Genomic DNA, 115,343 nt, shown 5'->3' on the forward strand with positions numbered 1-115,343 from the left:
ATAATGCTAACCCATCAGCATGGGAAATCCCAATACTTTTAACATTTGTTTTTTGTTGCAATTCTTTTTTCAAACCGTCAAACCACTTGGTAAATGTTTTAGTGCCGCGCCCTTTAACCACAGGAATTAACTCTGAATGATCAAAGTCCATTACAACGCGCATATTTAATAAATTCGATAAAATGCCAGTAGCACGACTAATTCGGCCACCTTTCACCAAATTATCCAAAGTGGAAACACCAATATAAAGCTTCGTATTTTCCCGTACTTTTTCAACCGCTACCAAAACTTCTGCTAAAGAATTCCCAGCTCGTGCCATTTCAGCGGCTTTGATGACTTGGAAAGATAATCCTTGGTCAGTTGTATCACTGTCGATGACAGTCACATCACTTTTTGACAAGTTGCTGGCTTGTCGGGCAGCTTCAACAGTCCCACTTAAGCCTTTTGTCATATGAATTGATAAAATCTGACTACCATCTGCTCCCAGTTCATCAAAAAGTTCGACAAACTCCCCAATCGGCGGCTGACTCGTTTTAGGCAGTTCTTTGGCACTGGCCATCATACTCATGAACTTTTCCCCAGGTAACGTTTCATCATCTTTATATAAAACGCCATCAATCATAACCGACAAGGGAACGATTTGAATATCTAATTTTTCTTGTAACGCTTTTTCCATCGTACACGATGAATCGGTAACTATTTTAAGTTTTGCCATGGTTCCTTCACTCTTCCTTTAACATTGCTCATCTTCATGTTAAAATACAGCTAAACATGCTCTGTCACTAAGTATAACAGAGACATTTTGTTTTTTCATTAATTTTGGAACATTCCCTAAAAGGAGGCTGTAAATACGTGGACAAACCGCAATTTTCCCGTAAATATTTAATCGTCAACGAAATCTTAAACGCTGTGACCCACGGTATCGGTTTTGGTTTAGCAGTAGCTGGTTTAGTTATCTTATTAGTTAAAGGAGCCCGTTTAGACTCAGCTCTTCACGTCGTCTCGTATGCAATTTATGGTTCAATGATGATTTTATTATTTTTATCTTCCACCTTATTTCATAGTTTAATTTTCACCAAAGCAAAAAAAGTCTTCCAAGTTTTCGATCACGATTCAATTTTTCTTTTAATTGCCGGTAGTTATACACCGTTTTGCCTACTAAGTGTTAAAGGCTGGCTTGGTTGGACATTATTTGCGTTAATTTGGCTTTTAGCTATCAGCGGCATTGTCTATAAATCCTTGACGCTGCATAAAAAAGACACCGTCTCGAAAGTCTCAACTTTCATATATTTATTTATGGGATGGCTTTGCTTAATTGCAGCTAAAGATTTATGGCTTTCTTTAGGCAATGTCGGCACTGCCCTTTTAGTTTCAGGCGGTGTTGCGTATTCTGTTGGCGCGCTTTTTTACAGTCTTAAAAATATTCGCTTCATGCATGTTGTCTGGCATTTGTTTGTCATGTTAGGGGCTGGTCTCATGTACTTTTCCATCTTACTTTACACATAATAAATTATCTAAAAATTTATACTTTCCATATAGTTAAAAAGTGCAATCAAAAGTTAACTTTTGATTGCACTTTTTGTTTAGTCTAAATGGATGCGTTCATATTCTTCAAAAGAGTGGGGGAATTTATTTTTTTCATCAACTTTTCCCGCAACTTTTTTGACTAAGCGCCAGTTTTCCCACTTAACTTCAGGAAAATACGTATCCCCTTCAAAGGAATTTTCAATCACCGTTCGAAAAATATAGTCACAAGCCGGCAATAACGTCGCATAAATTGCCCCACCACCAGCGATAAAAACCGTGTGATCACTTGCTTTTGCATAGGCGATAACTTGCTTAATATCATTCATAACAAGTACGCCCACTGGTGCTTGGTAATTTTCATTACGGGTTAAAATGATTGTCCTTCGTCCAGGCAAAGGGCGCCCCCCCATACCTTCAAAAGTTTTTCTCCCCATGACGAGGGTTTTACCCAATGTCATCTCTTTAAAAAATTTTAGATCATCTGGTAAATACCAAGGTAGAACTTCATTTTTACCAATTAAACCATTTTGATCTTGTGCCCAAATTGCTGCTAGCATGGCTACCTCCTTTTAAAATTTTTGACTAAAACTTAAACCGCGATTGGCGCTTTAATTGTTGGATGAGGATTATAATTTTCTACTTTAATATCTTCCATCTCAAAATCAAAAACAGAGGCTTTTTCTTGGTTTAAAACTAATGTTGGTGCACTTCTCACCTCGCGCGATAGTTGTTCTTTCATTTGTTCAATATGATTTTGATACAAATGCGCATCCCCTAAAGTATGCACAAATTCTCCCACGCCAAGACCTGTTTCATGGGCAATTAAATGTGTTAATAATGCATAACTGGCGATATTAAAGGGAACACCTAAAAATACATCAGCACTTCTTTGATAGAGCTGGCAACTTAATTTGCCATCATAGACATAAAATTGAAACATTGTATGACATGGTGGTAAAGCCATTGAAGGTACATCTTCTGGATTCCAGGCAGTCACGATTAAGCGACGTGAATCGGGATTTTTTTTGATCATTTCAATGACATCTTTAATTTGATCGATAAACGTCCCATCTTGTTTTTCCCAATGACGCCATTGATATCCATAAATGTGACCTAAGTCTCCATGTTTTGCGGCAAATTTTTCATCGGCAACAATTTTTTCACAAAAATCTTTTAACTGTTTTTGATATTCTTCATTGAATTTTTCATCAACCAGTGAGCGCCGACCAAAATCAGTCATATCCGGCCCTTTATAATCTGTACTTTTAATGTAGCGTTCAAAAGCCCATTCATCCCAAATATGGTTATTGTGTTGCAATAAGTAACGGATATTGGTATCCCCTTTTAAAAACCACAATAGTTCGCTTTTGATTAAGCCAAATGGTACCCGCTTGGTCGTTAACAGTGGAAAGCCTTCATTTAAATCAAAACGCATCTGATAGCCAAATAAACTTTTAGTTCCGGTCCCTGTCCGGTCCCCTTTATCGTGGCCTTCTTCTAATAGTTTTTTCCCTAAATCTAAATATGCTTGTTCCATGAATATCCCCCTCAAATTTCACTGATAAATTCTTTAATCCACTACAAATTCGCTTAAATATTCCCAACGTTGCATTTTGTCTTCTAAGTTTTTTTCAGATGAACTAATTTGTTTTTGTAATTCTTGTAATTTTGTAAAGTCTGCTCCTTGATGATTCATTTCTTCAGTTAATGCTGCAATTTTTTCTTCCAAGGCAGTAATATCTTCTTCAATTGTTTCCCACTCTTTTTGTTCCATATAGGTTAGTTTTTTCTTAATCGCAGCTTCTTTTGTATGCGTAGTTTCCACACTTACCTTCTTTGTTGCATTTGGTAGCATATCTTCTTCTAAGCTGTTGGCTAAATAATCGGTGATACTGCCAAAATAAGAAGTGATATTTCCATTGCCATTAAAAATTAGTAATTTTTCTGCTACTTTGTCTAAGAAATATCGATCATGGGAAACTGTTAAAACAGCACCGGCAAATGTATCTAAATAATCTTCTAAAACCGTTAAAGTTGCAATATCCAAATCATTGGTTGGTTCATCTAACAACAAGACATTTGGTTGACTCATCAATAATTTCAATAAAAACAAGCGCCGTTTTTCACCCCCAGATAGTTTTCCAATGGGTGTCCCATGGGTATGACGCGGAAATAAAAAGCGCTCCAGCATTTCAGTTACACTAACTGTGGTACCATCATTTTTTTTGACCATTTCGGCTACTTCTTGTAAATAACTAATCATTCGCTGATTCGGGTCCACGGCATCGTTTTGTTGGGTGTAGTAGGCCATTCTTACGGTTTCACCAATTGCTAAAATTCCGCTTTGCAAAGGGATTTTACCCGCAATAATGTTTAGCAGCGTCGACTTACCTGCACCATTTTCACCTGTAATACCAATTCGTTCTCGCGCTTGAATTAATAAATCAAAATCTTTTACAATCACTTTATTTTCAAAAGCATAATTTGCTTTTTTTAATTCAACGACCTTTTTACCAAGACGCTTTGTCGCAATTTCAATACTTACTTGGTCATCACCTTTATTTTGCCCCATACTCTCTTTTAAATCTTCAAAACGATTTATACGAGCTTGCTGCTTAGTCGTTCTTGCCTTTGCACCAGCACGCATCCAAGCCAGTTCTTGTTTATAAAGCTGCTTTTTCTTTTGCTCTGCTTCAGCGTTTACCCGTTCTCCTTCCGCTTTTGCGGCTAAATAGTTTTCATAATTACCATTAAATTCTTGTAATGCACCGTCTGCTAGTTCAAAAATCCGGTTAGTCACACGGTCCAAGAAATACCTGTCGTGGGTGACCATTAAAAGCGATCCTTGGTAATTTTTCAAATAATTTTCCAGCCAAGTAATCGCGTCATAATCTAAGTGGTTTGTCGGTTCATCTAATAAAAGCAAATCAGGTTCATCAATTAAAACTTGTGCCAATCCGACCCGTTTTTGTTGGCCCCCAGATAAATTTTTAATCGGTTCATTTAGTTGTTGGATACCCAATTTTTGTAAAATAATTTTGGCATTGGTATCTGTTTGCCAGGCATCTTGCTCATTCATAGCCGCTTCGGCTTTTACAAAACGTTTTTGAGCTTGTTCATTCGTACCATCTTCTGTCAGTTGCTGCAAGGCCTGTTCGTATTCTTTAACGACTTGAACTTTTAAACTATCACTTTCAAAAACTGCTTGTAAAACCGTCTGATCACCCGCAAAATCACTTTCTTGGGCTAAATAGGCAATGCGATAATCTTTGGCATATTCTAGAGGATTCAAATCACCGTCGCCACTTTCAATGCCGGCAATAATTTTTAACAAACTACTTTTACCAGTTCCGTTAATTCCGATTAAACCAATTCGATCTTTTTCATGGATCATAAAGTTTAAATCACAAAACAAGGTCTTTTCGCCGTAAGTTTTATTTAAGCCTACTACTTTTAATTCTTTCATTTGTTCCCCTCCAATATCTCACACATTGTACCATTATTTGTAAAAAAAAGCAGGTAGGCAAAATACCTATCTGCTTAATTTAAATTCATCTAAAAAAAGGAATTTTGGGTAAATTCCCCGTCTGGCCCATCGCATAAGATTCTAATAAATTTACTTTACGTCGGTATTCATTTGCCGCAAAAGTGGTAATTGTACCGGCCGTTTCAAATGTATCAATTACTTTTCGCTCTAAATAATAGCCCCGTAGCATTTCTTTAATATAAGCTGGATCTTGGCGAATCATGACCGCAGCCATAAAATCATTTAATTCTAGCCGTCCCATCATATTTTGCCGTTGTTCCAAGAAATGAGCAATAATTTTTTCATCATAAACACCATCTAAACTGGTCAAGCTTTGCTTAATTAATTTAGTATTACGCAAATAAACTTTTTTTATCTGACTTAAGTCATTTGGCTGCATTTGTTTTGGTGTAGTTTGTCTTCGTTCAAAAAATAATTTTGGATGTAAAATTACGCGAATAATTCGGCGTACAACCAATAGCCAAAACGCTAGAAAAGATAAAATTTGTTGCCCTACAGAATGTTGGAAATTTGCAATAAACCGCGAATAAAAGCGATAGGTGTTCACGTCAATTTCATGGCGGCGAAAACTTTCATCTAATCCATCTCGCTCAATCCCAATAATCAAAGCTTGAATTTCTTGCACTTCTTGACGTTCACTTTCAGTCATTGCGGCAGTATACGTATCCCACATGCGATTTTCATAACTTTGGATAACCGCTTTTAAGGCAATTTGTTCACTTTCAGTTAAGGTTGTCTCTTTTTGGTCTATCCGTAATTCTTTTTTGACTTCAGCTAAAATAGCTAATCCTTTTTCATCCACGGGAACCTCCGCTTCACCATCAGCTAATTGCGGTAAAACAGCTAAACTAATGACGAGGCTTAATAAAATGACACCAGCTGTCAAAAATAGCAAAACACTACGTTCAGGAAAGATTTCACCATGAAGACTTGTGGGTAAAATAAAAATTGTAGCTAAACTGACGGTTCCTTTCACACCACCAAATGTTAAAAGTAAGATTTCCTGCCACGTTTTGGCTTTTCCTTTTTTGGTACTAAAAAGATTTAAAAGAAGTAAAAAAATGAAACGGATAAAAAACAAAATCGCCGTAACTGCCACAATAACTAAAAGGAGTACCCAGTTTGCATAGACGTCACTTTCCCAGATTGGTGAGAAAACTTGCGAAATCTCAATTCCTAAAAAGATAAAGACTAACCCATTTAAGGTAAATACGATGGTATTCCATGTTGCAGTAGAGACATTAGCAAGTTCTGCTTGAAACAATGTCACTTTTTGACGCCCAGTAGCTTGCATAACACCAGCGACAACTGCCGCAATAATTCCCGACACACCGATAATTTCAGAAAAAACATAGGCTACAAAAGGAAGCAATAGCTCAATGAGTAGATAAGCCGTAACATCTTGTGCGGATAGTTGTTCAATTAAGCGAATTAATTTTCTTTTTCCCCAGACTACTATCATCCCGACTAAAGCCCCACCGACACTGGCAAATAATAAACGCCAAGAACCTTGCCACAATGAAAAACTACCCGTAATAAGAGCAACTGTTGCAAATTGAAAAGCCGTAACGCCAGAAGCATCATTTAAAAGTCCTTCGCCTTCTAATATCCGCATAACGCGATCAGGAATTTTCAGCGATTTGGTAATCGAAGTGACTGCTACTGCATCTGTAGGTCCTAATGCAGCACCAAAAGCCATACAAGCAGCTAAAGGGATCGTCGGCATCAATGTATGCAATGTCAAACCTACTGCCACAAGAGTTACCAACACACCACCAAAAGCCAAAGACAAGATGGTACCAAAGTTTTTAAAAATTACCGGTAAATCTGCGTGCTCCCCTTCGCGAAATAGCAACGGAGCAATAATTAAAACCAGAAAGATTTCCGGCCTAAAATTTAACGTCCGACCGTAACTCGATAAACCAACGAGAATTCCAAAAAATATTTGAATGAAAAAAATAGGAATGGTGGGAATAATTTTGGCAAAAATATTTGAAAAAGTAATTGCAACAGCAATTAAAATAATTAATTCAACTAATTCCATGCCTTACTCCTTTTGTTTAAATTCACATAATAATTTTAAAAAGATTTCTTTGCGCGCCACAATTTTTTGTTCAAGCTCCGTTAACTCACCTGGTTCTTCTTCAAGCTCCAATTGTGCTCTTTTTGCTTCTAAGCGTAGGAGTTCGTGCTTTAAGCGTTCCAATTTTCGATAGCTGAAAAGATTTTTACGTCGCACTTTTTCCAAAATACGCCGTCTTTCTGCCATTGTTAAACTACCATATTTTGTCCGTAATAAATTCAGCTGTGTTTCAAAGTCTTTACTCATGATTTTTACTCCCTTTAAAAATGTCTCCCTAACAGTAGCGCAAACATCTGTACTTGACAAGTAACAACAAAAAATAAGGCAACAAAAAAATAAGAGGCCTGACAAAAATTGTCACACCCCTTACTTTTTAGTTGTTCATGTAAAGATCATAGTAAGCATCCATAATTTCTTTAGCGGTTGTTACATTGACATGGTCATCGTCATTTTTTAAATTTGGTAGCATGACACTGATTGCTACTTTTGCATCATCAGACGGACCATAGGCCACAATATTGCTATTAATGGTATCGGTAATTTTTTTGCCATCTTTATAAACAGCCGTTTCGGCAGTACCTGTTTTAGCAGAGGCCGTCATTTTTGCTCCAGCTAAGGCAGTAGCCGTAGTAAAAGGATCGTTGCCATGAACGGCATCGTAAAAACCACCTTGAATAATATCCATTTGGTTTTTGGAAAGATTAACTGTATTTAAAACTTTCGGTTGAATGGCTTTTTTCAAGTTACCTAGTCCACCATTTGTATCATTGCCATAAATACCACTCACGAGATGAGGTTGAATTCTTTTGCCGCCAGTTGCAACAGTTGCTGCATATTGGGCCAGTTGCATCGGCGTATACGTATCAAACTGTCCAAAAGACAAATCTAGCACACTACCACCATTGTTTTGTGAATCCAAATAACGAATTGGTGTAGAAATACCATCTTCTTCATTGGGAATATCAATTCCTGTTTTTACGCCCATCCCATATTCTGAGAATGCTTTGCGTAACGCATCATAAGCTTTCACCTGTTTATCAATTAAAGGCATTGAAACATTATACTGATAATTCATATTCAGTAATTTAAAGGTCACTTTCATCATATAAGCATTAGAGGAAATTTCCAATGCTTTACGGGCAGACAAATTACGACTGCCACTGCCGTCTTTATTGTAAATAGAAGCCTTTATTTCGGTACCGTTAACTTTGATCGGTTCATCATACAAAACTTCATTGCCCTCTAAGACACCATTTTGCCAACCTGCCGTTAGCGTTCCCGCTTTAACAACAGACCCTGGTACAAAAGCTGACTGCACAGTCCCTAGGGCATGTTCTTCTAAATCATCACTTTTTTCTTTGTGTAAGAAACCCGCCATCGCCAACACACCACCGGTATTGGGATCCATCGCCACAGCATAGGCTCCCGGTGAATAGTCAGCTTTTCCGGCATTGATTAATCCTTGGTAATTCTTTTTCAAAATATTCTCAACCCGTTTTTGAAATTCTGCATTTAGCGACAACACTAAGTTATCCCCTTTTGCTCCCGGCGAGACTTCTTTTTGACTGGAAATATTACCTTGTCGATCTAATATCACTTCATATTGAGATTTTGTTCCTTGCAAAACATCCTCGTATTGCTTTTCTAAAAAGCTTGTCCCAACCCGGTCATTTCTAGCATAGCCTTTTGCTAGATATTTCTCTAAATCTTCTGCTGGCAACCCCGTTGTCTCAGTTGATACATTGCCTAAAATACTACGCAGCGAGCCTTTTTGAGCATAGTCTCTGCTCCAATCCGTACCTGTAGAAACTCCAGATAACTCACTTGCCCGTTCTGCTACAATAGCAAGTTCTTCATCAGTAACATCGCGATTTTTAATATAAACAGTATTTAGTGCCGATGCACTGTTCATTTTTTTGAAAATCATCGCAGCTTTCTTTTGTTTTGTATCAAATTGAATTTCTTTATCCGAAACTTTATCAACTAACAAGGCGTAACGTTTACTTTGATCGGTGATCAACTTTTGACTTGCACTCAAACGACTATTGGCTTTTTTTAGATTTTCAGGATTCGCCAGCCAATAATCTTTTAAATCGCGCTCTTGCAATGTTTTTTCAATTGGAACGTCGATTAATTCATTTAAGCGATTGGCTATTTTTAGTAAATCTTCAGCTGACATAGTATTACCCCGGGTAAAGGTAATCGCAGGATTTGCTTCGTTTGATACCAATGCTTTTCCCGTTGCATCATAAATCATGCCCCGTGGTGTACTTCCTTTAATCTTAATTGTCGACGAGGCTTTTAGTTGCGTTGCAATATTATCGCCATTTACAATTTGCAAATAACCTAATTGCGCAATTAAAGCAATAAACAATGCGAAAATAATAAAGAAAAGGAAATTCAAGCGAAACGGAACATGAGAACGAGGCGCCGTTTTTGAAGGTGCTCGTCCATCTTTTAATTTTTTTTCAATATGGGCTCGTGTTAATTTATTTTTAAGATCTTTCATGTGTCAAATCCTTCCAAAACATCAGTACCGTCTTATTTTACCAAAAAAACATTGATAATACAGTTTTATTCACTAAATAAATAAAACCTTAAGCTTGTTTTCTAAGTATTTTTAAAATGTTCCACAAGAATAATTATATTTTTAATTTTATCTAAACAAAATGCATGAATTTCAGACTTTAGTATCAAATCATTTCTCATAAATCGTGAAACATTACTTTTAGTAAGCTTTTATTTCTACAAAACTGTGGGTAAGTAAAAATAATTATATTTTCAAAGCAGCCCTATCACTGCTGCTCCCCACTAATTGCTCTACACATAAAAAAGACAATCCTATTTCAAAGGATTGCCTTCACATTATCTTTAAGTTTAATTAATAGGCCGCTTGCTCATCGTAATTTTGATCATAACCAGTATTACTTCCATCTTGGCTACCATCACCATAATTTTCTGTTCCGGTCACATTTTGAACAGAACCATCAGCTTCTGCAGTTTGGTTTGTATCATCGTAAAATTGTCCTTGAGCATAGCCGCTTGTATATTCATCACCAGTTGGCAAAGTTTCACTTGTCGGTAAATTCAATTCCGTTTTTAATTTATTTTGCATTTCCAGGACTTGATTAAGACCCAGCATTTGATAATAAATGCCATTGATCATTTGTCCTTCACCTTCGAGTTGATCTTGTTTGATTGTTTTAAAGGCTGGAATATAGTTATTGGCGATATCTAACATATCTTCCCAAGAAAGATCTGTTTTTGTATTTTTTTCTACCGCTTTTAAAATCTTTTGATAGTTTGCGACACTATCAAGACTCATTACTTTATTGACAATTTTAGTAATAACTTCACGTTGTCGCTTTTGTCGTCCGATATCCCCTTGAGGATCTTGTTTCCGCATTCTGGCATAAGCTAAACCCGTTTTACCATTGAGTTTAATTTTCCCCTTGGGAACATGGACTCCTTCTAACGTAAAATCAATTTTATTATCAACTGTTATACCACCAACAGCATCAATTAAATCTCTTAACCCCTGCATGTTGATAGATACGTAATGATCTAATGGAACATCTAACAAATTCTCAACAGAATCCATTGCCATCTCTACACCACCAAAAGCATAGGCGTGATTCAATTTATCCATCGTACCATAGCCAACAATTTGCGTATAGATATCGCGGTCTAGACTAACAATCGTTGATTGTTTTTTTGCAGGATTCACCGTTACTACCATCATAGAATCAGAACGCCCTTGTTCTGTTCGTCCTAGAGCTCCCGTATCAATTCCCATTAATAAAATTGAAAACGGCTCCGTATTATCGATATTAGCTTTTGAAACGTGGCGACTATTTTTTCGATCAATTTTTTCAACAATCGCATTAAACGAACTATTCGCATCGTGATACATTTTAATGCCATAAGCAGTAGCGCCTAAAACTGCAACCGTAATTAGACCTACAATTCCCAAAATAATTTTTTGATATAAACGCATTGGACACCTCTTAGTTAACTTTTTCATTTGTTGAATATCGTATAAATTTTGCCACACTTCTTTTATTTCGGCAATCTAAGTTTACGTTTATTACTCAAACTTAATATTTTTGCAACACAAATGAAAAGAAGCGACCAAAAATGATCGCTCCTTGTACTAAATATAATCGACAAAACGTGCTCTGAATTTCATATGCAGATGACTGCCAAGGATTAATAAAATTAAAGTTATAAGCCAAAAAATTAAGCCATAAGTCGTTTTCTCCCAAAACCAAGATCTACTCAAGAAGGAATCCCGAAATCCTTCAATAATATAATAAAAAGGATTAAGTTTTAAAAGTTTGACTAATGGTATAGGCAAATTTTTATTATTTATATCCCAAATTGGACCAGACACGTAAAAGAGTAAACGTAACACAGATTGAAGAAAAATATGATAATCCCTTATCAAAACTGTTATCGTTGCATTTAACAAGCCAAAAGCAAACAAAAAGATAATCATACAAATAAAATAATAAAAATATTGCAACCAATATATTGTCACCGGAACTTTAAAAATAAACATTGTTCCAACTACAATCGCTAGCATTGGGAAATAAGAAGATAGATTACTAACAATATTAACCGTTGGTAAAATACTTACAGGAAACTTCATTTTGGCGACCATACCCACTTGTCGATGGATAGAGTTTGACGCTCCTAAAACACCCGAATTCATGTAAAACCATGCTGTGATACCTATTAACATCCAACCAAAAAAAGGAACACCATCGATTTTCCGATTGGCGCTAATCCCAACACCAAAAATTAAATAATAGATTGCCACCTGAATAGCAGGATTTAAGATTTGCCACGCAAGTCCCAGATAATGACTTTGATATGTAGCTTTATCTTCATAACGTGACATTCTAATAATCATGCCTAAATGGCGAAATTGCTCTTTTATTACTTCAAATATCTCTTTCACTTGAATCTTCCTTTACCAGTCACTTATTTTAAAAAATGGAAATAGCGCGCTAAAATTTCTAATGGGTGCCGCACTGCCCACGTGACAGAATGTCCGCTAAATGACACCAAAGATAAAAACATAAGCAAAATAAAACTACTAATCAAAATCATTTTGGTTGGGATAGTCATCCGATCTCCTAAAGGAATTCTTTTCAGATTTTTTTCCAACTGATTTTTATCTAGATGCTGCTTGTTCAATTCTGTATCTTTTGGTAGCAATTTATTTAACTTTTCAAGACTAAAGCTTTTTTGATCTTCTTTACATTTATCTTGATAACTTTTTTGATCTTCTTTCGGTTGTTTCTTAAACCAATCAATAAATGCTTGGTATTCTTTCATGACTTTTTCAGTAGTATCAAACATTCTTAAAGTTCCATAATGCATCCAAATTGTCTTATCACAAAGTTTTTCCACTTGAGAAAGTGAGTGACTAACAAAGAAGATAGTCTTCCCTTGTTCTTTAAATTCCATAATTTTATCGACACATTTTTGATAAAAAGTTTCATCCCCCACGGATAGAGCCTCATCAATAATAAGAATATCAGGATCATTATGAACGGCAATTGCAAAACCTAACCGGGATTTCATCCCGCTAGAATAACTTTTTACCGGTTGATTTACAAAATCACCTAAGTCGGCAAAAGTAACAATTTTCTCCATCTTTGCATCGATTTCTTTATTAGTCATTCCGGTCATTAATGCTTTTAATCGAATATTTTCAATACCAGTTAATTGTGGCTTTAAACCGGCACCAATAGCTATAATAGAAGTATCACCATTTACCTCCATCGTGCCTGATGTTGGTGGAATAATTCCACTAATGATATTGGATAAAGTTGACTTACCTGAACCATTTATCCCGATTATCCCTACTGATTCGCCGGCTTTCACTTCAAAACTGACGCCTTTTAGTGCCCAAAAGCGTGGGACATTTCGGTGATAAAATTTGAACAACGCTTTTACTTTATCGGATTTCTTTTTGTACAAATCGTACTCTTTGGTGACAAGAGTGCTTCTTACTTTAATATTATTTTCCAAAATCTTCATCCTTTACCAGATATTGACTTGAAATAGTTCACGCTACATCATACCATATTTTAGTTGTTGGGCAAAACTGCCTCTAATAAAATAGAACAAAAATATGAAAAAGTCGAGAAAAATCTCGACTTTTTTGTTTATTTTAGTTTTAAATCATTTTTTATCTGTGTCGTAGAAACTTCTGGCGTACGTGGTAAGTAAATAACTTCTGCATCTGTTTCTTCTTGTAGAAAATCAAATTTACCAGCCCAATCGTCTCCCATAACAAATTTATCAATGTGATACAATTTGATATCACTTGATTTTTGATTCCAACCTTCTTCTGGGATAACCAAGTCCACATAACGAATTGCTTCTAGTAATTGTTTGCGTTTTTCATAACTGAAATAACATTTTTTTTGCTTTTCATCCCAGTTAAATTCGTCTGTTGACAAAGCAACTACTAAATAGTCCCCTTGCTCTTTCGCACGGCGCAATAAATTAATATGCCCATAATGTAATAAGTCAAAAGTTCCATAAGTAATAACACGTTTCATGTCTTTCCCTCGTTTCTTTTTCTTATAACGAAGATAGCAAAAAAGCTTTAAAAAGGCAACCAAATAAAAAACCGGATCAAAATCCGGTTAAAAACTAAATTATAATTTAGTTACTTCCGCAGCTTGTGGGCCACGAGCGCCTTCAACGATGGTAAATTCAACATCTTGGCCTTCTTCTAATGCTTTAAAGCCATCCCCTTGAATTGCTGAAAAGTGTACGAATACATCATCGCCACCTTCAGTTGTAATAAAGCCAAACCCTTTTTCGTTGTTAAACCATTTCACTTTTCCTTGTTCCATGTTTCGTGTAGCCTCCAAAAATTATAATTAACGGATATTCCGTCACTTAATTATAACGAAATTTGAAAGCGGTAGCAAACTTTATTTTATTGTAAATGTTAGATAAATTGATATAATTAATAAAAAAAGGAGATGACTTTGTGGAAAATATTAATCTTTCCTATGAAACATATTCATATGGTGATACTGATATTGATTTTACTATTGATAAAATTATCATTCGAATGCCTAATGACAAAAATATTATCCAGTTTTCAAGAATCGACTCATCTGCCCACGCATTTTATCGCAAATTGATGGAAAATGACTACATGTTCTATTATTATGCAAATAAACAATCATTCTTTATAAAACGAAAGCTTATTCAAACTATCTGGAAACGGACCGATTTGATAAAATACGGAGAGTTATTTTATACAATTCAGAAAGTACCTGACAACAAAGTTAATACTTTGGCACCATTACACTTATTAGTAATGTTTTCATCTATGCCAGACGGAAATAATTATATGTCTCCTAACATAGCCAATAGATGCTTCACACAAAACTATCCGTCCATTCAAAAGCATATCATAAAAAACACTCTTATTATGCGAATTATGGATGTGAATATGAATACCGGTAGTATGTATCTTAACACACCAAATTATCCAGAATTTGAAGAAGATGTACAAGGGGCAATTAATTTTATAATGGGACAATATGAAATTGACAAAAAGAATGTAGTTTTTTACGGAGGCTCTAAAGGTGGTACTGGTGCAACCTATCATAGCTTTTTAGGTAACTATAAAGCGTGCATTGTAGATCCGATTATTACATTGGAAGAACATAATAATAAAAATGATTTAATGTACTTAAAAGATGTGCGGCCTTTATCGATAGAAAAGGATATTAACACTTTAAATATCAACCAAGAGCCAAAATATATCATAGGTTCGGCCCAAGTTCCCTTTACATTTAAACAATTTCAAAGTTTTAAAAAAGATCGTATCACAATACTGGACATTAGAGACAACCATATACACACTCATCCTGATATTTCAGCAAACTCAACAGTTGAACAGATTTATTATATTAACAAGCTTTTTATGGAAGAATAGTATTTACTTTCTAAGCTTTGATTATTAGAGAATAAATACATTTTTCAGTACCTATACAACACAATTATTTTTATACCAGGAGATGTTGTTAAGTTCTTTCAACATTTTTTATATAAAAATAATTTGGGAATTAACTTAACAAATTAGGAAAAAATGTTTTAGCCTATAAAATGGAAAATATCCACAAAACAAATTAAATATAAAAAGAACCCCTTTGAATTCTGTAAAATGAAATCAAAGGAGTTTTTCTTTTGTGTCCTATTAGTATTGTAGAAAATCAAAACTGATAAATATGATTGAAAGTCTATTCAAACAATATACTTGAATATTTTTTATGTGCAACTAAACAAGTCAGTCTAATATTTTAAAAATAATCTCTACAAAATACAATGCTTTCAAAAAAATATTAGTAAATAACTGTTTATTACACAATAATCAAATTTTTATACTGATTCTTGATAAGAAAAAATCTCAGTTTAATAACTGATATAGCTGATTTTTTTCAAAAAAATGACAATTTTTTTATTTTCACTTATGTTATACTTGTAACACTTTATTATTCAGATAAATAACTATCATAGTAATTAAATATAGTAAAAAATTTTCATTATTAAACTCTATATACTATATAGTTTCTTCTATAATGAATCTTGGACGCCGTTTCACTTCAAAATATATTTTGCCAATATACTCTCCCACAATTGACATACCAATTAACTGTAATCCACCCAATAGCCAAATACTAATAATAATCGATGACCACCCAGAGACAACATCTCCAATAAGATGTTGTATGAAAATATACAACATATAAATAATTCCTACAAAGAAAACTCCAATCCCCAAATTACGTAAAAACCGTATAGGAACAATTGAAAATGACGTAATTCCTTCTAAAGCAAAGTTAACCATTTTTTTCAGTGGATACTTAGATTCTCCTGCAGCTCGCTCTTTACGAGAATAATATACTTTTGTACTGCTAAACCCAACAAGAGGTACCATTCCTCTCAAAAATAGATTTTCTTCTTTAAATTCTAGTAAGACCTTTGTAGCACGTTTACTCATTAATCTGAAATCAGCATGGTTTGGTATCGTATTTACACCTAACTTATTCATTAAAGAATAGAATAAGTTTGCTGTCTTTCTTTTAAAAGGAGTATCGCTATCTCTATTATTACGAACACCATAAACAACATCGTATCCAGATAAAAAAGCTGATACCATTTCTCGAATTGCATTAACATCATCTTGTAAATCAGCATCAATCGTTACAATTGCATCAGATTTCTCATTCATAACCGTCATTCCAGCTAAAAGTGCATTTTGATGACCAAAATTACGGCTAAATTTGATTCCTTTAAAATGTGGATTACTTTCTGATAATTTATTGATAATAGCCCATGTTTTATCTTTGCTTCCATCATCTACGAAAGTAATATTACTTTCATCACTAATTAACCCTTCCTCAACCATATCTTCTAGTAAGGTCAACAATGCTTTACTAGAAATAGGTAGAACTTCTTCTTCGTTATAACAAGGTACAACAATTGAAATTTTCTGCTTCATTAATAATTTCCCTCTTTTTTATCAGTATCTATTCTAAGATATACCGAGAATGGAAGATACACAAGTTTTTTTCGATTTTTGAAACTTTACTAGCCAGTATTTTTTATCATAATACATAATTATACTAAAAAATAGAAAGATCATAAAGAAAATATCTATCAATAAAATAGAAAAGATACTGACAGATATTTCCCAAATGTATAAAAATATCTAGGTTAGAGTGATCTCATTTATTAATCAATAATATTAGACTCCATACTATCAGGAGTAGTTTTTGTAGAATTTGGTATTTCTTCATTTTTTTTGCTCACTATATCTACAAAAGCATTTTCGTCCATCCAGTAGTTGTTTTCTCCATATTTAAATTGTAGATAGACAGCTTTTGTTGTTATCACTTTTTTTAGCACAAGAACTTCTTGATTAACAAACTGTTCTCCAGTACCAATTTTTCTTATCCCAGAATGAATATTATAAGGTGCTGACCACACATCTGTTTTTATTGCAGTACTATTAATTACAAACTTTTTCTGATAATTTTCCTCTTTTAAGACCAATTCATAAAATGCTTTCGAATCTAACCAACCAATATTTTTACCAGCCTGACTAAATTGATAATAAACTGTTCCCGTTGATAACTTTACTCGCTTTGTTATCTGAACTGTTTTACCTGCGTACCCACTTGCATTTCCATAATATTGATTTGTTATTTGTGTATTCCACGGTGCCTGCCATATTCCTTGAGATTTCGCTACAGTATCTGTTTTTATCGTCCCAGTTACTTGCATATTCTCATTTTCGATAATTGGATACAATTGCTCGTTAAATCCAGCTTTATCCATCCACATTGTCTTACCATTTAAAGTAAATTGTAAATAAGTTGAGCGTGGGGTTTTCGCTACTTTTGTAATACTTACTGTTTGCCCAACGTATTGTCCGCCATTACCATAGTACTTAATATTATTTTCAGTATTATATGGTGCACCCCAAACCCCTTGTTTGTTTGCATCATTTCGAATCTCAGCCCGATAGCTTGTACTATCATTCGCTATAATTGGCTCATAGAATGCTTTCGAATCTAACCAACCAATATTTTTACCAGCCTGACTAAATTGATAATAAACTGTTCCCGTTGATAACTTTACTCGCTTTGTTATCTGAACTGTTTTACCTGCGTACCCACTTGCATTTCCATAATATTGATTTGTTATTTGTGTATTCCACGGTGCCTGCCATATTCCTTGAGATTTCGCTACAGTATCTATTTTTATCGTCCCAGTTACTTGCATATTCTCATTTTCGATAATTGGATACAATTGCTCGTTAAATCCAGCTTTATCCATCCACATTGTCTTACCATTTAAAGTAAATTGTAAATAAGTTGAGCGTGGGGTTTTCGCTACTTTTGTAATACTTACTGTTTGCCCAACGTATTGTCCGCCATTACCATAGTACTTAATATTATTTTCAGTATTATATGGTGCACTCCAAACCCCTTGTTTGTTTGCATCATTTCGAATCTCAGCCCGATAGCTTGTACTATCATTCGCTATAATTGGCTCATAGAATGCTTTCGAATCTAACCAACCAATATTTTTACCAGCCTGACTAAATTGATAATAAACTGTTCCCGTTGATAACTTTACTCGCTTTGTTATCTGAACTGTTTTACCTGCGTACCCACTTGCATTTCCATAATATTGATTTGTTATTTGTGTATTCCACGGTGCCTGCCATATTCCTTGAGATTTCGCTACAGTATCTGTTTTTATCGTCCCAGTTACTTGCATATTCTCATTTTCGATAATTGGATACAATTGCTCGTTAAATCCAGCTTTATCCATCCACATTGTCTTACCATTTAAAGTAAATTGTAAATAAGTTGAGCGTGGGGTTTTCGCTACTTTTGTAATACTTACTGTTTGCCCAACGTATTGTCCGCCATTACCATAGTACTTAATATTATTTTCAGTATTATATGGTGCACTCCAAACCCCTTGTTTGTTTGCATCATTTCGAATCTCAGCCCGATAGCTTGTACTATCATTCGCTATAATTGGCTCATAGAATGCTTTCGAATCTAACCAGGCAACCTTATTACCATTTAAATGAATTTTATAAAAAGTTCCGCCACTATTAGTTTTAACCACATTGGTAGATCTAAATTTTATATTTTCGTAATTTCCAGCCTCACCCAAGTATTCACTCGAAGAAGAAGTTCGATATGGTTCAGACCAAAGAGTAAACTGATTCGATATAGACTTATCTTTAATACATAAGTGATAATCAATCTGGCTATTACTGACTACTCTATCAAGATTCAAAATAAATGCCTCTTTATCAATCCATACATCTTTCTGATTAAAATTTATTTTCCAGTATGTTGAACGATTGGTACTTGCTACTTCAGTTACAAACCCTATTTTGTCCGCATATTGTCCAGCATTGCCATAATTTATTATTCCTTCTCTGGTATTATAAACATCCGACCATACACCATGCTTGGAAGATAAATTTTTTCCCTTAACCTGAACAGGAAAATCAGTTGTATATGATTTATTAATAGAATCATATATTTTTCCAGTAAAGCGCCCTCTATAGTCAATATTTATATCAAAAGTTCCTATTCCTGTATTTATATTGGGATATTTTAAGGTAGAAGCCCATTGCCAAGCCGAATAAGCAGAATTTAACAAATTATTTTTATTAGGGTTTACTGGATATTGTGCAATCCATAAATTATTGTTACCAATTTTTTTAGGATCGAGTAGTGGAGATGCACCCCACACCCAACTTGCAGAAGTGTAATGAATGACGTTTTTGTATCCTCTTGAATTCAATTGCTTTGCAAAAGTTTGCGAATTATTAGTAATCGCTGTTCCTAAAACAGTATAATCTTCAATGTCATTGACCATGACAGTATTCTTTGAAAGCTCTAAAGAATCTGCAATATTTGCAAAAAAATTTGCTTCGGAAACAGCTTCCTTACTATTTTTAAACTTACTATAATGATAAACAGAAACAGTTAAACCTGCAGCCTTTGCATTGTTTATTTGTGAAAACATATAAGTTTTATTTTGATAATAAGTCCCTTCGCTTAATTTTACTACCACGCCACGTAAGCCATACCTTTTCATCTGTTGATACTGCGCTACTGAAATATATTCATTCCATGATGACACATCAATAAAATCTTTATTAGGTAAAGAATTGTCTGTTGCCCAATAGTATGTGGCTTGTGTATTAAGTAATTTCGGCAATGCTATTGATTGCTGGTTCATTTCCTTGTTTGATTTATCAAGCCGTTGTTGAATTGGATCACTTTCAATTCCCAATCCAAAATCCTCTGCATAGACATACTTACCCGTTACAAAAAAAATAAATACACTGCAAAAAAACAATAAACTAAAAAAATTTTTTTCATTTTTATTCTCCAAACTTCATAATTGATACTTCATTTTATCATGAGTAAGCCACAAAAAAATGATTTATTTTTCCAAAATATAATCATTCATAATAAATCCTTGACCAATTTCATCGTCTTTGGTGGCAACAATATTAAAGCCGCGATGCTTATAAATTGCCACAGACTGTGCATTATCCCGATTCACCCGCAATTGTTGTCTCAAGTTTAGTGCCTTACTTAGGCTATCATACCAATCAAAGATATGACGCATTAACCCTTGCCCGCGAAATTGCTTTTTGATGTAAAGTTTGCTGATATAAATAACTTCATTTTTTATTTCATAGGCAGTGTAGCCAATTATTTCATTTTCCTGTATTAATGCAAAGTAGTGCACACCGCTTTTAATTTCATCCGCAATATTTTTTTCTGACTGATAGTTATGCAACATAAAATCAACTTGTTTTGCGCCAATTATCGGCGTAAACCATTCTTGCCAAATTTCGACCACGACAGGATATAAAGCCTGGATATCATTTTGTGTTTCAACCTTTTTTTTCTCCACTTCAACGCCTCCAAAATAAAAAAATGTGATGAAAGTTTCCCTTCATCACATTTTAGACTACTTACTATGCTTTTTCAAAGTGTTCGTTTGCTTTGTCCCAGTTTACAACTTCCCAGAAAGCTGCAATGTAATCTGGCCGTACATTTTTATATTTTAAATAATAAGCATGTTCCCATACATCTAAACCGATAATTGGTGTCTTACCTTCCATTAAAGGAGAGTCTTGATTGGCTGTTGACATAATCGCCAATTTACCATTATCTACTACTAACCACGCCCAACCAGAACCAAAACGTCCTGTAGCGGCTGTTTTAAATTCATTTTTAAAATCTTCAAAAGAGCCAAAAGTTTCATCAATCGCATCCTTTAAAGAACCCGTTGGCGCCCCGCCAGCATTCGGTGCCATAATTTCCCAAAAGAAAGTATGATTGGCATGTCCACCGCCATTATTTTGAACTGCGGTACGAATATCAGCCGGAATTTCATCCATATAAGCAATCAATTCTTCCACACTTTTTTCTGCTAATTCTGGATATTTTTCTAAAGCCGCATTTAAATTTGTCACATAAGTATTATGATGTTTGTCATGATGCAAGTGCATTGTTTCCACGTCAATATAAGGTTCCAATGCGTCATATGCGTAAGGTAATTCTGGTAAAGTATAAGCCATTTTCGAAATCCTCCTAAATGTTATTTACAATGTAAACACTATCAGAGAAAAGTCAATTATTCAAAAAATATGCCTCAATTTAATTAATTTGAGCAACATTTAAACCACTTTATCTTTTGAATTAAAAATAAACAATTTACTAAAAAGATAGTTAGCAATGACAACTAAGACTTGAGTAAATAATTTTGCGAATAAATCACCAGTCTGTAACATATCAATGCAAATCATCATAGAAATCATATCTAGCCCGAAAGATAATAATCTATAAAATACAAATTTACTAAATTCTACAATTAATTCTTTAATGTTCTCAGTTCTCGAATGAAATACCCAAACTTTATTAGTTATAAACGCAAATAAAATTGCAATCATATTTGCAATTATATTTGCCATTATATAATTGGTCTTTATCCACTCTCTAAATATGAAATAAATAATTATGTTTACTAACGTTGTCAGTCCGCCAAAAAAAAGATAGATAAAAACTTCCCATAAATGCCTTTTTTCTAGTTCATGTTTAAATTTTAAATAGAAATTCACAAAATTACTCCTTTACTTTTCATTTCGTTTTCCATCATACACAAATGTAAGCTTTTCTTCTACTAATTTCAAAGATATTTAATCAATTCTCCTTGTAAAAGCCCCAGACCTTCGATAGAATGGATTGAATACTTATAAAAAGGAGTCCTGCTCTGAATGTTACACTTAATGAAAAGTTCTTTTTTCCAGTTTCGGGAGTTACTTGCAGCAAAAAAATTAGCCTTTGGTAAAGTGATTGGCTATATTTTTATCTTAGGCGCTATTCTTACATTACCTCTGGCCTATAAGGTTAGCAGTGTTTTTCACGATATTCAACATGATGGTCAAAAAATTGCCGCTAAGCTACCTGATTTTACAATTGAAAAGAACCAGTTACAACCAGCGGATGCAAAAGAAAAAGGATTTATCTACCAAACTGATTCGATTATTTTCACCTTTGATCCGCAAGGCAAACGAACTGCCAAAGATATTACAACAGATATGGTCGGAAACTTTCTTAGTATCGGTCTTTTAAAAGATGATTTAGTTGTAGCAATGCCAAGTACCGGCGCAAGTTCTGCACTACTTGGTGACAATCAAATAGTTATACCTTATTCTGAAGCATCCCTTGCTTCTTTATCTGGTAGTCATATCCGAGATTATTTACAAGACACTAAGATTCCTTGGTGGATGTATCTGATTGCTTTTTTAGTTTCACTTTACCCTAGCGTTGTGAATTTACTTGTCACCTTATTGTTTGCAACACTTGGTGCAACACTGCAAACAAAAATGCGACGGCTAAAACTAAGTAGCTTTGAGAATTTTAAAATTGTAGTTTTCGCTGCAACTTTACCTGTGATCTTAACTGCAATTATCCATTTTGTGACAATGAATTTCGATGCTACCATGTTCATTTTGATTGCAACTTTATTTATCTTTAATCAAGTCATTAAAAAAATCCCGCAAGAAGAACAAAAATCAAATTAAATAAAAGACGCCTTTCAATGTAGTGACTCTAAAAGTTAGCTTAAAAATCTAGCTTTTAGAGTCCTACAAAACTTGAAAAGCGTCTTTTTTAATTTCCTTTGCTACAATAAAAGTATGTACATAAAGGAGGAAGTTTTATGACGAAATATATCTTATCCAGTCGCCCTTTTAAACCAGAATTGATTAATGAAATAAAAAAAATTGCGCCAGAATATGATTTTATTACCGAAATCGCTACAACTGCAGCTTGGCAACAAGTGGAAATTACCATCGGTTGGCAAAAAAAATGGGATAAATTACTAGCACCTAATTCCAACTTAAAGTGGGTACAAAGTATTTCCGCTGGAGTTGATTATCTTCCACTTCAAGATTTTAAAAAGCAAAATATTTTGTTGACAAATGCAAAAGGTATTCACAAAGAAGCGATTAGTGAACACGTTTTAACGACAATTTTGATGCGCCTTAGAGGCTTTAATGAAGCAGCTGTTGGCCAACGTCATAAAAAATGGCAACAAACTATTTTTTATGGCAAATTAGAAGAACAAAAAATTTTGATTGTTGGTACTGGCCAAATTGGCCAAGAACTCGCTGGAACTTTGAATTTACTTGGTAATCATCCCACCGGAATTAATACTTCTGGCCACAGTGCCCAAAATTTCACGAATACACATGCAATTTCAGAACTAAAAACAATAGCTCAACAATTTGATTTCATTGTCAACATTCTTCCCCTCACCGCTGAAACGTATCATCTGTATGACACAGAATTTTTTAATCTACTCCGTCCAAGTGCTACTTTTATTAACGTCGGAAGAGGTGCCAGCGTGGATACACTTGCCCTAGTTAAAGCCCTACAAGAACAAACAATTGCCTATGCTGCATTAGATGTCTTTGAAGAAGAGCCACTTGCTTCTAATAGTCCCCTATGGGAGCTAGATAACATTTTGATTACTCCCCATATTGCTGGCATGGTACCACATTTCCAGCAAAAATTCATGAGGATCTTTTTGAAAAATCTTGACTCCTTTGTTAAAACGCAAGCTGTCAGCCAAAATCAAGTTGATCTTACAAAAGGTTACTAAAAATTTTTTATAGTTGTATTGTCTTCGTGCTCAATTAAAAAGCAAAAAACCTTGTTGAAAAGCTAACGAACTGTCAGTTTTTCAACAAGGTTTTACGGTCTATTTTTATCTGACTCCTTTATTAAGTAATGGGGTCGCTTTTTTGTTTCCAAAAATATTTTGCCAATATATTTCCCGATAATCCCTAAGCAAAGTAACTGTAAGCCCCCCACAAATAGAAAAATGGAAACCATAGAAGGCCAGCCACTGGTAGGGTCGCCAAACAATAAGGCCCGTACAACAATAAAAATCAAGGCAATACCAGAGCCAAAACACGACAAAGCACCTACAAAAGAAGCGATGTTTAGTGGTAAGTCAGAAAAATTCACGATCCCATCAATCGAGTATTTTAAAAGTTGCCAAAAAGACCAAGAAGTTTTACCCGCAACACGTGCGACATTTTCATAAGCAATGTACTCTGTTTTAAAACCAACCCAACTAAAAATTCCTTTAGAAAAACGGTTATATTCAGTTATTTGCAAAACAGCATCTACCATTTGCCTTGTCATAAGTCGGAAATCACGGACACCAGACACGAGTTCAGTCTCGCCAATTTTATTCATCAAATAATAAAATAAGCGCGCAAATAAACTCCTAAGCTTAGGTTCACCAGCGCGGTTTTTTCTTCTGGTAGCGACACTATCTAAATCATGGGCTACTAATAAATCATACATCTCCACTAATAATTGCGGTGGATCTTGCAAATCAGCATCCATTAATGTCACATAGTCTCCTTTGGCATTTTGTAACCCCGCATATATTGCAGCCTCCTTGCCAAAATTACGAGAAAATGAAAAATAATGAACCTTTCCACCACTCTTTACTGACAATTCTTTCATCAGCTTCAAAGTCTTATCAGTAGATCCGTCATCGATTAAAATGTATTCCACATCTAAAGGCAGCACTTTTTCAATTTTTGCCATTTCAGCAAAGAAGTAAGGCAAACTTTTTTCTTCATTAAAACACGGTACAATAACCGACAAAAGCATTTGCTTAAACTCCTATAATAGTTTAGTCTTCTGTAAATAAATACTTAGGTTCATTTAACTTTTCATCCAAGTCGACGGTTAAATCATAGCCTTTGAAAAACCATTCATCTGCTTCATCGGCATAAAATAAAATCCCATCAGCGGTTGCTTTTGCAATTGGGTTTTCTGGTGTATCAACAGACATCCCAACTGAAAAACCTTCGTGCACTTGCGTTTTACCGTAAACTTTACCGTAAAAACGAACTCCCATCCCCTCATCAACTGTTAATTCTGTTTTAAACCATTTTGCCGCTGCTGGTGTTATTGTTATTTTCATTAATATCCCTCACTAATCATTCATTTTTTCATCTAAAATATCCACGTCGTCTGTTTCACCAATCACCAAAAGATTATCATTTTTTAAAACGATTTCATCGGCTGTAGGAGAAACAACAACTTTGCCGTTAACCCGGCGAATACCGACTACCGTTAAACCAAAATTTTGGCGGAAATTCAAGTTTGCCAATGTCTTATCATAAAATTTGGGATTGGTCACACGTATTTCTGCCAATGAATAGTCATCTGATAATTCAACATAATCTAAAATATTTTTAGAAACGAGATTATGGGCTATTCTTACCCCCATATCCCTTTCAGGATGCACAACGCGATCGGCGCCGATTTTTTCTAATACCCGGGCGTGATATTCGTTTTGCGCTTTAGCCAAAACATTTGGGACGCCCATTTCTTTCACCATTAACGTAACTAAAATGCTTGCTTGAATATCTTCTCCAATTGCGACAATCACATGATCAAAATTACGAATGCCCAATGAGCGTAAAGTCATTTCGTCTTGCGCATTTCCCACGACAGCATGGGTTGCGATATTCATATATTCATTTACACGATCTTCACTACTATCAATCGCTAAAACCTCTTGACCAGATTCAATCAAAGTTCGACAAATACTGCCTCCAAAACGCCCTAAACCAATAATGGCATAATTTTGTTTCATTCTATTCTCCTTCATTAGTACACTTTATTTAAAACAGCTATCGTAACTTATGTAGCTAGTATAACAAAGACCCCTTCGTTGTGCTATCGAAGAGGTTTTGTTTTATTTGGCTAGTCCATGTTTAAAGGCATAAATAGCCGCTTGCGTTCGGTCTTCAACTTCCAATTTTGATAAAATATTCGAGACATGTGTTTTCACAGTCTTTAAGGTGATGAATAATTCGTCAGCGATCTCTTGATTACTTTTTCCTTGTGCAATTAATAATAAAATTTCTCTTTCCCGATTTGTTAAATCTTCGTGTAAAATTGGCGTTTTATTCGTTAAACGATTCATCATTTTGCTTGTAACTTCTGGCTCTAAAATTCGTTCGCCCCGGTAAGTCGCTCGAATTGCATCAGCTATTTCATGGGCCGTAGATGTTTTCAGTAAATAACCAGACGCACCTGCTTCAATAGCAGGATAAACTTTTTCATCGTCAATAAAACTGGTAACAATTAAGATTTTGGCTTCTGGCCATGTTTTTAAAATAGCTTTAGTTGACGCAATACCATCCATGACATCCATCACTAAATCCATCAAAATTACATCTGGTTTTAAAGATAACGCCTTTTCATAACCAATTTGGCCATTTTCAGCTTCACCTACAACTTCTATATCATCTTGAATGGATAAATAAGAAGATACACCTAAACGCACCATCTCGTGGTCATCCACAAGTAAAACTTTAATCACACCAACATCCTCCTTTAAAGAAACCCGTAACGATAAAAAATTAGACAATTGGAATTTTTATTTCCACACTGGTTCCCTGTCCTTTAAAACTGATAATTTTACATGTTCCACCAACACTGGCGACACGCTCATTAATATTCATTAAACCATAACTTCCAGCATTTTGCTCGCTTGTATCAAATCCCACACCATCATCAACTACCCGCAATAAAACATTTTGACCAACTTTGTGCAAATAAACTTCTAGCTCATCTGCTTTGGCATGACGTAATGTATTCGATAATAATTCTTGAACAATCCGAAAAAGCTGATCTTCAATAGTCGGCGCCAAAGTTATCTCTTCTGCCTCCCATTTTAGCTTAATTTTTATTTTAGATTGTAATTCTTTTAATAATTGTTCAATACCTTGTTTCAAACTTTTCCCTTCAAGATTAACCGGGCGCAAGTGTAGCAGTAAGGCCCGCATTTCCGACTGGGAAGCGTTGATAATATCAGATACCATTTGTAACTGCTTTTGTTGCGGCGTTGGTAGCTCCATTTTTTTTGCCTGCTCATTCAAAGCAGATAACATCATCATTGCTGCAAAAAGTTGCTGTGAAACAGAATCATGCAACTCCCGGGCTAAGCGGTGTCGTTCAATTTCCAAAATTTCTTCTTTTGTTTGGCCATCCATTAATTGTGGTCGACTATTTAGCACCTGTAATTCCGTTGAAAGCTCATTCATTTTTTTGCCAATTCGTGTAATATCTTGATCAATCGCTGTTAAATAATGATTTTCTTTAGAATGTGATAATGGTTCACCTAGCAAGTCAGAATCATAATTTCCGGCCACTAACAACCTTAATTTTTCTTCGATGCCGCCGTAAGAACTCTTGCGAAATAAAGAAATCAAAATGTAGGTGACAATCCCAAAACCAACTGAAATCGCTAAAATATAAAATATTAAAGGTAAAAAGAAAATACGTGTCTGTAAGGAAACCAACCACCAATTCTTTACATTATTAGCATGAAGATAAGAAAACAAAACTAAAATCAGCGTAATAAAAATTGCAATACCGGTATATAATGCAATCATCCCTTTGGAAATTTTTGCCATCATACCCGAATCACCTCAATATCCCCAATCAACGTACTGGATAAAATCTTAATTCGGCGCTCACTCGTATCATAATCTTCACTATATACCGTAATTCGCTCGCTGCGAAGCGGAGTTTGTTCTCCCACAAAAGTCACATTACCAATAAAGCCACCATGTTCTAACGCAATACCAATACCTAAAGGCACTAAAATTCGCGTTCTGCCAAAACCTTTTCGCAACATAATAATATTATCTCTTTTTGGTAAAATCGTATTTCCTAAATCGATGATAGTATCTCCAGAAATCATATTAATATTTATATCATCCCACTCGAAAACTTGATTACCAATTCTTTCATTCCCAAACAAATTTTGTCGTTGGCGCTTATCAGGATGTAACCCTGGAGCTTCTGTTTCCACCATTACCATCTGCTTTTTCTTCCAAAAAGCATTTTTAGTCGGATCTATTCCTGTTAACTCTACACCTTTTAAACCAATAAACAACACACCAAACACCAACATCAACCAGACTGCTGGATTATTTAACAAGCTAATAAAAACAGCTAAACAGCCCACAACCAAGCGAAAATTCGTTCTTCGACCTTGTTTTTTTCCGCGACTGGCAAAATACAAACAAAGGATACCAAAAAGTAGCAGCATAAAAAGTGGTGGACTATTGAAAACTTGCCAAAGAGCATAAAGAAGCAATAGTGCCTCTACTATAAGAAAAAAACGCCACGGATTTTTCAACTTCTCCACCTCCTATAAATCATTTTATTCATAAAGAAACTCACCTACAATTTTCATTAACTTTCATTACAACATTTCTATTTTATCATAACGAAAATCAGAATAAATAAAATCGGTCTAGAGAATGAAAAAAACTTCTGAAACAAAAAGTTTCAGAAGTTTTTTAATTAGTTTAATTAGGCCTGTGCAACTTTTGTAATTTTTACTAACATGTCGCCACCAGGAGTTTGAATTGTTACTTCATCACCAACTTTTTTGCCAATTAAAGCTTGTGCAATTGGTGAATCGTTAGAAATTTTGCCAGAAAACGGATCTGACTCAGCACTACCAACGATTGTATATTCTTCTTCGTCACCATCAGGTTGTTCTACAAACGTTACTTTTTTTCCAAGGGAGACCTCATCGTTATCGACCCCATCGTTGTCAATAATTTGGGCAAAACGAATCATATTTTCTAATGTGGTAATTCTACCTTCCACAAATGCTTGTTCATCTTTAGCAGACTCATATTCAGAGTTCTCTGATAAGTCACCGAATCCACGTGCGATTTTAATTCGCTCAATAATTTCGCCTCGTTTTACAGTCTTTAATTCTTCTAATTCTTGTTCTAATTTTTCTTTACCTTCAACTGTCATTGGATAAACTTTTTCTACCATGGTAATTTCTCCTTCATTTTCAACTCTAAAATCGCAAATAGTAACCTTTTCGCAATTAATATCGAAAAGGTTACCATGCTTTTTTAAAATGTAAACGTCATTTATTTAATTATTTACATATTTTTCAACTAAGGCCAAATGTTCTTCATATGTTTCAGCATAATAAACTTTACCAGTTTTAATATCTGCAACAAAGTAATAGTAATTATTTGGTGTTGGATCTAAGACTGCTTTAATTGATTGTTCGCTTGGACTATCAAACGGTCCTGGACCATAACCAGTATTAGTATATAAATTATAAGGTGAGTCTACTTGTAAATCTTTGTTGTAAACTTTTTCTTTATGCTCACCTAAAGCGTATAAAATGGAAATATCTGATTGTAGTGGCATCCCAGCGGCAATCCGGTTAAAGAATACTTGCGCAATCTTTTTACGGTCCGTTTCTGTTACCCCTTCTTTTTCAACTAAAGAAGCAAGGGTTAGAACCTCTTGTACATCCATATTTTTCTGCTTAATTGTATCGTAGTATGCTGACATTACAGTATTAGTTTTGTCAATCATTTGGGTTACGATATCTTCTAATGACGAAGTCTTATAATAATCATACGTCGCAGGGAATAAGTAGCCTTCTAGGCGATAACGAACTCCCTTAGCTTTCGCCGCACTCGCCAATAAATCAGGATACTTCGCTTGTGTTTTCTTAAAGAAATCTTCATTTTTCATCAAATCGATAAATTCGGATTTCTTAATTTTCGTATCTCTGGCAATAATATCACCAATCTTATCAATATCAACGCCTTCTGGAATAGTTAACTTCGCATCTGCACCTGCAGTTCCGGCGCCCCCACCTTGTAGATTTTTACTAATTTCTTCTAATGTCATAGACGGAGAAAAATGATAACTGCCCGCTTGAAACCCAGTCAAGTTATTAAATTTTGTATAGTAATTAAATACCATACCGCTTTTAATCACTTTGTCTTCTTGCAAAATCTCACCAATCTGTTTATTCGATGAACCACTTGGAATTTCCACTGCAATAGTTTTTTTACTATCAGTATCTAATGGTTGTAAGCTACTTGAAACATAACGATAAACAGAAAAGCCTAAAATACCACCAATAACTAATAAGGCAACCACAACAACCGTCACAATTTTACTAACAATGCGGTCTTCTTTTTGACGCATTTTTCTGCGCTGCATCTCATCTGAAGACGTGCTAAGTGGTACTTTTGTATTCGTGTCCACTTTTTCTTTTTTAAGCTTCTTTTTAGCAGGCACTTTTTTTACTTCTTTTGCATCCTTTTTTGATGGCGTATTTTTTTTAGTACTTGGTGAATTGCTTTTTGCTCCACCACTTCTTCTTGCGCCAACTGATTCTTTGGAAACATTCAAACGATCTCGTTGACCATTTGACGAACTATTTCTATTTTGTTGACCTTGACGAGTTGAACTTCTTTCATTCTTTGAAGTTTCCTCATCTGAGTTATTTAACGAATTTAAAATCTTGTCTTTAAAAGATTCTTCTTCCGGATGTTGTTTAGACAAAACAACTCCTCCTTACTTTCATGATACTAGCTTGTACCATTATACACGAAAGTAAGAAGGAGTGAAATGCTTTTTATTATTTTCTGGTAATGATTGACTTAATATTTCGTATACCTGTTATAACCATAACAACAATGATTGGTATAAAGCAATATACATAACGAGAATTACACTCCCAGATACTTAAAAATATAACAAACCCAAAAAAAGAATAATAACTAATATTCGCAACATCTGTTTTTTTATTAAAAAAAAGGGTTCCCACTGCAATCAAAACTAAAATGAAAAACCATGTGAACTGAAATAAAAACGAAATACTCCTATTTCTCAGCAAATGTTGAATTATTCCATCTCTTGCGGGATCCCACAATCCATAATCTTTTGTTGCAAAATCTCCGTCAGCCCATGTTCTTGTCCATTTTGAGAACAACACAAAATTTGAAGTTCCAATAACTCCCCTACTATCAATCCTCCTTTTAATAATACGTTGTGCCTCTTCATTTTTACTCTTATAACTCGGAAATGTTTTAATATTATTATAGTCCATCTGATTAAAACCACCGTTAGTTTTTTCGTTTAACCCCATTGCAATCCAATGTGTTAGCGGAAGCTCATTCTCGTTAGATAAAGACTCCGACACAGGGATAATTGAAGTTGTAGTCAGACCAATCAAAAATAGTGTGGCCAAAAAAGAGATAATTAAACAAATTATATTACTAATGCGACTTAACCATCTGTCCTTGCTATTAAAAAAAACATTTAGGATAAATGCTACTAAAAGAATTGCAACAAAGGCTTTTATCTTATACCCTACTGCAATCATTATACCAATTACTATTAGTAACATAATCTTCTTATTATGATCACATGAAAAACTATACCTTCCCATAAGCCATAAAACAAAAGCAACAAAGAAAAAACCAACGGTATCAGTATAAAATATATTTGCGTAAAACAATGTAGGAAGAGTAAAAATCATGGAAAATAATGCTATAAAAGAATAATTTTGAGAAAAATTTTCTCTTATTATCCTATATGAAAAAAATATACCTAACCAAATAATAAAAGCATTTATAAAGATCATATAAGTATACGATTCTTCAATCGAGGAAGTATTAAAAAAAAATATTATTACTTTATAACAAAAAACTAAAAATAACAGAATGACATTATTATTGGGATATCTTGCAAAGTAGTCAATAGATAAATACTTTCCTGTCTTTGCAATTGAAAACGCATTGATATGAACTGTACCAAAATCCCAATTTAACTTTACTCGCATCAGTTGTCCCATAACACCAATTAGAATTAAAATAGCCAACCAATAAAGTACTTTTATCACAGAATTTTTTTGATATACTTTTTCTAAATCTATTTCTTTAGTTGAAAATTTCAATTTTATAAAAAAGAAAGTTAAAAATGAAAGAATAGATACAACAGTAATCACGCTATTAAGCCAGTAAAAAGATGATTGATTGACATTCAAATTTAATATAAGAATCCAAATAAGTAATAAAAAAGTCAAAAAATAGAAGATTTTATTTAAACTTTTCATGAATATATTCAAGAGCAAGTCAACTCACTCTCTGAAAACTTCATATTTGAAAATAACCAGCGATTAATATAAAAACTAATTCCTATGCAGATATTACGATTGAGATTTTGATTTTCATCTTCATAATCATATGGTATCAATTTGGTCGACACATAGGAATATAAAATTTCTGTTTTTTAGGTTTTATACTTTTTGTATATAATACATACTTGTTTTCTTGCTTTTCAAAAACACCAAACTTCTTTTTAACATCAATTTTCGGCATATATGCAACTAACGTGTCTAATTCGCTATTTTCGGATAAAGTTTCAAACTTTGCTTGAGGATCACAAACTACACTTGCATAATTACCGAGATACGAATGATAAAGCGCAGCTAAAGCTCCTTTATGGCTCCCCGTCAAGATTACTTTATTTGATGCTATTCCATATTGTTCTTTAACTTCAGAAATTATATTTTGAACATTTATTTCTATTTCTTTATTAGTTTCCGTATCCATATACGCACTTCCGTATAGACCACTACTATCCATAATACGCAGTACAACTGAGTCTCCTATAATGTAATTATCTATATTAGAAAAAAAATCAGGAAATACTCTTCTTGTGATTTTCGAACTTAGAATATCGGCACGTCTACTAGGATACGAAGAAAAAATAACGATTAAATTATTATCTGCGGACTTACAAAAATGTTCTGGTTCGTTTATCGTAAAAAGAAAGTCACCAAGCTGTAATAAATCATTTCTTTGCCAAATAGTATTTACTTTATCTTTTTTTACAAAATAGCTTATTCTCTTTTTATACCAATACAAAACATAGCCATTGTCATTTAACTTTCGAAGTAAATCTGCAGACTCTTGATTTAACGTTGCACTTTTCAACAAATTATGGTATTCATCCAATTCAACTCCAATTTTATCGTGGGTTAAATCAATTTTATCATCTATCCTATATATCTTCGTACGCTTAAAAATTTTATTAAAAAGTTGATTACTCTGATTACTCTTAACAATCTCCATTTTTCGCCTCCATAAAAATATCTTCTGCTAAAATTTCTATCAACTCATTAGTAGAACTGTCTGTATCATTACTCATTAAAACATCACAAATAATTTCATTATAGAAATCCATTTCAGGTTCAATTATCTCTCTAACCAATTCTTCTTCCGAATAAGATTTACCGATTAAGCCGGTTAAGTCTTCTAAGTCAAAATACCAACCGACTTTCTGAACATATTGTTGTTTATCTTCTTGTAAAACAATAATTTTTTTCCTAGTATGAGCAAAATCAAACATAGCAGAAGAATAATCTGTAATTAGTGTTTCAGAAAGCAAATAAAGTTCTTGAATATCTGTAATGTCATTATAAAAGCAATGAATACGTGAATCAAGATTAGCATAATGTCGTCGTAAATAAGCTTCATTAGGATGAAGTTTAACAATTAAGTGATAGTTTATCGGTAATAGATTAATTATTTTTTTCAAATCAAGTGCAGATAGATCATCACGTTTTTCTTGACGCCAAGTCGGACAATATAAAACATACTTAAATCCTCTTGGTTCAGTACCAAAATATTTTAAATGTAAGCGTTCGATTTCATCAGAATTAATATTGTTTTCTATTAAATAAGTGTTCTTAGGAGCACCAACTTCTAAAATCTTTAAATTTGGATTTTTTTCCAATTGGAAAGCACTTGTAATATACCGCGTATTCCTTGAGGAACTACTTAATAAATAATCCCATTTCATCATGCGCGGTAGAAATGCTTTCAATTGTGTCTGCTTTTCTTTTTCGTTCTCCAAATCAGCGACCATTTTTTTCAGCGGGAATCCATGCCATGTTTGGAAGAAAATTTGCCCCTCACGCTTGCCTACCTTATCAAGAGTATTACCATTTACAATAATCAAACGAGATTGACGAAAAGTAGAGACATATTTGTTACTCCCTGTTCTAATTGGAGTAAAGTGATGTTGGTATATCTCCATATCTACCAACTGATTGATAGAGCTAACAAATATCTTAACATCTGGATAACGCTCCTTTATTGCGAGTGCTATATATTTGGGATCTCCCGAAAAATTTTTGCCATGAAAAGATTCAATAAAGATATAATTATCTTTTATAGTTTCCTCTATTATAGAATTTCCAGGATTAGTGGTTGATTTTTTAAAAAAATTAGTAATTTTCGAAGTATATTTTTGTATTTTCTTACTTTGTGAAATTCTCCTAAAATAGCGGTTTCGATTTCCTTTTTTAACAATCTTTCCCCATAAAGTTTGATTTCCTAAATGTGAGGAGTATATTTCATTTACAATTTCAGAAGCATTTACATCGCCGTTAAAATTAACACTATAATCATTTTTTATTACTTTATCAATATACTCATGTCCATACCCTTCTGTAATGCAATTTGTTTTAATATATTGTAAATCATACTGATACTCTTGGTTCAACCAAGGTTCTTCAATAAATCGAATTACAGTTTGAGCGTCTTCTTTAATATCTTTAGTCAACCATGCAACACTTTTAAGGTTACCATAAACCTCTTTTAAAACACCATCGTCACCAGGGTATAAAATTGCGGGCATCCCTTGACCTAGTGCTTCCATAATTGAATATCCAAAAGTTTCTGCTCTTGAAGTACTCAAATATATATAATTAGTTGGTGGTTCATAATTAATAAAGACATTATCATTGAGACCATAAGCATTAATAAGATTTTTATATAAAACTCTTGCTATTCCTTGCCCATTAATAAAAAGCTTGTAGTTAGTCATACGCTTTTCTTTTACCAAATACCTCATTAATGATATCGCGTAGGCGATATCTTTTGAGGTTTCATCAAACCGAGAAAAAATAAAAAAATTAGTCGGCTTACTTGGTTTATTTTTTATTTCATTTACAAAAAGCACATGACGAATACTAATTGAAAACGGAATAACATTATTTTTACCAATTTTTTGTTTTAATAATTTAGCTGTATTAATTGTTGAAACACGATAAATATCGATAGCATCTGCAGCAAAATCTGGCCCTATTTCAACATTATAGATTGGCGCATGAACTTCTCCAATAATCTTACTATTTGGATACGTCTTCTTTAGTGCTCTTGCTAATACAAACAATGATTCTCTGGTCAGTATATAACTATCTAATGCCTCCCCCATCAGAATGTCATTTAGTTTTCTAAATGATACATTTTTTCTAAGTGACTCTCTATCAACAAGTTCCTTTACGTCTTCTTCTGAAAAACTACTAGTATTAAAGAAAACAATATCACTCTCTTCCTGTTGTAGTTCCTGAATCAAATTGATATTACTACGACTAGTGCCACCCACACCAAAAATATTAAATCCAATTATTCCAATTTTCATACTCATATTGGCAAAAAATGCCACTCCCCCTATTTAATATCAAATATCAATTAAACTAACTTAACACTTAGACACAGTACTACCTTTATAATCAAAGAGTTCATCAAACAACTGATTGGTAGAACTACTTGTATCTTGATTAAGAAATGTTTCAATAATTTTTTTGTTATATAATTTCATATTATCCAACATTAAAATTTCTCTGGATAATGAGACTTCGTTGTATTCTTGAGGACGTATATCAGTTAGATTTTCTATATCAAAATACCATCCTACTTGTCTATTGTATTCATTCAAATCTTCTTGAAAAACAATTATTTTTTTATTCAAATGAGCATAATCAAACATCGCCGATGAATAATCTGTTATTAACACATCACTTAATAAAAATAATTCTTGGATATCAGATATTTCATTCGGAAAACAATGAATACGTTCATCTAAGTTTCTATATTGAGCAAATAACTTCGACTCAAGTGGATGTAGCTTAATTATTATTTCATAATTATCTGGTAATAGTGAGATCAGTTTTCTAAAATCCATTGTAGCCACTGTTTCTCTCTTTTCTTTACGCCATGTCGGACAATATAACACATATTTTTTTGATGGGTCATATGGACGAATAAAATACTTAGTAGTTAGACGTATGCGCTCAGTTTCATCATCTTTGTGCTGAATAAGATACGAATTTCTAGGAGCACCGTGCTCCATTATCTTTAAATTATGGTTTTCATTTAACATAAAAGCACTTTTTAATAACTCCGTATTTTTCTTTGATGATGAAAGTAGATAATCCCATTTTTTCATTCGAGGCAGAAAAGCTTGGCTTTCTACTTGGCGTTGAGTTAAGTCATTTAAATTCGCAACCATTTTTTTCAAAGGAAACCCATGCCACGTTTGAATAAATTTTTGTCCTTTGACTTTTCCAGATTTATCCAAAGAATTACCATTCATAAAAACGTACGCGGCCTTACGAAACTTATGGATATACTGTTCACTGCCCACACGTACTGGCTTAAATCCATAATCCATAATTTCCATATCCACCCACTCATCTGCCGAACTAACATAAATATATGCTTCAGGAAATTTTTTCCTTAATTCTAATGCAATATATTTTGGATCTCCTGCAAAGGATTTACCGTGGAAAGTCTCTATAAAGAAAAAATCTTCCATAAGCTCACCAGAAATATCATTTAAATCAGCGATTTTATTTGCGGGACGTAAATAATGCAAAACTTTTTTTGCAGAGTCTTTAACAATAGAATTTCCAACTATTTTCCCTAACAACGGGGCATTTTTTATTTTCACATAAACATTTGTTATAAAACTATTTTCTCTGAAACTACTTTGCTTTTTAACTTGCTCAAAAACTCTACTAAAATCAACGTTTTCTTGACTTTCTTTTTTAAAAAAAGAAACATTCATAATTTTAGCTATATAATCTGAAGCATAGTTTTTCGTATCAAGAATTTCTTTTGCCAAGGTCAGATCATGCAAAAAATTCTCTTCCACTTTTGAAATATCTTCACTATAAAATTGTAATAACGCATGTGAATCGTCTGCCAAATTTTTGTTTAACCAGCATACCGACTCAAAACCTTTATATATTTCCGCTAATGAACCGTCATCTCCGCGATATAAGGCTATTCGTTTTCCGGATGCGAATGCTTCCATAATTGAGTACCCTAATGTTTCAAATCGTGCAGTGGAAAGATAAATATAATCTTTCGGAAGTGTTTGATTAATAAAAATATGATCTTTTAGCTCATAGAAGGCAACTAAATTACGATAAAAGTTTTCACCCTTTCCAGTTCCATTTAAAAATAGTTTTATTTTATTATTTCCTAAACCATGAACCAGATAGTCGATTAACTTTATCGCATAGCTAATATCTTTTTGGCGTTCATCAAAGCGTGAATACACTACAAAATTAAGAGATTGCTTATCACTCTGAATTTTTTTTACAGAAAAATCAATATGTCTTCCGCTAATTGGAAAAGATATCACATTATCCTGCTTAATCCGCTTAATAAATCGCTTTTTAATTTTTTCTGTAGCGACCCGATAAACGTCAACCGCATCAACACCTAAGTCTAGTTCAGGCTCAATTAAATCTAGTGGCGCATGCACTTCTCCTACAACGACTGCTTCAGGCCACCTAAACTTGATATATCGAGCAAAACTGAATAAACTTTCACGAGTTAATATATAGCTGCTACACGCAGCAACATCGGGAAATTGCTGCAGTAAATAGAATGAAACATTTTTTGGTTTCTCCAATTCGCTTTGAATATTTTTAACCTGCTTTTTACCGAATGGAAGTAAGTTAAAAAATATAACCTCGTCACCATGCATAGAAAATTCATTGATCAAATTTAGATTACTACGTCGAGTTCCGCCGGTGCCAAAAATATCATAACCAATAATTCCAATTTTCATCGTATCTGACTATAACTAGTCTCTTCCCCCATTCCTCATCTTCCACCACAAACTTTTTACTACAAAAATCGGTAACTGTACAATTCGACCAATTCGCGTCGGATTGCTTAATGAGCGATATAGCCACTCTAAATGTGTTTTAATAAAAAAATCTGGTGCACGTTTAACATGTCCGCTTAAAACATCAAAACTTCCCCCGACATCTTGAAAAACGTGTGCGTTGACACTACCCATATTTTCTGCCAGCCAAAGTTCTTGGCGGGGAAAACCTAAAGCAACAAATATAAAATCTGGTTTTACTTTATTCATCGCCGCCACGATTTCACAATCATTCATTTTTGTATAACCATCAATGCTGCCTGAAACGATCAAATTAGGATAGTCTTTTTGAATATTTTTGATGGCATCTTGTAAAATTTCTGGTTTAGCGCCATAAAAAAAACACTTTTTTTGTGTCTTATTGGCATATTCCAAAAGTTTTACCATTAAGTCAAAGCCGGCTACGCGTTCTTTAATTTTACCACCGGTCATTTTTGAGACTAAAACAACGCCGATGCCATCAGGAATGCGATGTGTACTTTTGGCAAGTAAATCAATTACACTGGGATACTTGTTAGCTTCAAGCGCAATTTGCGGGTTGACACTAATGATGCTCATTTTCTGGTTACCTTCTAAAAATTTAGGGACATCTGTTAAAATGTCTTCATACGTAATTTGATCAACGGGCAGCCCTAAAATCATTTCCCTCATCTATTTTCAATCCATTCTATCAATTGTTTACAAGCATCCCCTTTATTGTAAGTATTCCAAAGTTTGTTGAAATTCTCTAAATTTTCATAAGGGTACGCTGAGATTAGCTGTATTAACCCTGCTTCATCTGTAGTTAAAACTTTTGGCAGCCACTCACTAAAATCTTTTTGCAGTCCTACTGTTTCATTATACTGATCAAAATCTGGACAATAATAAATAAGTTTTCCCTTAGGATTTGCCAATGCATACTCAAAAGGAACCGATGAGTAATCAGATATTAGACAATCAGCGTTTTGCAATAGTGCCTGCAGCGAAAGTGTCTCAAAATCTGTCACCACGTTTTTATACGTAGCAAGTTTTGCTCGTAAGACTTTATCATGTGGGTGCGGATGCGCAAGCAACTGCCATTGGTTCCCTAATTTTGCTGCTAATGTTTCAAAATCTAATAGTGGTGTTTCATAATTTTCACGATAAGTCGGAGCATACAGTAGCGTCTTTTTTGTGCCAAATTTTTCAATAAACTTCTTTTTATTTAATTGTTTACTGTTTTTATCAAAATAAATATCAGTTGGTAAATAACCAAAGGGTAAAAACTCAGCCGTAGTTGTTTGATAACTGTCTTTAAAAATAGTCATCATTTTTTTTGATCCCACCACGTAATGAGTAAAACGTTCATAAACAGCTTGATAACGTTTTTTATCCTCACTACTTGCAGCTAGTGCATATTTAGCCTCTAGTCCAAAAGATTTCACAGCGCCATCGGCATGCCATAGTTGTAAGACCGCTGTATTTTCAGAAAATTGAAGTCCTGCTAAAAAAGCAAAATAATTATCACATAACACGACATCTGCGTTTTTTGTTAAAGCAATAATTTTGCTAGCAAAAATTTTCTTTTTCGCTAGTGAATATATCTTACAGCCAAATTTTTGATACGTTTGTGCTAATGACGCACTATTATCCGTATAACCAATAACTAAATCGTCTTTGAAGTAAGGGGCAAGGCGCTCTAAAATAATACCGCTCGTTGTTGGAAAGCTAAGTAAAAAAACGATTTTCTTCTTTTCTACTTTTCTTTGGCTTAATACGTGAATTAATTTTAGATAACCATGTTTTACCGTTGCACTGATAGTTTTCATATTTGCTCCTTTTTTACACTATGGTCTATTGTACATGAAAAGCCAATGATTGAAAATAATTGTAAACAAACTGTCATATTAAGATTGCCCTTTTGGGGGAATATTAATTTTTTTATCCATCTAACTAGCAAATTCATTCCTGTATTTGATGAAAATGGAGATTAAACTTAAAACATGGGCAAAAAACTTAGCAGATGTGCAGCTGATAAAAAGCTTTTTTAATACCGGTAGGATTTTGATTAAATGATATTTTTGATTTTTCAAAAATTTAGTTCAACAACGAAATTGCTTGAAGTTAGGCTGTAATTTCTTTTGCCGGTCATCAACTTTTTTGCTACAAAAAAACCACAGTCTAAAAGACTGTGGTTTGAGCTCACAATAAAATTAGCTAAAGAAACAATTTTCACCAACAGCGCGTTTCACATCATAGCTAGTAGCTGTTACATAGGGATTGTCTTGTGATACTTGGTCGCGGTCACACAGCTCACAAAAATCGACTTTAAAAACAATGCCGTCTGTTGCTACTTTTGCTGCTGTTGCTAAAATTGCACGATGGAATCCTTTGGGCTGTACCATATATTGTTTACCTAACACGATTGATTTTTCTGCTATCACTTTCATAACCCCTCTTCTTTCCTTACGTTGCACCCATGATAACATACCTTTTGGATTAAAATCAAGATAAATCAGCTTTAAATCAACATTTTTAACTTGTATATACTTATATACCAATTTTTAATTCAAGTTTAAAATACTTAAATAAAATAATTGCATTTGAATAAATTTATGAATTCTAAAAAACACGATTTTTCAAACCGATAAAAAAAACCGCCGCTTTTAATTAGCGGCGGTTTCATTTTTATGGATAAATTCGATTTAACAAGCGTGGAAATGGAATTGCTTCACGGACATGTTCAATGCCGGCTAACCAAGTAACGGTTCTTTCTAAACCTAAACCAAAACCTGCGTGAGGCACAGATCCATATTTGCGCAAATCCAAATACCAAGAATATTCTTTTTCATCTAAACCATGAGCGCGAATTTGTTCAAGTAAATATTCATAATCTGTTGCCCGTTCAGAGCCACCGATAATTTCACCATAGCCTTCTGGCGCAATCATATCCGCACAAATTACCAAATCTTCTCTAGTTGGATGTGGTTTCATGTAAAATGGTTTAATTGCTTTTGGATAATTCAAAATGAAAACAGGTCGGTCAAAGGAGTTAGCGATAAAAGTTTCGTGAGGAGAACCAAAATCATCGCCCCATTCAATATCATCAAACCCATTTTCTTGTAATAGTTTGATTGCATCATCATAAGTGATACGTGGAAATGGTAATTGCGTATATTTTTCTAAAACCGCACGGTCGCGTTTTAACACATGTAATGCATAATCACAATTATCTAATACACTTTGTACCAAGTAAGCCACATATTGTTCTTGGACTTCTAGACTTTCTTCTTGATGCATAAAGGCCATTTCAGGTTCTAGCATCCAAAATTCAATCAAATGGCGACGTGTTTTAGATTTTTCTGCTCTAAAAGTCGGCCCAAATGAAAATACTTTCCCAAAAGCCATGGCAGCAGCTTCCATATAAAGTTGCCCAGATTGAGACAGGTAGGCTTTTTGATCAAAATAATTTGTTTCAAATAAATCGGTTGTTCCTTCTGGTGCTGAACCGGTTAAAATTGGCGGATCAATTTTAACAAAACCTTCTTTATTAAAGAATTCATAACTTGCCCGAATTAATTCGTTACGAATTTGCATGATAGCATGCTGACGAGATGAACGTAACCATAAATGGCGGTGATCCATCAAAAAGTCTGTACCATGTTCTTTTGGTGTAATCGGATAGTCATGACTTTCACCAATGATCTCCACATTTTGCACACCAATTTCATAGCCAAATTTTGAACGACTATCTTCTCTAATTTCGCCAGTTACTAAAATAGCAGTTTCTTGATTTAAATTTTTGGCCATTTGAAAAACTTCTTCAGGCACTTCACTTTTTACTACCACACCTTGAAAGTATGCTGTTCCATCTCGTAATTGTAAGAAAGCAATCTTACCACTAGAACGTTTGTTAGCAACCCAAGCACCAATGGTGACAATTTCACCAACGTGGTTTTTTGCGTCAATAATTTGAATTTGTTCCACTTGTGTCTCTCCTATTCTATTTACAATAATTACTAGTATAAGGATTTCCCCTTAGCATTCTAATCTTTATTGCGTTTGTTTTCAACAAATTTATGCATTCGTCTAACTGCTTCTTCTAAAATATCCCAACTAGCAGCGTAACTGATCCGGACATTTTCTGGAGCACCAAACCCGGCTCCTGTCACCAAGGCAACGTGTCCTTCCTCCAGCAAATCTTCGACAAAAACATTCACATCATCATAACCACACATTTTCATTGTCTTTTTAACATTTGGAAATAGATAAAAGGCTCCTTGGGGTTTTTTCAACTCAACACCAGGAATTGCCGCCACTAGCGGATATAATTTGTTCAAGCGCGCTTCAAAAGCAGCCCGCATATTTTCAACAGAAGTCTGATCACCGCTTAATGCTTCTAAAGCCGCATATTGGCTAGCAGCAGTCGGATTACTGGTTGATTGCGAGGCAATGTTCGTCATAGCTTTAATAATTTTTTCGTCCCCTACTGCAAAACCAATCCGCCAGCCGGTCATAGCATATGTCTTTGATACGCCATTAATTACTATCGTTTGTTTGGCAATCGCCTCAGATAGTGTCGCAATCGGTGTGAATTCATTTCCGTCATAAACTAAGCGGCCATAAATATCATCGGCAACAATTAAAATATCATTTTTAATCGCCCAATTGCCAATAGCCGTTAACTCTTCTTTTGTATAAATCATCCCAGTTGGATTTGATGGTGAGTTAAGAATTAATGCAACGGTATTTTTTGTTTTTGCCTTTTCTAATTGGGCAACAGTTACTTTAAAATCATTTTCAAACAAACCGTCGACATACACCGGAACACCTTCAGCCAATTTCACTTGTTCGCCATAACTAACCCAATATGGAACCGGAATGATGACCTCATCTCCTTTATCCAAAATTGCTTGAAACAAATTGTACAGCGCATATTTTGCTCCATCGGTCACGATTATTTCTTCAATTGCATACTTGCGGTCGTAATACTTTTCCATATAGTCTGCAATAGCCAGACGTAATTCTGGAATACCAGCAGATTGCGTGTAAAAGCTAGCTTGACCGGAATTAATCGCTGTGATTGCCGCATCTTTAATATTTTTTGGCGTAGTAAAATCCGGCTCACCTACTGTTAAACTTAAAACGTCGACTCCTTTTGCCTTTAGCGCTTTAGCTTTCGCTGCGGCTGCCAGCGTTACAGATGGTTCTAATTTTTGGGCCCGTTGCGATAATTTCATACTCATCATCTCCTCAATAAAATTAAAAAATTCGTGAAGCGGTTATTTAAACCGAAATCTTTTCGGAATAATAAACAATTTTAAAAACTTACACATCTTTAATAACTTTTACTTCTTCCCCTTTTTCAAAGGACAATAAATAATAAGTAATCTGGCCTTCTTTATCTGTTGCCATTACTTCCCAAACTGGTTTTTTATCATACATGCCTAATTCAGCCTTCTTCGCCGTCTGACTATGAAAGGTGTTATTGACCAAGGCTTTAGCCTTATCGGCTGTAATGCCCTCTTTTTGCGGCAATACGGTAATTTTATCGCCTGACTTTGGCACAATGACTGCAATTTCTTTTCCATCTTTATCACTGCCAATTAAACTAAAGTACGTTTGCTTGCGATTGTACCAGTAAAATTCGTCGACATTTACCAAATTGGTATGTTTTTTTGCTAGTGTCGTTGCTTCTTTTTTGGCTTGTTGCAGGGGGCTTTGCGCCTTCAAATAGCCTAATACACCCAAAGCAATAACAACCACTAAAACACCAGAAATAATAAATAAAATCAGTTCCTGGCGCTCTTCTTTTGCCAAGTTTTTTTTCACAGGTTGACGCTCCTTTTGTGATAATTGCTTTTAATTATAGCAGATTTCAAAGTAAAAAGTTTTTCATTATCAAAAATCCACTAATCTTTTAAAAATTCTGTAATCTCTGCAGCTATCTCTAAAATAGTTTTTTCACTGATTGTAACTTTTTTAGGAATTGCCTGTCGTAATTTTTTGCCATAAGTGGTGTTAACAAAACGCCGATCTAATACCACCATCACGCCCCGATCGGTAGATGAACGAATAAGCCGTCCATAAGCTTGTCGCAATTTCAACATCGCATTAGGTAATGACTCTTCATTAAAAGGATCTACGCCAATCGCATTTAAAAACTCATAGCGCGCGTGAATAAACGGGCGTTTGGGATTTTCAAAAGGCAAGCGCGTCACAATTACTAATTCTAATTGCTCTCCTGGTAAGTCAATTCCTTCCCAAAAGCTATCTGTCCCAAATAAAATCCCAGCATTACTTTGACTAAAGCGTTTTAACAACTTATCTCGACTGCCCCCTATACCTTGGGCAAGTATTTCTCGACCGTTTTCCAAAAATGTTAGATGCATTTTCTCATATACTTTTTGTAGCACATCATGAGAAGTAAACAATACCAAGGCTGGTCGTTTAAAATCTTTTAATAAAAGCGTTAAATTTTCGGCCAAAAAGTCACTGTATTCACTTGGTGAAAGCTTAGGTATATAGGCCGCTTTGGTAGGTACTAAAATTTCCGTTTGATTGGCGTAATCAAACGGAGCCGGGACAATCTTTAAACTTGCTGTTGGTATCCCTAAGCGTTTGGCAAATAGATTGCGATCTTTTGTAAGTTTTAACGCGCCACCAACGTAAACAATTTTTTCAAACCTTGGGTACCACTTTGTTTGAGGTAAAATTGCGGCGTTAAAATCGGTGACTTGAAAAGTTAAACCTGGGTGTTTTTCACTTCGTAAAATCCAATGGGTATAGCGCGGCGCAAAATCATGACAAAATCGTTGCATGATACGTTTTTGTTTTTCTAATTCGTCTAACAAATCTGCTAAAGTGGCAAAATCAATTTGTGCCGCTGTGCTCCAAGCAAATTCGCGTTTTTCAAGAAATTGTTGCCAGCTTGCTTTAATCTCGCTGCTTTCTTTTAAAAAGAGTTCAATCTTCTTAAAACATTTTAAAGTCTTTTTATCAAACTTTAAAAAATCTGCTGACGTTATAATTTCTTGTTCTGGAGCTAATTTGTGTAGTAATAAATCGCGCAGCACTTCATAACTAGCAACTAATTCTTTTAACTCTTCTTGCAGTAATGCAATGAAGTGTTTGGCCGCCATTTCTTCTGCTAGCCAGTCGTCTAGTTTGGCAAAAATCCCTTCTTCGCTAAGCGCTAATTGTACCTGCTTTTCAAAGGAGAAAGTGTTAAATGACTCTGCTGCAATTTTTTCACAAATTGTCGGCAAATGATGGGCTTCATCAATAATAAGATAGGGCGATTCAGGTAATAATGGTTCTTTTCGTAAACTTTCTTGTGCCAAAAAAGCATGATTTACAATTAAACAATTGCTTTCTTGCATTTGACTATTTAAAAACTTTAAAAAGTCATGCTGATAAAAAGGTGATTTTTTTGACAAGTAATTCACGCCGCGATGCGCCACATCTTGAAAGAAAAGATGATTTAAGTTAATTAAATTCAACTCGCCGAAATCTCCTGTTGTCGTTTTGGTTAACCAAACCAAGACCGCCATTTGATAAAGAGCGTATTGTTTTTGTGAAACTGGTTTACTTAGCGTTTGTTTAAATCGCGCTAAATCCAAATAATGTCGTTTACTTTTCACCACAACAGCTTGTAATTTTTGTTCTAAAAAGCGGTTTAACAAGGGAATATCTTTTTTCATGATTTGCTCTTGCAATAATAACGAGACTGTACTAACAACCACCGGTTTTTCTGGCGTGGCTAGAAAACTAGCAGGTAATAAATAACCAATCGTTTTTCCCATACCTGTAGCAGCTTCAATAAGCAAGTCTTTTGTTTCATCTTGAGTAAAGTGCTGATGAACTAAATTCATGAGCCGTGCTTGTTCTTTGCGAAACGATAGTTCATTTTGATAAAGCTTTTCTTTTTGTATTTTCTTTTGGGGATACTTTGTCTGATAATAAGTATCTTCATATAACGTTACTGCTTTTTTTCTTAGAGCAATTCCGTCAATTACTTCTAGGCCAGCAGCTAAAGGTGGATTTTCTTTTAATTGTTGTAAGTAGATATTAGCGATATATTCCCCTGTCTGCATCGCAGTAAGCGTTGCCCGCTCACTGATAGTCTTTAACGTTACTAAAGGTAACTGCCGCATCACGGCTTCAATATAAAGTAACAAGGCACCAGTAACTTCAGCATCACTGTCTGCTTGATGGGGATTGTCATGTTGTAGGCCAAAACTTTCAGCTAAATCACTTAATCGAAAGCTGCTTTCTTCTGGCAGAAAAATTTGAGCTAACTCAACCGTATCAATACCGGGTATTTTTAAAGGCGTCACACCACAACGTTTAAGTTCAGCATTTAAAAATTGGTAATCAAAAAAGATATTATGTGCCACAAAAACCGTATCCGCCAATAGATCAGCAATAATAAAAGCTACATCTTCAAAATAGGGTGCTTTTTGAACACGGCTGTTGGAAATATGCGTTAGGTTTTGAATTTGTTTGGGAATTTTTCTTCCTGGATTAATATCTGTCGCAAAACGATTGATTAGACGGCCATTTCTAATTAAAACACAGCCGATTTGGATAATGCGATCAACTTTGGGATCTGTGCCCGTTGTTTCGATATCCACTACGGCATACGTTGTATTTTGGTTCATCCTAAGCCATCTCCTAATAAATTTCGTAATGGGAACTAAGGCCCTTTTGAAATTATACTATTTTTTCAATAACCGCGAAATAAAAACATGCTTTTTAACAAGGCCGTTGCAAAATTTGCGGCCAGCATAAGTGAACAAAAGAAGAATAGGCAATTAAAATTTTTAGACAAAAAAAAGCCTGACGATAAACTCGTCAGGCTGATACGTTAGATTTAATTAAGCTTTAGTAACGTTTGTTGCTTGAGGGCCACGTTGACCTTCTTCAACGTCGAAAGTTACTGCTTGGCCTTCTTCTAAAGTTTTGAAGCCGTCGCCTTGGATAGCTGAGAAGTGAACGAATACATCGTTACCGTCTTCTGCTGTAATGAAACCAAAACCTTTGTCTGCGTTGAACCATTTAACTGTACCTGTTTGCATATTAAAAATCCTCCTTGTGTGAAACACACGTATTTGTGCAATTCCTTGTATCCGGTGAAAAAGTGGAAGATGTTTAAATATGAAACAAGCTTGCCATTAATTACCTTTACAATAACTACAAAAAGAATTGTACCACAAATAATTTATAAAAGCGAATTTATTTTTACTAATTGTTAAGACAATTTAAAAAGCTTTGCGCCAAAAGAATTCATTTCTTTGACACAAAGCTTTTTTTTACGAAATTAATCGCTAGAAAACGTAGCTGTTAAAGGGATTAGTAGCGTAAGATAGCCGTCAAACTCTTTTCATCTGGTGCATCTTTTTGCTCTAAAACAAAAACTTGGCCACTGTTTTTAACAACATCGGCAACTAAATTATTCAAAACTTGTCGTCGATCATATTCTGTATCTGGATCTTCACCAAAACCGTCCACTAAATTAGAAGTTGCAATAAATAAATCCGAAATGCGTCCTTCTTTAGCCGCTAATACAATATCTGGCAATTGATCAACAAATTTTTTGTCTAATAATTTTTGATAAGAAGCAATTTCAGCTTGAGACAACGTGTCTGCAATTTCACCTAAATCTTCTTTAATTTTCTTAATATCTAATTGAGCCGGTGAACCTGAAATAGCAGCATCAGCTTGGTAATACGGTGTTTTAGCGTATTTTTTGAACATAGTTTGATTTTCTGGCAAGGCGTATAAATACATTGGATAATTTGCTGGGTTGTCAAATTTATCTTTAAAGAAAGTATCGACTGCTTGATAATAATTTACCCAGTCTATTTCTACTTCTTCATCTTTGGCATTAACACCATGATACGCAACGCCTTCTTTTGAGCCTGTTTGACTACCTTGGGAGCTATAATTTAGACTCCCGCCAGTTAATTCATCTCCGAGAGCTGTTTTAACATCAATTGGCGCATCTTCTGGCAACATCACTTCGGTAATTTCTTTATTATCAACAAAATATAACTTCATTGAGTCGCGATTTAAAGCCAATAAATAATACGTATAGTTAAACTGACCATTCTTAATTAAAGCCAGTAAGTAAGGGAGGTCCCCTACATAATACTGATCATCAACAGCAATGTTTAAGCGATGAACAAGCGTTTCTTCTGGTGTCAAGAAAACGGCAACACTTTTTGTTCCGCTACGCCAGAAAGAAGCGTCAGCTAAAAGCGTATCAATTTTATCTTGAATTTTTTTCCATTCTTTTTCAGGATATTTCTTTTCAAAACGTTTTTTGGCTTCTTTGGCGAAGTTTTTAAATTTGATTTGATCTTTTTCTACATCTTGGTGGGCAACATGGGTATTTAGCATAATCGTGACAAAAGGCCCTTTTTCAAGATCAGCAGTTAATTGCCGCAAGACTTCATTTCCAACTTTGGTCATAAAACATTACCTCCTAAAAATAATGAATAACACTACATTAAAAGTGTAACACGCTTACATTTTTACATAAAGTAATAAGGTCTCTGTTCATTTCTAAGCCAAACCAGTTTTTACTTTCTGTTCGCTTTACAAAAACAAACGCATGTTCGTATAATAAAGATGAAAGAAGGTGATTCGATGGAAGCAAACTTCGATTATCGTAAAGAAATTGTTCAAGATATTTTATTTATTGATGTCAAATCCTTTTATGCGACCGTGGAATGCGTGATGCGCAACTTAGACCCCTTAACTACGCTTTTGGTCGTAATGAGTAGCGAAGATAATACCGGTAACGGTTTAATCCTCGCCTCTTCTCCGGCGGCAAAAAATAAATTAGGGATCACAAACGTGACCCGAGCTGACAATTTACCCGATCATCCCAACCTTTTAAAAGTGCCACCGCGCATGAGTTTGTACATTAAAGAAAATATACGTTTTAACGCTATTTTCAAGCAATACGTGGCTGATGAAGATTTATTGCCTTATTCCATTGATGAATCTATTTTAGATGTTAGCCATTCTTTAAATTTATTTTATCCCGATCCGACAGAATCACGGTATATGAAACGTATGCGTTTGGCTCACCACATTCAAAATGAGGTTAAAGAAAAGTTGGGGTTAATTTTGTCCATTGGCATTGGTGATAATCCACTTCTGGCAAAACTTGCACTAGATAATTTTTCCAAACACAGTCCTAATTTCATTGCTGAAATTCGTTACCAAGATGTTTTAACCAAAGTTTGGTCTATTCCTGAACTAACAGATTTTTGGGGCATCGGGCGCCGTATGAAAAAACGCCTTTACAATTTAGGAATTGATACGATTAGACAATTGGCCAATAGTGATCCCATCATCCTAAAAAGTCACTTTGGCATTTTAGGTTTGCAACTTTACTATCATGCAAACGGGATTGATCGCACGATTATTGCCGAAAAAGCACCTCCTACCAAAGAGAAATCTTATGGCAACAGTCAAGTTTTACCAAAAGATTATACAGATCAAAAGGAAATTGAAATTGTAATAAAAGAGATGGCTGAACAAGTTGCTGCCCGCATTCGCCGTCACCATTGTCTCAGCCAATGTGTATCTGTATATATTGGTACTAGTCGTGGTGGTGAAAAAGACAGCTTTTCTCATCAAATGAAAATTACAGCCACAGATAATACAAAAGAATTAATCCACTACTGTCTAACTATTTTTCGTAAGTATTATACGGGGCAAGTTGTCCGTCATATAGGAATTAGTTATGGAAAACTTATTTATACAAATGCGAAGCAGTTGAATTTATTTACTTCCCCAGAAGTTCAAATAAACGATGAACGTTTAGATAAAATTATCGATAAAATTCGAACAAAATATGGATTTGCTGCGATTATTCACGCGACAAGCAAATTAGATGGTGCCCGCAGTCTAGCCCGCAGTCATTTGGTCGGCGGACATAACGGCGGTGCCGGTGGTTTAGATGGTCTATAGACAAAAGTCACTATTTTGTAAGAAAACTTACAAAATAGTGGCTTTAAGTTTATTTATACTTTAGCGATTGATTGAACGAGACACACGATTAATGGTGTGGCGCATCCCTCGAATTGCAATAGACATTTCGAAAATATTTTCTGCGGGTGCCATGCCGCCATAGCCAGCATCGCCAATATGTTGCAAATCAACGCCACATATTTTATTAGTGATCGCCATTTGTCGTAGCGTTTCTGGACGTGCACTTTCTTGGCTAGTACCGATGGCAGTCATTGTTAGCAAATCATTTTCTTTTGCCAATTTTACCGCTTCAATTAAATCTTGCTCTAAAAAGCCTTGGATCGTTCCAACAGCTGGTAGTAATAAAATATCTGCTCCTGCCTTGGCATAAGCAGCTACAGCCTCTTTGGTCACAACCGGTTCACTTGAGCCTGCGCTGTGCATTTTTCCAGCAATCACTAGGCCTGAAAAATGTTCTTTGGCAATTTTGACAGCATCAGCAATTGCAGCGTTAGTTACACCGGTGCCGGGGTTTCCAGTAAAACAAATAAAATCAACACCTAATTTTTCTGCTTCTTGAATTGTTTCAATGGAGCTTGTTCGTCCCTTAGAGATGACAACTTGCTCACTCATCAAATCCAACTCGGCGGCAATAGGCTCTAAATTAATGCCAATTGGTCGTCCAGTTAATTTTTTTAAAGTTGGGATTGGATTTTCAATCACTGTTTTTTCATCAAAAATCATTTCTGGTGTTAAGCCCGGCATCCCAAAAACAACTGGTCGAAAACAATCAAAACCATTTAATAAAATTAAGTCAGCGCCAAATGATGCTGCTACCTCTGCATTGGTCACATCCATTGCTTGTGGAATTGTTTGCACAACCGTTTCTGTTACAATTACACGACCTTCACTTGCTTTAATCGATTGTTTCAATTCTTTGGCACTCATTTTTTTTACATCACTATAATCAGCACTAATTAATCGTTTTACCATTTGTATTCCTCTTTCTTTACGGACGACTTGCATCCTTTATCACTTCAGGCTAAAATATAACAGTATGTTCCCGTAGCTCAGTCGGATAGAGCGGTCGCCTCCTAAGCGACAGGCCGCTGGTTCAATTCCAGTCGGGAACGTTTTGAAGTCCGTTTAGGGCTTCTTTTTTATTTTAAAAATAGTCCGCTAGCAGCGGTTTTTCTGATGGTAGCAATTTTTCTAAGGCATAAGCCAGCTCTGGTGTTACATCAATTTTTTCTTCTGCCTGTAAAGATTTGATCTTCACACTACCTAAAAACAACTGTGTAAAGCTTTGTGGCGTGGCTTTAATCTTTGGCAGCAAACTTTCTTTAACCTTGGAAACATTCCCATCTGGATAAATCTCGTATATACCATTATTAGCTGGCAAATAATTATCCTGATAAATTTCAATAGCGAAATCTGACAGAATCTTTTCTTGCCAAGGAAATGATTTTAAAAAGGTCGCCACATTGACAACCCGCGCCATCATATAAGGTAAAATCTTCACTTCTACTTGTGGATCCAAAACTTGCAGTAATTTGGTTGTACCGCCAAACGGATGCGTCCAATGAATTGTTTTGACCGTGCCGCTATGTGCTGCAATAAAATCATGCAAACTTCTTTTTCCTTTTTCTGACAAGGCCACTAATTCTATGATTTCCAATTTATCGACGCTAATTTGATAAACAACGTAACCACACATTACCCCGTTTTCTTCATATAGTGCAAAGTTAAAATTTTTATGCAAAGAAAATTTGTAGGTAAACCACCACTCAGCCCGCAACATTCCCCCACGCATACTTTCAGTACTTTTTTGATAAATTTCTGCCATATTCTTTTGCGCTACTTCAAAAGAAACACGGCTGACTTTACCGTGACTTTGACCGCCAAAAGGCCATCTTTCTGCTGGAGCCTCATAACGAATTTGCAAAAATGCTGTCTCATAGCCATAGCGGCGATAAAAAGGATAGGAAAACGGTGCTAAATAAGCTAACTGTACGCCCTCATCATAACTGTCTTCTAGCACTTGTTTCATAAGCTTATCAATACGACCTTGTTTGCGAAATTCAGGATAACTGGAAACATAGCCAATTCCCCTCATTTCAAACGTCTGATTCCAAAAATTGACTAAAAAAGGCGTAGCCATAATTTGACTAACCAATTTCTTTTCAGCCAAAGAACCATAGTTTTTAGAATTTCGGGCCAGATATTCAAAACGTTCAACTTTTGTAGCGCTCTTCTCACGAGCAAAAGCATAAGCCGCCAAGTCAAACATCTGGTCATTAAAATCTGATTTCATCTTTACAATTGTCACCAGTTTTCCCTCCAAACGAAAAAAGGTGGCCATAGCCCCCTTTTTAATTGGCATTTGCCATATTTTCTAGCATCTTACCAAACTGGCGCTTGCGGAAAAATCCTAGCATAATGCCTAAAATCATATCATTCATTTGCTGCATAAAACCAAAAGATTGCATATTTTCGTTATAGCTGACTTTACAAGTCTTGTCGTTAATTGGTGTAATTTCATAGCGGACGACAAATTCGTTACGGCTTGTTGAGGTTTTAAATTGATATATTTGATTTTCAACCAATTCTTCAATTGTAATTTTGGCACTGCTATTTTTCGAAAATTGCTTCACGTAGGAAAGATTTTTTAATTGTTTGCGTGTAATATTTTTCCCCGTCGCTTTTCTGACATCGAAAATAACTGAGTCCATCATCTTATCAAAAAATTTTTCTGCTGAAATATTCAAATTTTTTTCTACTTTCATGCTTTATCGCCTCTTTCACGTTTTGGCGTTTTGCCTTTTAGAAATAATAGTCCACCAACCAAAATAAACGCTAACCCTACTATCAAACGTCCCACATTCATTTGTTGCGATGGTCCGCTAAAACTATAAATAGTGATTAAAAAGCCGATACTACATAAAAACAAGCCATTTTTTACCATATTTATCATCCTACTTCCTACTTTTACACCTGTTGTTAAATCCATTTTTTCTAAAACGCTGCTTTATGCTTTTATTTATGCTTCTACTGCAGCTTGGAAATATAAAACAGATCCCCAAGGCTGTGCTTTAATTAATTGTTTTGCAGTAGTTGCTGCTTGCTCCTGGTCACCAGTTACTTCAAAATATAATTTGATCCCTTTTTTTTCTTTGAAAGAATAGCTGATCCCAGCTTCATTATACTCAGCCAATAATTTTTTTATTTCTTCTTGTTGCATCGCACTTGCAATACTAATCATGAAAATTCCTCCTTAATAAATTTATTACTCCTAGATTGCACATTTAACTTTTTTACAGCAAAGCTTTCTATACTTAGTTAAACTGCCTTGACGGTTTTATTTTCCCATAAAATCCTTCATAAGAAAAGAACTGCTTCCACCTCTTTGGGAAGCGAAAACAGTTCTTCGACATTTTATAAATCAGTTGGTTGAATCTTATTTGCTGCAATAACAAATGGTGTGTAAATTACAAATGTTACAGCCATACAAATGATTGAAACAACTACTGCACGCCAGTCCATTGCTGTCGCTAACAATGCATTTAGAATTGGTGGTGTTACCCAAACAACTTGTTGTGATACTGGGTTTACCCAACCAGCTTGTGTTGCAAAGAAACCGATTGAAACAGATACTAGTGGCGCTAAGATATAAGGAATGAATAACAATGCGTTTAATACAATTGGCATCCCGAACATAACTGGTTCGTTAATATTGAAGATACCAGGGCCAACACCCAAAGTACCAACTGCACGGTAATCTGCGCGTTTTGAGAAGATTAAAATCGCAATCAAAAGCATCAAGGTACCACCGGCACCACCAAACCATGCATAAATATCAAATGAACCACGAACCCATTTGTAACCATCGTCGATAACGGCAGACATACCGCCTTCTTGGAACAAGTTAACGTTTTTAAGTTGTGCTACAGAGAATACACCTTCTAAAATTGGTGCTAATACGTTGGTACCATGAATCCCGAAGAACCAGAATAATTGTACGAATAAAGTCACAATTAATACGGCGCCGTAACCTTGAGAGAAACCAAGCAATGGTTTAGCAATCATTTCTTGAATCCAAGCCAATAATGTCATACCTGGAACTAATTTAGAGAAGATCCAGTAGAAAAGTGCTACTGCATATAAAGCAGCTGTCGCAGGAATAATTGCGGCAAAAGCTTTTGAAACTGCTGGTGGCACTTGTTCTGGCATTTTGATAGTAATATTAGCCAACATTAATTTACAGAAGATAATACTTGCTACAAAACCAACAATCATTGCGGTAAAGTAGAAGTTTGCATCCATGTTGTTTAATGGAATCCAGCCCCACGCATTTGCTGTAATGCCATCAGCAGTTGCAGACCAACCGCTTGTTGCAGAATTCGCATTGATTTGATCAACTAAGTCTGCTGGCATTTTTTGTGCTAATGTACCAGAGTAAGAATACGTTACACCAGAAATAGCGGCCGCAAGAGACACGATACCACCGGCTAAATCATTAACACCATAAGCACGAGCTAAGTTAAAGCCCCATGAAAAGGCGAAGATAATCCCGGCGATTGCTAATGTACCATTCCAAACGTAACCATTGATTGTAATGATCGTACTAATAAGAGCAAAGATACCTTTTCCTTCAGCAATGCTGGCACCCCAAGTTGAGATAAATTGCCCTGGTAAATCACGAATAATTGCGTTGATCATAACGGCTACTGAACCGGCCATAGTAGCAGGCATCGTGCCAATAAAGGCATCCCGTAAAGCAACCAAATGTTTTTGGGAACCAATTTTTGCTGCGATCGGAAGCACGTGCTTCTCTAACCACGCTGTTAATGCATCCATTTTATTTCCTCCTAAATAAAAAATTACAGGTATCATCCTTTTAACAAACAACCACGTATAAAAAAGATGTTTTAAACTGCTCACCTGCCTAGCAGTAAGCTAATTATTTAATAAACCTGTAGCAAGCCTATTTTTCGGCTTCCATTTTTGCCATTTTGCGATAAACATCAATAATTTCTTTTGCTAAATCAGTGACAGCAATGGCAGTCATTAAATGATCCTGACTGTGAACAGTCAAAAGTGTTACAGCAACATGTTTGCCTTGTGCTTCTTGGGTTAACATATTGGTTTGTGAATGATGTGCTTCAGTCAGAGAATTTTCCGCGTCTGCGATTTTTTTATCTGCTAATTCAAAATCACCTTTTTTAGCGGCTTGAATTGCTTCCATCGCATCACTTTTGGCATTCCCACCATACATGATCAAACCCATGATGGCTTCCAAGCTTTGTTGTTCTTCCACAAAATTCCCTCCTAACGATTATTCTTCATTCATCAATTTTTCAGCTTGCGCCAAAACTTTTTCACCATTCATCATGCCGTAATCCGCCATGTTGATAACATCTAATTTGATGCCTTTTGGTGCAACTTTTTGTTCGAATTGCGCTTTCATAAAGCGAACTTGTGGGCCAAGTAATAATACATCAACATTTTTTTCTTCCAAAATATTGTCTGCTTCAGATGCTGAAACTGCGAAGATGTCGGCATCAATACCTTTTTCTTCAGCTGCTTTTTCCATCTTGGTCACAAGTAAACTTGTACTCATCCCTGCTGAACAAACTAACATAATTGTTTCTTTTGCCATTTTATCTCACCTCTTTTTCATTTATCTTACACTTAACTATAATGCAAGAAGTGTGCCAAAATAAAACAACGGGTAAAACGCTGTTATTAAAGCGTTTTACTCGTTGTTTTTTTATACACAGAACACACACACAAATTACACACTAATTTTTCTGTGTAAGCGGATACGTACTGGTGATTTTATTTTGTTGGATCATTTGGACGATATAGGCAATCTCATCATCACTAAATTCGACCTGATAATTTTTGGCAATTGGCATTAGACTCGTTCTCAGTAAATCACACTCCAAGCGATATTTCTTTTGAAAACTAGTTAAATTATCAAATTGTCGTGAAGTTCCGCCATTTCGCAAATTATCAATTAAAAAGGCAAGATGGATCATAATGCCCGCATCCACACTTGGTTCTAAAACTGCATGCATTTGTCCTTCAACATGATGTAAAAGCTGTTGCAATTGCATCATCAACTGTTCGACCCCACTCACACTCGTTAAGGCTTCTTGGAGGGACTTCCCAATTTTTTCAAGGGGGATATCATCGTTTACGATTTGTTTTAATACACGCAATCGCTCGTTATCAAATATTTCATAAGCTGAAAAGAAAGGAATATTTTGATAATCAATTTCTACGGTTCCGGCAATTGCTTTAATATCATATTCCGCCATTAGTGCGTCAATGTGTTGTAAGAAAGCATTTTTTTCAATAAATTGCATTTGAATGACTTCTGTTTGCGATTTATCAACTACCGGTGTAATGCGCTCATATAATTTACTAGCAACACCTTCGCCGGTAAAACAGGTTACAACGACGGCTTTCTTTTGTTTTTTCTTATGAAGATTGAACTCATCTTTTACAATTGCTTTAAAAGACAACAATGTATTTTGATAAATATCTTCTAAAGTTCTTCCCATGTCCACCATCCGCAGTGCTTCTAAAACCACCATCGTACTAGTCATAGATACTGCTTTTGTTCGAATACCGGTCTCTTCATAAATTAGATCACCAAAAGAATTCAAAGAACCCATATCTGTCAGAAGTAAAATGCCGCCGGTCAGTTTTGCCTCATTTTGTTGCACATAGCTTAACAATTGATTGTAAATGGTTTGGACTTCCATATCCAAACTCATGTCAAAGGCGATACCTGTTGTAGTATCTAATAATTCTTGGGCTGTTTCTAACATTGAAGTTGCCGTTTGCTTACCGTGCATCAATACGATAACCTCAACGTTTTTTTCTGGTAATGCGGTATTTTGTCCCACTTGAATGGATAAAAACATACTAATAAAACCAATCTCATCAAAAGGAATCTCAATGTGACAGCGTTCTTCAATAATAGTAGACAAATCGAGTGCCACTTGAAATTCTTGTTTAAAGTTTTTTCGGATATTATTTAAATCCGGATGAATAATCGTATGCCCATCTTTTAAACGTTCGATCGTGCTTTGCAAATGGAGCGCAAAAGCAAAGCGGGCCTTTTCATTGTATTTTCGCTCCAAGCGCTCTTCAGCCACTTCATAAAGTTCACTGGTCAACTGCCAAATCCCTTTAGGTAGCAATTCTTTGTGCAATGTACTTTGCGTTAATTCCTCAACATATGTTTCAAAATAAGCATCCACATCTCCTAAAATCAATTGCTCTAAATCAACGTTGTTTAACTCTTGGTCAGATAATGTGGTGACTTTTTCTTCAATTGCATTGTAAACTTGCATATTCCGTTCTGGATCTTGACTCCATACTACTTCGGTTGCACCAGGCTCAAAGCTAAGTAAGTTTCCCTTGCCTTCCAAAAACTGTTTTAAATCTTCGCTGTAGTCTTTGCGCATTAACAGCCCTTTTTGGACCGGCAGAGATAAATCTTCTTTGCGGACCAACAGACTGTCTTGTTGTTTGGTTCGGTAATGTAAGAATGCTTTGGCACAGACTAATTTTAAATCTCGCTTTATTTGCCCAATATTACCTTCAGCTTGATATAACATAAATGCAATAATCGCATCTTGTTCTACTTCAATCTTTTGTTTTAAGCGGTTGGCTTCTTGTTTAATAAATAGCGTAATGATTTCATACCGTTCATCCAAAGAGCGGGCCTTGATACTTGGCAATGTAATCGACATTGGAATGCGGCGATTAAATGTTGTCAAAAAATTCTCTGAGGATTCTGTTGTCGCCCCAATAATTTGGACTGCAGCCTCATAGGTCTTATTACTTTCTCCGAGTGGACGGTAGACCCCTTTATCAATAAAGGTAAAGAGCATTTCTTGTCCTTCTGGAGGTAGGCGATGAATTTCATCTAAAAATAGTATGCCATTGTCAGCTTTAGCAATTAAACCTGGGCTATCTTCATTAGCTCCCGTATAAGCCCCTTTTTTAATCCCAAAAATGTGACCAAATAATAATTGCGGGTTTTGTGCGTAATCCGCACAATTAAAGGATACAAAAGGAGCATCTTTTTTTAAGGTTTGGGATTTTAACGCAAACTGGTACATACACTCGGCAAAAAGTGACTTCCCTGTTCCAGTATCACCAAAAATAATAGTATGTAGTCCCCGCGGTGGATATAAAATTGCGGCTTTGGCTTGTTGAATGGCTACTTTTAAAGAACCTGTCTCCCCCACTAACGCATCAAAGGTCACTGCAGAAGAATTATCAACATGTACTTGTTCTTCTGATAAGGGTTCATAGATTACTGGTCGACCAGGATTTTTTACAATCCGTTGCTCTTTTGCCAATTCATTTAAATAGCGGCTGGCATTGGTTCTATCAATATTTAATAACTCCGCAATCTGAACAGCCGTCATTCCTTGTTTGCGCATTTCTAATGTGTGTAAGATTTCTTCTTTCCGTGAATTCATGACAAGCTCCTTGCCTAATTTTTTTACACTCTAAGAATAGCACAAAAAAAGGCGCTAAACGCGCCTTTTTCCAATATTTTTTTGTTTCTTGTGACGTTTCTTATTTTTCTTTTTGACAATACTCTCTTTAGTGTGCAATTTAGGCTTTGGCTTTTCTTTTTCAATCGGCAGCTTCTGAGATTTTTTCTCATTTTCATTAATAACAGGACGCGTGTCAACAAGCTGACCGCCATAAAGAAAAACTTCCTTTAAAGGCAACGCCATTTTTTTCGTCATTTTTTTTAAGTAAGATAAATCATTTTCTGCCACTAGCGTAATAACGGTCCCTTTTTTACCCATTCGCCCCACACGACCAGCACGGTGGAGGTAACTAGCATCGTCCATAGGTACTTCTACATTGACAATCATCGGTAAATCAGCTAAATCAAGACCGCGAGCAGCAACATCGGTAGTCAATAATCCCTTAATTTTATCTGCTTTAAAAGCCTGTAACGCGGTTTTGCGTAACATTTTATTTTGATCAGAGGCCAGTGTTGCTACTGGTAGGTTGTGATATTGCAATTTTTCTGCTACTGCCCCAAGCTCTGCTACTTCATTAAAGAAGATCAAACTGCGAAAATCTGCCACATGTAATAATTTTTTTAACGTATCTGCTTTTTTACGCTTTGAAGTCATTAAATAAAGATGAGCAACTTCACCTTGACTATTATCTTCTTTGGTGACATCAATCAGTGTAAAATCATCTTTGGCAATCGTTTTAATTTCTGGCAAGACACTTAAAGCAGTTGCTGAAAAGAAATTCAACTGACAAGATCGATCTAGATGTTGCAATATTCCTTTGGCAATTTCTAAGGCCTGGCCAGCTAACAATTGGTCGGCTTCGTCAAAAATAACTGTTTGCAACTGATGACTTTTAATTTTTTTAGTTTTCATCAATTCCAACACACGGCCAGCAGTACCGATTAAAATTTCTGGTTTTTCTTTTAACTTTTCTAGTTGACGCTTTGTATTGGCACCACCAATTAAAGGTTGTACCTTCAATTGCGTTTTCTCTATCCAAAAACGAGCCGTCTCAAGCACTTGCATCGCTAATTCTTGGGAAGCAGTCAAAATCAGCAATTGATTACCACCACCTGGAGTTACTTGCATTAGACTTGGTAGTAAATAAGCAACTGTTTTGCCGGAACCAGTTGGTGCCACGCCTACAACGTTTTGTCGCGTTTTTAAAGGTTCAAAAACTTGTTTTTGAATTAGTGATGCATTTTCATAGCCGGCTTTTTGCCATTGCTCTAAAAGAGTTGCCGGTAAACTTTCTGGTATCATGAATTTTTTTCCTCATCTTTTTTATCAGCAGCAAAGCTAATCCCTGCTTGCTGCCGCAAATCGTAAATTAATTGGTTCACATTTCGGGCTAATTCAACCCATTCTTCATATAAAACACCTTGATTTTTATCGGTTGGATGATTCATTACATTGGCAAATGCCAGTGCTTCTTCCTCCATTGGATTTTCTTTTAAGGTAATTGGCAATAAAAGCCGTTTTTTAGCATTCCGATCATAAAACTCTGCTTTTTCAAAAGAATTGATGCCATTTAAAGTCAAAGTCCCATTGTCAAAATAAATTTCAGATGGTAAAAACGAATCGCCAATTTTTCCTTGTAAAATGGTGACGTCAAATAAATCATAGCGTAAAATAATCGTGCCAATGCCATCGACATCCGTTGCAATTTTGCGGGCAAAGTAATGGGCTTTTTGGGGCACACCAAACCAACCTAACGCCGCATATAGTGGATAAACACCTAAGTCCATGATGGCGCCACCTGAAAATTGCGGTGAAAAAATATTGGGTTCCTCGCCGTCTAAAACAGCATCATAACGAGAAGAATATTTCATAAAAGTAAAGTTGGCACCAATGATATGATCTTTCAAAGGTAAAAACTCACTAATTGTATCAAATGCTTTTTCATGAATATTGCGTGCTGCTTCAAAGAAAAAGACATTGTGGAGATTGGCTAATTCGATAATTTCGTCCATTTCTTGTGGGGTTGAAAAAGCTGGTTTTTCAACAATGACATTTTTCCCTGCAATAATTGCAGCCTTGGCTTGCTCAAAATGGAGCGCATTGGGAGAAGCAATGTAGATAGTGTGCAAATGGGCTAAATTGAAAAAAGTCTTCAAATCTGTTGCATACTCGACATCTTCATGGTAGCGACGACCAAATTCTTGAGCTTTTTCCAACGAACGGGAATAAACCGCGACTAAGTCATATTTTTTCGTCGCAAGGGCTGCCTCCACAAATTGATGGGTAATCCAGTTTGTACCAATAATACCTAAATTAATCATATTTCTCGCTCCTTTACTTTTTTAATCTTCTTAACCGTCGTTAACTTCATTGGGATCAATAAAAGGATAAGCCAAATCAAAGGGGACTTGCTTTTTAAGTATGACCTGATTTGGTTCTACTTTACAATTATACGCTAAAACTTCAACGCCGTCTGCCATTGCTAATGCGAAATTTTCAGCTAATTGTGGTTGCATCTCAGCATGAATCGTCGCTTTTGTAATTTTCTCAAATTGAACAATAAATAAAACGTAGGTAAAATAACCTGCATCGTGGGCCACTTGCAATTCTTTTATGTGTTTTAATCCCCGTAAAGTCGGAGCATCGGGAAAAGCGCCAATGCCTTTATTTTCCAATGTCATTCCTTTTACTTCTATAAAAGCTTTCGCCCCCGTATCGCTTTTAGCAAATAAATCAAACTTGGAATTACCATAAGTAACTTCTCTTTTTAAGCTAGCTAACTTTCCAGGAAAATGAGGTAAGTTGATTTTCCCTGTCAAAATACCTTCATAGGCTAAAGCATTTGGTAATTGGCTATCAATATTAATCCACATCGCATCTTTTTTGACCGCTACGAGATCATAATCTGTTTTTCGTTTCGGACTTGCTTGATAATTTAAGGCCACTAAAGCGCCTGCTAGTAAGACTTCCTTACCGCGACCAGTATTTTTAACGTGGACTACTACCACTTCATCGGTTTCAATTAACTTACAATGACAAATAAAACGGTTGTCTCTGACAATAAAATGCGCCATTCTAATATTTTCGTATTGCATCTTCTCACCTGCCGGCTAAATCTTATCATAAAAAAGAAAAATACTGCAATCTCCAACTTTAGACCGAGGGCTAGAAAAATTCCCTGTGCTATACTGCAATCACTGCTAGCTAAGGAGCTATACCTGATGAAAAAACATTTTCCGTTATTGCTTGGAATTTCTGTATTAACTGGATTGGTGGGTACTATTTTTTGGCATAAAAATAAACAACAACCTTCAGTTTTTATCGGCAGTTGGTTTTATCAGACGCCTTTGGAAAAAGTTCATTTTACAATTAATGACAACTGGCAGCTCACAAGAAATTTAAAACCAATTCAAACGACTCTGGTTGAATTGACCCCTGAGCACTTGATTCTTTTAGATGAACTAGGTTATAAGTTAACGTTTGTTTTAAAAGATGGACGCCTTCATTTTTATGATGAAACCGAAATTGACGGTAGTTGCCATATCTTATCGCCAACTTCCCCCAAAAAAGGAAATAAAGGCATTCCAGTAGCTTGATTTCATAATTATTGTTATACTAATTGTGAGGATTTGTAACCGTAGCCAAAGTAACTTATAGAAAGAGGGTTTTGAGTATGCTTGCAACGATGATTACATTATTTACAATGTTTAGTTTGGTCGTATTATTGGGCATTTCAGCCTATGCAGTTTTTCGTTATATCAATGACGAAAATCAAATGGAGAAAGTTCCTGTTCGCGTAAAAAATCACCACCGCAATTAAAGTTCATTATTTCTAGTAAATTAAGCCATCAAAATCAAGGTAGAATTGTTAATTTTCTCTCTTGATTTTGATGGCTTTTTTAATTGAACCCGCTTTTCACTTTTAAAATTTTCATCGTAGCCTTATCTGCTTATGCTATCTTATTTTCCTCCTTAGATTTTCTTTGATAATTTTTCTTGTATTTTTTACGAAACTTTATTGGGAACAATTGTTTTGTCTGCTAGTCTTTGATAGAATTACAACTTGTAATATCTAATTAAAGGAGCTTATCATGAAAAAAATACAGCAAATTCTGCTTACTCTTTTGCTTTTTTGTTTTACCTTTGGCTTTGCCACCAATGTCGTAGCCGCTGAGGAAACTAATAATAATTTTAAAATCAACGCCAAAGGAGCGATTGCCGTTGATTTTAAAACCGGCAAGATACTTTATAATCAGGCTGGCGACACGCCGATGGGAATTGCCTCCATCACTAAAATTATCAGTCTTTATTTAGTCGAAGAAGCTGTCAAAGAAAAGAAACTAAATTGGGAAGATACTGTTGCGATTTCTGATTATGCCGCTAATTTAAGCGTCACTCCAGATCTTTCTAATGTTCCTTTACACAAAGAAAATACTTATACCGTTAAAGAATTATTTGACTCTGCTATTATCCAATCGGCCAACGCTTCTATTGTTGCATTAGCAGAAAAAATTGCTGGATCTGAGGCCAAATTTGTCGACCAAATGCGCGTCCAATTAAAAGATTGGGGCATAGAAGATGCTAAAGTTTATAACGCTTCTGGTTTAAATAACCAGTATTTGGGTGACAATCGCTATCCCGGCTCTGCGGCGGATGCAGAAAATCTTTTATCCCCACGAGATGTCGCAATTGTTGCCAGCCACTTAATTAAAGACTATCCCGATGTTTTAAAAGTTTCTGCGACTACCACCCAAATGTTTGGCGCTAATACCCAATCGCCCGTAGAAATGGTCAATTGGAACTGGATGCTTCCAGGATTTATCAATGCCAAAGAAGGCGTAGACGGACTTAAAACAGGTACAACCGAGTTAGCTGGTGCTTGTTTTGTTGGCACGATTCAAAGAGATGGACAGCGAATTATAACCGTTGTTTTAAATGCGACCGATCACAAAAATAATCCCAGTGCCCGTTTTGTCGAAACAGGTAAATTAATGGACTATTGTTACGATCACTGGCAGCAAAAAGAAGTTTTAAAAGCTGGTAGTCAACTGCCTAAACAAAAAAATATTGCCATTACAGATGGCAAGCAATTAAAAACGACTATTTCATTAAAAGATTCCGTTACATTATGGGTCAGAGATGACTTAACAGAAGAATTAATCATTACACCAAAATTTGACACTAAAAAAGTCAGTGACGGTGCTGTCAAAGCCCCTGTTGAAAAGGGCGATGTAATTGGAAAAGCTACAGTCAGCTTAAAAGGAGATGATCTAGGCTACTTAGAAAAAGCGCCTAGCCATGAAGTCTCTATTGTAATTGACAAAGCTGTAGAAAAAGCCAATATCTTTGTCATCTTCGGCCGCAAAATTGAGAACTTTTTCCAATCAATTTTTTAAAATGAACATACAAATGGCTACAAAGCCGCCCTCTACTTTTGAAAAATACCCATGCAGTTTTCAGAAATTGCTTCAAATTTAAAAGTTTTTTGCTTATTTTTCCTAGAGGGATTTATTCAGCAGAAAGTTTTACACTTTCTGGTAGTTAAAAAGTAGTACGAGGAACACTTTTTAAAGTGTCACGCGTACTACTTTTTTTGTAACGGGTAGTTCCTTGTTTTTTGAAGTTGTAATTTTTATTACAGGCACACTTAAAAGTACGCCATAAAAATTTTATCATAGGATTTAAGATTATTACGATTATACTTAAATTGCTGAAACAACTGCTGAAATTGGAAAATACAGCTCAACTTCCCCTGGTGCAAAATCAGGTAAATAATGTTCTTGAATGGCTGCTGTTAACGTGACATTATTTTGAGGTAAAATTTCTACCAACATCTTTTCAGTCATGTCGGCTAAATTTGCCTCATTGGTTTTAATTACGAAATACTCTAGTGCTGGCATCTCCCACTTTTGCCATCCCAGTGGTACTTTTGTATCATTGGGTACAGCCATTCCCGCCAAATACCGTCCGATTTCACTCCAAGGATACAACCACTCACTTTGATCGCTCATAAGTCCCCACAAATGAATTTCCTCAGGTTTCACGAACACATTTGCTGCTATTTCTTCAAAATGTTCATTTACACCATCCCATAATAATGGTACCCAAGAAGAACCTTCTGCTGCTAATCCTTTGCCTTCTTTGCCGATCACAGTAAAAGCTGGCAGACTCACACGTCTTATTTCACCTAACTCCATTTCATCCCTTCTTTCCACGCATTTATGTTTATTGTACTAGAAAATAACTTTTTTAAAAAATCATAGCTTTTTGACATGCCAAAACAGTTACAATCCGCTATACTAAAAATGATTAAGGAGTTGAACATATGAATTTTTTACCAGAAATTTTATTAGCAATTTTTTTAGTTGGGGGAATATTGGCAACAATTTCATGGCGTAAAAAAAAGCCAGACCCTGATACGATCTTTTTTTGTCTCGTCTGGAGCTGTATTTGTCTAATTTTCTATTTTGCGGGCATTGAAATGTTGAACGGCGGGTACTTTTTTAGCTTGCCCCTTGCTTATTTAGCTGTTTTTTTATGGAGCTATTTTAAAAATAAAGCTCGCTTATTAAACGGGGTCTTGTTTAATATTTTGATTTTTGTCTTTGGCTTTTATTTAATCTATAACGTCAGCATTACCTCTAGCATAGTTGCTTTTGGACTTTTGGGTCTCGCCCTTGTCTTATTAGCGGCGGTTTTAATTTTCGGTTTTGTTTCTTTACTTATTTTTCTATACTGGAATGCACTGATTGTTTTACGCAAAGAATCCCACTCACTGGCCAATATGCTAACCTTGTTACTAGCTATCTTTTTAACGATTTTCTTAATTTACGATTTTTTCATCGCCCAACGCTTACCTGAATGGCTAACCATGATTTTAGCTGCACTACCACTTATGATGGGTTATTTTGCCTTAGTCTTTTTTAACTTTTTAAGTGTTTCTATTTTGTATCAATTTAATCATCCTAAACCAAATCAAGATTATATTATTGTCCTTGGAGCAGGACTTTTAAACGGCGATACCGTATCCCCACTTTTAGCCAAACGCATTGACGTGGCGATTAAATTTTATCAGCATCAAATAAAAGTAGCTGATAAACACGCAAAGATTTTAATGTCTGGTGGTCAAGGTTTAGATGAAAAACTACCAGAAGGTGTGGCAATGGCCAACTATGCGCAAGCAAAAGGTGTAGCTGCTGCTGATTTATTAATTGAAGATAAGTCCACTACCACCTTAGAAAACATGCAGTTTTCTAAAAAAATCATGGACCAACTTCAGCCATTGCCTTATAAAGTAATTTTCACATCCAACAATTACCATATTTTTCGTGCTGGAATTTATGCCCATCAAGCTGGTTTAAAAGCAGATGGAATTGGAGCTAAAACTGCCCTTTATTACTTGCCAAATGCCTTTTTGCGTGAATATATCGCAATTGTCGCATTGCACAAAAAACGGCATTTTATTATTTGCGGCTTAATTATGGCACTTTTTATTTTCTTATCTGTCATGTCATTTTTTATCGGTTAAGAGCTAAGTAAGATTAAATGTTGCATTAATTGAACTACAAAAAAGGCAGAACAAAAGTTAGTTAACTTTTGTTCTGCCTTTTTACTTTAAAATGAAGTTTTATGTCCAAACAACTGATTGAAACGGACTTTCATTGACTTGGTCATTGGTTCTGCTGCTTCTTTAATTGCACAATACTTATCGACCATCGTTACGATATAACTTTCTTTATATTTAGGTGGCGCAATTGTTGCCCCCCACATATGTTTCAAAATAATATCTTTTTCCAACGGGGATAATTCAGTGATTTTTTCCGCATTTTTAACGGCAATTCTAGGATGCATATAAGCATGAGAACCTTCGTCAAATTTCGTCGTGCGCCAATCATAGTAAAATAGATCATGTAAAAGGCCTGCTCTAGCTGTTGCTTTTGCATTACCGCCCCATTTTTTTGCTAATTTATAACTGTAATAAGAAACACTTAATGAATGTTCCAAACGTGTCGAATTTACGTGTTGTTTGTATTGGCTCAACTTTTGTACTTCAGGTGTTGCCAGCAAATCTGCTACATAAGACATATATTCAGAATCTTTGCGCCAGTTTTCAGTCATTTATTAAATAGCCACCTTTAGCTTATCTTTTTTCGTACAAGTGTAAGTATAGCACCTTTTTTAAACATTTAAAGAAAGCGGACTCAAGCTTAACAGTTCTTTAAAATATTTCAATTGCTACAATTTAAAGTAATATAATAAAATCCCCGCTGCAATTCCCACGTTTAGAGACTCCGCTTGTCCCATAATTGGAATATAAAGATTTTGGTCAGTTAACGCCAACAACTCTTGGGTGACACCTTGTCCTTCATTGCCAACCAAAATAGCCACATCACCTTTTGGTACTTCATTGAATTTTTTGGCATCTTTATTTAATTGCGTACCATAAACGGGTACCCCTAGTTGTTTTAACGCTTCAATTGCTGTAACAAGATTCATGGGAATAACCGGCAAGTGAAAATTACTTCCCTGCATACTCCGCAAAACTTTAGTACTGTAAATATCCGCACTGCCTTCTCCTAAAATTACCCCATCGTAACCAGCTGCATCAGCGGTTCGAATAATCGTTCCCACATTTCCTGGATCTTGCACCCGATCTAATAAAATCCAAGCGCCTTTTTTTAATTGCACTTGTGATTTCATTTTGGCTACCACTGCAATAATCCCTTGAGGCGTTGGTTGTTCTGAAAGTTCTTTTAAAATGGTTTCTGGTACCAAATAGCAAATTGCTTCATAATTTGCCAAAAAGTCGCCCCATTCTTTTTGACCACGTTCGTTGACTAAAATAGTCTGAATTTGGGCGCCGCTTTTATGGGCCTCTTCAACTAAGTGGAAACCTTCTAACAGATATTGGGCTTGTTGATCCCGGTATTTTTTTTGATGGAGCTTTTTTAACGTTTTAACTAACGGATTTTTATTTGATTGAATTTCTTTCATGGTTTCACCTCGCCTTATTATAGCATTTTCAGCAGAAAGCTTGTGGGATGTCAGTAAAAAAGCTATCATTAAATTAAGACAAAAATGAGGTGATTATCATGCGGAAAGTAAGAATGAATGTACAAGGCCGAGTGCAAGGAGTTGGCTTTCGTTATACAACTAAAATGTTAGCAGATCGATTAGGCATTCATGGTGCAGTTTGGAATGAAGCAGATGGCTCAGTGGGAATTGAAGCTTTTGGCCCACAAGAGGCAATGGAGAAATTTATTGCAGGCGTCAAAGCCTCTCCTTCTCCGGCCGGTCACGTAACTTATTTAGATATTACCGATGATCCAATGATTAAAGAGCGGGACACTTTTGAAGTGACCTTTGGCTATTAGCGGCTAAGCCGCTTTTTTTATGATAACGCTAACTTTTTTATGCGAATCATAGCCTTTATTCTTGAATATTTTGTGAAGCACGTTTACAGTTGCCCGTTTTTCTAGTATGATTACTTTTGTGTAAATTTACAAAGTAAAGGACGAAGCAAATGACAAAATTAAAAAACTGGCTATTGGCATCTGGTCTGATTGGAATTATGATTACCCTTTCTGGCTGTGTTTCCGTTGATAAGAATGGTAACCCAGATAAAGATGGCATGATTTACCGTATTTTAGTGGAACCACTAGGAGGATTTTTACAGTACCTGGCAAAAGACTTCAACTGGGGTTATGGTCTAGCCATTATTATGGTCACGATTATTGTTAGAATTATCTTATTGCCTTTGGGAATTCACCAGTCAAAACAAACGATGGTGCAATCTGAAAAAATGCAATTTTTGAAACCACAAATCGATCAAGCCCAAGCTAAGTTGAAGGCTGCAACATCTCCAGAAGAACAAATGAAAGCACAACAAGAAATGCAGGCTGTCTATAAAGAAAATAACGTCAGCATGTTTGGTGGAATGGGTTGTTTACCTTTATTAATTCAAATGCCGATTTTCTCCGCGTTGTATTATACTGCCCGCTTCACGCCTGGGATAAAAAGCGCTACTTTCATGGGCATTAACTTAGGTAATCCTAGTATTGCCCTCGTTGTTATCGCTGGTCTATTTTATTTGGTTCAAGGTTTTATCTCACAAATTGGCGTTCCAGAAGAACAAAAGAAAACGATGCGTTCTATGCTGATTGTTTCACCATTAATGATTGTTTTCATGTCCATGAGTGCACCAGCTGGGGTAACCTTGTACTGGGTAGTCGGTGGTCTAATCAGCTGTCTACAAACCTTCATTACTAACGTTATTATGAAGCCACGAATTAAAGCACAAGTACAAGCTGAAATGAAAAAAAATCCACCAAAAACAGTCGTAACACCACCAAGAAAAGATGTTACACCAAAAGAAGTGAAAGAAAACGTAGCCGATTATACAAAGAAAAATAAAAATCGTAACAGCGGCAAACAAGGTCGCAATGCCGGCAAGCAAAAACGTAAATAACAAAAAAGCTACAAAGTCTGCCTTTTAAGCAAACTTTGTAGCTTTTTTTTAATTTTTTGTAATCAATGCATCCAGACTGGCAACTGCCAATGCCATTTTAGCAATTTTATTTAATTGTGTTAACCGATTACGACGAACTTTATCGTCATCGACCATGACCATGGTTTGATCAAAATAATTTTCAATTAATGGTCGTAAAGCAGTTAAGTCCTCGTAGTTTTGGGCCATCGTTTGACGTACAAACCGATTTTCTAAGTCAGTTACAGCCTCAAATAATGCTTTTTCCGCCTCATTGTCAAAAAGTTCTGGTTTGACATTTAAGTCTTCTACTTCTGCTTTTTTCGCTAAGTTAATTACCCGGGTCAAAGCTTCCATTGATGGTTTAAAATCCGGGTCATTTAAATGTTGACGTAAAATTTTAGCCGAAGAAAATAGCGCAGTTAAATTGCTTTGTTCTGCATTAATCACGGCGTCAATCACATCGTGACGCAAGTTTTTCGTCAATAAAAATTGTTTCAAACGTGCTTTTACAAAGTTCACGACTTCAATTTGACTACTTGCTAATTTTATTCCATAACGTTTTTCATCTAAGCTAATCGCTGCGCTAATTTCCTCTTGCAATTCAACCAGTGGAAAAGCCCAGTGTTTATTTTCAATAATACGCACAATACCATAGGTTTGACGTCGCAATGCATAGGGGTCATTTGAACCACTTGGAATCATCCCTACTGCAAAGAAGGACAATAAACTATCTAATTTATCGGCAATCGCCAACACAGCTCCAATTTCAGAATCCGGAAGTTCTCCTTCGCTGGCAATTGGCAAGTAGTGTTCCCGAATAGCTTTTGCTACTGCTGGTTTTTCGCCTTGTAATAACGCATATTTTTCTCCCATTACACCTTGTAATTCAGGAAATTCTCCCACCATATTGGTCACAAGGTCAAATTTATAAATTTCAGCTGCACGAGCTAGATCTTCTAGCTGGTCTTGTGTTAAACCAACTGTTTTTCCAACAATTTTGGCAATTTCAGCTACTCGTTGCATTTTTTCATAAATGCTACCGATTTTTTCATGGAAGGTCACATTTTTTAATTTTTCCACACAGGCATCAATTGTTAATTTTTGGTCTTCTTTATAAAAGAATTCCGCATCTTCCAAACGCGCTGTCAATACTTTTTCATTGCCTTTAATCACGTTATCCAATTTTACAGCATTACCATTACGGGCGGAAATAAAATGTGGTAACAGTAAACCAGCTTGATTACGGACATCAAAATAGCGTTGATGTTCTTTCATTGAAGTTACTAAAACTTCTTCTGGTACTGATAAGAAACGATCTTCAAAATTACCAACAAAAGCAGTTGGGTATTCCACCAAGTTGTTTACTTCTTCCAGTAAATCTTCATCTAAGCCCACTTGCCAATCATTTTTTGTTGCAATTTCATTAATTTGTTCCACAATCAGTGCTTTTCGTTTTAAAGGATCTGCGATCACAAACTGTTCATTTAATTTTTCTTCGTATGAATTTGCCGTTTCAATCGTCACATCATCGCCTAAGAAACGATGCCCTCTGGTTGTATTGCCAGTTTCAACATCTAAAATTGAAAATGGAATTACTTCTTCGCCTAATAAGGCCACAATCCAGTGAATCGGACGAATATATTCAAAATCATATTTATTCCAATGCATCGTCACCGGAAAGCTTAGACTTGTAATTACCTCTTTTAAACCCGCCAATACTTCAATAGCCGGTTTACCTTTGGCATACTTTGTTACATAAACATATTCTACCCCTTTTAATTCTCTAAAAGTAATAGCCTCTGTTGTCAATCCTTGGCCTCTAACAAAACCTTCCGCCGCTTTTGACCAATTGCCTTCACCATCTAACGCGATTTTTTTAGCTGGCCCTTTCACTTCTTCTTCTGTGTCAGCTTGTTTTTCTGCCACTTCACTGATAAGAACAGCTAAACGCCGCGGCGTACTAAATGACTTGATGGAAGAAAAAGCTAATTTTTCATGAGCTAAAAATTCACTAACTTTTTTTTCTAATTGTTTCATACTCTGAGTTACTACATGAGCAGGCATTTCTTCTAAACCAATCTCCAATAATAAATCTTTTGCCATCTTAGTTTTCCTCCTTCAATAATTTTGCCGCTTCTTCAGGTGCTAATAACGGATAACCTAATTTCGCCCGCTCCGCTACAAAAATTTTAGCAACCGCTCTAGCCATATTACGAATACGCGCTAAGTAACCCGCACGCTCTGTTACAGAAACAGCTCCTCTTGCATCTAATAAGTTAAATGTGTGACTACATTTCAAAATATAGTCGTAGGCTGGATGAACCAAATCATGATCGATGCAACGTTTTGCCTCAGCTTCAAAGCGGTCAAAATTGCCCAATAACAACGCTTGGTCACTTACTTCAAAAGAATATTTTGAATGTTCATATTCTGGTTGGCGGAAAATCTCTCCGTACTTAACCCCGTCAGCCCATTCTAAGTCATACACACTTTCAACTTCTTGAATATAAGAAGCTAAACGTTCTAAACCGTAGGTGATTTCTGACGTAACTGGTTTACAAGGCAAGCCCCCCACTTGTTGGAAATACGTAAATTGGGTAATTTCCATTCCATCAAGCCAAACTTCCCAACCAAGACCAGCACAGCCCATTGAAGGGTTCTCCCAGTTGTCTTCTACAAAACGAATATCGTGTTCTAAAGGATCAATGCCTAATAATTTCAAGCTTTCTAAATAAAGCTCTTGAATATTTTCTGGAGATGGTTTCATGACAACTTGAAATTGATGGTGTTGGTATAAACGATTCGGATTTTCACCATAACGACCATCAGCAGGGCGGCGAGAAGGCTCTACATAAGCTGCATTCCAAGGTTCTGGTCCAATTGCGCGTAAAAATGTATAAGGACTCATAGTCCCGGCTCCTTTTTCGGTATCATAAGCTTGCATTAACATACAGCCATTACCAGACCAAAATTGTTGCAGTGTCAAAATAATATTTTGCACAGTCATTTTTTTACTCATTTTATTTCCTCCTACTATTTTCAATTTCCCTTAATTATTTAAAGAGCATTTACCACTGGATAAAATTCAACTGGATTGCCAGGAATTAAATGAACTTCCACTACCATTTTTTCCGTTAGAAAAGCTAAGTCATAAAGCATTTGACTTGGTTTGGTAATAAACTCTTCTAACAGTTGACCACTATCATCTCTAATCACAACTTTTAGCGGCACATTAGCTAAAACTTTTAATTTTTTTTCTTTAAATTCATTGGCATTAATTTCCATATCAAATTGCATTTGTTCACCCTCCTTAGACCAACTTTTAAGCTTACTAAATTTATAGTCGCAAGACACAGTTTCAAATTTTTCAAGTTTTCCCTAAGAAAAACAAAAAGCCCTGCATAGATTTTCATCTATGCAGGGACGAATTCTTCGCGGTTCCACCCTGCTTCTGATTGCTCAGCAGCTTTAAAATATTCAACTGGATACTCCCAAGTTGCCCCCAAATAAGTTCCTGCTTGCGGCTTCCACTTTCCCGCAATCGCTTGTTCATTTGCTTATTTTTCGTCTTGTTCACCGTATCAATCTTTGTTTATCATAGCGGTTTAACCTAAGTTTTGTCAATTAAAAAATTAAAACAAACCGGTAATATTACCAAATTCATCAACATCAATGTTTTCTGCCGCAGGTTTTTTCGGTAAACCTGGCATTGTCATGATATTTCCTGTTAATGCCACAATAAAACCTGCCCCAGCTGAAACCTTAACCGAGCGAATAGTAATCGTAAAATCCTTTGGTGCACCTAGTAGATTGGGATTGTCACTGAAAGAATATTGTGTTTTTGCCATACAAATTGGATAATCAGAAAACCCGAGTTCTGCTAGTTTAGCCAATTCTCGTTTGGCTTGTGGTGTAAATTCAACACCCTTTGCACCATAGATTTTTTTTGCTATCGTTTCAATTTTTTCAACTAAAGAAAGATTCGTCTCATAAGCGAATGTTATATCACTTTGTGTATCTGCTAATTCGACTACTTTTTGGGCTAATTCTACGCCACCAGCACCACCAGTACCCCAAACGTCTGAAAGAACTACTTCTACTCCACGCTCTTCGCACGCTTTTTTTACAGCTGCTAATTCAGCTGGCGTATCTTGTGGAAACTGGTTAATACAAACAACTACCGGCAAACCAAAATTATCTTTTAAATTGTGTAAATGGCGTTCTAAGTTTGGCAGACCCGCTACAACAGCAGCTACATTTTCACTCGTTAAATCATTTTTAGCGACACCACCATGCATTTTCAACGCCCGAATAGTTGCAACTAATACAGCCGCATCCGGTTTTAGTTTTGCTAGTCGGCATTTGATGTCCATAAATTTTTCAGCACCTAAATCTGCGCCAAATCCTGCTTCTGTTACCGCATAATCTGCATATTGTAAAGCCATTTTGGTCGCTTGTACACTGTTACAGCCATGGGCAATATTGGCAAAAGGTCCACCGTGAATAAACGCCGGGGTTTGTTCTAATGTTTGGACTAAGTTAGGTTTAATAGCATCTTTTAATAAAGCTGTCATTGCTCCAGCGGCTTTTAAATCACCACAAGTAACCGGATTGCCATCAAAACGATAGGCAACAACAATTTTTTCCAAGCGTTTTTTTAAATCTGCCAAATCAGCCGCTAAACATAAAATTGCCATGATCTCAGAAGCAACAGTGATTTCAAAACCGTCTTCTCTAGGCACACCATTCAAACGTCCTTGCAAACCGTCTACAATGTGGCGCAATTGGCGATCATTCATATCAACTGCGCGTTTCCAAGTAATTTGACGGCTATCAATTTCCAATGCATTGCCTTGATGAATATGGTTGTCTAGCATAGCCGCTAATAAATTATTCGCAGCTCCAATCGCATGAAAATCACCGGTAAAATGTAAATTAATATCTTCCATGGGCACTACTTGGGCATAGCCGCCACCAGCTGCGCCTCCTTTAATACCAAACACTGGTCCTAAAGATGGTTCTCGCAATGCAATTGCAGCCTTTTTACCAATATGGCCTAAAGCATCTGCTAAACCTACAGCCGTGGTGGTTTTTCCTTCACCGGCGGGCGTTGGACTAATAGCTGTTACCAAAATTAATTTTCCTTTTAGCGGTTTTTTAGCATTTGGTTTTATTTTGGCTTTATAATTTCCATACAATTCTAAATCTGTCGATGCAATCCCTAATGTTGCAGCAATTTCTGTAATATTTTTCATCTCTACTTGCTGTGCAATTTCAATATCTGATAACGTCAAATCTTTCTCCCCTTTATTCACCGGTTGTGTAAAAATCAATTTTGATATCTTCATTTTACTTGATTTCCTTTAAATTGTCTTTTTAATACGACTAATTATTTCAAATAAAGCTAAAATCGTTCGTGAAATAAACAGATACAAAAATATCCAAATACTATCGCAGTGATTTTCACACAAAAGAGCAATCACAATGCTCTATGTAAAAAACCACGATAATATTCGGATAAATTTACAGCTATACCGCGTAAGATTAAGACTCTGGTTTCATTAAGTCTTGCCAATTATGCATGTCGTCAATAAATTTTTTACTCTTCAAATGAATGCCAACATATTCATCATAAAGTTGGTCAATTACGCGACGAATCTCCTTTTTTACTGCTGGTTTCACGTTTATTGTCTTGACCTTACTTAAATCTATCTGATTAAACAAGCGGATAAAGTGCATGGCAGCAGGATCGGCATGATACCGATGTTCATCACTTGAAAAATGCGCTTCACACAAAACACCCCCGTATTTAGACGAATAGTCAAAACGACCGGTAGTTTTTCCGCAAATGACACAGTGATCAAAAATTGGTGCCACACCAAAACGCTGCAGTATTTGTACCTCAAAAATATTGGTGATAATTTCCGCATCATAACCTTCATTGATTAAATTTAAAGACAACGATAAAAACTGATAGAGATTAGGATCATATACCTTATCTTCAATCGCAGCATCGGCGAGATTCAACAAATAAGTGCTATAACCCGCCAAAAAAATATCTTGTTGAATTGTTGTCAGTGGCTTAACATCTTTAGCCCCATTCAAAAAAGAAAGCCCCTCTGCCTTTAAATTCATGATAAAAGTCGCCTCGGTAAAATTTTGCAATACAGAAGTTAACGGGTTATTTTTCTTATGCACACCTTTAACATAAAACATTTGCTTACCAGCTGATTCAGTAAAAATTTTTACCAATTTGTCTTTTTCCTTATAGTCCCGGGAAAACAAAATCAATCCGCGGCTTTCAGCTAATTGCATGGAAAAACTCCTTAGTAATCATCCGGACGGTAGCCATAATCTTGCAAATAGGTTTGTTTATCACGCCAATCCTTTTGAACTTTAACCCAAAGTTCCAAAAAGACTTTATCCCCTAATAACTGTTCAATATCACGGCGAGCTTTAGTGCCAATATCTTTTAGCATTTTGCCCCCTTTACCGATAATGATCCCTTTTTGACTATTACGTTCGACAATAATCGTGGCTTGAATATGCACTTTATCGTTTTCATTCCGTTTCATGCTGTCGACCACAACTGCAACGGAATGGGGAACTTCATCGCGGGTTAATAATAGAACTTTTTCTCGGACTAACTCAGATACAATAAAATATTCAGGGTGATCGGTGATTTGGTCATCAGGGAAATATTGTGGCCCTGCTGGCATTTGTTTAATCAACGTATTCATTAATGTTTCAAAATTATTGCCTTCTGTTGCAGAAATAGGAACTACTTCGGCAAAATCCATCTGGCTTGTATAATCTTCAATAATTCCCAATAAATCATCTGGATGTACTTTATCAATTTTATTGATAACTAAAAAAACAGGTGTGTCGTTTGTTTTCAAGCGTTCCATGATAAAGTCATCACCACGACCGCGTTTTTCATCCGCACTGATCATAAATAAAACAGCATCTACTTCTTTTAGCGCGCTATAGGCTGTTTCCACCATGAAATCACCTAAACGATGTTTAGGTTTATGGATACCAGGTGTATCAATAAAAATAATTTGAGCATCTGGGGTTGTATAAACACCTTGAATTTTATTCCGAGTCGTTTGGGCTTTATCACTCATAATGGCAATTTTTTGCCCGACAATTCGATTTAATAATGTTGATTTGCCGACATTGGGACGTCCTACAATTGCGACAAAACCTGATTTATGTTCTGACATAATATTCCTCATTTCTTTTAAAACAATAATTGCCAAATTTTTGGTAAAAATAGAATTGCTCCAATAATTACCGCAAAAAAGGATGTTAACAAAACAGCGCCAGCTGCCATATCTTTAATTTTTTTACCAATCGGATGAAAGTGAAAATCCGTAAACATATCCACGACATTCTCAAAAACCGTATTGATAATTTCCACAATCCAAACTAAAAAGACCGCGAGTAACAACCATAACCATTCAAAGCGACTTAACTGAAAAATCCCCCCCGCTATGATGGCTAAGATACCAAAAAAGACGTGCTTGCGCATATTCCGCTCTTCTTTAAAGACTGTTTGAATACCTGTGAAAGCAAATTCTACTGAAGTAATAAAATACTTATTTTTCTTTGTATTCTTATCTTTTAAGTCCATAAGCATCCAAAATTTCCTTTTGTAGTCCAAACATCACTTTTTCATCTTCTTTGGTCATATGATCGTAACCATTAATATGCAAAAAACCGTGCAGCGCCAAAAAACCTAACTCTCTTTCAAAACTATGACCATACTCTTGGGCCTGCTCTTTTGTTTTATCCAAAGAAATCATCAAATCGCCCAGCTCTCTTGGCAGTGGATTTTGCCCATCTGCAAAAACAACTGGAATCTCGCCTTCACCTTCTTCTTCTAATGCAAAACTAATAACATCAGTCGGGCGATCTTTACCACGATAATCGCGGTTAATAACTTGAATGGCATCATTGTCCATAAAAGTAACAGACATTTCTGTTTCTTGCGGTAATTTCAAATAATCTGCCGCAAATTGCAACAAATCGTCCACTTCTTGCATCTTTTCAGGTGTAAGGGAATTGGTTTCATCCATAAAAGTAATATCCATTATTTATCGCTTCTTTCTTGTTCTTCTTTCATTTTCTCTGCTTCTGATTTCATCTTCGGATATTTAATCCGGGAGTGAAAAGTACTGCACAAGCCATTGACTAAAGAATCTTCAATAATATGAATTTCCTTTAACGTCAAGCCACTATCATCTAATTGTCCGTCTAAGATACGGTCAACAATTAAATTATGAACAAATTGACGAATTTTTTCATTCGTAGGATGATCCATCGCCCGCACTGCCGCTTCGCAACTATCAGCAATATTCACAACGCCAGCTTCTTTTGTCTGGGGTTTTGGCCCTGGATAGCGGAATTCGGCTTCTGTCACTTCCGGATTACGTTCTTTTGCTTTAGCATAAAAATATTTCATTAAGGTTGTGCCGTGATGCTGGTAGCAAATATCAATTACCATTTTAGGCATCTTATATTCCTTCAACACCTTAGCACCATCGGTAACGTGACCAAAAATAATCTGCTTGCTATCTTCTGGCAATAAGAAATTATGCGGATTTTCAGCACCAGCAGGTAAATTCTCCACGAAAAAATTCGCGTGTTTCAATTTTCCGATATCGTGATAATAACAGGCAACCCGCGTTAAAAGCGAGTGACCACCAATCAGCGCTACCGCATTTGCTGATAAGTTTGCTACCATCATGCTGTGATGATACGTCCCCGGTGCTTCTTCCAACAATTTTTTCAAAAGTGGATGGTTGGGATTACTCAACTCATTTAAAACAATCACACTATTATCGGTCACCAAAAGTTCAATATACTGATGTAAGCCCATCGTTAGTAGAAAAGATAAAAGCGTTCCAGCCAAGCCGCAAATAATCGTCGTCCATGTTCTAGCATCTGTTAGGGTTAAACCTTGGAACACTACTAAAACAATATTTAATAAAAAAGGAAAGACGATTAACCACATGACAGCTGAAAAACCTTGTTTGGAGATTCTTTCTCGTCTAACAATCGCCCCCATCAAACCAGAAAATAAATAAGTCAATAAGACGATGGTCAACAGATTGGTCCCAAGTGCATCATAATAACAAAATACAGCTGCAATTACTTGAAACATGGCTGCAATAATTCCGGCGCGACGATTGACGAAAATATTCAAGACCAACGGCACAAATGCTGCTGGGAAAAATAATGGGATATAAGGTAGTAATTCCGTTTGGAAGAGTTGAAAAAATTTCATCATGGCAATGCTTGTAATCATCGCCAATGTATAAAAGGTTAAAAACTCTTGTCGTTTATTTTTGTCTGCATATTGCCGTGCAAAATAAAGTAAGACTAAAATTTGAACGATTATCCCGGCCACCATTGCGACAATTGGGAAAAAAGAAGTATTTTGACTCGTTAATCCCAAAAGTTGTAATTTTTGAATGGCACTTGCATCAATTTGAGAGCCTTCTCTGACGATGACTTCCCCTTGTATGATCATGACTGGTGCCACACTAGCCCGAGCTTGTTCTTTTAGTTCTTCGGTCTTTTTCTCATTAGGAAAATCGTTTACGACAATCGCGTTTTTTAACAGTTCTTTCATGGCATCTTTTGCCATACTGGATATTGCTAATGCATCGACTTCATTTTCAGCATTGTTTTTGAAATCCGCTAAATTAGATTCACGAACTTGATTTTTCATCTGTTCAGCTAAAATATTTAAACTATTATCTCTCACAGTGTTTAAGGCGGCACTGTTTAAAGTAAAAGCAATTTCATAAAATGAAGCTGGAATTGCTTGATAAAACTGAACATCTTCATCATTTACCTTTTCAAATGATTTTTTTAATGAGGCAATATAGTCATCGGTTGTAACCGCTGGAATTTCTTTATCTTTGGCTTGTTTTTGACGCTGCTCGTGCTCATCATCAACTGATTTTTTAACTTGCGCAATCAGGTTGAAAATGGTTTCAATGCGGCTGTGTTGTGTTTCTGAAATATCTTCTTGATACGTATACTCCGGTACAACAGCCTCGGCTGCAAGCTGACGTTTTTGATCTGTTGCCGCCTTATTTTCGACTGTCTTATTCGCCCGAATACTCTCACTGGCTACTTGACCTTCGTGATAATCGACACTTTTTTGTTTTACGCTCGTAAATAAAAGACCAAAACAGCTGATAAAAAACACGAGAAGTATCAGCGGAATATAAAAACGTCCCAGACGTTCACGGATTTTTCTTAACGGCTCAATAATCAAATTATTTCCCCCTATTTCTTACAGCACCACTAATCTTTTTTTAAACTAGCTTTGTCATATGCTTCAATAATTCTTGCGACCACAGGATGGCGCACGACATCACTGGCTTCAAAATTAACAAAAGCAATTTGTGAAATATTGCTTAGTGTTCGTTCAGCATGCACTAGACCACTGACTACGCCTTTAGGTAAGTCAATCTGACTCGTATCACCATTGACAATCATTTTTGAGTTATACCCTAGTCGTGTCAAAAACATTTTCATTTGCATAATCGTTGTATTTTGAGCTTCATCTAAAATGACAAAAGCATCTTCTAAGGTCCGACCACGCATATAAGCTAAGGGTGCAATTTCAATGATACCGCGATCCATCAAACGATTGGTATGTTCCACACCAAATATTTGATACAGTGCATCATAAACCGGACGCAAGTAAGGGTCAACCTTTTCTTTTAAATCCCCAGGTAAAAAGCCCAAATTTTCCCCAGCTTCGACAGCAGGACGCGTTAGAATGATTTTTTGCACCTGACCTTTTTTTAAAGCTGCAATGGCTAAAACGACCGCCAAAAATGTTTTCCCGGTTCCAGCCGGACCAATCCCAAAAACGACATCGTGTTTTTTCACGGCTTCTAAATATTGCTTTTGTCCGCGATTTTTCACCCGAATTGCCTTGCCATTACGATCTTTTACAATTTCTTCTTCGTATAATGCTAAAAAAGCATTAACACCTTGTAACGGAATCGCTTTTAGTGCTTGGGCAACATCAGGGGTGCTGATATGTACCCCGCGATTAATTAACTCTTGTAAGGCTGTAATTACTTGTTGGGCCACTGCTACAAAACTAGCTTCGCCTTCAATCATAATTGTTTCGCCGCGACTGTTAATGATAACGTGTGTATTTTCTTCAATCAACTTTAAGTGTTTATCATGGGCACCTAACAACATGCTGATATCATCTTTAGCACTGAGTTTTAATTCCAAGACTTTTTTATCTTCTGTCAAAAAGTTACATCTCCTTGTCATTTCCCTTTTTGCCCCGTTTTAAATGGGTAAGTTTTCTGTTTTATCATACCACATTCAAAACTTAAAAGAAAAAAAATCGCAGACAGAAGTCTGCGATTAAATAACTATTTATTCAATAATTCTTTGACGATAGCATTTACCTGATTACCATCAGCTTTCCCTTTGACTAAAGGCATTACAGCCCCCATCACTTTACCAAACTCACTTGGTGAAGTAGCGCCAGTTTTACTGATTGCATCTGTTACAATCTGATGAATTTCTTCTTCAGAAAGTTGTGCTGGTAAATACTTTTCAACGACTTTGATTTCCGCTTTTACTTGCGTTGCCAAATCGTCTCGTCCTGCTTTTTCAAATTCAGTTAAAGAATCACGACGTTGTTTCATTTCCCGTGATAAAACGGTCAATTCTTCATCGTCAGTTAATTCTGCACCTTTTTTGATTTGTTCGTTTTGCAACGATGCCTTCAACATGCGAATCACCTGCAAAGACTCTTTATCCTTAGCTTTCATCGCTGTCTTCATATCATCGTTCAAAGTACTTAGTAGTGACACACTACCAGCTCCAATCTTGTTGCAAACTAGAATTTTTTGCGTTTTCTAGCAGCTTCAGATTTTTTCTTACGTTTCACACTTGGTTTTTCATAAAATTCCCGTTTACGAGATTCTTGAAGAGTCCCAGCTTTTGAAACGGAACGTTTGAAGCGACGAAGAGCGTCGTCAAGAGATTCATTTTTACGAACCACTGTTTTTGACATGTAAATTCCCTCCCTCCGAGCCTAAAAAGTAACCGTTTTTGTTAATCGAAACATTTTCAAAAAACAACACTGTCCTTAAAAAATTATAGCTAAGTAATAAAATAGTGTCAAGAGTATGGTGCAAAGAAAAAAATCTTTTTCGCCTGAAAATTCGTGAAAAGGATGAAAAAATAACTATTGACAGTCAGCACAGCGTCCTAAAATCTCAAAACGATGGCCTTCGATGGTGCAACCGGGAAGTTGTCCTTTGAAAAAATCCATGGGGCAAAGATCTAATTCTTGGGTTTTACCACAAACCGTGCAGATAAAATGATGATGATGATGATTTTTATCCTGACAGCAGTGAAAGCGGAATTTCATCTCACCGTTTAAGTCTGTTTCTTCTAATAAACCAATTTCTGAAAAATCATGGAGATTGCGATAAATCGTATCAAAACTGATACTTCCAAATTCGCCTTCCATATATTCTTGGACTTCTTTAGCTGCCACATAACGATTTTTTTTGGCTAAAAAAGTTAACAACTTTTCCCGTTTATTAGTTTTTTTAAAGCCATGTTCTTTTAAAGTCACCATTGCCTGGTCAATTTTTGTCATTTCTCTTGTCACAAGAAAAACCTCCTAACACATCTACTTGGATAAAAACAGCAACTTTGTCTTTATCGTATCAGACAAATCATAATGATTACGAATTAGTTTTACTTGGATATGGTATAATAAACTACAACAAATTACAAGTGAGGGAAAAAGATGAGTAAAGCTGCTGAAGAAATCTTAACAATTTTTGTCATTTCCGATTCTGCCGGAGAAACGGCTACAAAATTGGCGCAAGCCACCATGGCCCAATACCCCACCGTAGAGTTTAATTTATTTCGCAAGACTTTTATGAGCGACAAAAAGACGCTATTAAAAGCCTTAAAAGAAGCAAAAAAACTCAACGCCTTGATTTTATACACGATGATTAATGAAGATTTAGTCCAATTAATTCGTGATTTTTGCCAAGAAAGTAATTTATTTGGCTTTGACGTTTTATCAGCCCCCGTTTTGGAAATTGAAAAACGAACCGGTGTAGCTCCAACACGTGAACCAGGTGCACTGCACCACTTAAATAAAAACTATTTCAAACGCATTGAAGCAATGGAATTTGCCGTTAAATACGATGATGGTAAAGATCCTCGTGGTTTTTTAGAGGCAGATGTGGTGCTGTTAGGCGTCTCGCGGACTTCAAAAACGCCTTTAAGCTTATTTTTAGCCAATAAAAACTTAAAAGTTGCCAACTTACCCCTTGTGCCCCAAGCTCATATTCCCAAACAGCTCTGGGAAGTGGATAAGAAAAAAATCGTTGGTCTCACGAATGATCCCAACGTTTTAAATGGGATTCGAAAAGAACGAATGATTGCTTATGGTTTGAATCCAGATACGGCCTACTCGGATATTGATAAAATTCGGGCTGAATTAGAATTTGCAAATGACTTATACGAAAAATTGGGTTGTGTCGTGATTAACGTGGCCTCCTTATCAATCGAAGAAACAGCTTCAATGATTATGAATGCCTTAGACTTAGAAGACCACAGTTATTATACAATGGAAGAAGAGTAAGAAAAATACCCAGAAAAAAGTAAGGATTACTGGCGGCAACAGCCTGCTGTACTCCTTGCTTTTTTCTTAGGTATCGCTTATTTTTTAGTATTTTTTTTACGCCGTTGATTTTCCTTTGGGATATCAGCTAAATTATAAGGGGTTATTTGATAAACATCATTTAACCAATTGTGACACAGCAGCTGACTATGCCCCCGCCAATTATTAACCGGTTTTTTAGTGTAATCATTAGCAGGATAGTAATTTTCAGGTACTTTGGGATTTAGCCCTCTTTTTTGATCCCGTAAAAACTCCTGATGCAATGTGTCTGTATCATATTCATAATGACCTAATAAAAAGATATCATGTTCATCATCACTCAACAAAATCGTTGGCCCAATTTCCTTACTTTTGGCAACTACTGCAACTGGTGCTTGTGTTAAATCTTCACAATTAATCCCTGTATAACGAGATTGCGGTCCCCAAAAATAATCGTCAAAACCACGAAAAAGCCGTCGATTTGCTATTGTGTACTGGCAAAAATTACCAAATAGTTTTTCTTGATACATCACTTTTTTCACCCCGTAATGGTAAAAAAGCCCCGCCTGTGCTCCCCAGCAAATATGAATGACCGACGTCACATTTTGCTTACTCCACTCCATTACAAAACATAATTCCTGCCAATAATCAACTTCTTCAAAATCAAGCTCTTCCACCGGCGCTCCGGTGATAATTAGGCCATCATAAAAGCGTTCTTTAATCTCATTAAAACTTAAATAAAATTGGTCTAAATGGCTTTTTGCGACATTTTTGTGGGCATGAGTATTCATTTGTAAAAACTCAACATTGATTTGCAAAGGACTTTGACTAATTAAACGCAACAATTGCGTTTCAGTAGTAATTTTATCCGGCATTAAATTAACGATTAAAATTTCCAGTGGTCTGATGTCTTGTGTCCTAGCTCTTTTGTCATCAATGGCAAAAATATCCCCTGCAGCCAAAATGGCTTTGGCAGGAAAACTATCTGGTAAGCGAATTGGCATGCTTATCCCTCCAGTTGTCTAAATGCTTGTTTTAAATCTTTAATGATATCCTCTGCATTTTCTAAGCCACAAGAAAGACGAATTAAACCCGGTGAAATGCCGGCTTGTTGCAACTCTTGACTTGTTAATTGGCGATGAGTAGCACTTGCAGGATGCAACGCACACGTACGAATATCGGCCACATGCACCTCCAAAGAAACCAATTTTAAAGCATCCAACCATTGAGCAGCTCTTTTGCGATCCTTCCCAATCTCAAAGGAAATCACACCACATAAACCATTAGGTAGATATTTTTGCATTAATTGATAATTAGTATCTGTCTTTAATCCTGGATAAGTAATCTGTGTAACGCTTTTTTCTGATGCTAAAAATTCGGCTACCTTCATCGCATTTTCAAAATGCCGATCCATCCGCACCGGTAATGTTTCAATGCCAAGATTTAATAAAAATGAGTTTTGAGGCGAAGGCGTCGCACCCAAATCCCGCATCAATTGCACACGGGCTTTGGTAATATAAGCAGCGACTCCAAAAGTTTCCGTATAGATAATACTATGGTATGTTTCATCTGGTGTAGCAAGTTGCGGAAACTTCCCGTTAGCCCAATTAAATTTCCCACTATCGACAATCACGCCACCGGTTTGTACAGCATGTCCATCGAGATATTTTGTGGTACTGTGAATTACAACGTCTGCGCCAAATTCAATTGGTCGACAAAAGTATGGTGTGGCAAAAGTATTATCAATTAAAAACGGCACTTCATTTTGATGAGCTAAAGTCGCAAATTTTTCAATATCCAATACTTTCATTGCTGGATTTGCAATTGTTTCAGCAAAAACTGCTTTGGTATTTGTTTTAATCGCTTTTTGTAATTCAGCTAGCGAAGCATTCTGATCAACAAAAGTAACTTCAATTCCCATTTTCTTTAACGTATGGGCAAACAAATTAAAGGTTCCACCATAAATAGCAGCAGCAGAAATAAAATGATCCCCTGCAGTAAGAATATTCAAAAGAGCCAAAAAGGTTGCTGCTTGTCCTGAAGACGTACACAAAGCCCCCACACCACCTTCAAGATTGGCAATTTTTACTTCTACTGCATTGGTGGTAGGATTAGCCAAACGTGTATAAAAGTATCCCGCTTCTTCCAAATCAAAAAGTTTGCCAATGCTTTCAGTTGAGTCATAAGTATACGTTGTACTTTGCACAATCGGCATGACCCGCGGCTCACCGTTTTGTGGCGTATAACCTGCATGTAAACATTTTGTTTCAAATTTCATTTTTTCTGCCTCCTTTTTTTGTCAAGTTGTGAATAATTGAACTAATCTGATTTACAAAAAACTCGCCAACTGAGGCGAGTCCTGGTTAATTTGATTAATGACTTTTAAAAGTCTTTTCCGTCTTTTAAAAAACTTGAACACCTTCACGATCAACTTGGAAAATTTCAATGGTCGCTTTTTTATCAAGCATTTTTAGTTGTGGTATTATTTGGGCTGTTTTATTTTTTGGTGCCAAAATAATAACAGTTGGACCAGCTCCACTTAAATAACAGCCAAAGCCACCTTGAGCATGACTAATTTCTCGAATTTTCGCTAAATGTGGCACGAAAAGACTACGATATTGTTCGTGAAATTGATCTTGTTCCATCATTTTTCCCGCCACTGCTAAATTTCCTGCCATTAAAGCTGCCACCATAACATTGGCAATGCTACTAGCAGTTACTGCTTGACTATAAGACAGTTGTGTAGGTAAAACATCACGACTTTCACTAGTTGCCAGTTCCGTGTTAGGTATAAAAGCAATTAAATCACAGTCAGGAAAATAATGTTTCAGATAGTACGTTTTGTCATCATGATAACTTGCAACAACTAAATCACCACAAATTGCTGGCGCAACATTATCTGGATGCCCTTCCATCTCAGTAGCTAATTTGATTTTATCACTTTCACTTAATTCCAAATTTCCTAAACGATTGGCCAATTCAATTCCGGCTACAATTGCAGAAGAACTACTTCCCAATCCTCGTGTCAACGGAATATCAGACGTCACTTTAATATGATGGGGTAAAAGATTTGGCGCTGTCTTTAAAGCTGTTTGAACAATTAAATTGCTCGCATCAGATGAAATGAAATCGCCATAGCTATGCTCTACTTGCCACGTTATAGCTGGCTTTACAACTTCCACAAACAAATAACAGCTCACCGCTACTCCACAAGAATCAAAACCGGGACCTAAGTTGGCACTAGTGGCCGGTACGCGGATTCTCATAGTTTTGCCACTCCTTGACGTAAGTGATTACGCATCTCTTCTAAATCACTCATTTTATGAATGTCCACTGTAGTTTCATTAATTGCCGTATCAGGATCTTTTAATCCGTTGCCGGTAAAGACGCAAACGACTGTTTCACCTGCTTTAATTTTGCCTGCTTTAACATGTTGAATTACCCCGGCTAAAGACGCTGCTGAACCAGGTTCCACAAAAACACCATCTTGGGCTGCAACTTTTTTATATGCATTCAAAATTTCTGCATCTGTTACAGAATCAATATAGCCTTTTGACTCGTCTCTGGCAGCTTCAGCTAACTTCCAGCTTGCAGGATTACCAATCCGAATTGCCGTTGCAATTGTTTCAGGTTGCGCAATCACTGCCCCTTTTACAATCGCTGCTGCACCTTCTGCTTCAAAACCGTGCATACGTGGCAAAGTTGTTCCTTTTACGTCATGCCATTCTTTAAAACCTTTCCAGTAAGCTGAAATATTTCCCGCGTTCCCAACCGGAATTGCTAAAACATCGGGAGCTTTTTCTAATTGTTGACACACTTCAAAGGCAGCTGTTTTTTGTCCTTCTAAACGATACGGATTCACAGAATTTACCAATGCTACCGCCTCTGTTTCCGCAATTTCACGGACTGCTTTTAAAGCTTCATCAAAATTACCTGGAATCGAAATAATATCAGCACCATAAATAATTGCCTGGGCTAGTTTTCCCATTGCAATTTTACCATCTGGGATAACCACGTAAGCTTTGATACCTGCTCTAGTTGCATACGCTGCCGCTGCCGCACTAGTATTACCTGTTGAGGCACAAATAATTGCTTTCGCCCCATCTTCAACAGCTTTGGCTACAGCCATTACCATTCCGCGGTCTTTAAATGAGCCAGTCGGATTCAAGCCTTCATATTTGCCATACAAGTTAATTTTCAACTCTTTTGACAAGCTATTTAAAGGAATAAGTGGTGTATTTCCCTCTGCTAGTGAAATCATTGGTGTTTTTTCTGTTACAGGTAAATACTCTTTAAAAGTTTTTAATAAGCCTTCGTACATCTTTATCCCTCCAATATTTCCATCATCTGCGTTACTTTTACATCAACGTCAGCTAGTGCTGTTACTACCTCATCACGTTTTTCTAACGATATATTTTGCGTTAAATAAACAACACGAAAATCATCGGTTTGCTTTTGTTCTACTAGTTCAACAGCCAAGTTTATTTCAGAAAAAATTGTCGCAATTTGAGTTTGCTGTTGCTTGGTATCCGCTTTTAAAGCTAAATAAAAACGACCCGTTACATCCGCTTTATTTTGCAAGTTTACCTGTGCTTTGTAATCTGTAAAAGGCGCTACCGGTAGTTTTTCTGCCGTGCGCTGGGCAATAACAGCCAAATCATTTACGACACTTGTTGCTGTTGGAATTGATCCGGCACCTGGACCGTAAAACATACTCTTTCCGATACCATAACTTTTAATAAAGACACCATTTAATTCGTTGTAAATACTTGCTAGAGGATGACGCTTTGGTACTAATTTGGGTGCGACATCAGCATAAACACCATTAGCAGAGTTTTTTGTTTGCGCGATTAATTTAACTTCATAGCCTAACTGTTGGGCCAATTTCAAATCTGCTAAATCCATTCCGCGAATCCCGGTAACAGCAAAATCCTTCATACCTAAATCCTGATGAAATGCAAATCTGGTTAAAATTACGGCTTTATAAGCAGCATCAATTCCGTCAACATCATTGGTTGGGTCTGATTCTGCAAAGCCAAGTTTTTGAGCTTGTTGTAAGGAAACTTCATAAGAAAGATTATTTTCTAGCATTTGCGTCAGCATATAGTTGGTTGTCCCATTTACAATACCAAAAACTTCAGTGATTTCATCTGCTAAAAAGCTATTTACGAGTGTTCGTAAAATTGGAATTCCCCCGGCAACACTCGCTTCATAATAGAAGTAACAGCCATTTTCTTGGGCTGTTGCAACTAATTCATTGCCATGTTGGGCAATCAAATCTTTATTTGCTGAAACAACATGCTTGCCGCTGTTAAGAGCTGCTAAAATAAAAGATTTCGCTGGCTCAATTTTTCCCATGACTTCTACTACAATATCAATTTCAGGATCATCGGTGATGTCTTTAATGTCATGGACTAAAGAAAAACCATGTTCAGCTGCAATAGTTTTTTTATCTTCTCCGATTCGTACCAAAGCTTTCGCAACTTCTAGTTTAATACCGGTAGCAGACAAGATTTTCGTACTATTTTGGGCTATCACTTTTGCTACTCCGGAGCCGACCACACCTAAACCTAATAGACCAATTTTCAATCGCTTTTCCATACTACCTCCTAAAAGTTGTCATTCAAATGAATTAGAATACATTCGTTGTTTTCAAAGAAATTTCTTTAAGCATACCAAAAATGATGCAAAAAAACTAGGACTTTCGTAAATGAAAGTCCTAGTTTTTTCAGTAAAGACAAGAAACATAATGAATTTTGTGCAAAAAGTCTTTCATTAATAATTAGCTATGATGAATATGTTCAAAGGTTTGTTCTAATATATCCAATACGTGATGATCATCTAAACTATATAAAACAGTTTTGCCTTCTCGGCGAGACTTTACTACACGATTATCTCGTAAAAGTTTTAACTGGTGGGAGACAGCTGACTGTTCCATTTCAACTACTTCACCGATAGTTGTCACATTCAATTCACCTTTTTTTAACGCTAGTAAAATTTTAAGTCGTGTTTTATCTGCTAAAACTTTAAAAAGACGACTAACTTGCAGAATTTCTGTTTCTTGCTCCATGTAGACACCTCTTTTATTTCTTAATCCCCAGTTATTTCGTTAATTGCTTTTTCAAGGATAGCAATTTTTTCGATCGCATCTTTTTGATTCTCACCTTTTACACCAATATAGAACTTGATTTTTGGTTCTGTACCAGACGGACGGACGGCAATCCAGCTTTCATCTTCTAAGACGTATTTCAACACATCAGAAGCAGGAGTTGTCATTTTTGCTTCATTGCCATCTAGACCCATAATTGTTCGCGCTTTGAAGTCTTCTGTCTGCACGACTTTTACGCCACCAATTTCACTTGGCGCTTGAGTGCGGAATTTACTCATAATCGCTTTAATTTTAGCTGGTCCTTCTAAACCACTTAAGGTTACAGAAATAGTTTTTTCAGCATAATAGCCATAGGTTTCAAAAATATCTTGTAAACCATCAAATAATGTCTTGTCTTGCTTTTTGTAGTAAGCTGCAACCTCAGCCAATAAAACTAAAGCTTGAATCGCGTCTTTATCTCTAACAAAAGGTTTAACTAAATAGCCGTAGCTTTCTTCAAACCCAAACATAAAAGTTTGGCTATGATCTGTTTCAAATTGTTTAATTTTTTCGGCAATAAACTTAAAGCCAGTTAAAACATTGAGCATGGCAACATCGTATTTAGCTGCAATAGCAGTTGGCAATTCGCTTGAAACGATTGATTTTAAGACAGCAGCATTGCTTGGGAGTGTCCCTGCTTGTTTATGAGCGGCTAAAATATATTCCGTAAAGAGTGCACCAATTTGATTACCTGTTAAGACTTGATATTCACCATTTGGTAAGCGTACTGCTGCTCCAAGGCGATCAGCATCCGGGTCTGTGGCAATCAAAAGATCGGCATCTTCTTTTTTACCTAAAGCAATTGCGTATTCAAAAGCAGAATGTTCTTCTGGATTTGGTGATTTTACGGTAGAAAAGTCAGGATCGGCGACCGCTTGTTCTGGCACTAAAGCAAATTTTTCAAAGCCAGCTTGTTTTAGAGCTTTTTCTCCCAACATTTTGCCAGTTCCGTGTAGTGGCGTATAGACTAATTTTAAGTCTTTGCCCATTTCATTAATTAAATCTTGATTAATAGTGACTGTTTTAATTTCTTTTAGATATGCGGTATCGATTTCTTCACCAATAATATTAATTAAGCCACTGTGCTCTACTTCTTCATCAGATAAAACTTGAATTTCTAATGGATTATCAATGGAGCGCACAAACGTAGTTAAAGCATCTGCATCAGCGGGTGGCATTTGACCACCGTCTTGTCCGTAGACTTTATAACCATTGTATGCAGCAGGATTATGAGAAGCTGTGATCATAATACCGGTAAAAGCTTTTAAGTAACGCACCGCAAAAGATAATTCTGGCGTTGGACGAAGACTTTCAAAAACGTAGGAAGGAATATCGTGTTTTGCTAATGTTTTGGCCGCTTCCATTGCAAATTCTGGCGACATATGGCGAGAATCATAGGCAATGGCTACACCGCGTCTTCTTGTGTTGTCATCTTGTTCATCCATAAAGCGAGCTAAACCTTCTGTGGCTTGTCGGATAGTATAGATATTCATACGATTAATACCCGGGCCTAAAATTCCTCGCATACCAGCAGTACCAAATTCCAGAGGTGCGTAAAACGCGTCTTCTAGTTTCTCAGGATCTTCTTTTAGATCAGCTAATTGTTGCTTTAAATTTTCTTCTAAATTTCCATCGTTTACCCATTGTTCATAGACTTGTTCCCAAGACATGAAATAACACCTCTTTCAATTTTTCTAATTACTTTTTAAGTATATCATTTCACCTTGATAACGCCAACAATCTTTCATAACAATGTTTTTAAAATATTGGCAATTCATCCAAACAAAACACGTACTGATAAAAAAGTGCTTTTGTTGATAAAAATTAGAAAAAGCTGAGTCAATAATGTAGCTGTCTTTTTTAAATAATTGTTTTTAAAGATCACAAAAAAATCCAGAGAAATGATTGCCTTATCGCTTGCATTCATCTCAGCTGGATTTTCAAATTATTTTAGCATCGACTTTAAAAATTTTTATTGACCAACACTTTGGCTATCCTTTAAGTTTTCTAAATATTGAAAGACCTGTTGTCCTGCAATACCACCTTCACCAACAGCGGTGGTAATTTGACGTAAATCTTTTGCCCGGCCATCGCCAATTGCAAAAATACCTGGAATAGCAGTCTTCATAAAGCTGTCTGTCAATAACCACCCAGCTTCATCCAAAATATCCAATTTAGTAAAAGGTGCTGATAGAGGTTCTAAACCAACATAGATAAAGACACCATCTGCTGTTGTTTCATAAACTTCATCTGTTTTAACATTGCGAATATTAACCCCGGTTACTACCATGTCGTTACCTGTTATCTCTTCTACTACCGAGTCCCAGATAAAACTAATTTTTTCATTTGCAAAAGCGCGATCTTGGATAATTTTTTGTGCCCGTAATTCATCCCGGCGATGAACAATGACAACTTCACTTGCAAATTGTGTCAGATAAATTGCTTCTTCTACAGCAGAATCGCCGCCGCCTACAACAATTAGTTTTTTATTCCGGAAAAAGGCTCCATCACAAACTGCACAATAAGAAACCCCACGACCAGCATACTCTTCTTCACCAGGGGCACCTAATTTACGGTGAACACAGCCAGTTGCAATAATGACACTTTTGCCTTTGTAACTATTTTCTTCTGTGATAACTTCTTTATAACTACCATGATCTACCACATCTTGTACAATGCCGTATTCATTTTTAGTTCCAAATTTCTCAACATTTTGATACATTTTCATAGAAAGTTCTGGTCCCATAATGGAATCAAAGCCTGGATAATTCTCAATTTCGGCAGTGTTATTCATTTGCCCCCCCGGAGCACCTCTTTCAATCATTAAAACGGATAAATTCGACCGAGACGCATATAAAGCCGCTGTCATACCGGCGGGGCCGGCGCCGATTACGATTACATCATACATTATTTTTTACCTCCACTTACTTTCTATTAGTAAGCTAACTCTAGTTGAAATAAACTTAGCTGTCTAATAATCTGCTTATAAGAAAAATCATATTACCTAAAACTATATTACTTTTTTCTTACAATTTAAATCCCTAGCTCGCAATTTTTTTCGCATTTGGCGACTTTTTTTAAACAAGCTTGTAGCACGCATTCCTCCCAATAAAAAATGTGATATAAAACACCTTTTATAATCTGATGATTACAAAAAAGTGCTTATATCACATGATTAATTAAGCTAGTTTTTCTCCATTTGAAGCAATTACTTCTTTATACCAATGGAAAGATTTTTTGCGAGAACGCGCCAGTGACCCTTTACCGTGATCATCTAAATCGACATAAATGAAGCCATAGCGTTTTTTCATCTCACCGGTTCCGGCTGAAACCAAATCAATACAGCCCCAAGGCGTGTACCCCATTAAATCAACACCGTCTAATTCCACAGCATCTTTCATAGCGGCAATATGTTTCTTGAAGTAGTCAATGCGGTAATCATCTTCAATACTACCATCTTCTTTTACAACATCTACTGCACCAAAACCATTTTCAACAATAAATAATGGTACTTGATAACGATCATACAAGTTACATAAAGAAATTCTAAGTCCTAATGGATCAACTGCCCAGCCCCATTCAGATTCAGCTAAATAAGGATTTTTCACTGCTGGCTGCTGGTTACCGCCAACATACTTCACATTTTCTGGATTAGCAGAAGAGGCCGTTGACATGTAGTAACTAAAGCCAATATAGTCCACGGTGCCTTCTTTAATCAGCTCATCATCACCAGCCTCTTTTTTGATGGTGATATTTTCCCGCTCAAACCATTTTAATTTGTGAGCAGGATAAGTCCCCTTCACTTGAACATCAATGAAAAATTCTTGACCACGATTAAATTCTAAAGCTGCCATCACATCTTCAGGATTACTTGTCATCGGATAGCTTGGAATATAAGCCACCATCATGCCGATTTTAAAAGCTGGATTAATTTTGTGACCCAATATTACTGCCTTAGCACTAGCTACAAACAAATGATGAATAGCTTGATAGCGATGCTGATTGTCATTTTGATGAATACCAATTTGGGTCCAGCTTCTCAAAAAGTTAATTTCATTAAAGGTCATCCAATATTTCACTTTATCTTTGTATCGTTTAAAGACTGTTTCACAAAAGAAGACAAAGTAATCAACTGTTTTACGATTATTCCAGCCATCCAATTTATCCGCTAAATACATTGGAATATCAAAATGATTAATGGTGACAACCGGTTCAATACCATATTTTAATAACTCATCAAAAACTGCATCATAAAAAGCTAAACCTTCTTCATTGATTTCATCAGTTCCTTTCGGACAAATACGCGCCCAAGACAATGATAGTCGGAAACACTTAAAACCCATTTCTGCAAATAAGGCAATATCTTCTTTATAATGATGATAAAAGTCAGTTGCAACGTGGCTAGGATAGTATTTATCTGGGTCAATATACCCTGTCGCGCCTTTTGGTAGACCTTCTTCTCTTGTTACCTCATGAATTTTTCCATCTTCTGTTTTAAAGGTAATCATACGGGGATTATCTTTACTGCCACCTGTGATAGCATCTAAAGTCGCCAGGCCCTTTCCACCAGATAAATAGCCGCCTTCATATTGATTGGCTGCCGTTGCGCCACCCCACAAAAAATCTTTACTAAATGCCATATATTTTCCTCCTGCAACTTTTTTAAAGCCAGCCCAAGTGAGCTGGCTTTTCATTTATTTTGTAAAAGTAGTAGCAAAATTTGCTTGTTTATTCTGCACTTAAATCTTCGCCATTTGTCGCAATCACTTGTTTATACCAGTCAAACGATTTTTTCTTAGTCCGAGCTAAAGTGCCATTGCCTTCATTATCCCGATCAACATAGATAAAGCCGTAACGTTTTTTCATTTCACCGGTTCCAGCAGAAACCAAATCGATACAACCCCAAGTGGTGTAACCTAACAAGTCAACACCGTCTAATTCCACAGCATCTTTCATAGCCGCGATATGAGCAGCTAAATACTCAATTCGGTAATCATCCACAACATAACCATCTGAATCTGGAGTATCCACTGCTCCTAAGCCATTTTCTACGATGAATAATGGTTTTTGATAGCGATCATAAATATCATTTAATGTGATCCGTAAACCTAGTGGATCAATTTGCCAACCCCATTCGCTAGCTTTCAAATATGGATTTTTAACTGAAGCAAAGATATTGCCAGCTGTTTGTTCCAATAATTCTGGGTCAGTTGTTGCAACGCGTGAGGAGTAGTAAGAAAATGAAATAAAGTCGACAGTATTTTCTTTTAATAGTTCCAAATCGCCATCTTCCATTTTCAGTTCAATACCTTTGCGTTCTAGATCTTTTAGCGCATACGCAGGATATTCACCGCGAGACTGAACATCAATAAAGAAGTAGTTTTCGCGATCGTCATTTCGAGATGCAAAAACATCTTCTGGTTTACATGAATAAGGGTAGTAGGCTCCAGCGGCTAACATACAGCCTACTTTATTTTCAGGGTCCACTTCATGGGCGATCTTGGTAGCAATAGCAGAAGCGATTAATTCGTGGTGCGCCGCTTGATACTTCACTTGTTCTTTGTTTTCTCCTGGTTCAAAGTAAAGACCCGCCCCCATAAACGGTGCATGTAAAATCATATTAATTTCATTAAAAGTCAACCAATATTTTACTAAGCCTTTATAGCGATTAAAAATCACGCGACATAAATTTTCGTAAAAATCAACGAGCTTGCGACTACGCCAAGCACCGTATTCTTTAATCAAATGCATGGGACAATCAAAATGAGTAATTGTAACTAAAGGCTCAATTCCATATTTTTTGCACTCTTTAAAAATATCTTCGTAAAATTTCAAACCTTCTTCATTAGGTTCTTTTTCATCGCCATTTGGAAAAATACGACTCCAGGCAATGGATAAGCGATATGTTTTAAAGCCCATTTCCGCAAATAACGCGATATCATCTTGCCAACGGTGATACATGTCAATTGCTTCTTTGGCCGGATAAAAATGCTCCTCATCAAAATCAAACATTTTCATTTCGCCGGTAATAACGGGAAAGCGATCTGGTCCAATTGGCACCACATCTACGTTGGCTAAACCACGCCCACCTTCGTTATAACCGCCTTCACATTGATTGGCTGCTGTTGCGCCGCCCCATAAAAAGTCTTTTCTAAATCCCATTGTAAAGCCTCCAATTTTTCTTAATTTCTCAAATTCAAGTCATTATTATGCCAAGTTCATTACACTATTTTCTTAGAAAATATCTATTTATCGCTTTATACGTTTACTAAATCTAACGATCGAACAACTTCATCTTGTACTTCAACGCCTTCTTTTTCCAAACGTTCAATTGTTTCTTTGAAATTTGGTAAATACTCTTTGTGGGCAATAAATAACTCATCCATCACGCGTTTCGCTGTTTTTCCTGAAGTCACTAATGGATTTAATGTGAAAGCTTGTAACGCTGTCCCGTAATCTCCTGTTACCGCAGCTTCAATAGTCAATAATTCCATTGCTTTCATTACTTGTAACCAGCCTTTTTCTGCAGTTGGCAATTCACCAAAGGCTACATTCCGAGCTCCTTGTGCCCCTACGTAAGCAGTTACTTCAACAACGCAATCTGCTGGTAAATCCGGTACAGCACCATTATTTTTAGTTGACACGACAATTTGTGTTTCTTTATTCGCATAAATCGAGGCAATTGTTTCACAAGCAGCATCAGAATAATAAGCACCACCACGTTGTTGCAATTGTTCTGGTTTATGATCTAAGTTTTCATCTTTGTAAAGTTCAAATAATTCATGTTCCGTGCGTTTCACCTGCTGTGCTCTCGTTCCGATTGTGCGATATTCCTCTAACGAATGTTCTAACATCTCTTCTTCTTGATAATAATAACGATGATACGCACAAGGAATCATTTTCATTTGCTCTAATAAATCCCGTTCAAAGGGAATGTCATAAATATTTTTTGGTAAACCATTATCTTCTTCATACATTTTATCAATCAGTTCCATCGTTACATCCTGACCATTATTAGCGGCAACTTTATGCCAGTGGAAGTGATTTAAACCGGCAAATTTGTAAATTAATTCATCCGTTTGTTTGCCAATCAAACCTGGTTCAAGCATGGTTGCCATTACGGGTACATTACAAAGACCAATTACTTTATCCCATTTGCCATAGCGCACGACTGCTTCAGTTACCATGCCACTTGGATTTGCAAAATTGACTAACCAAGCATTTGGACACAGGCGTTTCATGTCTTCAACGATATCTAAAATAACCGGAACTGTCCGAAAAGCTTTGAACATACCACCAGCGCCATTTGTTTCTTGCCCTAACATACCGTAATACGCTGGAATGCGCTCATCTTTAACACGAGCATCTAATAGACCGACACGAAATTGCGTTGTGACAAAGTCTGCATCTTTTAATGCCTCTTTGCGATCTAAGGTTAAATGGATTTTCACATCATATGGTGAAGCATCCCACATTCGTTGTGCCATCGCCCCTACAATTTCTAATTTTTCTTTTCCGGCTTCGATATCCACTAACCAAATTTCAGAAATTGGTAGTTCATCATACCGTTTAATAAAGCCTTCCATTAATTCTGGTGTATAACTACTTCCGCCACCAATTGTCGCAATTTTTACGCCTTTTTTCATACCGACAGCTCCTTTGTTTACTTGATAATTTAATTATTGATGAGTTTTAGTCTAAAAACAATAGAATAACAACGAGTTGCTAAAACGTTTACAAATTAAAGAAAATTCATTTTATTTTTTGTAAATAAAATTTACAAATACGATATAATAATTGTAAATAAAGTTAAAAGAGGTTATTTATGCTGATTCAAGAAAAAATTCGCCAAACAAGTTTTTCTGATGCCGAACAAAATGTTGTCGCCTTCATTTTAAAGCGGCCCCAAAGTTTGAACTTAACTATTAAAGAAGTGGCAGAAGCGACTTTTGTTCATCCTTCCACCTTAATTCGTATTGCCAAAAAACTGGATTTTAAGGGTTGGGTCGAATTTAAAAATGCGTTTTTAAAAGAGCAAGACTATTTAACCCATCACTTTCAAACAGTCGATGCTAATCTTCCTTTCACGCCAAATGACGGTTTATTGCGCATCGCCAGTAAATTGGCTCAATTAGAACAAACGACCATTAGCGATACATTATCTTTAATACAACACGACACCTTAAAAATGGCAAAAGATCTTTTACTAAAGGCGCGTATCACAAGAATTTTTGGTAACAACGCCAATACATTAATCGCGCAAGACTTTGCTGTGAAAATGAATCGCATTGGAAAAATCGTTACTACCAGTCAAATCCAAGGGGAAACGGCCTATGAAGCCTATAATTTAACAAAAAATGATACGGCAATCTTAATTTCTTATACTGGCGAAAATAGCACTATCTTACAGACTGCTAAAATTTTAGCTGCACAAGAAGTACCTTTTATTGCAATTACCAGCATTGGCGATAATTCTTTAATGGAAATAGCAACTTGCACCTTACAAATGACAACAAGAGAACGCCTCTATTCAAAGATTGGTAATTTCACAACCAATCTATCGATCACGTATTTACTCGATGTCTTATACAGTGTTGTTTTTGCTGAAAATTACCAGCAAGAATTAGAACATCTAATTAAAATCGGGCAACAAATTGATCATCGTAAGATTAGTTCCACCATTATGTCCGAAAAAAATCAAGTTCCGGTTCAAATCCACGATTCCTTTACCCCAAACTAATGACTCAAATAAGTTTCAGGTGAAAAAGGCGAGCTGACGAAATAGTCAGCTCGTCTTATTTTCTTATGCTAAAGCTGTGATTAATTCATCACTACCACTGGCAACATTTGGTTTATCACTTTCTAAAATATCCAAATAGTCTGCTGAATTGGTTACGATGACTGGTGTTTCAACACTGTAACCTGCAGCTTGGATTGCTTTAATATCAAAGCTCATTAATTTTTGACCGCGTTTTACTTTATCCCCTTGCTTAACATGGGGTGTGAAGAATTTACCGTCTAGTTGTACAGTGTCAATTCCAATGTGAATTAATAATTCTAAACCATTATCAGAAACCAAGCCAATTGCATGTTTTGTCGGAAACAGTGTCATTACTGTACCGTCAAATGGTGCGACAACTTCACCACTTTCTGGTTGGATCAATACACCTTTACCTAAAATACCTTGAGCAAATGCTTCATCTTTTGATGTGCTTAGTGGCATGATGGCACCGTTAATTGGCGCTGTAACAATTTCTTTTCTAACTTCCATTGCGGCTTGTCCTTCTTCAACTTCGACTGTCTCATCTTTCCAGAAGAAGAAAGTTAGTGAGAAGCTGACACCGCAGGCTACTAAGACTGCAATTACTGCTGGGATAACAGTAGACGCATTACCTTCTGGGGTAATGAAGTTAAAGAAACCAAAGATTCCTAAACCCCCCATTGTGTAAGAAGTGACATCATTTAACATTAAAATCAATCCGCCGATTGCCCCACCAATCATAGAGAAAATAAACGGCGTCTTTTTCGGTAATGTAATCCCGTAAATAGCTGGTTCTGTTACCCCAAAAATACCTGAGATGATTGCTGGTGGACATAGTGCTTTTAATTTTTTGTCGCGAAGTTTGAAGAACATTGCTAAGACAACTGCTGTTTGTGAGAAGCTAGCAGCAAATGAACCTGTTAACACTTGTGAGAAACCTTCTTGTGTTACTTGCATAATTGCCAATGGTACAACTGACCAGTGTAATCCAAAGATTACCAACACTTGCCAGAAGAAACCTAAAATTGCACCATATAAAGCTGGTGAGAATGTCATTAACGCTTGGAAACCAGCACTTAATAAATCAGTTAGCATGCTAATGATTGGGCCAATAACTAAAAAGCCAACTGGCAATGAAATTAATAGTACAAAAAATGGTACTAAGAATGTTTGAACAACAGAAGGAATGACACGTTTCATCAATTTTTGTACTTGTGCAGCAAAGGCGATGATGAAAATTACCGGTACAACACTACTTGTATAATTTGCCCCTACCCAAGGAATACCTAAGAAAGTAGTAAATGCTGGCAAACCAAAGATACTATAAGGAGCAGCAGCGCCTTCTTCGACCAAGGCTTGTAATGCAGATCCTTGAATCGTTGGATAAACTAACGCCGCACCAATTGTAATCCCGATCATTGGATTTAAATTGAATTTTTTTGAAGCTGTATAACCTAAGATAACTGGCATAAAGTAAAAAATCGAATCCCCAATTGCATTTAGCATCATATAAGTGCCAGATTGCGCCGTGTAGGTAAACCAACCTAACGTTCCTAAGAAAACTAGTAATGCATTTAGCCCTTTAATCATACCTGCTGCAGCTAATGCGCCTAAGAATGGTTGGAAACAACCACTTAAGATATCAATTAAGCGGTTAAAGATATTGCCGTCACCGCTTGCTTCTTCTGTCTCACCTGAAATTCCCGCTACTTCTAAAACGTCTGCATAGACATCTGGAACGTGATTTCCGATTACAACTTGATATTGACCGCCACTTTTCATTACAGTTACGACGCCGTCCATATTTTTTAGGATATCATCGTTTGCTTTGCCTTCATCTTTTAACTTGAAGCGCAACCGCGTAATACAATGTGTCAAACTATTGATATTTTCTTTTCCGCCTACATTTTCAACAATTTTTTCGGCTAAATCGTGATATTTACCCACACTAATTCCTCCAGTTATTTTTATTTTTTGGTGGCTGTGCCACCTTCATTTTGACGATGGTTCATAATTCGGGATGCAAAAAAACGTAAATGGGTAGTGAAACGATAATAATAAACAGATTCTTCATCAAATTGAACTTTAAAATAATAGCTGACAATCCGAATAATTTCTTGCATCAATTCGGTCATTTCATAAACATTATCATTATCAATTTCAGTTTGGGCATTCACGAGATGTAAGGCAATAAATCCAGCCTCATCAACACCCAAATCAACTTTAAAACGTTTTTGAATCGTCGCCACAGCATCTTTACCAATGCTATATTCTGCCGTAAAAAAGCGTTTGATATCCCAAAGTAATAAATTGGGTACTCGTATTTTCTTTTTTACCCGTTCTACAGCAGTATGCAAGTGATCTGTTAAAGAGATATAAATGGAATCATTTAATGGTGCATTCAATTTTTCTTTACCACAATCAATTATTTCTGTTGCCAGTTCTAAATAACCAATTGGTACATCTTCTAATAGTTCTTGTAACTTGGCATTTAAATCTGTATTAGACAGTCGGTAAGTTTTATCCACTTGTCCTTCAACTACTTCATCGCCAATCTTTTTTTGAAATGCTATCCCCTTTCCCATCACGACAAGCTCGTTATTTCGCTTGTCAGTCGTAATAATTACGTTGTTATTTAAGATTTTTTTGATTTGCATCAGTGTCGGCCTCCACGTCACGCTTTAACTAATCTAAAATTAATCTTCAACTCATTTAGATTATAATTTGATGATACTAATAAGCGTTATCTTTGTCAACGCTTACATAAACTTTTTTGTTTCTTAATTCTATTTTTATTCCTCCCTTCAAAAAATGGACAAACAAAAAACCTAATGAGCGCGCACAAAATAAAGGCATCATCTCATTAGGTTTAGCTTGTATTTAAACAATCACTATCCATTTGTTTGGTCTATTTAATTTAAAGTTATTGTAACAGACGTTAGAAAGCGCTGTCAATGGCTATTGCAAATTTTATTCATTTTAATTCAAAAAATAGAAAATGGCAGGAATTTCTTTATCACCGGAAATCCTGCCATTTTATTTTTAATTAAACTTCACTACTTTGCAATTTATACATTGCAGCATATAATCCATCTTCTGCCAACAAGGTAGCATGATTTCCAGTTTCAACAATTTCACCTTTGTCTAATACTAAAATTAAATCAGCATCTTTAATCGTAGAGAGGCGGTGCGCAATGGCAATGGTCGTTCTACCTTTACGCATTTTGGCCAAACTAGCTTGAATCAAACTTTCTGTCTCAGTATCAATGTTTGCAGTTGCCTCGTCCAATACTAAGATTTTAGGATTTGTAACCATCGTCCGGGCAAAAGATAAAAGTTGGCGCTGGCCACTCGAATAACTCGCTCCTCTTTCAATTACTTTAGCGTGATAGTTTCCTGGCAGTTGATTAATGAATTTATCTGCTTGGACAAATTCTGCCGCTGCTTTAATTTCAGCGTCACTGATATTTGTATTTAACAAACGAATATTTGTGGCAATATCGCCATAAAACATGAAGGCGTCTTGTAAAACTAGACCCATTTTTTCTCGTAGTTCACTCATAGGGTAGTCTTTAATATTTTTATCATCGATCAAAACTTCCCCCGCGTGAAATTCATAAAAACGCATGAGAACATTAATGATCGAACTTTTCCCACTACCAGTATGCCCTACGAGTGCAATTGTTTGACCGGGATTAGCAACAAAGGAAATATCTTTTAACACATCATGCTTACCATCATAAGAAAAGCTAACATGACGAAATTCAATTTTCCCAGCGCCAATTTTAGCATTGGCCTTAGGATTTTGAGCTGGTGTTGCTTCTGTTGTGTCCATGATCTTCAAAATACGACTAGCCGCTACAATTCCGTCGGTGAAAACACTCAAAAAGTCCATCATTTGCGTCATAGGATTAAAAAATCCCTGCACATACGTGGTAAAAGCGTATATCATCCCCACCTCCACTGGAGAATCAAGCGCATCAAAGCCAAATAAAGATAAAGATAACGCAATTGCTAAAGCATATAACAAATTAATAATTGGTGCTAAAAGCAGTGAATTTGTTTTAATCATGGCAAAGCGTGTTTTTAAATAGTCATCATTGATTGTTTCAAATTCACTTTTCAGTCGCGCTTCTTGACGAAATTGTTGGATAATTTGCATTCCTGAAATAGATTCATTTAGCTTGGTATTTAATTGACTTAATTTTTCCCGCATTTGTCGATAAATTTTTGAACTGAATTTTTGATAATACCAAATGACGATTACTAAAATTGGTAAAAAGATTAAATTAATCAAAGCAATTTTTCGATTGATTGAAAACATCGCCACAAAAGATGAAATTATCGCAAAAATACCGGTAAGCACCATCAAAAAAACATACCAAAATTCAAACAATGTCTCCGTGTCATTGGTCACCCGAGAAACGATAGAACCAGCTGGTGTTTGATCAAAATAGCGCATTCCTAGCGTATGCAATTTTTCAAAAAGTTTTACACGGATATACTGAAATGTTTTCAGTGATGCCATGGAGTATAAAAACCATTGGAAAAACCAAATTGTCGCTTTTAACAGGACACCAAAAAAATACAGAGCAGCAAAAAAATAAATAATTTTTTGTGTAGCAGTTTTAGTGGTTAAGTAATCATCCATATAGGTTTGAATAATACGTGGTAGTAAAATATTGACAACTGCTAAGGCCAAGGCAAAAACGATCGCTACAATAAATGTTTTAGCAAAAGGCTTCGCAAATTTAAACATTCGTTTTACAATTTGTTTTTGCTCTTTAAATGAAAGTGATTTGGACCATGCAGATTCTTCCATTAAATATCCCCCCTAGTAATCTTGGCTTCAAGTTGCTGTTTGGCCCACATCTTAGCATACCAACCACCTAAAGCTAGTAATTCTTGATGCGTTCCCCGTTCTATTATTTGCCCTTCTTCAATTACGATGATTTCTTTAGCATGCATAACACTACTCAAACGATGGGCAGCAATAATGGTCGTTTTATTTTGCCGTGCGGCTTTTAAGTTGCTTAAAATCGCTTCTTCTGTTTTCGCATCAACCGCAGAAAGTGCATCATCTAAAATTAAAATTTCTGGTTTGGCAATTAACGCACGCGCGATGGATAATCGTTGTTTTTGCCCACCGGACAACGAAACACCTCGTTCTCCTACTAAGGTATCATAACCTGCTGGCATTTCTTCAATATCCGTGGCAATGTCGGCCAATTGCGCTGCCTGCGCAACTTCACTTTGTGGCAGGGTTGGGTCGATAAAACGGATATTGTCGCGAATCGTAGTCGAAAACAAAAAATGATCTTGTGGAACGTAGCCTAACGAGCCCAGCAAAGCATCTAAGGTGTAGTCTTTAATATTACGGCTACCAAATGTAATTTGACCTGCGTAATCATCAAATTCCCGCAGTAATAATTTCATAATCGTGGTCTTGCCACTACCGGTTTTCCCTACAATGCCTAATGTTTCACCTTCATTTACGACAAACTGCAAATTCTTTAGTGTTTCTTCTTTGCTATTGGGATAATAAAAACTGCGAATTGAAAATTCCAAAGTTCCTTTTGGCGCCTCATGAATTGCATTTTCTTTTTCAATAATATGTGTCTTGTTGCTTAATAACTCCGCTACCCGATCGTAACTGGCGTTGCCTCTTTCTAAAACATTAAAGAGTCGACCAATCGCAAACATCGGCCAAACTAACATCCCGATATAGCTTATAAATGATACCAACTGTCCAATTGTAATCGTATCATTCAAAATAAAATTCCCACCTATGATAATTGTTACAACGTAAGAAAGCCCAATAATTAATGTGATAAAAGGATCAAATAAGGCGTCTAAAAAATTGACTCGTTTATTTTTGACGATTGCATCATCAATCTTCCTTGAAAAATCAGCAATATCTTCTTGCTCTTGACCAAAAGTTTTTAAAACCTTCATCCCGGTAATGCTTTCTTGTGCCTTATCGTTAATATTTGAAAAAGCCTCCTGTGCATCCCGAAAAGCATCATGGAGTTTTGTGCCTAGTACACGTGAGGTCACTGCTAACAAAGGTAATGGTAATAATGCAATCAGCGTTAGCCGCCAATCGATAAATAAAATCATGGCAATAATAGTTATTCCACCGGTGATAAATGAGTCAGCAAAGGTTAATATTCCTGCGCCAGCAACATTTTGAATGGCGTTTAAATCATTGGTTGCATGGGCCATTAGATCTCCTGTACGGTGTTTCTGATAAAAGATTTGATCCATCTTCGTAAAATGATCAAAAAGCTGGCGTCTAAGATCTTTTTCCAAGCGAGCAGCACTGCCCCAGATATTAGTGCGCCAAATATAGCGAAAAATATATTGTGCGACAGCAGCTAAAACTAATACTACAACCCAACCTAAAATAATCTTTAAGTGAATATTATCTTCAGCAATTTCATCAATAATAATTCCAATTACTTTTGGGGGTATTAATTGAAAAATAGCCACTAAAATTAAAGATGTTACACCGATAATGTAGTGCTTTTTTTCCTGTTTAAAAAACCAACCTAACTTTTTAAAAATTGACATAAGTACCTCCTTTTAAATTCCTGCTATCTTTAACTATTACAAGAATAATTTGAAAATTCTATTTAAATTTTTTTGTACCTTTGAATAAAGGGCACAAAAAAGACGGACTGAAAAATTCAGCCCGTCACGACAGAAAACCAAAAGATTATTTTTTCCCTTGGTTTTTCATTTGCTGCATCATTTGACGAATTTTTTTCTCTGATGGTTTTTGGCCCATCGACATCATCATTGAACGTAACATTTCCTCGTTAACGGGAGGATTTTTTTCCAAATAGTCTTTCATATATTTACGGGCTAAGAAAAAGCCACCGACTGCACCTAGTAAAGCTGCAATAATTGCAATAAGTACTACGATTGATGTTGACATGAAAATCTCTCCTTTCTTCTATAGTCTCACTGTGTCATTTTACTAGAAAAGCAAGCAAATGAAAAGAGCTTTTCGCAAGGCAAAACAAAGTAAGCGTTTTCAAATTATAAAAAACATGCTATGCTAAATTTATAAATTTTTTTGAGGTGAGTGCAATGGAAGAAAAAACTTTAATTATTATTAAACCAGATGGCGTCAAACGTCATTTAGTCGGTCGTATTATCAGTCGCTTTGAAGAACGCATGCTGACAATTGAAGCAATGCGCTACGGTATGTTAACTAAAGAAACCGCCAAAGCCCACTATGCTCATCTTGCTGATAAGCCTTTTTTTCAAGATATTATTGACTACATGACATCAGGTCCTGTTGTTTTTATCGTTTTAAAAGGTGAAAATGCAATTGAAATGGTGCGTAAAATGATTGGATCGACTAATGCCTTAGAAGCTGCACCTGGCACAATTCGTGGCGATTTTGCCACCAATAAGTCGCAAAATGTTATTCACGCTTCTGACTGCGCTGCTGCAGCAGACGTGGAAATAAAACGCTTCTTTAGCAAAGCGCAGTTGGCGACAGCCAAACATTCCTCTTAAAAAAGACTTCACAAACTAGCTTTTAGTCACTAAGAACTAGTTTGTGAAGCTTTGAAAATTTTGCTTTATTAAAAGGTGAAGGCCGAAAAAAACTAGAAATGAATATTTCTTCTACGTGCTTTATTCACCTGAAAATTTTATACTCTCCTTATAATCTATAAAAAGTCAAATACCGCCCTACGCTTAGTTGTGGCGGTATTTGACTTTTTTATTTTAGAAATTTAAATTTATTGCGCCATAATTTTTTCTAATAAATCTGGATCAAAAACGCCGCTACGCAACATGGCAATTTCAAATTTATAAGGAGGCTTTTTATTTTTTTTATCTTCTCCAACATATGGCGTTTCAAGGATTTTAGGCAATGTTGCTAATTTTTCGTGATTGGCAATATAATGTAGTGCATTAAACCCAATTGTTCCAAAACCTAAATTGGCATGCCGGTCTTTTTTTGCACCGCGTATATTTTTAGAGTCGTTTAAATGAACGACTTTTAAACGTTCTAACCCGATCACGCGGTCAAATTCCGCTAACACGCCATCGAAATCGTCTTTCACATTATAACCAGCATCGTTAGTGTGACACGTGTCAAAGGTAACGGACAGTTTATCATTTAGCGTGACGCCGTCAATGATTGCTGCTAATTCTTCAAAACTACGGCCGATTTCTGTGCCTTTTCCTGCCATCGTTTCTAACGCAATTTGAGGAATTTGGTCTTTTGTTAAAACTTCATTTAATCCTTTAACAATTTGTTCAATCCCCGCTTGTGGCCCTGCGCCAACGTGGGCACCAGGATGTAAGGTAATTTGTTTGGCACCAAGTTCTTGAGCGCGCATAATTTCTGAACGTAAAAATTCAATGGCAAATCCAAAATTCTGAGGCTTAATTGTATTCCCTAAGTTGACGATATAAGGTGCATGAACGACAAATTCGTGCATCTCGTTTTCTACCATCATTTTTTTACCCGCGGCAATACTAGCTTGGTCCATCTCACTACGACGTGTATTTTGGGGAGCGCCAGTATAAAGCATAAACGTATTCGCTTCATAACTTAATGCTTCTTCAACTGAAGAAGCTAAGGCCTGACTAGCTTTAAAGGAAACATGAGAACCGATTAACATATCTTCACTTCTTTCATAACTATTTTTTATTATTGTAAGCAAGCTTCTAGCAAAAAGAAATCTTTACGCTCAATTTTAGCGATAAATAAAAATCAAAGCCGTCATAAGTGGTAAACTAATTAAAAAACTAAGCGAAGAACAAAAGCCCACACTTTCTTCATCACTTCCAGATAATACGGCATTCATGACATTAAAAATTGGAATGGGCGTAACTGCTAAAATGCTCAATACTAACTTCATTAAGTGATTTATTGGTGTAAAATAGACAATTACAACTAAAATAAGACCGATTGTATATCTTAAAAGAAGTGTTTTTAAAACTAATAACCAAGCATAGTGAGGCAGCTTAAACTCCAAATACAGCCCAATCATGAACATTGATAAAAAAGTATTGGCGCTAGCGATAGGTGCTACCACCGTTATCAGCATTTCAGGGATTGCAATACTGGCTGTCCGTAACAAAAGCAGCACAAGGTAACACATAAAAGGGACACTGCGCCCTAGTTTTTGCAGGAATGCTTTTAAATTAAAGACATAATTTTCCCCAGTCAACGCCTCAACTACTAAACCTGTTCCCCCTGCTAACATTATCGAGTTGCCAATATCAAAAAGTGAAATCAAGGGAATGGCTTGCGGGATAAAGCTTTGCGCAAAAGGTAAAGTAAAATTGCCAATGTTAAAACCAGATCCCATGTAAAGGCTAAAGGAAAGTTCCCTTTGGCTTTGTCGCCCTTTAAAAATGCGTAAAAAAAGCAATTGAACTAACGTAAAGAAAACTGCAATTGCGATTAATGCTGTGATGTTAAAAGAAACATTCAGTTGCGCTAAGTTCACCACAATCGCCGCCGGGAGTGTTAAATTTAAAATGATCTGTGAAAGACGGTTGCCATCGGCTTTACTAAAAATCCCGAAGCGTTTAAACAGATATCCTAAAAAATAATAAATAATAAACTAAACGCACTGATTAAAATCTCTTTCATTTCTATTTCTCCTTAAAAATTCAATTCTTTATTTGGATTTGGCACTGTTTTCCCTATTAATTATTTTAACATTTTTCTTTTTCAACTCTTTTAACAAGTCCAAAACTGCTGCAAAAAAGTATTTTACCCCCATTTCAATCCTTAAAAGTTTGGTTTTTTCTTAGTATTTCCCCACCATAATAGTAGAAATCTATCTATTTAAGAACTTTTTTGCTATAATGACACGGTAAATTTAAAACTGAGGTGAAAGTCATTGCCTAAAAAGCAAAAACATCATGATGAGCCTTTTTCTGATCGAAAAAAGGGCTGGTTTTACTTTAATATTTCATTACGGGTCTTACATTCCTTAATTTTAGTTGGAATTTCGTGTCTGATTATTGGTGGTGCATTAGCGCTAGGGATTGGTGCCGGTTATTTCGCTTACTTAGTCGAAGACACACCTGCTCCTAATAAAACCACAATGCAAAAAGAACTGGGAGATGTTTCGCAAACTTCCAAATTAACATACGCCGATAACAGTTCGATCGCTACTATCCGTTCTGATTTATTTCGAACATCAGTAAAGTCAGATCAAGTTTCTGACCTACTAAAAAAAGCTATTATTGCCACCGAAGATGAATATTTTTATGAACATAATGGCGTTGTACCAAAAGCTGTTGTCCGTGCGCTGTTATCAGAAGCAACTGGTTTTGGCGGTGGAGGTGGTTCTACTTTAACCCAACAATTGGTCAAGCAGCAGGTTTTAACTAGCGAAACCACCTTCAAGCGCAAAGCCAATGAAATTCTTTTGGCCATGGAAGTTGAGAAGTTCTTTAGTAAAGACGAAATTGTGACAATGTATTTGAATGTCTCTCCTTTTGGGCGAAATAATAAGGGTCAAAATATCGCGGGTGTTCAAGAAGCAGCAAAAGGTATTTTTGGCAAAGATGCCAAAGACGTCAACTTACCGCAAGCAGCTTTTATTGCGGGTCTACCGCAAAGTCCTATCGTTTACAGCCCCTTTGATAATACTGGCAAATTAAAAGAAAACGTCACTGCCGGCCTAGAACGAAAAGATTTTGTTCTATTTAGTATGTATCGCAACCACGACATTAGTAAAAAAGAATACGAAGCAGCGAAAAAGTATGATTTGAAAAAAGATTTCTTAAAACAACAAACGCAAAATAATGACGACCATGGTTTCTTATATTATACCGTTATGAACGAAGCTAAAAGTATCGTCGCACAAAAGTTAGCCAAAGATGACGGCGTTTCAACACAAGATTACGAAAAGAAAAAAACAAAAGAAGCTTATCTTGAAAAAGCACAAAATGAGTTAGTTAATGGTGGTTACACGGTTAAATCAACTATTGATAAAAAGATTTATGACGCCATGCAAAAAGGTGTCGCAGAATACGGCTACATGTTAGATAATTACAGTGGTGATAAAATCGAAGTCGGAAATGTCATGATGGATAATGCCACCGGCAAAATCTTAGGTTTTATTGGAAGTCGCGATTTCAGCGATAACCAAAACAATCACGCCTTTGATACTTCACGAGCTGCCGGTTCAACGATTAAACCGATTTTAGTATATGGCCCAGCCATTGACCAAGGTCTAATTGGCAGCCAAAGTCGCATCTCAGATTATCCAGCGAAATGGAAAGCTGGCGAAGATGCCGGTAAAGAAATCGTCAATGCAACCAATAAAGGATCCAAAACTTTCCAAACCGTCGAAGATGCATTAGCTGAATCAACCAACATTACAGCCTACCATGTGTATCAAGAATTACAAGAAAAAAAATCTGCGGATTTCGTCTATGACAATTATTTGGCTAAAATGAATTTCCCAGCCAACAATTCTTGGAATGTTGAATCTGCTCCGCTTGGACCAATGGATGTGACAACGGTTCAACAAACAAATGGTTTCCAAGCTTTAGCCAACGGCGGCGTCTACCAACAAGGTTACTTGATTGAATCGATTACTGACAGCCAAGGTAAAGCTATTTATCAACATGAAAACAAACCCGTTCGCGTCTTTTCTAAAGCAACAGCTTCCATCATGAACAATTTGATGCGTAATGTCTTAAGCCAAGGAATCACTACCCCGTTTAAATCGACAATTAGTAATTTGAACTGGTACCTAGGTCAAGCAGACTGGGTTGGTAAGACTGGGTCTTCTGATTATTACCGTGATTCATGGTTAATTGTCTCGACACCAAAAGTTACGATTGGTAGCTGGTCTGGGATGGATAGTCAAAAAGAAAAAAATGATGATGGCGCCGGCAGTAGAACCGGAAATTACATGGCATATTTGATTAATCGAATTTATATGGCTAATCCTGATATTTTTGGCACAGATCAAAAATTCAAATTAGATGGTTCGGTAAAACAAGAAACAGTTGCCAAAGCTACCGGTGAATTACCAGGAAGCATCAGCTACAACGGAGCTACAATGCAAGTTCCAAACGATACCACAACTTCTCTGTGGGCAAAAAATGGACCAGGTGAAAGTAATTACCGCTTTGGTATTGGTGGCACAGATGCTAATTACGCTGATTATTGGAATAAAATTTATGCAAAACCAAAGACCAATAATAATCAACAAAAAAACAACACGACAACTAACGGAAACAGTACCAATAATAATTCAAATAGCAACAGCAATACAAATAATAACAATAATTCAACAAGTAACAATGGTAGTACTACAAATAACAATGCAAATAGCAACGGGACTACCAACAATAATACAGGACAATAATAAAAGCAGGCGAAAATTCGCCTGCTTTTTTATCTTCTATTATTAATACCGATCAGCAAAACACATGCTAAAAAACAAATAAGCCAAATGCTTTACGAAATTTTTTCTTTATCCCAATTATTAAAATAAGCGTCCATAAAATAGCACGGACGCTTATTTAGCTTATTCGATTATTTTGTTGAGCCTTTTTCATCAATACCATAAGGTAAGATAATTGTCTTTTCTTCGACATCTTCTTTATTCATCATTTTGGTCAACAAACGCATTGAAACTGCCCCGATATCATACAATGGTTGGGTAATACTAGATAGACGTGGACGGGCAACGTCTGTTAGTAATGAATTATTACTTGTCAGAATTTCAAAATCCTCTGGTACATTAACACCTTCATCAACTAAACCATCTAAAATACCAATTGCCAGTTCATCATCTGTAACAAAAGCTGCTGTAGCACCACTGTTTTTAAGACGTGAAACTAAAGAAATACCATCTTTAAAGTTGTATTTTGCTTCAAAAATTAACCCTTCATTGTAGGTTAAATTATTTTCTTTTAGTGCTTCTTTATAACCTTGTAAACGGTTTTGACCATTAATTGGATCAATCAATGCACCACTGACAAAAGCAATTTTTTCATTGCCGTTTTTTGCTAATAAATTAACAGCGTCTTTTGTTGCATTTGTATAATCAATGTTTACACTACCTACTTGTTCATCTGGGTCAATTGAGCCTGCTAACACAACGGGTGTCTTAGAACGGGAAAATTCACCACGAATTTCATCGGTAATACGGTGTCCCATAAAAATAACGCCATCTACTTGTTTAGCTAATAAATTGTTTAAAACGTTCACTTCTTTTTGTGTATCACCATCTGAGTTAGCTAAAATAATATTGTATTTGTACATTGTCGCTACATCATCAATCCCGCGAGCTAATGAAGCAAAATACATGTTGCTAACATCAGGAATGATAACCCCTACCGTTGTCGTTTTTTTACTTGCTAAGCCACGGGCAACTGCGTTAGGCCGATAGTCTAGGCGATCGATAACCTCTAAGACTTTTTTGCGAGTAGCAGGCTTCACATTGGGATTGCCATTGACAACACGCGAAACAGTAGCCATTGAAACATTGGCTTCACGGGCAACGTCATAAATTGTAATTGTTTGTTTGTCCATTTCATATCTCCTTATTTGATAGCGTGATTTGTATTTTCTGAAAATACCATTTACATTTCTTTGTTAGAATAGCATGGAAAGAATCAGAATGCAACCGTTTTACTTTCCTTTCCTGAAAATTTTTATCATTTTTCAAAAATTCTTTTTTGAAAGAAGTATGCTAAAATAAAAGTGACTATTTTGAAAGAAGGTTTCCTTATGAATTTAGCAAAAATTGAAGAGTTAAAGACTTGGTTAAAATCTCACGATATTCCTTTGGCCTATATTTCCAATCCAGATCACATTGCCTATTATTCCGGTTATAAAAGTGATCCCCATGAACGTGTTTTGGCGCTGTTTATTTCGGCTACTGCCGATCCATTTTTATTTACCCCAGCTTTAGAGGTTGAAACAGCCAAAAACAGCAGCTGGCAATTTGATGTTTTAGGTTATGCGGATAATGAAAACCCTTGGCAATTAATTGTAGCCGCTATTAAAGCACGTTTTGATGAACCCAAAAAAATGGCTATTGAAAAGAATCATTTAACCGTTGATCGGCTTGAGATACTCCGATCTCTTTTACTCCACACTGATTTTAATTTTGATTTAACCTCTGTCATTCAACAAAGTCAATTACGTAAGACAGCTAGTGAAATTAAACTGTTAGAAGAAGCTGGTGACTGGGCAGATGAAGCATTTAAAATCGGTTTTGCCGCTATCAAAGCAGGTGCATCTGAAGCAGAAATCACCGCAGAAATTGAATATCAATTAAAACGACGTGGCGTTAGCCAAATGAGCTTTGACACCATCGTTTTGGCTGGTGATAACGCTGCAAATCCCCATGGTACCCCTGGAGCACGTAAAATTGTTCCAAATGAGTTAGTTCTTTTTGATTTAGGTGTTATCTGGAAAGGCTATTGCAGTGATGCAACACGCACTGTTGCATTTCAAAAACCCACAGCGTTACAAGAAAAAATTTACCAAATTGTCTTAGAAGCACAATTAGCCGCACAAGATTTTGTTCGCCCCGGTGTGACTGCGGCTCAAATTGATCAAGTTGCCCGCGATGTAATTGAAAAAGCCGGTTATGGGAAATATTTCAACCACCGTCTGGGACATGGCATCGGCACTACTGTCCATGAATTCCCATCCCTGGTTGAAGGTAACGATTTAGTGATTGAAGAAGGAATGTGCTTTTCAATTGAACCTGGTATTTATTTACCAGGTGAAGTTGGTGTACGTATTGAAGATTGCATCCACGTGACCCAAAAAGGATGTGCAGCCTTTACCAAAACACCAAAAGAATTGCAAATCATCACAAAATAATTTTTTAATTGCCCTTTTATCGAACTATCGAAGCTAAAACTGGCATCTTTTATTGCAAATAAGAAACTGGATAATTTCAAAAATAGCTACTGCTGTTGTGGGACTATCCAGTTTATTTTATTTTTAGTGTCACTTATTGATTTAAAGAGAATAATTTGTTTTACGCATAATTTATTTTTAACTGGAAATTTAAGTCCAGTAGGCGAGTAGATGCCTTTTAGCTTACATTTGTTTGATACATTAAAAACACCTCTGCTAATTATTGGGCAGAGGTGCTTCTTTATTATTCAGGATTATTTTCTTCCACTTTTTCTTTTAATTCTTTTTCAGCCGCTTTAAAATCTTGTGCTGCCATGTTGGTTTCTTCAGCTGTCGCATCTTTTGTTTTGTCAGCAGCATCTTTGGCTGCTACACTTGCTTCTTTTGCAGCCGCTTTTGTATTTTCTTTTAAGGATTCTGCCACCGGTTTGGCTTCTGATACACCTTCTTCAACTGTTTCTTGCATATCTTTGGCACTCTTTGTTGCATCAATGATAATGTCTTGCATATCATCTTTTTTCTCTTCTGCGATGTCTTGACCTTGTTCTTTTACTTCTACAGCTGATTTTTTAAATTTTTCAGACAGATCTCCGGTTTGTTTTTTCAAATTGGCAATCAAGTCTGCTGATGAGTCTTGTAAATCCTCCAAAGAATCACTTGTTTTATTTTTCAAGCTATCTGCTGTTTCTTCTGCTTGTTGTGATAATTTGGCCGCCTTATCTTTGGCAATGTCCGTTAAATCTTGGCTTTTTTCTTTTGCCATATCTGCATAATCGCTAGCAAAGTCCAATAAATCATCAGTATGTGCTGCTATTTTTTTACGTAATTCTTGACCAGATTCTGGTGCCAGCAGCATCACCGCTGCTGCAGCTGCCGCACCACCTACTACTGCGCCTAATAAAAATCCACTTGTTTTTCCCATTTGAATCCCTCCATTTATTTTTATCTATTCGCTTTTTGAGTTTGCGCGTTGTTTATTGAAAAATTTTAATGCTGTTTGGCCAACTTTTCCTGCTACTGTTGCTTGAGCAGTCGTTTTACCCACCGCACCTAGTTTGGCTACGGCATTTTTACCAGAGCGATTTAAATCTGAAATACTTTCACTTAAATCAGCAACTGCTGTAAATAACGGGTCAATGGTAGCAACTTTTCCATTGACATCATTAAGTAAAGTATTGGTTTTAACCAATAACCCTTCTACCTCACTAGTTAAAACATCCACATCTTTGGTAACAACACGAATTGTTTTGTTTGCTTCCTCCACAGTTGTACTGACGCTTGCTACTGTTTTTTGCACTTGGGCTAGTAAACGAATAACAAATACCACTAAAACAGCAAAGGCAATCGCTGCAATTAATGCTGCAATTTCTCCTCCACTCATGCCAAAACTCCTTTCCAACACTGAAATTTTTTTAAATTCCGTCATACTAAGCATATCACGAGGTAACTTTTGAAACAAATAAAAAGAACAAATGAATTTTTCTATTTTCCTATTGTAATCTATTTGTAAGCCGCTTCCAAAAATAAAAAACCTACGTAATAAAAAATCTTACGCAAGTTTTTCTGTTCGCTTATTTTGTTTTTGTATCTTTTTTAAATTCATCAGCTAACTCTAAAATATAATCTTTTAAGCCATCTTTAACTTCAGGATGTTTCAAGCCATAGTCAATGCTTGTTTTCATAAAACCTAATTTATCGCCAACATCATAACGTTGGCCCTTAAATTCCCGAGCAAAGACCCGTTGTGTTTTATTTAATTCATCAATGGCATCGGTTAATTGGATTTCGTTACCTGCTCCGGGTTTTTGTACTTCCAAAACATTAAAAATCTCTGGTGTCAGTAAATAACGACCAATAATCGCTAAATCACTTGGCGCTTTTTCTGGCACTGGTTTTTCTACAAAGTTTTTAACGTTGTACAAACCAGGCTGAACTTGTTCACCCGGATTGATAATACCATATTTAGAGGTATCTTCATGTGGTACTTTCATAACTGCAATTGTAGAAGCATGGGTTTTTTCGTAATCGTTGATGAGTTGTTTTGTTAGCGGCACCTTGTCTTCCATCAAGTCATCGCCTAGCATAACAACAAATGGTTCATTACCAACAAAGGCTTTAGCTTGTAAAACGGCGTGTCCCAAGCCTTTTGGATGTGATTGCCGAATAAAATGTAAATTAACATCTGTGGTTTCTTCCACCAATTTTAATAATTCTGTCTTACCTTTTTCTTTTAAATTGGTTTCTAGTTCAATATTCGCATCAAAATGATCTTCAATAGGACGTTTTGCTTTACCGGTCACAATTAAGATATCTTCAATTCCTGATTTTAGCGCTTCTTCAACGATAAATTGGATTGTTGGCTTGTCCACAATCGGCAACATTTCTTTTGCCATCGCTTTTGTTGCCGGTAAAAAACGGGTACCAAGTCCAGCAGCGGGAATAACAGCTTTTTTAACTTTCATTTTCCAAGACTCCTCAATTTTTATTTTAAAGTAAACTCGTTTTCTTTGCGACCATCTCGCAACATGATGTCCCGAGCAGCATCTTTAATTGGTTTATTATCATATAAAACACTATAGATAGTTTCTGTAATTGGCATTTCAATTTTTAACGTTTGAGCCAATTCCATTGCGGCCTTCGTTGTGGCAACACCTTCAACAATCATGCCCATATTGTCTAAAACTTCATCTAGTGAATGACCCTTACCTAATAAATTACCCG

Annotated in this window: 104 protein-coding genes, 1 tRNA gene and 1 pseudogene (2 of these 106 running past the window's edge); 17 read left to right on the forward strand and 89 right to left on the reverse strand. The window is 36.0% G+C overall.

Translation table 11 applies throughout. From position 1 onward, the window contains the following. On the reverse strand, positions 1 to 715 hold the 5' portion of the coding sequence (locus P3T75_RS08275; protein ID WP_282461313.1) for a DegV family protein. It extends 131 nt beyond the left edge of the window; 715 of the gene's 846 nt are visible here — the first part of the coding sequence; its start codon is at positions 713 to 715; its stop codon lies off the left edge, out of view. Positions 716 to 852: 137 nt separating this feature from the next. On the opposite strand from P3T75_RS08275, the gene trhA reads away from it, so the two are divergent. Further along, positions 853 to 1,506 (forward strand): PAQR family membrane homeostasis protein TrhA, encoded by a 654-nt coding sequence (trhA, locus tag P3T75_RS08280; RefSeq protein ID WP_282461314.1) that lies wholly within the window; start codon positions 853 to 855, stop codon positions 1,504 to 1,506. A 77-nt stretch (positions 1,507 to 1,583) separates the two neighbouring features. On the opposite strand, the gene P3T75_RS08285 is transcribed toward trhA, so the two are convergent. From P3T75_RS08285 to P3T75_RS08335, 11 genes are all read right to left on the reverse strand, one after another. Further along, on the reverse strand, positions 1,584 to 2,084 hold the full coding sequence (locus tag P3T75_RS08285) for a dihydrofolate reductase (RefSeq protein WP_282461315.1): 501 nt from the start codon (positions 2,082 to 2,084) through the stop codon (positions 1,584 to 1,586). 32 nt (positions 2,085 to 2,116) lie between these two features. Next, complete coding sequence (locus tag P3T75_RS08290) at positions 2,117 to 3,064, reverse strand: thymidylate synthase (protein WP_206905532.1); 948 nt, start codon at positions 3,062 to 3,064, stop codon at positions 2,117 to 2,119. Positions 3,065 to 3,097: 33 nt separating this feature from the next. Next, positions 3,098 to 4,993, reverse strand: coding sequence for an ABC-F family ATP-binding cassette domain-containing protein (locus P3T75_RS08295; protein ID WP_282461316.1), 1,896 nt, complete (start codon positions 4,991 to 4,993; stop codon positions 3,098 to 3,100). An 85-nt stretch (positions 4,994 to 5,078) separates the two neighbouring features. Beyond that, positions 5,079 to 7,118 carry a cation:proton antiporter gene (locus tag P3T75_RS08300; protein WP_282461317.1) on the reverse strand — a complete coding sequence of 680 codons (2,040 nt, stop codon included), beginning with the start codon at positions 7,116 to 7,118 and terminating at the stop codon, positions 5,079 to 5,081. 3 nt (positions 7,119 to 7,121) lie between these two features. After that, the gene (locus P3T75_RS08305; protein WP_230708756.1) at positions 7,122 to 7,403 is read right to left on the reverse strand and encodes an AAA family ATPase; all 282 of its coding nucleotides are present in this window, start codon (positions 7,401 to 7,403) and stop codon (positions 7,122 to 7,124) included. 127 nt (positions 7,404 to 7,530) lie between these two features. Continuing rightward, entirely contained in the window at positions 7,531 to 9,666 is a 2,136-nt protein-coding gene (locus P3T75_RS08310) for a penicillin-binding transpeptidase domain-containing protein (RefSeq protein WP_282461318.1), read from the reverse strand. Between the two features lie 372 nt (positions 9,667 to 10,038). Next, positions 10,039 to 11,154 carry an LCP family glycopolymer transferase gene (locus tag P3T75_RS08315; protein WP_206905524.1) on the reverse strand — a complete coding sequence of 372 codons (1,116 nt, stop codon included), beginning with the start codon at positions 11,152 to 11,154 and terminating at the stop codon, positions 10,039 to 10,041. A gap of 156 nt (positions 11,155 to 11,310) precedes the next feature. Next, entirely contained in the window at positions 11,311 to 12,120 is an 810-nt protein-coding gene (locus P3T75_RS08320) for an ABC transporter permease (RefSeq protein WP_282461319.1), read from the reverse strand. Positions 12,121 to 12,143: 23 nt separating this feature from the next. Then, on the reverse strand, positions 12,144 to 13,208 hold the full coding sequence (locus tag P3T75_RS08325; protein WP_282461320.1) for an ABC transporter ATP-binding protein: 1,065 nt from the start codon (positions 13,206 to 13,208) through the stop codon (positions 12,144 to 12,146). A gap of 128 nt (positions 13,209 to 13,336) precedes the next feature. Continuing rightward, positions 13,337 to 13,735: a glycerol-3-phosphate cytidylyltransferase gene (gene tagD, locus P3T75_RS08330; protein WP_282461321.1), complete on the reverse strand. Its 399-nt coding sequence runs from the start codon at positions 13,733 to 13,735 to the stop codon at positions 13,337 to 13,339. A gap of 99 nt (positions 13,736 to 13,834) precedes the next feature. After that, positions 13,835 to 14,035, reverse strand: a complete 201-nt coding sequence (locus tag P3T75_RS08335; protein ID WP_206905513.1) for a cold-shock protein — start codon at positions 14,033 to 14,035, stop codon at positions 13,835 to 13,837. Between the two features lie 140 nt (positions 14,036 to 14,175). Between P3T75_RS08335 and P3T75_RS08340 the strand changes: the two genes are divergently transcribed. Next, positions 14,176 to 15,135: an XcbB/CpsF family capsular polysaccharide biosynthesis protein gene (locus P3T75_RS08340; RefSeq protein ID WP_282461322.1), complete on the forward strand. Its 960-nt coding sequence runs from the start codon at positions 14,176 to 14,178 to the stop codon at positions 15,133 to 15,135. 624 nt (positions 15,136 to 15,759) lie between these two features. Here the strand turns inward: P3T75_RS08340 and P3T75_RS08345 are convergent. From P3T75_RS08345 to P3T75_RS08365, 5 genes are all read right to left on the reverse strand, one after another. Then, a complete protein-coding gene (locus tag P3T75_RS08345; protein WP_282461323.1) occupies positions 15,760 to 16,701 on the reverse strand; it encodes a glycosyltransferase family 2 protein in 942 nt (313 codons plus the stop codon). A gap of 233 nt (positions 16,702 to 16,934) precedes the next feature. Then, positions 16,935 to 20,135 (reverse strand): GW dipeptide domain-containing protein, encoded by a 3,201-nt coding sequence (locus P3T75_RS08350; protein ID WP_282461324.1) that lies wholly within the window; start codon positions 20,133 to 20,135, stop codon positions 16,935 to 16,937. 51 nt (positions 20,136 to 20,186) lie between these two features. Further along, positions 20,187 to 20,666 (reverse strand): GNAT family N-acetyltransferase, encoded by a 480-nt coding sequence (locus P3T75_RS08355; RefSeq protein ID WP_282461325.1) that lies wholly within the window; start codon positions 20,664 to 20,666, stop codon positions 20,187 to 20,189. 64 nt (positions 20,667 to 20,730) lie between these two features. Next, positions 20,731 to 21,336, reverse strand: coding sequence for a superoxide dismutase (locus P3T75_RS08360; RefSeq protein ID WP_230708763.1), 606 nt, complete (start codon positions 21,334 to 21,336; stop codon positions 20,731 to 20,733). A 99-nt stretch (positions 21,337 to 21,435) separates the two neighbouring features. Next, on the reverse strand, positions 21,436 to 21,876 hold the full coding sequence (locus P3T75_RS08365; RefSeq protein ID WP_282461326.1) for a GtrA family protein: 441 nt from the start codon (positions 21,874 to 21,876) through the stop codon (positions 21,436 to 21,438). Between the two features lie 156 nt (positions 21,877 to 22,032). Here P3T75_RS08365 and P3T75_RS08370 point away from each other — a divergent pair, with 156 nt between their 5' ends. Together P3T75_RS08370 and P3T75_RS08375 are read left to right on the forward strand one after the other, a co-directional pair. Then, entirely contained in the window at positions 22,033 to 22,842 is an 810-nt protein-coding gene (locus tag P3T75_RS08370) for a DUF1189 domain-containing protein (RefSeq protein WP_206905496.1), read from the forward strand. 137 nt (positions 22,843 to 22,979) lie between these two features. Next, a complete protein-coding gene (locus tag P3T75_RS08375) occupies positions 22,980 to 23,924 on the forward strand; it encodes a phosphoglycerate dehydrogenase (protein ID WP_282461327.1) in 945 nt (314 codons plus the stop codon). A gap of 92 nt (positions 23,925 to 24,016) precedes the next feature. On the opposite strand, the gene P3T75_RS08380 is transcribed toward P3T75_RS08375, so the two are convergent. From P3T75_RS08380 to P3T75_RS08480, 21 genes are all read right to left on the reverse strand, one after another. Continuing rightward, a complete protein-coding gene (locus tag P3T75_RS08380; RefSeq protein ID WP_282461328.1) occupies positions 24,017 to 24,952 on the reverse strand; it encodes a glycosyltransferase family 2 protein in 936 nt (311 codons plus the stop codon). A 22-nt stretch (positions 24,953 to 24,974) separates the two neighbouring features. Next, entirely contained in the window at positions 24,975 to 25,268 is a 294-nt protein-coding gene (locus P3T75_RS08385; protein ID WP_206905484.1) for a HesB/YadR/YfhF family protein, read from the reverse strand. Positions 25,269 to 25,280: 12 nt separating this feature from the next. Then, positions 25,281 to 25,946 (reverse strand): potassium channel family protein, encoded by a 666-nt coding sequence (locus P3T75_RS08390; protein WP_206905481.1) that lies wholly within the window; start codon positions 25,944 to 25,946, stop codon positions 25,281 to 25,283. A 102-nt stretch (positions 25,947 to 26,048) separates the two neighbouring features. Then, positions 26,049 to 26,678 carry a response regulator transcription factor gene (locus P3T75_RS08395; RefSeq protein ID WP_206905479.1) on the reverse strand — a complete coding sequence of 210 codons (630 nt, stop codon included), beginning with the start codon at positions 26,676 to 26,678 and terminating at the stop codon, positions 26,049 to 26,051. A 40-nt stretch (positions 26,679 to 26,718) separates the two neighbouring features. Further along, positions 26,719 to 27,777 (reverse strand): sensor histidine kinase, encoded by a 1,059-nt coding sequence (locus tag P3T75_RS08400; protein ID WP_282461329.1) that lies wholly within the window; start codon positions 27,775 to 27,777, stop codon positions 26,719 to 26,721. Next, the gene (gene liaF, locus P3T75_RS08405; RefSeq protein ID WP_282461330.1) at positions 27,774 to 28,505 is read right to left on the reverse strand and encodes a cell wall-active antibiotics response protein LiaF; all 732 of its coding nucleotides are present in this window, start codon (positions 28,503 to 28,505) and stop codon (positions 27,774 to 27,776) included. The genes P3T75_RS08400 and liaF overlap by 4 nt, the downstream gene beginning before the upstream one ends. Before the next feature lie 176 nt (positions 28,506 to 28,681). Next, entirely contained in the window at positions 28,682 to 29,161 is a 480-nt protein-coding gene (gene greA / locus P3T75_RS08410; protein WP_206905472.1) for a transcription elongation factor GreA, read from the reverse strand. 105 nt (positions 29,162 to 29,266) lie between these two features. Beyond that, positions 29,267 to 30,706, reverse strand: a complete 1,440-nt coding sequence (gene mltG, locus P3T75_RS08415; protein WP_282461331.1) for an endolytic transglycosylase MltG — start codon at positions 30,704 to 30,706, stop codon at positions 29,267 to 29,269. 76 nt (positions 30,707 to 30,782) lie between these two features. Beyond that, entirely contained in the window at positions 30,783 to 32,192 is a 1,410-nt protein-coding gene (locus tag P3T75_RS08420) for a glycosyltransferase family 39 protein (RefSeq protein WP_282461332.1), read from the reverse strand. 205 nt (positions 32,193 to 32,397) lie between these two features. Further along, the gene (locus P3T75_RS08425) at positions 32,398 to 33,282 is read right to left on the reverse strand and encodes an XcbB/CpsF family capsular polysaccharide biosynthesis protein (RefSeq protein ID WP_282461333.1); all 885 of its coding nucleotides are present in this window, start codon (positions 33,280 to 33,282) and stop codon (positions 32,398 to 32,400) included. Then, entirely contained in the window at positions 33,269 to 35,638 is a 2,370-nt protein-coding gene (locus tag P3T75_RS08430; RefSeq protein WP_282461334.1) for a CDP-glycerol glycerophosphotransferase family protein, read from the reverse strand. Before P3T75_RS08430 ends, P3T75_RS08425 begins: the two co-directional genes overlap by 14 nt. A 60-nt stretch (positions 35,639 to 35,698) precedes the next feature. After that, a complete protein-coding gene (locus tag P3T75_RS08435; protein ID WP_282461335.1) occupies positions 35,699 to 38,080 on the reverse strand; it encodes a CDP-glycerol glycerophosphotransferase family protein in 2,382 nt (793 codons plus the stop codon). Between the two features lie 15 nt (positions 38,081 to 38,095). After that, a complete protein-coding gene (locus tag P3T75_RS08440) occupies positions 38,096 to 38,830 on the reverse strand; it encodes a WecB/TagA/CpsF family glycosyltransferase (protein ID WP_282461336.1) in 735 nt (244 codons plus the stop codon). Then, positions 38,827 to 39,966: a CDP-glycerol glycerophosphotransferase family protein gene (locus P3T75_RS08445; RefSeq protein WP_282461337.1), complete on the reverse strand. Its 1,140-nt coding sequence runs from the start codon at positions 39,964 to 39,966 to the stop codon at positions 38,827 to 38,829. Before P3T75_RS08445 ends, P3T75_RS08440 begins: the two co-directional genes overlap by 4 nt. 384 nt (positions 39,967 to 40,350) lie before the next feature. Then, positions 40,351 to 40,698, reverse strand: a complete 348-nt coding sequence (locus P3T75_RS08450) for a hypothetical protein (RefSeq protein WP_282461338.1) — start codon at positions 40,696 to 40,698, stop codon at positions 40,351 to 40,353. A gap of 127 nt (positions 40,699 to 40,825) precedes the next feature. Beyond that, positions 40,826 to 42,124 carry an asparagine--tRNA ligase gene (asnS, locus tag P3T75_RS08455; RefSeq protein ID WP_206903079.1) on the reverse strand — a complete coding sequence of 433 codons (1,299 nt, stop codon included), beginning with the start codon at positions 42,122 to 42,124 and terminating at the stop codon, positions 40,826 to 40,828. Between the two features lie 59 nt (positions 42,125 to 42,183). After that, positions 42,184 to 43,377 (reverse strand): pyridoxal phosphate-dependent aminotransferase, encoded by a 1,194-nt coding sequence (locus tag P3T75_RS08460; protein ID WP_282461339.1) that lies wholly within the window; start codon positions 43,375 to 43,377, stop codon positions 42,184 to 42,186. An 88-nt stretch (positions 43,378 to 43,465) separates the two neighbouring features. Then, on the reverse strand, positions 43,466 to 43,969 hold the full coding sequence (locus P3T75_RS08465) for a cell wall elongation regulator TseB-like domain-containing protein (RefSeq protein WP_206903081.1): 504 nt from the start codon (positions 43,967 to 43,969) through the stop codon (positions 43,466 to 43,468). Positions 43,970 to 44,049: 80 nt separating this feature from the next. Then, the gene (locus tag P3T75_RS08470; RefSeq protein WP_282461340.1) at positions 44,050 to 46,800 is read right to left on the reverse strand and encodes a helicase C-terminal domain-containing protein; all 2,751 of its coding nucleotides are present in this window, start codon (positions 46,798 to 46,800) and stop codon (positions 44,050 to 44,052) included. A gap of 216 nt (positions 46,801 to 47,016) precedes the next feature. Then, positions 47,017 to 47,217: a cold-shock protein gene (locus P3T75_RS08475; protein WP_206903083.1), complete on the reverse strand. Its 201-nt coding sequence runs from the start codon at positions 47,215 to 47,217 to the stop codon at positions 47,017 to 47,019. Positions 47,218 to 47,491: 274 nt separating this feature from the next. After that, positions 47,492 to 48,613: a baeRF6 domain-containing protein gene (locus P3T75_RS08480; protein WP_282461341.1), complete on the reverse strand. Its 1,122-nt coding sequence runs from the start codon at positions 48,611 to 48,613 to the stop codon at positions 47,492 to 47,494. A 177-nt stretch (positions 48,614 to 48,790) separates the two neighbouring features. Here P3T75_RS08480 and P3T75_RS08485 point away from each other — a divergent pair, with 177 nt between their 5' ends. After that, positions 48,791 to 50,125: a Y-family DNA polymerase gene (locus tag P3T75_RS08485; protein WP_282461342.1), complete on the forward strand. Its 1,335-nt coding sequence runs from the start codon at positions 48,791 to 48,793 to the stop codon at positions 50,123 to 50,125. A 60-nt stretch (positions 50,126 to 50,185) separates the two neighbouring features. On the opposite strand, the gene P3T75_RS08490 is transcribed toward P3T75_RS08485, so the two are convergent. After that, positions 50,186 to 51,118, reverse strand: coding sequence for a DUF7916 family protein (locus P3T75_RS08490; protein ID WP_206903085.1), 933 nt, complete (start codon positions 51,116 to 51,118; stop codon positions 50,186 to 50,188). A 66-nt stretch (positions 51,119 to 51,184) separates the two neighbouring features. On the opposite strand from P3T75_RS08490, the gene P3T75_RS08495 reads away from it, so the two are divergent. Then, positions 51,185 to 51,258: transfer RNA gene (locus tag P3T75_RS08495), tRNA-Arg, on the forward strand. Positions 51,259 to 51,290: 32 nt separating this feature from the next. Here P3T75_RS08495 and P3T75_RS08500 read toward each other — a convergent pair. The 11 genes from P3T75_RS08500 to sfsA all read right to left on the reverse strand — a co-directional run bounded on the left by P3T75_RS08500 (position 51,291) and on the right by sfsA (position 61,748). Next, positions 51,291 to 52,454: a GNAT family N-acetyltransferase gene (locus P3T75_RS08500; RefSeq protein ID WP_282461343.1), complete on the reverse strand. Its 1,164-nt coding sequence runs from the start codon at positions 52,452 to 52,454 to the stop codon at positions 51,291 to 51,293. Positions 52,455 to 52,497: 43 nt separating this feature from the next. Continuing rightward, a complete protein-coding gene (locus P3T75_RS08505) occupies positions 52,498 to 52,911 on the reverse strand; it encodes a DUF3284 domain-containing protein (protein ID WP_230708811.1) in 414 nt (137 codons plus the stop codon). Next, a complete protein-coding gene (locus P3T75_RS08510) occupies positions 52,908 to 53,135 on the reverse strand; it encodes a hypothetical protein (RefSeq protein WP_407649797.1) in 228 nt (75 codons plus the stop codon). Before P3T75_RS08510 ends, P3T75_RS08505 begins: the two co-directional genes overlap by 4 nt. A 30-nt stretch (positions 53,136 to 53,165) precedes the next feature. Beyond that, a complete protein-coding gene (locus tag P3T75_RS08515) occupies positions 53,166 to 53,387 on the reverse strand; it encodes a hypothetical protein (protein ID WP_206903089.1) in 222 nt (73 codons plus the stop codon). A 173-nt stretch (positions 53,388 to 53,560) separates the two neighbouring features. Continuing rightward, positions 53,561 to 54,982, reverse strand: coding sequence for a PTS sugar transporter subunit IIC (locus P3T75_RS08520; protein ID WP_206903090.1), 1,422 nt, complete (start codon positions 54,980 to 54,982; stop codon positions 53,561 to 53,563). Positions 54,983 to 55,109: 127 nt separating this feature from the next. Further along, positions 55,110 to 55,442, reverse strand: a complete 333-nt coding sequence (locus P3T75_RS08525) for a PTS lactose/cellobiose transporter subunit IIA (protein ID WP_206903091.1) — start codon at positions 55,440 to 55,442, stop codon at positions 55,110 to 55,112. Positions 55,443 to 55,460: 18 nt separating this feature from the next. Beyond that, entirely contained in the window at positions 55,461 to 55,784 is a 324-nt protein-coding gene (locus P3T75_RS08530) for a PTS sugar transporter subunit IIB (protein ID WP_016172413.1), read from the reverse strand. A 142-nt stretch (positions 55,785 to 55,926) separates the two neighbouring features. Further along, positions 55,927 to 58,632 (reverse strand): sigma 54-interacting transcriptional regulator, encoded by a 2,706-nt coding sequence (locus P3T75_RS08535; protein WP_282461344.1) that lies wholly within the window; start codon positions 58,630 to 58,632, stop codon positions 55,927 to 55,929. Positions 58,633 to 58,686: 54 nt separating this feature from the next. Then, on the reverse strand, positions 58,687 to 59,955 hold the full coding sequence (locus P3T75_RS08540) for a DEAD/DEAH box helicase (protein WP_282461345.1): 1,269 nt from the start codon (positions 59,953 to 59,955) through the stop codon (positions 58,687 to 58,689). Next, positions 59,952 to 60,974, reverse strand: coding sequence for a Gfo/Idh/MocA family protein (locus P3T75_RS08545; RefSeq protein ID WP_230708815.1), 1,023 nt, complete (start codon positions 60,972 to 60,974; stop codon positions 59,952 to 59,954). Before P3T75_RS08545 ends, P3T75_RS08540 begins: the two co-directional genes overlap by 4 nt. A gap of 30 nt (positions 60,975 to 61,004) precedes the next feature. Next, entirely contained in the window at positions 61,005 to 61,748 is a 744-nt protein-coding gene (gene sfsA, locus P3T75_RS08550) for a DNA/RNA nuclease SfsA (protein ID WP_282461346.1), read from the reverse strand. A gap of 126 nt (positions 61,749 to 61,874) precedes the next feature. Between sfsA and P3T75_RS08555 the strand changes: the two genes are divergently transcribed. The 3 genes from P3T75_RS08555 to P3T75_RS08565 all read left to right on the forward strand — a co-directional run bounded on the left by P3T75_RS08555 (position 61,875) and on the right by P3T75_RS08565 (position 64,049). Further along, positions 61,875 to 62,249, forward strand: a complete 375-nt coding sequence (locus P3T75_RS08555) for a DUF4828 domain-containing protein (protein ID WP_282461347.1) — start codon at positions 61,875 to 61,877, stop codon at positions 62,247 to 62,249. 77 nt (positions 62,250 to 62,326) lie between these two features. Continuing rightward, positions 62,327 to 62,473, forward strand: a complete 147-nt coding sequence (locus P3T75_RS08560; RefSeq protein WP_206903097.1) for a hypothetical protein — start codon at positions 62,327 to 62,329, stop codon at positions 62,471 to 62,473. Positions 62,474 to 62,744: 271 nt separating this feature from the next. Further along, positions 62,745 to 64,049 carry a serine hydrolase gene (locus P3T75_RS08565; RefSeq protein WP_206903098.1) on the forward strand — a complete coding sequence of 435 codons (1,305 nt, stop codon included), beginning with the start codon at positions 62,745 to 62,747 and terminating at the stop codon, positions 64,047 to 64,049. Between the two features lie 306 nt (positions 64,050 to 64,355). Here P3T75_RS08565 and P3T75_RS08570 read toward each other — a convergent pair whose 3' ends face one another. Then, entirely contained in the window at positions 64,356 to 64,850 is a 495-nt protein-coding gene (locus tag P3T75_RS08570) for a GyrI-like domain-containing protein (protein ID WP_282461348.1), read from the reverse strand. A 128-nt stretch (positions 64,851 to 64,978) separates the two neighbouring features. On the opposite strand from P3T75_RS08570, the gene P3T75_RS08575 reads away from it, so the two are divergent. Next, a complete protein-coding gene (locus P3T75_RS08575; protein WP_282461349.1) occupies positions 64,979 to 66,181 on the forward strand; it encodes a YdcF family protein in 1,203 nt (400 codons plus the stop codon). 86 nt (positions 66,182 to 66,267) lie between these two features. Here the strand turns inward: P3T75_RS08575 and P3T75_RS08580 are convergent, their stop codons facing one another. After that, the gene (locus P3T75_RS08580; RefSeq protein WP_206903101.1) at positions 66,268 to 66,771 is read right to left on the reverse strand and encodes an HD domain-containing protein; all 504 of its coding nucleotides are present in this window, start codon (positions 66,769 to 66,771) and stop codon (positions 66,268 to 66,270) included. Positions 66,772 to 66,888: 117 nt separating this feature from the next. Further along, on the reverse strand, positions 66,889 to 67,647 hold the full coding sequence (locus tag P3T75_RS08585) for a TrmH family RNA methyltransferase (RefSeq protein WP_282461350.1): 759 nt from the start codon (positions 67,645 to 67,647) through the stop codon (positions 66,889 to 66,891). A gap of 98 nt (positions 67,648 to 67,745) precedes the next feature. On the opposite strand from P3T75_RS08585, the gene P3T75_RS08590 reads away from it, so the two are divergent. Next, the gene (locus P3T75_RS08590; RefSeq protein ID WP_206903103.1) at positions 67,746 to 68,027 is read left to right on the forward strand and encodes an acylphosphatase; all 282 of its coding nucleotides are present in this window, start codon (positions 67,746 to 67,748) and stop codon (positions 68,025 to 68,027) included. Between the two features lie 149 nt (positions 68,028 to 68,176). Then, a complete protein-coding gene (yidC, locus tag P3T75_RS08595) occupies positions 68,177 to 69,121 on the forward strand; it encodes a membrane protein insertase YidC (protein ID WP_206903104.1) in 945 nt (314 codons plus the stop codon). A gap of 48 nt (positions 69,122 to 69,169) precedes the next feature. On the opposite strand, the gene glyS is transcribed toward yidC, so the two are convergent. From glyS to P3T75_RS08660, 13 genes are all read right to left on the reverse strand, one after another. After that, the gene (gene glyS / locus P3T75_RS08600; RefSeq protein WP_282461351.1) at positions 69,170 to 71,245 is read right to left on the reverse strand and encodes a glycine--tRNA ligase subunit beta; all 2,076 of its coding nucleotides are present in this window, start codon (positions 71,243 to 71,245) and stop codon (positions 69,170 to 69,172) included. Position 71,246: 1 nt separating this feature from the next. Beyond that, positions 71,247 to 72,161, reverse strand: a complete 915-nt coding sequence (glyQ, locus tag P3T75_RS08605) for a glycine--tRNA ligase subunit alpha (RefSeq protein WP_282461352.1) — start codon at positions 72,159 to 72,161, stop codon at positions 71,247 to 71,249. 38 nt (positions 72,162 to 72,199) lie between these two features. Beyond that, entirely contained in the window at positions 72,200 to 72,439 is a 240-nt protein-coding gene (locus P3T75_RS08610) for a hypothetical protein (RefSeq protein WP_282461353.1), read from the reverse strand. Between the two features lie 335 nt (positions 72,440 to 72,774). Next, positions 72,775 to 74,490 carry a formate--tetrahydrofolate ligase gene (locus tag P3T75_RS08615; protein ID WP_407649798.1) on the reverse strand — a complete coding sequence of 572 codons (1,716 nt, stop codon included), beginning with the start codon at positions 74,488 to 74,490 and terminating at the stop codon, positions 72,775 to 72,777. Positions 74,491 to 74,686: 196 nt separating this feature from the next. Next, on the reverse strand, positions 74,687 to 75,457 hold the full coding sequence (gene recO, locus P3T75_RS08620; RefSeq protein WP_282461354.1) for a DNA repair protein RecO: 771 nt from the start codon (positions 75,455 to 75,457) through the stop codon (positions 74,687 to 74,689). A gap of 11 nt (positions 75,458 to 75,468) precedes the next feature. Then, positions 75,469 to 76,368, reverse strand: coding sequence for a GTPase Era (gene era, locus P3T75_RS08625; protein WP_206903109.1), 900 nt, complete (start codon positions 76,366 to 76,368; stop codon positions 75,469 to 75,471). Between the two features lie 17 nt (positions 76,369 to 76,385). Beyond that, entirely contained in the window at positions 76,386 to 76,778 is a 393-nt protein-coding gene (locus P3T75_RS08630; RefSeq protein WP_206903110.1) for a diacylglycerol kinase family protein, read from the reverse strand. Beyond that, a complete protein-coding gene (gene ybeY / locus P3T75_RS08635; protein WP_206903111.1) occupies positions 76,762 to 77,238 on the reverse strand; it encodes an rRNA maturation RNase YbeY in 477 nt (158 codons plus the stop codon). Before ybeY ends, P3T75_RS08630 begins: the two co-directional genes overlap by 17 nt. Further along, a complete protein-coding gene (locus P3T75_RS08640) occupies positions 77,238 to 79,436 on the reverse strand; it encodes an HD family phosphohydrolase (RefSeq protein WP_282461355.1) in 2,199 nt (732 codons plus the stop codon). The genes ybeY and P3T75_RS08640 overlap by 1 nt, the downstream gene beginning before the upstream one ends. A 29-nt stretch (positions 79,437 to 79,465) precedes the next feature. Next, the gene (locus P3T75_RS08645; protein WP_407649843.1) at positions 79,466 to 80,380 is read right to left on the reverse strand and encodes a PhoH family protein; all 915 of its coding nucleotides are present in this window, start codon (positions 80,378 to 80,380) and stop codon (positions 79,466 to 79,468) included. A gap of 182 nt (positions 80,381 to 80,562) precedes the next feature. Further along, positions 80,563 to 81,009 (reverse strand): GatB/YqeY domain-containing protein, encoded by a 447-nt coding sequence (locus P3T75_RS08650; RefSeq protein WP_282461356.1) that lies wholly within the window; start codon positions 81,007 to 81,009, stop codon positions 80,563 to 80,565. Between the two features lie 26 nt (positions 81,010 to 81,035). Beyond that, on the reverse strand, positions 81,036 to 81,212 hold the full coding sequence (rpsU, locus tag P3T75_RS08655; protein ID WP_002356740.1) for a 30S ribosomal protein S21: 177 nt from the start codon (positions 81,210 to 81,212) through the stop codon (positions 81,036 to 81,038). Between the two features lie 174 nt (positions 81,213 to 81,386). Continuing rightward, positions 81,387 to 81,806, reverse strand: coding sequence for a Fur family transcriptional regulator (locus tag P3T75_RS08660; protein ID WP_206903166.1), 420 nt, complete (start codon positions 81,804 to 81,806; stop codon positions 81,387 to 81,389). Between the two features lie 153 nt (positions 81,807 to 81,959). On the opposite strand from P3T75_RS08660, the gene P3T75_RS08665 reads away from it, so the two are divergent. Next, the gene (locus tag P3T75_RS08665; RefSeq protein ID WP_206903115.1) at positions 81,960 to 82,808 is read left to right on the forward strand and encodes a pyruvate, water dikinase regulatory protein; all 849 of its coding nucleotides are present in this window, start codon (positions 81,960 to 81,962) and stop codon (positions 82,806 to 82,808) included. 77 nt (positions 82,809 to 82,885) lie between these two features. Here P3T75_RS08665 and P3T75_RS08670 read toward each other — a convergent pair whose 3' ends face one another. The 11 genes from P3T75_RS08670 to P3T75_RS08720 all read right to left on the reverse strand — a co-directional run bounded on the left by P3T75_RS08670 (position 82,886) and on the right by P3T75_RS08720 (position 96,620). Beyond that, positions 82,886 to 83,830, reverse strand: coding sequence for a homoserine O-succinyltransferase (locus tag P3T75_RS08670; RefSeq protein ID WP_282461357.1), 945 nt, complete (start codon positions 83,828 to 83,830; stop codon positions 82,886 to 82,888). Between the two features lie 2 nt (positions 83,831 to 83,832). Further along, the gene (locus tag P3T75_RS08675) at positions 83,833 to 85,104 is read right to left on the reverse strand and encodes an O-acetylhomoserine aminocarboxypropyltransferase/cysteine synthase family protein (RefSeq protein ID WP_282461358.1); all 1,272 of its coding nucleotides are present in this window, start codon (positions 85,102 to 85,104) and stop codon (positions 83,833 to 83,835) included. 124 nt (positions 85,105 to 85,228) lie between these two features. Then, the gene (gene thrB / locus P3T75_RS08680) at positions 85,229 to 86,092 is read right to left on the reverse strand and encodes a homoserine kinase (protein WP_230708839.1); all 864 of its coding nucleotides are present in this window, start codon (positions 86,090 to 86,092) and stop codon (positions 85,229 to 85,231) included. Beyond that, positions 86,089 to 87,147, reverse strand: a complete 1,059-nt coding sequence (thrC, locus tag P3T75_RS08685; RefSeq protein WP_206903119.1) for a threonine synthase — start codon at positions 87,145 to 87,147, stop codon at positions 86,089 to 86,091. Before thrC ends, thrB begins: the two co-directional genes overlap by 4 nt. A gap of 2 nt (positions 87,148 to 87,149) precedes the next feature. After that, positions 87,150 to 88,427 (reverse strand): homoserine dehydrogenase, encoded by a 1,278-nt coding sequence (locus P3T75_RS08690; RefSeq protein WP_282461359.1) that lies wholly within the window; start codon positions 88,425 to 88,427, stop codon positions 87,150 to 87,152. 181 nt (positions 88,428 to 88,608) lie between these two features. Continuing rightward, the gene (locus tag P3T75_RS08695; RefSeq protein ID WP_206903121.1) at positions 88,609 to 88,896 is read right to left on the reverse strand and encodes an ArsR/SmtB family transcription factor; all 288 of its coding nucleotides are present in this window, start codon (positions 88,894 to 88,896) and stop codon (positions 88,609 to 88,611) included. A 20-nt stretch (positions 88,897 to 88,916) separates the two neighbouring features. Next, on the reverse strand, positions 88,917 to 90,644 hold the full coding sequence (locus P3T75_RS08700) for a phospho-sugar mutase (protein ID WP_282461360.1): 1,728 nt from the start codon (positions 90,642 to 90,644) through the stop codon (positions 88,917 to 88,919). A gap of 302 nt (positions 90,645 to 90,946) precedes the next feature. After that, positions 90,947 to 91,882, reverse strand: coding sequence for a thioredoxin-disulfide reductase (trxB, locus tag P3T75_RS08705; RefSeq protein WP_206903123.1), 936 nt, complete (start codon positions 91,880 to 91,882; stop codon positions 90,947 to 90,949). Positions 91,883 to 92,153: 271 nt separating this feature from the next. Next, positions 92,154 to 93,614, reverse strand: a complete 1,461-nt coding sequence (locus tag P3T75_RS08710; protein WP_282461361.1) for a glycoside hydrolase family 1 protein — start codon at positions 93,612 to 93,614, stop codon at positions 92,154 to 92,156. Between the two features lie 88 nt (positions 93,615 to 93,702). After that, complete coding sequence (locus P3T75_RS08715; RefSeq protein WP_206903125.1) at positions 93,703 to 95,136, reverse strand: 6-phospho-beta-glucosidase; 1,434 nt, start codon at positions 95,134 to 95,136, stop codon at positions 93,703 to 93,705. Positions 95,137 to 95,231: 95 nt separating this feature from the next. Beyond that, the gene (locus tag P3T75_RS08720; RefSeq protein ID WP_282461362.1) at positions 95,232 to 96,620 is read right to left on the reverse strand and encodes a 6-phospho-beta-glucosidase; all 1,389 of its coding nucleotides are present in this window, start codon (positions 96,618 to 96,620) and stop codon (positions 95,232 to 95,234) included. A 179-nt stretch (positions 96,621 to 96,799) separates the two neighbouring features. Between P3T75_RS08720 and P3T75_RS08725 the strand changes: the two genes are divergently transcribed. Next, the gene (locus P3T75_RS08725) at positions 96,800 to 97,714 is read left to right on the forward strand and encodes a MurR/RpiR family transcriptional regulator (RefSeq protein WP_206903127.1); all 915 of its coding nucleotides are present in this window, start codon (positions 96,800 to 96,802) and stop codon (positions 97,712 to 97,714) included. Between the two features lie 63 nt (positions 97,715 to 97,777). On the opposite strand, the gene P3T75_RS08730 is transcribed toward P3T75_RS08725, so the two are convergent. From P3T75_RS08730 to P3T75_RS08750, 5 genes and pseudogenes are all read right to left on the reverse strand, one after another. Continuing rightward, positions 97,778 to 99,682 (reverse strand): beta-glucoside-specific PTS transporter subunit IIABC, encoded by a 1,905-nt coding sequence (locus P3T75_RS08730; RefSeq protein WP_206903128.1) that lies wholly within the window; start codon positions 99,680 to 99,682, stop codon positions 97,778 to 97,780. Positions 99,683 to 99,732: 50 nt separating this feature from the next. After that, positions 99,733 to 100,392: pseudogene (gene licT, locus P3T75_RS08735) on the reverse strand (BglG family transcription antiterminator LicT); the annotation flags it as partial. 389 nt (positions 100,393 to 100,781) lie between these two features. Next, on the reverse strand, positions 100,782 to 102,557 hold the full coding sequence (locus P3T75_RS08740) for an ABC transporter ATP-binding protein (protein WP_282461363.1): 1,776 nt from the start codon (positions 102,555 to 102,557) through the stop codon (positions 100,782 to 100,784). Then, positions 102,557 to 104,308 carry an ABC transporter ATP-binding protein gene (locus tag P3T75_RS08745; RefSeq protein WP_282461364.1) on the reverse strand — a complete coding sequence of 584 codons (1,752 nt, stop codon included), beginning with the start codon at positions 104,306 to 104,308 and terminating at the stop codon, positions 102,557 to 102,559. The genes P3T75_RS08740 and P3T75_RS08745 overlap by 1 nt, the downstream gene beginning before the upstream one ends. A 145-nt stretch (positions 104,309 to 104,453) precedes the next feature. After that, positions 104,454 to 104,675, reverse strand: a complete 222-nt coding sequence (locus P3T75_RS08750; RefSeq protein WP_071863680.1) for a YneF family protein — start codon at positions 104,673 to 104,675, stop codon at positions 104,454 to 104,456. Between the two features lie 155 nt (positions 104,676 to 104,830). Here P3T75_RS08750 and ndk point away from each other — a divergent pair, with 155 nt between their 5' ends. Continuing rightward, positions 104,831 to 105,265: a nucleoside-diphosphate kinase gene (gene ndk, locus P3T75_RS08755; RefSeq protein WP_282461365.1), complete on the forward strand. Its 435-nt coding sequence runs from the start codon at positions 104,831 to 104,833 to the stop codon at positions 105,263 to 105,265. A 227-nt stretch (positions 105,266 to 105,492) separates the two neighbouring features. Here ndk and P3T75_RS08760 read toward each other — a convergent pair whose 3' ends face one another. Together P3T75_RS08760 and P3T75_RS08765 are read right to left on the reverse strand one after the other, a co-directional pair. Further along, positions 105,493 to 106,383: a deoxyribonuclease IV gene (locus P3T75_RS08760; protein WP_230709005.1), complete on the reverse strand. Its 891-nt coding sequence runs from the start codon at positions 106,381 to 106,383 to the stop codon at positions 105,493 to 105,495. A gap of 75 nt (positions 106,384 to 106,458) precedes the next feature. Continuing rightward, positions 106,459 to 107,217 carry an AEC family transporter gene (locus P3T75_RS08765; protein WP_282461366.1) on the reverse strand — a complete coding sequence of 253 codons (759 nt, stop codon included), beginning with the start codon at positions 107,215 to 107,217 and terminating at the stop codon, positions 106,459 to 106,461. 399 nt (positions 107,218 to 107,616) lie between these two features. Here P3T75_RS08765 and P3T75_RS08770 point away from each other — a divergent pair, with 399 nt between their 5' ends. After that, positions 107,617 to 110,106, forward strand: coding sequence for a transglycosylase domain-containing protein (locus tag P3T75_RS08770; protein WP_206903134.1), 2,490 nt, complete (start codon positions 107,617 to 107,619; stop codon positions 110,104 to 110,106). A 170-nt stretch (positions 110,107 to 110,276) separates the two neighbouring features. On the opposite strand, the gene ccpA is transcribed toward P3T75_RS08770, so the two are convergent. Further along, positions 110,277 to 111,278 (reverse strand): catabolite control protein A, encoded by a 1,002-nt coding sequence (gene ccpA / locus P3T75_RS08775; RefSeq protein ID WP_206903135.1) that lies wholly within the window; start codon positions 111,276 to 111,278, stop codon positions 110,277 to 110,279. A gap of 198 nt (positions 111,279 to 111,476) precedes the next feature. Between ccpA and P3T75_RS08780 the strand changes: the two genes are divergently transcribed. Next, a complete protein-coding gene (locus tag P3T75_RS08780; protein ID WP_230708849.1) occupies positions 111,477 to 112,583 on the forward strand; it encodes an aminopeptidase P family protein in 1,107 nt (368 codons plus the stop codon). A gap of 283 nt (positions 112,584 to 112,866) precedes the next feature. On the opposite strand, the gene P3T75_RS08785 is transcribed toward P3T75_RS08780, so the two are convergent. The 4 genes from P3T75_RS08785 to P3T75_RS08800 all read right to left on the reverse strand — a co-directional run. Further along, positions 112,867 to 113,544 (reverse strand): YtxH domain-containing protein, encoded by a 678-nt coding sequence (locus P3T75_RS08785; protein WP_282461367.1) that lies wholly within the window; start codon positions 113,542 to 113,544, stop codon positions 112,867 to 112,869. 24 nt (positions 113,545 to 113,568) lie between these two features. Further along, the gene (locus tag P3T75_RS08790) at positions 113,569 to 114,003 is read right to left on the reverse strand and encodes a DUF948 domain-containing protein (RefSeq protein WP_206903138.1); all 435 of its coding nucleotides are present in this window, start codon (positions 114,001 to 114,003) and stop codon (positions 113,569 to 113,571) included. 190 nt (positions 114,004 to 114,193) lie between these two features. Beyond that, positions 114,194 to 115,084 carry a UTP--glucose-1-phosphate uridylyltransferase GalU gene (galU, locus tag P3T75_RS08795; protein ID WP_282461368.1) on the reverse strand — a complete coding sequence of 297 codons (891 nt, stop codon included), beginning with the start codon at positions 115,082 to 115,084 and terminating at the stop codon, positions 114,194 to 114,196. A gap of 20 nt (positions 115,085 to 115,104) precedes the next feature. After that, positions 115,105 to 115,343: the 3' portion of an NAD(P)H-dependent glycerol-3-phosphate dehydrogenase gene (locus P3T75_RS08800; protein WP_277988639.1), read on the reverse strand. The gene runs 781 nt beyond the window's last position; 239 of the gene's 1,020 nt are visible here — the last part of the coding sequence; the start codon falls outside the window, past its right edge; its stop codon occupies positions 115,105 to 115,107.

The organism is Enterococcus montenegrensis, from assembly GCF_029983095.1.
In the GTDB taxonomy this organism is placed as follows: domain Bacteria; phylum Bacillota; class Bacilli; order Lactobacillales; family Enterococcaceae; genus Enterococcus_C; species Enterococcus_C montenegrensis.

Bases quoted from the DNA above. Each gene is read 5' to 3' on its own strand.
- P3T75_RS08285 (WP_282461315.1), bottom strand. From the start codon at position 2,084: ATGCTAGCAGCAATTTGGGCACAAGATCAAAATGGTTTAATTGGTAAA.
- P3T75_RS08290 (WP_206905532.1), bottom strand. From the start codon at position 3,064: ATGGAACAAGCATATTTAGATTTAGGGAAAAAACTATTAGAAGAAGGC.
- P3T75_RS08295 (WP_282461316.1), bottom strand. From the start codon at position 4,993: ATGAAAGAATTAAAAGTAGTAGGCTTAAATAAAACTTACGGCGAAAAG.
- P3T75_RS08300 (WP_282461317.1), bottom strand. From the start codon at position 7,118: ATGGAATTAGTTGAATTAATTATTTTAATTGCTGTTGCAATTACTTTT.
- P3T75_RS08305 (WP_230708756.1), bottom strand. From the start codon at position 7,403: ATGAGTAAAGACTTTGAAACACAGCTGAATTTATTACGGACAAAATAT.
- P3T75_RS08310 (WP_282461318.1), bottom strand. From the start codon at position 9,666: ATGAAAGATCTTAAAAATAAATTAACACGAGCCCATATTGAAAAAAAA.
- P3T75_RS08315 (WP_206905524.1), bottom strand. From the start codon at position 11,154: ATGCGTTTATATCAAAAAATTATTTTGGGAATTGTAGGTCTAATTACG.
- P3T75_RS08325 (WP_282461320.1), bottom strand. From the start codon at position 13,208: ATGAAGATTTTGGAAAATAATATTAAAGTAAGAAGCACTCTTGTCACC.
- tagD (WP_282461321.1), bottom strand. From the start codon at position 13,735: ATGAAACGTGTTATTACTTATGGAACTTTTGACTTATTACATTATGGG.
- P3T75_RS08335 (WP_206905513.1), bottom strand. From the start codon at position 14,035: ATGGAACAAGGAAAAGTGAAATGGTTTAACAACGAAAAAGGGTTTGGC.
- P3T75_RS08345 (WP_282461323.1), bottom strand. From the start codon at position 16,701: ATGAAGCAGAAAATTTCAATTGTTGTACCTTGTTATAACGAAGAAGAA.
- P3T75_RS08360 (WP_230708763.1), bottom strand. From the start codon at position 21,336: ATGGCTTATACTTTACCAGAATTACCTTACGCATATGACGCATTGGAA.
- P3T75_RS08370 (WP_206905496.1), top strand. From the start codon at position 22,033: ATGTTACACTTAATGAAAAGTTCTTTTTTCCAGTTTCGGGAGTTACTT.
- P3T75_RS08375 (WP_282461327.1), top strand. From the start codon at position 22,980: ATGACGAAATATATCTTATCCAGTCGCCCTTTTAAACCAGAATTGATT.
- P3T75_RS08380 (WP_282461328.1), bottom strand. From the start codon at position 24,952: ATGCTTTTGTCGGTTATTGTACCGTGTTTTAATGAAGAAAAAAGTTTG.
- P3T75_RS08385 (WP_206905484.1), bottom strand. From the start codon at position 25,268: ATGAAAATAACAATAACACCAGCAGCGGCAAAATGGTTTAAAACAGAA.
- P3T75_RS08390 (WP_206905481.1), bottom strand. From the start codon at position 25,946: ATGAAACAAAATTATGCCATTATTGGTTTAGGGCGTTTTGGAGGCAGT.
- P3T75_RS08400 (WP_282461329.1), bottom strand. From the start codon at position 27,777: ATGATGGCAAAAATTTCCAAAGGGATGATTGCATTATATACCGGTATT.
- greA (WP_206905472.1), bottom strand. From the start codon at position 29,161: ATGGTAGAAAAAGTTTATCCAATGACAGTTGAAGGTAAAGAAAAATTA.
- P3T75_RS08425 (WP_282461333.1), bottom strand. From the start codon at position 33,282: ATGGAGATTGTTAAGAGTAATCAGAGTAATCAACTTTTTAATAAAATT.
- P3T75_RS08430 (WP_282461334.1), bottom strand. From the start codon at position 35,638: ATGAAAATTGGAATAATTGGATTTAATATTTTTGGTGTGGGTGGCACT.
- P3T75_RS08435 (WP_282461335.1), bottom strand. From the start codon at position 38,080: ATGAAAATTGGAATTATTGGTTATGATATTTTTGGCACCGGCGGAACT.
- P3T75_RS08440 (WP_282461336.1), bottom strand. From the start codon at position 38,830: ATGAGGGAAATGATTTTAGGGCTGCCCGTTGATCAAATTACGTATGAA.
- P3T75_RS08445 (WP_282461337.1), bottom strand. From the start codon at position 39,966: ATGAAAACTATCAGTGCAACGGTAAAACATGGTTATCTAAAATTAATT.
- P3T75_RS08460 (WP_282461339.1), bottom strand. From the start codon at position 43,377: ATGAAATTATCGCAACGGGCCCAAAAATTAGAACCATCTGTAACGCTG.
- P3T75_RS08470 (WP_282461340.1), bottom strand. From the start codon at position 46,800: ATGAACCAAAATACAACGTATGCCGTAGTGGATATCGAAACAACGGGC.
- P3T75_RS08475 (WP_206903083.1), bottom strand. From the start codon at position 47,217: ATGCAAACAGGTACAGTTAAATGGTTCAACGCAGACAAAGGTTTTGGT.
- P3T75_RS08480 (WP_282461341.1), bottom strand. From the start codon at position 48,613: ATGACCAAAGTTGGAAATGAAGTCTTGCGGCAATTAACTGCTGATCTT.
- P3T75_RS08485 (WP_282461342.1), top strand. From the start codon at position 48,791: ATGGAAGCAAACTTCGATTATCGTAAAGAAATTGTTCAAGATATTTTA.
- P3T75_RS08490 (WP_206903085.1), bottom strand. From the start codon at position 51,118: ATGGTAAAACGATTAATTAGTGCTGATTATAGTGATGTAAAAAAAATG.
- P3T75_RS08505 (WP_230708811.1), bottom strand. From the start codon at position 52,911: ATGAAAGTAGAAAAAAATTTGAATATTTCAGCAGAAAAATTTTTTGAT.
- P3T75_RS08510 (WP_407649797.1), bottom strand. From the start codon at position 53,135: ATGGATTTAACAACAGGTGTAAAAGTAGGAAGTAGGATGATAAATATG.
- P3T75_RS08515 (WP_206903089.1), bottom strand. From the start codon at position 53,387: ATGATTAGTATTGCAAGTGCGATGCAACAAGAAGAAATAAAAAAATTA.
- P3T75_RS08520 (WP_206903090.1), bottom strand. From the start codon at position 54,982: ATGGATGCATTAACAGCGTGGTTAGAGAAGCACGTGCTTCCGATCGCA.
- P3T75_RS08530 (WP_016172413.1), bottom strand. From the start codon at position 55,784: ATGGCAAAAGAAACAATTATGTTAGTTTGTTCAGCAGGGATGAGTACA.
- P3T75_RS08535 (WP_282461344.1), bottom strand. From the start codon at position 58,632: ATGAATTCACGGAAAGAAGAAATCTTACACACATTAGAAATGCGCAAA.
- P3T75_RS08540 (WP_282461345.1), bottom strand. From the start codon at position 59,955: ATGATACCAGAAAGTTTACCGGCAACTCTTTTAGAGCAATGGCAAAAA.
- P3T75_RS08545 (WP_230708815.1), bottom strand. From the start codon at position 60,974: ATGATTAATTTAGGTATTATTGGTACAAACTGGATTACCCATCAATTT.
- sfsA (WP_282461346.1), bottom strand. From the start codon at position 61,748: ATGCAATACGAAAATATTAGAATGGCGCATTTTATTGTCAGAGACAAC.
- P3T75_RS08555 (WP_282461347.1), top strand. From the start codon at position 61,875: ATGAAAAAACATTTTCCGTTATTGCTTGGAATTTCTGTATTAACTGGA.
- P3T75_RS08560 (WP_206903097.1), top strand. From the start codon at position 62,327: ATGCTTGCAACGATGATTACATTATTTACAATGTTTAGTTTGGTCGTA.
- P3T75_RS08565 (WP_206903098.1), top strand. From the start codon at position 62,745: ATGAAAAAAATACAGCAAATTCTGCTTACTCTTTTGCTTTTTTGTTTT.
- P3T75_RS08570 (WP_282461348.1), bottom strand. From the start codon at position 64,850: ATGGAGTTAGGTGAAATAAGACGTGTGAGTCTGCCAGCTTTTACTGTG.
- P3T75_RS08575 (WP_282461349.1), top strand. From the start codon at position 64,979: ATGAATTTTTTACCAGAAATTTTATTAGCAATTTTTTTAGTTGGGGGA.
- P3T75_RS08580 (WP_206903101.1), bottom strand. From the start codon at position 66,771: ATGACTGAAAACTGGCGCAAAGATTCTGAATATATGTCTTATGTAGCA.
- P3T75_RS08585 (WP_282461350.1), bottom strand. From the start codon at position 67,647: ATGAAAGAAATTCAATCAAATAAAAATCCGTTAGTTAAAACGTTAAAA.
- P3T75_RS08590 (WP_206903103.1), top strand. From the start codon at position 67,746: ATGCGGAAAGTAAGAATGAATGTACAAGGCCGAGTGCAAGGAGTTGGC.
- yidC (WP_206903104.1), top strand. From the start codon at position 68,177: ATGACAAAATTAAAAAACTGGCTATTGGCATCTGGTCTGATTGGAATT.
- glyS (WP_282461351.1), bottom strand. From the start codon at position 71,245: ATGGCAAAAGATTTATTATTGGAGATTGGTTTAGAAGAAATGCCTGCT.
- glyQ (WP_282461352.1), bottom strand. From the start codon at position 72,161: ATGAGTAAAAAAATGACTGTGCAAAATATTATTTTGACACTGCAACAA.
- P3T75_RS08610 (WP_282461353.1), bottom strand. From the start codon at position 72,439: ATGCAATTTGATATGGAAATTAATGCCAATGAATTTAAAGAAAAAAAA.
- P3T75_RS08615 (WP_407649798.1), bottom strand. From the start codon at position 74,490: ATGAAGATATCAAAATTGATTTTTACACAACCGGTGAATAAAGGGGAG.
- recO (WP_282461354.1), bottom strand. From the start codon at position 75,457: ATGCAATTAGCTGAAAGCCGCGGATTGATTTTGTTTTCCCGGGACTAT.
- era (WP_206903109.1), bottom strand. From the start codon at position 76,368: ATGTCAGAACATAAATCAGGTTTTGTCGCAATTGTAGGACGTCCCAAT.
- P3T75_RS08630 (WP_206903110.1), bottom strand. From the start codon at position 76,778: ATGGACTTAAAAGATAAGAATACAAAGAAAAATAAGTATTTTATTACT.
- ybeY (WP_206903111.1), bottom strand. From the start codon at position 77,238: ATGGATATTACTTTTATGGATGAAACCAATTCCCTTACACCTGAAAAG.
- P3T75_RS08645 (WP_407649843.1), bottom strand. From the start codon at position 80,380: ATGTTGTTAGGTGCCCATGATAAACACTTAAAGTTGATTGAAGAAAAT.
- rpsU (WP_002356740.1), bottom strand. From the start codon at position 81,212: ATGTCAAAAACAGTGGTTCGTAAAAATGAATCTCTTGACGACGCTCTT.
- P3T75_RS08660 (WP_206903166.1), bottom strand. From the start codon at position 81,806: ATGACAAAAATTGACCAGGCAATGGTGACTTTAAAAGAACATGGCTTT.
- P3T75_RS08665 (WP_206903115.1), top strand. From the start codon at position 81,960: ATGAGTAAAGCTGCTGAAGAAATCTTAACAATTTTTGTCATTTCCGAT.
- P3T75_RS08670 (WP_282461357.1), bottom strand. From the start codon at position 83,830: ATGCCAATTCGCTTACCAGATAGTTTTCCTGCCAAAGCCATTTTGGCT.
- P3T75_RS08675 (WP_282461358.1), bottom strand. From the start codon at position 85,104: ATGAAATTTGAAACAAAATGTTTACATGCAGGTTATACGCCACAAAAC.
- thrB (WP_230708839.1), bottom strand. From the start codon at position 86,092: ATGAGAATCCGCGTACCGGCCACTAGTGCCAACTTAGGTCCCGGTTTT.
- thrC (WP_206903119.1), bottom strand. From the start codon at position 87,147: ATGTACGAAGGCTTATTAAAAACTTTTAAAGAGTATTTACCTGTAACA.
- P3T75_RS08690 (WP_282461359.1), bottom strand. From the start codon at position 88,427: ATGGAAAAGCGATTGAAAATTGGTCTATTAGGTTTAGGTGTGGTCGGC.
- P3T75_RS08695 (WP_206903121.1), bottom strand. From the start codon at position 88,896: ATGGAGCAAGAAACAGAAATTCTGCAAGTTAGTCGTCTTTTTAAAGTT.
- P3T75_RS08700 (WP_282461360.1), bottom strand. From the start codon at position 90,644: ATGTCTTGGGAACAAGTCTATGAACAATGGGTAAACGATGGAAATTTA.
- trxB (WP_206903123.1), bottom strand. From the start codon at position 91,882: ATGTATGATGTAATCGTAATCGGCGCCGGCCCCGCCGGTATGACAGCG.
- P3T75_RS08710 (WP_282461361.1), bottom strand. From the start codon at position 93,614: ATGGCATTTAGTAAAGATTTTTTGTGGGGTGGCGCAACGGCAGCCAAT.
- P3T75_RS08715 (WP_206903125.1), bottom strand. From the start codon at position 95,136: ATGGGATTTAGAAAAGACTTTTTATGGGGCGGCGCAACAGCAGCCAAT.
- P3T75_RS08720 (WP_282461362.1), bottom strand. From the start codon at position 96,620: ATGAAAAAAGGCGTAAAAATTGCGACAATTGGTGGCGGAAGTAGTTAT.
- P3T75_RS08725 (WP_206903127.1), top strand. From the start codon at position 96,800: ATGCTGATTCAAGAAAAAATTCGCCAAACAAGTTTTTCTGATGCCGAA.
- P3T75_RS08740 (WP_282461363.1), bottom strand. From the start codon at position 102,557: ATGGAAGAATCTGCATGGTCCAAATCACTTTCATTTAAAGAGCAAAAA.
- P3T75_RS08745 (WP_282461364.1), bottom strand. From the start codon at position 104,308: ATGTCAATTTTTAAAAAGTTAGGTTGGTTTTTTAAACAGGAAAAAAAG.
- P3T75_RS08750 (WP_071863680.1), bottom strand. From the start codon at position 104,675: ATGTCAACATCAATCGTAGTACTTATTGCAATTATTGCAGCTTTACTA.
- ndk (WP_282461365.1), top strand. From the start codon at position 104,831: ATGGAAGAAAAAACTTTAATTATTATTAAACCAGATGGCGTCAAACGT.
- P3T75_RS08760 (WP_230709005.1), bottom strand. From the start codon at position 106,383: ATGTTAATCGGTTCTCATGTTTCCTTTAAAGCTAGTCAGGCCTTAGCT.
- ccpA (WP_206903135.1), bottom strand. From the start codon at position 111,278: ATGGACAAACAAACAATTACAATTTATGACGTTGCCCGTGAAGCCAAT.
- P3T75_RS08780 (WP_230708849.1), top strand. From the start codon at position 111,477: ATGAATTTAGCAAAAATTGAAGAGTTAAAGACTTGGTTAAAATCTCAC.
- P3T75_RS08785 (WP_282461367.1), bottom strand. From the start codon at position 113,544: ATGGGAAAAACAAGTGGATTTTTATTAGGCGCAGTAGTAGGTGGTGCG.
- P3T75_RS08790 (WP_206903138.1), bottom strand. From the start codon at position 114,003: ATGAGTGGAGGAGAAATTGCAGCATTAATTGCAGCGATTGCCTTTGCT.
- galU (WP_282461368.1), bottom strand. From the start codon at position 115,084: ATGAAAGTTAAAAAAGCTGTTATTCCCGCTGCTGGACTTGGTACCCGT.